The following is a 115,343-nucleotide window of genomic DNA, read 5'->3' as shown; positions in this document are numbered from 1 at the left end:
TGATATTTTGGATGCGCCGACTGACATTACGGATCGGTTCATGACCTTTATAGACTGCGAACAGCACGATAAAAACAATCATCATGCTAATTAACGATGCTGTCATGATCAGCTTGTTTTTCAGATCGTTAATGTAGTGCAGATGAAAATCGATCGATAATGCCATAAACAACGTATAGGCCGGTTTCCCGTCTGGCAACTGCCCAATGGGTAAACGAATCATTCGCCAGTTGGAGGATGCGTTTTTCCCGTGCGCATGTTCTGACGTTTGCAACGTTGGGCCGGAAATTAAAAAGACATTCCGGGTATGGGCATTTTTATCCGGCATTGCCGTGGCGATAAACTGACGAAGATCCGGCGCATTAGGTGAATGGAAAATAGCCCTCTGATTGGCATCTTCCAGAGAAATAATGACGTTAGAATAACCCGAAACTACGTTTTTTAGTGTTTCCAGCCGGCGCGATTCCGGTTCGTTCGGGTGGTTAATAATACGCTCCAGCGTCGCGCTGATCTCTTTTAAATCATTGATATCCTGCTCTGCGAAATGGACTTTCACCGAGTGGATCATTATCCATGCGAAAGCGAAAAATGAGGCGATAGTCGCCAGACTGATAAAAAAGGTTAACCGTGTTGCCAGCGAAAAAGGACGCTGTAATCGTTTAGCGGCCATCCGGCACCTCAAGCATGTACCCCACGCCACGCACGGTCTGAATCAGTTTTGGCTCAAAGTCATTATCGATTTTGGCCCGCAGACGCTTCACGGCGACGTCAATCGCGTTAGTGTCGCTGTCAAAATTCATATCCCAGACCTGAGAGGCTATCAGTGAACGCGGCAACACCTCTCCCTGATGACGCAGGAAAAATTCAAGCAGCGTAAACTCTTTACTGGTCAGGGTGATGCGTGTGCCGTTGCGGGTGACTTTTCTGCTGACCAGATCGACCATTAAATCCGCGACCTGAAACTGACTTTCGACAATGACTGCGGCCCCCCGTCGCAGCAGCGTTCTGACCCGCGCCAGCAATTCCGCAAAGGCAAACGGTTTAACCAAATAATCATCAGCTCCCAGCTCCAGACCTTTGACCCGATGCTCAATGGTACCCAGTGCGGTGAGCAGCAGAATGGGCATGCCTTTGTTGGCGGTGCGCAGCATTCGCACGATATCCCAGCCGTTTACATCGGGCAGCATGATGTCGAGAATGAGCAGGTCATAATCACCGGTCATCGCCAGGTGATATCCGTTCAGACCGTTGTCCGCCAAATCCACAACAAAACCCGCTTCCGTCAGGCCTTTCGTCAGGTATTCACCGGTTTTTTTTTCATCTTCGACAATCAAAATCTTCATGACATTCTCCATCACGCACTGGCTGTGCGGATTTTCAATTCTAGAGAAGGCGGATCGGATAGCAATCGGTTATTGGGAAAATGACAGTTTTGTCATTTTCCTGTCACCGGTTAAACAGAGTCATTCAGGTATAAATTCACACATCTTTTATGGTTATCAGTCCGGTCTGGACGAGAAGAACTATGTACAAATTTAAGCTTCTTACCCTCAGCGCTATTTTTGTTCTGGCTGGCTGCTCGTTGGCACCGGACTATCAGCGTCCGGCATTGCCGGTTCCGCAGCAATTCTCCTTAAGTCAGAACACGCTGGTTTCGGCCCCGATGGGATATCAGGATACGGGCTGGCGTACCTTTTTTGTTGACTCCCAGGTGAAGGCGTTGATTGGTGAGGCGCTGGTCAATAACCGTGATTTACGCATGGCGGTACTGAAGGTTCAGGAAGCGAAAGCGCAATATGGTGTGACGGATGCCGATCGTTACCCGCAGCTTAACGCCGGTTCCAGCGGTACCTATAGCGGGAAATTAAAAGGCGATAGCAGTACCAACCGGGAATTTGAAGCGGGACTGAATCTCAGTTTCGATCTGGATTTCTTTGGACGACTGAAAAATATGAGTGAAGCCGATCGGCAGAATTTTTTCGCCAGTGAAGAAGCGCGTCGAATGGTGCATATCTCATTAATTTCTAACGTGGCGCAAAGTTATTTCAACCAGCGTCTGGCTTATGCGCAACTGCAAATTGCCGAAGAAACGTTGCAAAACTACCAGCGCTCTTATGCGTTTGTCGAGAAACAGTTGATGACCGGCAGTACGAACGTGCTGGCACTGGAACAGGCTCGCGGCGTGATTGAAAGCACGCGCAGCGATATTGCCAAACGCCAGGGCGAACTGGCGCAGGCGAACAACGCACTGCAACTATTGTTGGGGACGTACGGGAAATTACCGGATGACCGCGTGCGCAGTCGCGGTGATATAAAACCTGTGACACTGCCTCCCGCACTCCCATCGCAAATATTATTGCAGCGTCCGGATATTATGGAAGCCGAACATGGATTGCTGGCGGCGAACGCCAATATTGGCGCTGCGCGTGCGGCATTTTTCCCATCGATTACGCTGACCAGCTCTGTATCCAGCAGCAGTGGCGATCTCTCCAGCCTCTTTAATGCGGCCAGCGGCATGTGGAATTTTGTCCCGAAAATAGACATTCCGATCTTTAACGCTGGACGTAATCAGTCAAATCTCGATTTAGCAGAAATCCGCCAGCAGCAATCGGTGGTGAATTACGAGCAGAAAATTCAGAACGCATTTAAAGAAGTTGCGGATGCGCTGGTGCTGCGTCAAAGCCTTGCCGATCAAATTACCGGTCAACAGCGTTATCTGGACTCATTACACATCACGCTGCAACGTGCTCGTGCACTCTATCAAAATGGTGCGGTTAGTTATATCGAAGTACTGGACGCCGAGCGTTCTTTATTCACTACACAGCAATCGTTACTCGACCTTAACTATGCCCAACAGGTTAATGAAATTAAGCTGTTTGCTGCCTTAGGCGGTGGCTGGGTTGAATGATCTTTAATCTTAAATTCTCAGGAGTATATTATGAAAACTACCGCTAAAGCCGCTTTGTTTACTGTGTTATCTGTCGTCATGTTTAACGCTCAGGCCAATGAACATCAGCATGGCGAGATGATGAATATGGCGCCTGCGGCCCAGCAGGAGCAAGTGATTAGCGCGACAGGCGTGATTGAATCTATTGATATGGATAGTAAAAAAGTCACGATTAAACATGAACCGATTCCCGCAGTGAACTGGCCGGCAATGACGATGCGTTTCACATTGGTACCTGATACCAAGGCCGACGATATTCAGCCTGGTGATAAAGTTGCCTTTACGTTTGTTCAGCAGGGAAATCTCTCTGTCTTACGCGATATTCACATCAGTAAATAACGGATCTCGCTGCTCTCTTTTATTCTTGCCCGGGTTTTCCTGAACACGGGCGAGACTATCGCGCAATGGAAATCACTATGGCGTCTTTAAATATTAAAAATACCGCGCTTATTCTCGGCAGCATGATTGTCGGCGGAATTATTTCTGTCGGTGTGTATACCTATTATTCATCCGCAAAAGTATCGGCCGATACCGGCGCTGCTCAAAAAAATGAAGAGCGTAAAGTTTTATTCTGGTACGACCCCATGTATCCCAACACGCGGTTTGATAAACCGGGTAAATCACCGTTTATGGATATGGATCTGATCCCGAAATATGCCGATGAAGAGACAGCGAGTACATCCGCACCGGGTGTGCGTATTGACCCGACACAGACCCAGAATCTGGGGCTAAAAACCGAACCCGTGCGCCGTGGGCCATTGCAATATGCACAAACTTTCCCGGCGAACGTCAGTTATAACGAATATCAATTTGTCATTGTTCAGGCGCGTTCGGCAGGTTTTATCGAGAAGGTCTATCCGCTGACCGTGGGCGACAAAATTAAGCAGGGCTCGCCGCTTATCGATCTGACAATCCCGGACTGGGTAGAAGCACAAAGTGAATATTTACTGCTGCGGGAAACGGGCGGCAGCGCGACGCAGGTTGAAGGCATTCTGGAGAGATTACGTCTGGCGGGAATGCCGGAGGCGGACATTCAACGCTTGAAAGCGACGCGGAAAATTCAGACCCGCTTTACCCTGAAGGCCCCTATTGATGGGGTGATTACCGCGTTTGATTTACGTACTGGTATGAACATTTCAAAAGATAATGTGGTCGCGAAAATTCAGGGAATGGACCCGGTATGGGTCAGTGCTTCAGTCCCGGAATCTATCGCCTGGCTGATTAAAGACGCCTCGCAATTCACCATTAGCGTACCTGCCTGGCCGGGTAAATCCTTCACCATTAGCAAATGGAGTATTTTGCCGAGTGTGGATGCCACGACGCGTACGCTCCAGCTTCGCCTGCAGGTTGATAACCCGGATGAGGCCCTGAAGCCGGGAATGAATGCCTATCTGCAACTAAAAACGCAAAGCGAACCGATGCTGCTGATCCCGTCTAAAGCGCTGATTGATACCGGTACCGAACAGCGGGTTATCACCGTCGATAATGAAGGACGATTTGTACCTAAGCAGGTTGCCGTATTCCATGAGTCGCAGGGGGTAACGGCCATCCGCTCTGGTCTGAGCGAAGGTGAAAATGTGGTGTCCAGCGGTCTGTTTCTGATTGATTCCGAAGCGAATATTTCTGGCGCTCTGGACCGTATGCGCGCTCAGGCAAACGGGGCACACGTGGTACCCGCGATGCCAGCCCAGGCGACCCATTCACACTGAGGACATGATAAATGATTGAATGGATTATTCGCCGCTCGGTGGCAAACCGTTTCCTGGTGATGATGGGGGCGCTGTTTCTTAGCATCTGGGGCACCTGGACCATCGTGAATACGCCGGTTGATGCGCTGCCCGATCTCTCTGATGTGCAGGTGATCATCAAAACCAGTTATCCGGGGCAAGCGCCGCAAATTGTTGAAAATCAGGTGACCTATCCGCTGACCACCACCATGCTGTCGGTGCCGGGAGCGAAAACGGTGCGGGGTTTCTCGCAGTTTGGCGACTCTTACGTGTATGTCATTTTTGAAGACGGTACCGATCCTTATTGGGCGCGCTCCCGTGTCCTGGAATATCTCAACCAGGTACAGGGGAAATTACCCGCAGGCGTCAGTGCTGAAATGGGACCGGATGCGACAGGGGTTGGCTGGATATTTGAATATGCGCTGGTGGATCGCAGCGGCAAACATGATCTCGCTGAATTACGTTCGCTGCAGGACTGGTTCTTAAAATATGAATTGAAAACTATCCCTAACGTGGCGGAAGTTGCCTCGGTGGGCGGTGTGGTTAAAGAGTACCAGGTTGTCATCGATCCGATGAAGCTGACGCAATATGGCATCAGCCTGGGTGAGGTGAAATCAGCGCTGGATGCCTCAAACCAGGAAGCCGGAGGTTCATCTGTCGAAATGGCCGAAGCGGAATACATGGTCCGCGCCAGTGGGTATCTGCAGTCCCTTGATGACTTCAATAATATCGTACTGAAAACCGGCGCGGATGGCGTTCCAGTCTATCTGCGTGATGTTGCCCGCGTACAAATTGGGCCGGAAATGCGCCGCGGGATCGCCGAACTGAATGGCGAAGGCGAAGTGGCAGGCGGCGTAGTCATCCTGCGCTCCGGTAAAAATGCGCGTGAGGTGATCTCCGCGGTTAAGGCTAAACTTGAAACGCTGAAGAGCAGTCTGCCGGAAGGCGTTGAAATAGTTACAACATACGATCGCAGTCAACTGATCGATCGCGCGATTGATAACCTGAGCTACAAGCTGCTGGAAGAGTTTATCGTTGTGGCGCTGGTGTGCGCGCTGTTCCTGTGGCATATCCGCTCGGCGCTGGTGGCCATTATTTCTCTGCCGCTGGGACTGTGTATCGCGTTTATCGTGATGCATTTCCAGGGACTGAACGCCAACATTATGTCGCTTGGGGGGATAGCCATCGCGGTCGGCGCGATGGTTGATGCCGCAATCGTTATGATTGAGAACGCGCATAAGCGGCTGGAAGAGTGGGGGCATCAGCATCCGGGTGAAAAGCTGGATAACGACACGCGTTGGAAAGTCATCACCAACGCCTCGGTGGAAGTCGGCCCGGCGCTGTTCATTAGCTTACTGATTATCACGCTGTCGTTTATCCCCATCTTCACGCTCGAAGGGCAGGAAGGACGGTTGTTTGGTCCGTTGGCGTTTACCAAAACCTACGCCATGGCAGGCGCTGCGTTTCTGGCCATTGTGGTGATCCCGATCCTGATGGGGTTTTGGATCCGTGGCAAGATCCCGGCAGAAAGCAGCAACCCGCTTAACCGTTTCCTGATTCGTATTTACCATCCGTTATTGTTGAAGGTGCTGCATTGGCCGAAAACGACCCTGCTGGTGGCGGTGCTGTCGATCCTGACCGTCATCTTCCCGCTGAATAAGGTTGGGGGCGAATTCCTACCGCAGATTAACGAAGGCGATCTGTTGTATATGCCTTCAACCTTGCCGGGAATTTCCGCAGCACAGGCGGCAGATATGCTGCAAAAAACCGATAAGCTCATCATGACGGTTCCTGAAGTGGCGCGCGTGTTTGGTAAAACCGGTAAAGCTGAAACGGCGACCGACTCCGCACCGTTAGAAATGGTGGAAACCACCATCCAACTGAAGCCGCAGGATCAGTGGCGTCCAGGGATGACGATGGACAAAATCATTGAGGAACTGGACAAAACCGTTCGTTTACCGGGGCTGGCGAATCTGTGGGTCCCGCCAATTCGTAACCGTATCGATATGCTCTCTACGGGGATTAAAAGTCCTATCGGCATTAAAGTTTCGGGTACCGTGTTGTCGGATATTGACGCCACGGCAGAGCAAATCGAAGAAGTCGCAAGAACGGTGCCTGGCGTGGCATCCGCATTGGCTGAACGTCTGGTCGGCGGGCGTTATCTTAGCGTAGATATTCATCGTGAAAAGGCCGCCCGTTATGGGATGACCGTCGGCGATGTGCAACTGTTTATCACCTCCGCGGTAGGCGGTGCCATGGTAAGTGAAACGGTTGAAGGTATCGCCCGCTATCCGATCAATCTGCGTTATCCACAAAGCTATCGCGATAGCCCGGAAACGCTACGAAATCTGCCGATACTGACGCCAATGAAACAGCAAATCACGCTAGCGGATGTGGCGGATGTGCAGGTGGTTTCGGGGCCGTCGATGTTGAAAACAGAGAACGCGCGACCAACCAGTTGGATCTATATTGATGCCCGCGATCGCGACATGGTGTCGGTGGTGAACGATCTGAAAAAAGCGATTGCTGAAAACGTCCAGCTAAAACCGGGGACCAGCGTAGCATTCTCCGGGCAGTTTGAGCTGCTTGAGCGCGCCAGCCACAAGCTTAAACTGATGGTGCCGATGACGCTGATGATTATCTTCGTGCTGCTGTATCTGGCATTCCGTCGTTTTGGCGAAGCACTGTTGATTATTACCAGTGTGCCCTTTGCGCTGGTAGGCGGAATTTGGTTTCTCTACTGGATGGGATTCCATATGTCGGTCGCGACAGGGACCGGATTCATCGCACTGGCAGGCGTGGCTGCCGAATTTGGTGTAGTGATGCTGATGTACCTGCGCCACGCCATTGAAGCAGAGCCTGCGCTGGAAAATCCGCAAACCTTTACCGTGGATAAACTGGATGAGGCGTTGTACCACGGAGCGGTACTGCGTGTGCGACCCAAAGCAATGACTGTGGCGGTGATCATTGCGGGTCTGCTGCCGATTTTATGGGGAACGGGAGCCGGTTCTGAAGTCATGAGCCGTATCGCTGCACCGATGATTGGCGGCATGATCACGGCACCTTTGCTGTCACTGTTCATCATTCCGGCAGCGTATAAGCTGATGTGGCTACACAGGCATCGCACCCAGAAATAGCCCCCGGTAGCGCTCGCCTTCACTCCTTTGAAGGTGGGCGCTATGATTCCAGCGCTTTCACCCGTTTACGGTACTCGCCAGGCGTACAGCCGAATTCACGCAGAAAAACTTTGTGAAAAGATGACTCGCTGGCATATCCCACCGATTCAGCAATCACGACCAACGGTTGGGCGCCGCGCGACAGCATCTGGGCGGCGAATTGCAGACGCAATGTGGTGAGTACGGCGAGCGGCGTGGAGTTTGAAACCTCGCGAAACAGTTGGGCAAAACTGGCCCGGGACATATGCGCGCGCTGCGCCAGTTCTTCAACACTCCAGGGATGTGCGGGTGATTCCAGCATCTGGAACACCACCGCTCCCAGTCGGGGATGTAATAGCAGATTCAGCACATTTTTGGCGGGTGGAGCCTGAGATAACCATTCGCGAACGGCGAACGTGAACAGCGTGGCGCATTGCTGGCTGCACACAACGTTGGAACCGGGCAGCATGCTCAATGATTCCTGCTGCATCAGCTCAATCATCGCCTTAAGCCAGCGGTAAACGGGGCTATTTTCGCCAGGTGCCAGCAGCAAAACTTCCGGCAGCGCGGTTAAGAAATAGCGGGAGGATGTCTGTAGTTGCAGACTTCCGCAGACAATATGCGTTTGCTCTTCGCCTGACTGGCACAACCGATGCGCGGAGTTTTGCGGCAAGATGACTACCGTACCAGGACGCAGTGTATAAGTGTTGCCGTCAGGCATCTCCAGTAAAGCGCGCCCCTGGGTTACCGTATGCCAGCGGATCACGGATAACTCACCTGCTGCATGAGGGAGTTGCCAGTCTCTGCTCAATAAGCAGTTTTGATCAATAGAACCCTGCGGATCGTTAAGCATTAGCAAGCGGCTAAGTGCATCCATAAAGACTCCTGAACAATTTTTGTTGTCGTTGATAGAACCGTGATTATCATCATATTTTCACATTAAAGTAATACCATCAAATGGTTACTTTGTATTTTGTTTTGGGGGTTTTTAGTTTTTATTATATGGCCGTAGACGATTGAACAGAAAGTGGCGCGTTATGGATATGCTGACCTGACAGGGCACTGCCTATAATCCAGAGTAACAAATGAACAATGACTTTGCGGAGAGGCAGTATGAAACAGTATCAGGCGATCATTATTGGATTTGGCAAAGCAGGTAAGACGCTGGCGGCTACGCTGGCAAAAACGGGCTGGCGGGTAGCGATTATTGAACAGTCCAACACCATGTATGGCGGAACATGCATTAATATCGGCTGTATTCCAACCAAAACTCTGGTGCACGATGCTGAGCTTCAGCATGACTTTGCGACGGCGATGCAACGTAAAACTTCCGTGGTCAGTTTTCTGCGCGATAAAAACTTCCATAATCTGGCCAATCTGGAAAATGTGGATGTGATTGCAGGGCGTGCTGAATTTGTCGACAACCATACCGTGCGGGTAATGCAGTCGACAGGAACGCTTGAGCTGAGCGGTGAGAAGATTTTTATTAATACCGGTGCACAGTCGACGATTCCGGATATTGAGGGATTATCCAGTACGCCAGGCGTCTTTGACAGCACCGGGTTGCTGAATTTGACCCAACGCCCACAGCGCCTGGGTATCCTGGGCGGTGGCTATATCGGCGTTGAGTTTGCATCGATGTTTGCCAACTTCGGCAGTCAGGTCACTATTTTTGAGGCTGCGCCGCTGTTTTTACCCCGTGAGGACCGGGATATCGCTGATGCGATCGCTGATATTTTACGCGATAAAGGCGTTGAGCTGATCCTCAATGCTAAGGTGCAGTCGGTTTCGTCTCACGATGGCGCGGTGCAGGTACAGATGCCGGAAGGGGAACAGGTTGTTGACGCACTGCTGGTCGCATCAGGCCGCAAGCCGGCGACCGAACAGCTGCAACTGAAAAAAGCCGGTGTTGATGTGAACGATCGTGGCGGCATTATTGTGAATAAGTATTTGCGTACATCGGCGGATAACATCTGGGCGATGGGAGATGTAACGGGGGGGCTGCAATTTACCTATATCTCACTGGACGACTTCCGTATTGTGCGTGATGGCCTGTTAGGTGAAGGGTTGCGAAACACCGGCGATCGGCAAAATGTGCCGTATTCCGTGTTTATGACACCGCCGCTTTCCCGCGTGGGGATGACTGAAGAGCAGGCTCGTGCCAGCGGTGCGGCGGTACAGGTGGTGACGCTTCCCGTTGCTGCGATTCCACGGGCGCGTGTTATGGATGATACGCGTGGTGTACTTAAAGCGGTGGTGGACACGGATACGCAGCGGATATTAGGTGTCTCACTGCTGTGTGTGGATTCGCATGAGATGATTAACATCATTAAAACGGTGATGGATGCCGGGTCACCTTATACCGTATTGCGCGACCAAATATTTACCCATCCAAGTATGAGTGAGTCATTAAACGATCTTTTTTCTCTCGTTCAATAATAAATATAGCGTCTGCATCTTTGCCCCACTTGTGTGGGGCTTTTTTTTATCATGTTTTTATAAAACGATACTATCGAACAGCTATTCTGGCGTTCTGGAATAAATGAAATTAGTGGCTGTGTTTTATTATATCGCTACTGAAATTACGAATGAATGGAAATAGAAATGAACATGGTTAAAACGACGCTTCTGCTGACAACGTTATTGACGGCGCCAGTGACTTTTTCCGTACTGGCACAGACACCAACCGAACTGGCCCACGTCAGTGTATCCGCTGTTTCAGCGGCACCTTCTGTTGTCGAAGCGGCCATTGCTAAACTGGCGCAAGAAAAGCAGGCATCATCCTGGAAAATTACCTCGATGAGAATTGATAGCAGTACTTATGCCACTGCCATTTTGTACAAGTAGGATGGCCGTCATGGAAAAATATCTTCGTTTACTGGGGCAGGGGGATCGAATTGGATTAACCTTGATTCGCCTGAGTATTGCGATTGTCTTTATCTGGATCGGTTTATTGAAATTTGTACCTTATGAAGCTGACAGTATTACGCCATTTGTGGCGAACAGCCCGCTGATGTCATTCTTTTATGAGCATCCGAATGAATACCAACAGCATTTGACGCACGAAGGTGAGTTAAAACCGCAAGAGCGGGAATGGCAAACTGCGAATAATACGTATCGCTTCTCTAATGGGCTCGGCGTAGTTGAAATTATTATCGCGCTGCTGGTACTTGCTAATCCGATCAGCCGTTGGTTAGGATTGATGGGGGGAGTGCTGGCATTTGCAACGCCGATGGTTACCTTGTCGTTTTTAATTACCACACCGGAAGCATGGGTTATGCCAATGGGTGATTTACACCACGGCTTTCCGTATTTATCGGGGGCGGGACGTCTGGTGCTAAAAGATACGTTAATGTTGGCTGGGGCAGTAATGATAATTGCTGATTCTGCCCGAGCAATCGTTAAACAACGGTATTGAATTTTTAACGCTGTACCCTCTGTAAGATAGCTTGCCACTCTACTTTAATTCGGTATTTACCGGGGCCAGCATGATGCTGGCCTTTTTTATCACTTAAGTTAAATTACGATTAATATACCTGAATGATACATTCATCCCTGTGAAATGAGACGTCATGGTATGGGTATCAGTTGGCTAATGACCACCCGTTGGATATCGTGCCTATAGGTTCAGCCCCCCCGTCCACGCTCTGTCTTGTCAACCCCTTAGTTTTACAGCATTTTTTCTGTTTTATTTCTATGCGATTATTGCTATTTATTATCTCAAAATCGCATTTTTAAAAGTCTTGTTATTCGCTTTTGTTATAGCTATTGCGTAGGTTTGCATGGTTTTAGGCATGGCTTAAGCTAAAATTAATTCTGATTAAATGTTTTTACGTATCAATAAATGACGAAAGATAGTTAAAAACTTAAGTTTTAATCAACTGTTCGACATGGAATCCACTATGGTAATTAGGCGCCAGGGGTGGATGCTGATCTCGCGTTTTTGTCTGTCATCAGACCGGGGCCGAGACTTATCTTAAATATGGAAATAAGGGTTTTAGAATGAACTTTGGATTAGCAAAGGACAACAAGTTTGAGATCATCGCTATCCTTCGTGAAGAGCTGCATAAGAAGACCAAGCTGGAAGTTTTATGTGAAAACACCAGCGTCATCACGCAGTTAGAAAGGATCGATTTCGAACGCTTTGTGGTCACCGGTCATGAAGACATCATTCCTGAAAAGATCCAGTACTTTATCCTGCACAGTGACAGCGGGATTATAAAATTTAGCGCCAGATTTGAAGCAACCCCATCAACAGGTGCTGAGGCAGGATTATCCTACCTCATCCCGGATATGATTTTCTTTGCCCAACAGCGACAGAATCAGCGGTTTTCTTTTCTGAAGGGGTTCGATTTTTTCTGTTTTGGTCGTTACAAAAACGGAGAGAACTACTCACTTAAGATTAAAAACATCTCTCAGGGTGGCTGTGCGTTAATCGCTAAAGATGTTAATGCCCGTTTTCTTTACAAGGATGCAGTGATTAAAAATGCTGCTCTGGATTTTGATACGTTCGGCAGTTTTCAGCTTGATTTAAAAGTCATTGATGTCGTCGCGATCAACGAATTTGATGAGGATAATCAATTGTATTCCTGTCATCAGGTTTCTTGCGAGTTCGATTTTAAGAACCGTCGTGAAGAGGCTGAAGTTGAGAAAACCATTATTAAATTTTTAATGAGTAATAAAATTAGAAGCTTATAAGGAGCGATGAACAGGATGTTGATGTGTGGCAGTGATAATTTTGTGGGCAACGGTATGTTTGCCTACCTGACAAGCAAACATGTGCCGATAAAAACATTCCAGTTTGAGGATATGTTGCAGCAGTCGTCATTATGCCAGCATCAGACAATGGTTTTTAATATCATTAACAATGAACAGCCGTGTTCCGCCATTGTGCAGTTTTTGAATAAAAACCGGTTCAAGTTTTATAATAGCGTCGTTGTCATCGTCGCTGATAGTTTGGTGGCGAAATTATGTGTTGAATTATTATACGTTGAAAAAACGATAGTATTGACTGAGAAATCCTCATTGCGTGATTTTGCTCAGTTGGCTACGTTGTCGGTCGGGAAATGGAATCCCCGACTATATCGTTCGCAGAAAAGACTGACGGAAAGAGAGCAGCAAATCCTCAATCTTTTGGTAAGCGGTTATTCTGCCAAGGAAATCTCTGAGTTGGTTAGCCTGAACTATAAGACTATTCAGGCGCATAAGATGAGAGTTGTCGCCAAGCTGGGACTGGCTAATACCTCTGATCTGAATAAACTGATTGTCAGATTTACCCACAGCATGTCTTTTTTACCCTAACCTGGCTATTCTTTTCTGATGTAACGCACTTAACAGCAGGTACAACTCGGGAGTGATTTTGACTGGTTTTTAATGTATATGATTTGTAGAGGGAGAGGGGGAATGTTTAATTCCGATGAGGTGCTCACCGCGCTTGAAAAGGCATTGAATACCAGTCAGCTTTATATGGTTTATCAGCCTATTTTTAATTTACATACCGAGTGTATTAGCGGGTTTGAAGCATTAATGCGGTGGAACAGCCCTCAGATGGGTATGATTTCTCCTGATGTATTTATTACGTTACTGGAAGACAGAGGCAATATATTTTCAATTGAAGATATGGTTGCCAGTCCGCCGTGGAATGTTGCGAGTACCTGGCCCGAACCTCTTGTATTATCAGTAAATATTTCTGCGCTTGAATTCTGCGATCCTCTTTTACCTCAACGAATCAGACAAAACCTGGCCGCTTCCGGCCTTCCGGTTCATCGATGCCAAATTGAAGTAACGGAAACATCGCCGCTGTGTGACAGCCAAATAGCGGCGAAAAATATGACGGAACTGAAGGCAATAGGGGTCAAGTTAGCGCTCGATGATTTTGGTACCGGGCACGCTAATCTTAATTATCTGTTGAAATACCCTTTTGATACCTTAAAAATTGATAAAGAATTTGTCACTGAAATAGAGCCCGACACTAAATCGACAAGGATTATTGAGGGCATCATTTCTTTAGCACACAATTTTGGCATTGAAGTCCTGGCCGAAGGGGTCGAAACCCAGTCTCAACTGGACCGCCTGACGCAGATTGGCTGTGACAAAATTCAAGGCTTCTTCATTTCTCCCCCGGTATTGGCAGAAGAGATTCCTTCACTCTTGGCGCAATATAATCGTTAATCCCTCCTTATTTACGTTTCCCAATCCCTTGATTGTTCCGCGTTGCTGGTCAGGCTGCCCTGAACGGTAAAAAAAAGCCCCCTGTGAACAGGGGGCTTGCAAGTTTATGCCTGCTTAAAACGATTTCTTAAAGCCAATAGACGCATTGATCGGGGCTTCAACCTGCGATTTATTGCTGCCGTTGCTGAACTGTGTCCCCAGTTCGCCGTAGACCTGCAGATTACGGTCGATAGACCACGACAGACCCGCTGCAACCTCGGTGCTGGAGTACTGTTGTGACGATTCCAGCGTGGTGGTGGCGACCGCATTGCTGAAGTGCGTTTTATCTTTGGAACCCAGCCCCTGCCAGACGTTTACCCGGCCGTACGGCTGGAACTTGCCATGGTTGGTGTCGTAGTCCGCAACCAGACGTACGCCCAGACGCGCGGTAAATGAATCGGCGGTGTCCATATTCACCCTCGTTTGGGTTACACCATCCAGCGTGCTGTTATCAAAGTCGCTGTACTGATAGATCAACTGGGCCTGCGGTTCCAGGCTCCAGGCGCTGGCACCTAAACGGAATGCTTTGCCCACTTCAGTTGAGGCCGTCAGCGTATTGCCTTTGACGGTGTAAGAGCCGTTGTTACCCGATGCCGACAGGCGGGATTTATGGTTCCCGTATTGCAGCACGTTATCGACATACATACCGTCACCAGAGAACCAGGTGGCATAACCGCCAACGTAAAATGCGTTGTCGTCGATGTTGCCGCCTTTGCCGTTGCTGCCCGTTTTACTGCCTTTCACATTGCTGTCGATATCCAGAATGCTGGTGTACATACCGGCTTTCCAGCTTTCATTGGCGTACATATCGACGCCGACCTGAATACCCATGGTATGGGAGCTGGTTTGCGTACCGGCTGCATCATCCAGTTTGGTTTTACCGGAATAACCAATCATTCTCGCCCAGGCGCGATTGTCTTCATCAATACCCGGTTTAACTTCATCACCCATACGTTGGTGCATGTTGCCCAACAGACTGATGTCACCCTGGCGAACCACGCTGGCGAGACCGGAATACAGCATGGTTTCCGGACGATATTCACTCCGCAGATACCAGTTTTCGCCCTGACCCTGAGCATTCCCGGCGTGGAGCTGATACTCAAAGGCACCCGCGGCCATACGCTCTGCGGCAAGATGGAAGGCATCCCGCGACGTTTGCGCCGTCGTCGTTGCGCCATTGAGCGCCGTGACCACTTCGATGCCGTCACCCACGGTCGGTGCGCCGAGCCCGGAACCGTCGACATCCAGCAGCGTGCTTCCGCTGGCGTTACCGCCATCAATGATCAGTCGGTCAGCAATACCTGTGCCGCCGGCATTCTGGCGGGCAGCCATGTTGATAGTGCCTTGTTCGCCGCTGTAATCCCCTTTAACCGTTAAGGTTGTGCCAGGTTGCTGGCCGATAAGTGATACATCACCACCGTTGCTCAGCCCGGCGACTGTCTGGTTATAACCCTGAGTATTCAGGGTAGTGCCCGCGACAACATAGTGGTGCGAGGCGGCGCTCAGGGTGTTGGTATCACCGGCTTGCAATACCCCGCTGGTGATGAGCGTTGCACCGCTGTAGCTGTTTTGGCCTTGCAGCTCCGTCGTACCGCTACCGGTCTGATGCAGTTGACCTGCACCACTGATGTTTCCACTTAACGCCAGCGTATCGGCGCGATTAACGTTAAGCACGCCGTTATCAACGATGTCCCCTTCAATGCTACCTATCGTACCGCCGGTGCCGAGCTGCAATACACCTTGTTCGATGGTGGTGCCGCCGGTATAGGTGTTATCCAGCGTCAGCGTCAGTGAACCTTTACCGGTTTTGGTCAGTTGACCGTTACCTTCGACTTCCGTCAGCAGGGATACATCATGTCCGTTGGTGTCGAATGTCCCACCACCAGATTCCAGCGTAACCTGACGCGCGGTATCAAACGCTTCACCATATTTCAGCGTACCGCCGTTAAAGGTGATTCCGGTCTCTGCTGCGCCGAGGTTGGTATCGCCTGCAACCTGAAGCGTCCCTGAAGTGATAGTCGTGCCGCCGCTGTAGGTGTTGTTGCCCGTCAGGATCAAGGTACCGAGGTCGCCTTTATTCAGACCACCGGTACCGCGGATCACGCTATCAATGGTGGCGGTGTAGTTGACGCCATCGACCGTGCCATCGCCGACGCGAATCAAGGTATTGGCGGTATCGGTAGTGATGGCTTCACCGCCGACACGATAACCGTCGGTGGCGAATTGTGCGCCACTGATGATCACGTCGCCTTTACTGTTATCGACGGTCACATTTCCGGCTTCCCCCTGGAAGACGGCAAATGCGGCATCGGTAAACGGTGCGTTCAGCGCGCCTTCTGGCGTTGACTCATCGGTCGTCCAGTTGTCGTTCCCCTGGCTTGATTGCCAGATACCATCACCGCCGTTGATGACGCCGTTATTCTTCAGCTCGCCATTTTCACCGCCGGTACCGTCCCAGAAGCGCAGCGTCAGCCCGGCATGGTTGACCAGGTTGACCTGATTTTTTACCGACGTCTGCACGTACAGGCTGTCAGCCGCTTCCGGCGCGTTAGCAATATCCATCACATTGTTAGTCAATGTGCCGGTGTAGTTGATGACGCGATAGACACCAACGTCAAAGCTACCGCCCGGTGAGGTTTCAATGTTGAGCTTACCGTCGAGCGTCAGATCGCCATTCACGTCAATCAAGTCGTTGAAAGCACCGCCCGGGGTATAAGCCTGTCCAAACTGATAATCCAGTTGGGCGTTATCGCTGAGCGTCAGAGAACCGGTAGTCAGTTTACCCACGCTATTGATGGCGGCGCCGGCGGTAATGTGGCCGTTATCCTGCACATCGACCGCCCCGCCGATAATACCGTTACCGCCGAGGGTGGCACCCGATTTCACTGTGACCTGACCGGTAGAAGCAGACTGATTGCCGTTGACCAGCAACACACCCTCATTGACATCCGTGATACCGGTGTAGGTGTTGTCGCCTGTCAGGATCAACGTACCGTTACCCACTTTCACCAGGCTACCGTCGTTGCCGCTGATAATGCCGCTGATGGTGTCAGGAAGGTGCAGATTTCCCAGCGACAGTTGCTTACTACCCAACTCGACGTTACCTGCGCCGGACAACGAACCGATGGACGTCCCGCTGTTTACTGCGCTGATATCTACCAGACCGCCTGCAAGGTTTTCCACGCGGGTATTTTCTGCCATCGCCTCATCGGCCATGGTCATCAGCCCACTGTTGGTCACAATGGCATTCCCACCGCTGGCATTGTCTTCCAGCGCCAGTGTGCTGTCTTTCGCCACGCTGACCGTCGCGTCACCGGCTGTTGCGTTGTTTGAGAGTACGGCTTTGGCTTTTCCTGTCAGATTCAGTTTGGCACTGGCGGCGGTGACGGTATCCGCCAGCGTTAACAGGCTGTCGGCAATGTTCATGGTCAGTGATTGCAGACGGGTGTCTGCGCCGCTGACGTTGAGCGTTGCCCCATTATTAACCGTGATGGTGCTGCTCTCGTTGCTGCCGAACACTCCGGTTTTGCTGGCATTGACCGTCACATTGTTGCTATTACCGGTACCGGCAATTTCTGTATCGCCTTTGTAGCTGTTGGCACGGTCGAGCGTCAGAGTACTGCCCGCATCGCTTGAGCTACTGGTGACTTTCAGTTTGCCATCACCGGTAATCTCGCCGGTCGGCGTGAAGTGGTGCGAATTGAGATCGAATACGGCCGCATTAGCATTGGCGCCCAGTTCGATGGTGCGATTGCTGGTTAAATCTGCACCTAATTGCAGCGTCGAGGCGTTGTTAATCGCCAAATCGGTTCCGCTCTGGCCGAGGTTGCTGTCAGAGGAGATCTGCAACGTACCGCCATCAATACGCGTGCCGCCGCGATACGCGTTATCCCCGCTTAGGATCAGACGACCGAGGTCGGTTTTCACCAGTGTCAGTTTGTCGTTGGTGCTGGCTTCACGAAGGATTGACTCAATGGTTGCCGTAAAGTTTTGTCCCGCACCACCGGCGCCTACGCGCAGCAACAGTTCACCGGTTCCCGGCGTCTGCCCCGCATGGGTGGCATTTTCAGTGGTGGCCCAGGCGTTAAGTGCATCGCCTTTTACGACGTAACCATCGGCATCAAACTGTGCGCCAGAGAAGTTGACGTCACCTGCAGCGTTATCCACGGTAACGGTACCGCCTTTGGTGGTGAAGACGGCAAAGGATTTCTGCGCCCACGGGGCGTTGCCCTCGCCGGTAGCTGTCGTCCAGTTGTTGTCACCCTGAGCACCGATCGCCATCCATTTACCATCGCCACCGTCAATCTTGCTGTTGCCTTCAATGCCCGTTAAACCGTGGTTCTGGCTGGTGGTTGCGCCATCCCAGAATTGCAGGGTAACGCCGTTGGCATTCACCAGGTTGACCTGTTTGTCGATAGCGGTCTGGACAAAGATGTTGCTCTTATCCTGACTGTCCGGTACAGCACCCAATTCCAGCGTCTGGTTATTCAGCGTACCGCCGTAGTTATAAATACGGTACACACCAGGGCCAAAATTCCCGCCCGATGATGTGGTGACATCCAGAGTCCCATCCAGTTGCAGATCGCCTTTGACGTCGATCAGGTCATTCAGCTTACCGCCCGGTGTATAGGCCTGGCCCAGTTCGAAGGCGGACGTCGTTTTGCTGCCAAGCTGCAGATTACCGTTAATGGATAACGTACCCGCACCGCCGTCACCAGCGCTAATCGTTGTAGCATCGTTCATCAACACGTTGCCGCCGATAATGCCATTACCACCCAGTGTGGATGTGCCGCTGACGGTGGTTGCGCCACGTGCCGCGCTTTGATCGCCATTCACCAACAGCGTGCCGTGGGTGACCGTTGTGTCGCCGGTATAGATGTTGTTGCCGGCCAGGCGGGTAATGCCGCCGCCTATTTGCTGCAGTGCACCGATACCGGAAATAACGCCGTTCAGCAGGACGTCATTGGCGCGATTAATTACCAGTATGCCGTTATCGATAATGTCAGAAACGGTGCTGACTTCACCCGTATTTCCGCCGGAACCTAACTGCAACGTACCTGTTTGCGCAATGGTGGTAGAGCCTTTGTAGCTGTTGTTGGCGGTAAATACCGTGGTACCGCCTGCCGCACGTTCAAACTTCCCGTCGCCGCTGATAGTACCGTTATAGATTTGCGCTGCGGTGTTATCACCCTGGGTATCAAAGATGACCCGGCTGTCTGGGCCTTGAGTCGTCACATCGTAATCAGCAATCGTTGCCGCGGTGCTGGTGGATTCACCGTGATCGCCTGTACGCAGCGTTGCACCGCCGGTAACGGCAATGGTTTGGCTGGCCAGTTCCAGACGGTCGACAATACGCATATCCGCCTTTTGACCGCTAATTGTCAGTGAATCCCACCCCGTGCCGATGTTGGTGCCGGTGGTCAGGTTATCGCCGCTCAGGCTGCCAATTTTTGCACTGAGGCCGTGTGTATCGGTGAAGGTGAGGGCGTTGCCGCTACCGGCTTTCGTAGTGATGTGGCGTGTCTCATTCAGTTCAACGTCGCCAATGTTGGCTTTATTGTTGCCGCGGGTCCCCGCGAAATTCACTTCGCCCGAAAAAGAGCCGCTACGCCAGTTAAAGGTATCAGTGCCTTCGCCCGTGTTGATCACGCCACTGGTCGTGCCTTTACTGATATCAATCGTGTCATTGCCCTTGCCCGATTCGATAGCCACCGCTGTGTCGGTCAGGGCCTGAAGTGTACCGGTGTTGGTAATGGTTTTATTACTGTCGCCGCTGGCGTCAATCACCGGCGCCGTGGTGCTGGCTGAGACAATTTTTCCGCTGTTGGTCAACGCGCTGACGTTTTTCGCGATGATGGCAGAGCCACCGGCGGCGTTCCGCACATTGATATCGGCACTGGTAGTGACTTTACCGTTTGTGTTGGCGCGGATACCGCTGCCTTCGCTATTCAGTACCTCAATGGTATAGCCTTTACCGATGGCCAGGTTACCCGTTGTCGCGCTCCCGTCGTGCTGCTCAAAAGCGAAGCCGGTACCTTTACCATTGACGTTAAGGATGTTGTTAAGCCCATCTTTCATGTTCAGGGCAACGCTGGTGCGGATCCCCGCGCCGTCGTTGGCATCGATGGTCACATTTTGCAGAGTGATATTGGTGTTGTTAGCATCGTTTTGAATGCCTGCGCCCGTGCCATCTGCACGGATCTTCACATGCTGCGCTGACAGGTCGCCGGCTTTATCTGCCAGGCGAATGCCATCAGCGGTACCGTTGGTGGTAATGCTGTCGCCACTAATGCCGTTAATCTGCAGGCTGGCCCCTTCCGTCAGTAATACGCCAGCGGTGCCATCATCAACCTTAACCTGGCCCAGTTGATTAATTTGCGCACTGGCACCCGACGCGCGAACGCCGATACCGTTGCTGACATGCAGAGCGGAGGAGGATTTATTGGTCAGACTCCCGCCTTGTTGAACGTCCACGCCGATACTGTCGACGCTGGCAAGATTGATACTCGATTCGCTATCGAGGATCAGGTTACCCAGATTTCTCGCTATATAGGCGATCACTTCATTGCCACTGGCTTCAGAGGTGATCTTCGCGTTTGAGGTAAGCGTCGTGCTGGTGGCATTGTCCTGATTACGACCATTGAGCTGATGCGCCTGGCCATCAACCACCCCGGCAACGGTACGTTCACCGGTTAAATTAATGGTGGTTTTGTCGCTGATATTACCGCTGGCGCCGCCTTCGATGACCAGCGCTGCGGAATCGCTACCCTGCACGGTAAATGTGGCTTCACCAGTATCGACTTTACTGCCTGCACCGGTAGCGAGAACGCCAACAGAGTTTTTGCCGCTTAAGGTGAGATCAAGGTTGGATTGGGTCGGGCTCAGCGGATTGTTGGGGTCGCCGGACAACAATGCACCATTGGCAATACGGAAAATGGTGGTACGTTCTTTACCGTTGTCATTCATCACCGCCTGACCAATATTGGCGGTAGCGCCTTCCCCATACAGATAATAGCCAATCTGATCGGTGTTGTTGAACACCGGGCTGCTCAGGTTGTCGACGTTAGCAATGGCGTTATCACGCACGTGCACGCCGATATTCCCGACCTTGTCCAATATGATGTTGGAATAGACGTTGACTGTCGCCTGTCCGTTGGTGCCACCTTCAGCCCAAACCGCATAGTTACGATCGTTGATGCCACCCGTACCATCTACGATAATGGAACCTGTATCGCTGGTGGTCACTGCGGCGTTCTTTTTGTTGGCGCTGACGTGGATCCCCACGTTATTCGTGCCGTTGACGTTAATCTTGCCGTCGTTTCTGATTTGCTGATTATTTTCCGCGCCGCTGTCACGCACGGAGATACCGTAGTTCTTGCTGTTCCCTGCATCCCCATTACCATTGATGACGATGTTGCCCGTATTCAGTACGTTACCGGTTGCGTTGCCGATCAAAATTCCTGCCGCGTTACGGACACCGGTGCCCAAGGTGATGAGACCGTTGTTAATAACCTCTTGGGTACTTTTGGTCATAATCCCGGCGCTCAGGCTGGCACCACCTGGCATGATGACATCCTGGGTCAGGTTACTTGCGTCACGCCCCAGGTAAATAGCGGCATCGGCACTGTTGGTAAAGGTCGCATTTCCCGCAACTTCCACGCCAAAGGCGGTGCCGTCACCGTAAGATGCACCGTTTTTACGTCCGTCGACGACGTTAATATTGCCGTTATTGACGCCTTTTGCCTCGCCGGACAACTGCATACCAATGGCCAGCGTCAGCGAAGCATCCGGGACATCTTTGCTCCAGGGATCGGCGGCAGATGCGGTGCCGAAGTTATCCGTGGTGATCGCCTGGTTGATGGTGCCTTCGTTGGTGACAACGCTGGTACCTTGTCCCTGCATACCGAATGCGCCGTAGCTGTTAACGTTTTGATTACCATCTTTATCAATGAACAGACCTGAGTTGATAGTCCCGTGGTTGGTTGCCTCGGCGTTTTGCGCCAACATGCCAATCGCCAGGCTTTGCCCACCAGAACTGCGTAGCGCGTTCAGCTCGCCAAGGTTGTTGATAACCCCGCCGTCTATGGCTTTCATGACGCCATTAATACTGCCGTCAACGGCGATTATCGCCCCTTTGTTCAGGGTGCCGGTAGTGCCAGCGCCGTTGGCATAAATGGCATGCAACTCACCGCGCGCGGCAGTGGCGTTGTTGGTATGTGAGTCGCCATCGGTCCAGACTTTGTAGTCCCAGGTGAGCTCGTCAGACGGCTGACTGGAATGAATTAAGCTATCGATATACCCGGCATACTTTGCTTGTGCTGCGGTGACGGTTGTGACCTCTTTAGCATCCAGCCATAATTGGATTTGGCTGACCTTATCGCCATTGGCATTTTCTGCGGCGTCGTCACTTCTGCCCAACAGGAAGTCGTTAAAATCGGCCAACTCCTGCGTGCTGGTAATGGTAAATGTGCGCTCCCCGGTTTCGATAACCTTGCCATCGGCGTCATAGCCATAAGTCATCAGCGTCACATCTTCGCCAAAGACAGAGGTTTGCTTTGATCCGGTGAACGTTTGTGTGGGGATCACGGGTGCTGCGTTAAATTTTATATAGTTGTCAGACTGCCAGTTTACCTTGCTGTTGGCGCCTTGCGCTTCCAGTAAGGAGGAGTCTTTGGCCAGTAACTCAATGGTATTGGCTTTGTCGCGTACATGGAGCGAGTCATCACCTATGTTCAGGTTGGCCGTAGCGCCATGGGTTGCCAGCGCGATACCAAACTGCTTATAGATTTCAGACTTGGTTGCATCATAAGTATTTAAGACGGAATCGCCGATTTGCGATTTAGTAAGAAAGCCACTTAACACATTGGTATCAAAGACCTTAATGGTTTCTGAACCGTCCGGGAATGCGGGGTCAACCACCGTGAAGTTTTCGCTTTGAGAAGGCTCAGCCGATTGGTTATACGTCAGGTACTCCGCCAGCTCTTCCGCTGTGGTGATTGTTTTTGCACCCTGGCCTGGGCTGGTGGCCTGCAGCGTAATTTTGCCTGTTCGCAGTAACTCACTGATGGTGGTTGATTCTACAACGCCGCTTTGACCGGGATTAATCGTCGGGATTGCGCCGCTGATATTGAGTTCCTGACTGGCGGTATTATTTTCATATAAGAAGCCGTAATCGTGGGGAGCCTGATAAACGCCCGCAGAAATACCGTTCTGGAAGTCGTCAGAAATATTTCGCTCGCCCGTAGCGGTAATCTGCGCCGCTGAAGCCATCATCGTAGCGCCACTTAATGCGCTGGCTGCCAGTACCGCAACAGTTTTACGTGAACTGCTTTTCTTCTTACCTCTGGTTAATTCAGAGACGACAACCCAGATACCGAGTGCCGCGTTCCAAATAATGCTGTAAACCTTATTCATATATAACCCTCGTCTACATTCCTGTTATGTATGTGTTAATACGTTGAGTTGTTGGCTATGGTTGGCACGCGGATGTGCTACCCGGTATGTCTATTTTCGAAAATAGCGATCCCTTCCGGGCCAGGCGGAATTAAAAAATGAGCCGAAAGAAAATCTGTTAATAATTAACCGTGATTACTATCCTTAAATAAGTCAGTTACGGCTGGCTATAGTGAGAAATGGTGTACTTGAGCCGGGTATTACTTTTACCCAGCTTTCTGGCAATGTTGCTTTTGTACGCCCCGATTGTTTTTTCACTTTTTTGCGATACGCCGGCGATTTGTGTCAGTGACCATCCCCGGGCTAGCATCATCATCACATTGAATTCATTGGCCGTTATTTTTGTTTGTAGCTCTTTGATATTGCGTTTGTTTTTGTTTTCTGTGATACGCGTGATTGTTTGCAATAGCTGATCAAGGCTGGTGTCCTGATCGAGGAACTGCAGGGCCATTCCGCACACTGTTTGAAAAATAGAAAAAGTGGCTTCATCGGCTAACACGATGATCGTTGTGGATGGTCGTATAGCCATGTTGCGGAGAATCCTGGCATATTTTAAAAAGTCTGATTTGTCAGGATTAATAATGATGCAATCCGTTTCATGAGATAGCGTTTGGACGGCAGAAAGCGTCTGGGAGGAATGGTACGCGATATCAATATATAATGATGAGCCACGTAGGATTTCTCGCATGCCTAGCCAGGGGTAAATTGAGTCACCCAGAAAAATAGCTTTAGACATAACGATCTCCTTGAAATTTTGGTGCAAGCAGTCGCCTCTTTTTTTAGTTAAAAAAGAGTTTCTCGCGATGCATGAAATGTTAATTAATTCTCGTATGCCCTAAATAATTCCAGTTGCAGGAAGTCCGGGGAATGAATTCCCAGGCACACAGATACGATGTGGCTGAGGTGAACTAACGCAGCCAACGTATAGGCAACTTGAAATATGACGGGTATATTTCGCTCTTTGCTTTGAACGCATCCTTATTTATTCGGATATCAACAGATATTTTCTGTCTTTATTTAAATCATTAACTATTCTTAAAGTAGATATTACACTTTGTTAAAATTTAAGATAAATCGTTTAAATCACCTCTGTGAAGATGATTGATAGATTTCGCTTATTGATCGGCGGGGTTTTGTGTCCGTCGATTCGATAATGACAGGGGATTCCTATAGGTTTTGAAGGGAAATATTGTTAATTATTATTAATTTCAAATAGATATGTGATTTTCTTAACGGGGAAGGAAACAACCAGGAGAATTCTTAATCAAAGACAGGACCAGGAAGGAGATAAATATGCAGAAGAAGAAAATAGTGCTTGATTTGAATTAATGGGCCGAAAATGAAAATAATTTAGATTTATATTCTTATTATTTTGTCATTTTTAGGTGATCAACCTGAAGTAAGCTTTTCGTGCTGAATCTAAAAATCAGTCTTGCAGCCGCTTTTTTGTCTGCTTTTTGTACGCGAATTTTCTTAGCCAGCCAATAGCTCTTGCTCCACTTGTTGTACCTGCATTTCCAGCGTAGTGCGGATTTCAGTCAGTGCTCGTTGCTGATCGGAGAAGTAGGCTTCTTTGTCTGTTACTGAAGTGGCAAGACGCCAGGCGTTTTCCGCTTCCAGATCGCTAATCTCTTTGAGCAGCGCATTAATTTGCTCCCTGAGCTGCTGAATCTTGCTACGTAAATGCTGCAGATCGTTTAATCGGTCACTTGCCATCATCGGTTCGAGCCCGGTTTGTAACTGGGTCAGTAATGCCCTAACCGCAGCCAGATCGGCATTTTGTCGTGCCTGATTAAGCTGCACCATCATCTGATGGGCTTTCTCTTTCAGGTCATCCGCTACCACGTCCGGGTGGCAAAGGCGACTGGCCTGACGCCACAGGCGTTTTAACTCATTACGTTCATCCGCTGAAAGCCGCTGGTCGCGGGTGTAACGGTGCTGCGCATCCTGCTGTTGTTCCTGATATTCATCATATTCGTGGCTGGCTTCCTCCTGTGCCTGACGGGTCGCGCTGTCGTCCTGGCGAGAAAAGTCGTTTTCCAGTTCACGAATTTCCGCCAGCAGGGCGGTGATAAGCTCAGTCTGTTGCTGAATGCGCTGGCGAGTTTCCACGGATTCGCGGGAGTCCGAACTCAGATTTACCCAGTGCTGCTTGAGTTTCGCCAGTTGATCAACGGCCTGTGAAATATAGTGCAGGCAGGACTGATAATCTTTTTCCCGACGTTTTCGTTCTGCTTCCTGCTTACGTTGCGCGCTGGCGGCCAGCTGCTTACGCAGTTCGAGAATTCGGCTCATCAACGGTCCAAGACGAAGATGGTACAGGTCATTGAAATCATCGAGGATTTGAATGCGCGTGTTGCGCTTATCAATCAGATCGCGCAGTTGGGTTTCAAGCGCTTTCAGTTCGAGCTTACTGGCGGCAATGCCGGGGTCCTGCCACGTTGATACTGCGCGCTGGGATTGTAGCCAGTGTGTAATTTCACGCAGGGCATCGCCGAAACGCCGTTCTTCAATCGCCGTCACGATGACGCCGGGAATGACTGGCAAAGGTTCATTTTTCAGATGCGCCAGCTGCTGGAAAATAATCTCTTCATCTTCCAGTTCGATGGCGCTTTTGACGATCTCAAGTCGTTTAATGATCTTATTCATGACAGTCGTTGCCTGGCGTGGTTCAAAAACGAGTGACTGAACCACGGCAGGTTCACCCGTTTGAAAATGTTGGAAAAACAGTAAAGTGCATTCTGTGGCCTGCGATGCCTTTTCGTCCAGAATAATTCACTGTAATTATGAAAAAGCGGTACTACCGCGCACTTCTTCGCGTCTTTAAACCCTCGTTTCATCTTTTTTATTCACCGGCTAATTATTCTTGATCTGATAAAGATAATGCGTATAGTTCTCATTCTCTTTTTGTTATTAACAATCTGCGTGAACTCTGGTAAGGATCCCGACAATGAAAAAAACAACATCCGCTCTGGCATTGTTGGCTGCCGTTGCATTAAGCGGCTGCACAGCTAACGCCACGCCAGCCAGTAACCCGGTGGCACAGGAAAAAACAATCGCACCGGCAGCGACGGATATTCAGCAGCGCGCACTGGCTGATGGCTTGTATGAAATGGCGCTGAGTCCAGCGGGTGATGCGCTGTACGTCGCCAGTGCGGAAGGGTTCAAAGATGTTCAGGGTGGGGTGGTTTACAAGCTGGATCCGCAAACGTTGAAGACCCTCGGTCTGAGCCACACCGATCTGAAAAATTTTGGTATGGCTATCTCGCCAGACGGTAAAACGGTGTATGTCACCAACTCTCTGGATGGTGGTCTAAGCGCGCTGAATACCGCTGACGGCAAAGTGAAAAATCGCGTGCTATTCCCGGAACGTAACCCAGAAGGATTCCCGTACGGCGCACGTCAGGTACTGTTGCATAACGGTCTGCTCTATATTGGCGCCGTTGCCGATCCGGCGGTGATTTGGGTGGTTGATGCCGAAACGCTGAAACTGAAAACCCGGATTAAAAATACCGGTAAATGGATGACCGGGCTGCATTACTCAGAAATGACGCAGCGTGTTTATGCGGCAAACGGCGGTGGCGAAATCCTCGTTATCAACCCGCGTACCCAGCGCGTTGAAAAACGCTGGCAGCCGCTGGGCGATAAACCCGCGTTGCTGTTGAATATGGCGGAAGACCCACAAACCGGTCGCCTGTTTGTCACCGACAATTCCAAAGCGAAAACGACATTGGTGTTGGATATTCATACGGGCAAGCTGCTTAAACAGCTGGATATCGGGGATTCGCTGGCGGTGAAATTCAATGCAAAACGCAACGAAATCTATATTACCCAGCGTGATTCCGGAAAATTGCTTAGCCTGAATGCAACGGATTACAGCGTGAAGAAAAGCTGGGATCTCCTCCCGAATCCAAACAGCCTGTTGCTCTCTGCTGATGGCCAAACCTTGTTTGTCACAGTGAAACAGAAATTCAATAAAGACCACTCCACCTCCGCGCCAGATAACGTGGCGCGTATCGATCTGAATAAATAATAACAACATGTTGCCGGGGCGCTCTCCGGCAACGTCGTCAGACTTTTAATGGCATAGCTATGGACAACACTAAAACATACGCACGCTTAATGAGAAAAACGGTGCTGGCCGCTATTATTGGCGCGCTTTCCGGCACGGTGAATGCTGCTGAGACTCCCACAGAAGCGGAAGAGACCATTGTGGTACAAGCTGCAGAGGGACGTGATTTTAAACCCGGTGGCGATACGCTACTGCCTGCTTTTCTCGACGGTCAGGTCGCCAATGGCGGCAGGCTGGGGATGCTTGGTCAGCAAAATGCCATGGATGTGCCATTTAACGTTATAAGCTACACCTCAAAACTGGTCGAAGATCAGCAAGCTAAGACCGTAGCCGATGTTGTCGCCAATGACGCGAGCGTGCAGGCGGTACAAGGCTACGGTAACTACGCGGAGACATACCGTATTCGCGGTCTGAAACTTGACGGCGATGATATGACTTTTGGTGGATTATCCGGTGTGCTGCCGCGTCAGGTGGTGGATACGCAGATGATCGATCGCGTTGAAATCTTTAAAGGTGCGAATGGATTGCTCAATGGCGCGGCTGGTAGCGGCGTTGGCGGGATGATTAATCTTGAACCCAAGCATGCAGACGATACGCCGATCACACGTCTTGGTCTGGATTACACCAGTGACTCACAGGTGGGAACGTCGCTCGATGCCGGACGCCGTTTTGGTGACAATAACCAGTTCGGTGCCCGTGTGAATCTGTTGCATCGTGAAGGGGAGGGGGCGGTAGACGACGATAAACGTCGTACTACGCTGGCATCGCTGGGACTGGATTACCGTGGCGACCGTTTCCGCAGTTCATTAGACGTTGGGTATCAGAAAAAAACGTTTCACGGTGGCAACATGGGGATCAATATTTACTATGTGCCATTTGTCCCCGATCTACCGAAAAATACGCACAACTATAGCCAGAGATGGGGTTATAGCGATATTGAGAATGAGTTCGGTATGGCGCGTACGGAATATGATCTGACCGATAACTGGACCGCTTATGCCGGTTTAGGTGCGCAGCACGCGCATGAGATTGGCTTGTACAGTGCCCCGGAAATATACAACCAGGCCGGTGACGCGAAAGCCGGACGCCTTGATACCAATCGTATTATTGATGCGTTCAGCGGGATGGCAGGGCTGCGCGGGAATTTTGATACGGGTTTTGTGTCGCATAAGGTTAACATAGGTTATTCCGCCGTCACTAAAGAAGACAAAATCGCCTGGCGCATGGGGTCACGTGCCGCACGTCCGGACGTCAATATCTACGATACGCAAGCTGTCGCAAAACCCGCGGTGACGGCGACGGGAGGCAACTATAGTGACCCGCTAACCAGTGGACGTACGCGTAGTCAGGGGTGGTTACTCAGCGATACGTTGGGCGTGCTTGATGATCAGCTTCTGTTTACCGTCGGCGCGCGCCACCAAAAGGTCGTGGTACGTGATTACAACAAAGAAACTGGCGCTGAAAACGTTAAGAACAGTTTTGATGACAGCCGCTGGATGCCGACGTACGGTGTTGTATACAAGCCGTGGCAGGAACTCTCTTTTTACGCGAACCATACCGAATCGCTACAGCCAGGCAGCACCGCGCCAAGCAATGCGGTGAACTACGGTCAAAGCACCGGAATCATCCATGCAAAACAGAATGAGGTCGGGGTCAAAACAGACTTTGGGCGTGTAGGCGGCTCACTGGCGTTGTTTGAAATTAAAATGCCGGTCGCGCAACTGGATAGCCAGACCCGGTATTACGCCATCAACGGTGAGCAGCGTAACCGTGGCGTGGAGCTGAATGTTTTTGGTGAGCCGGTGTTAGGACTGCGGCTGAACGCCAGTGCAACGTGGCTGGATGCGACGCTCAGTAAAAATCAAAACGGCGTCAACAACGGTAACACGGCAATCGGCGTACCGGACTTCTATGCGGTGCTGGGGGCTGAATATGATATTAAACCGGTTGAAGGGCTCACCGCGACGGCACGGCTGAACCATTCTGGCGCTCAGTATGCCAACGCGGCAAATACCAAGAAACTCGACAGTTTTACCACACTGGATTTAGGTGTGCGTTACCGTATGTCACTCAATCAAAACCAGAACCAGATGATTTTGCGTGCAGGGGTCGATAACGTCACCAACGAAAATTACTGGTCAGGTATTGATGATACCGGGACTTATCTGTTCCAGGGCGAGCCGCGCACGCTGAAGGTTTCCGTCAGTTACGACTTCTGATTTTTTTCCTGGGCCTCGGTGCGTTGGGCAAGGATGCCCGGCGTATCCAAACGATTGCGCCTTGCGACAACCAGGTTGAAATGTTAAAAGAAGCCCCTTCAATAAAAACCACACAGGGGTAGGGCGTGAAAAACGCGTCAACTGCATCTGACACCAGCGTGTCTGATGCCGCGTCGACGAATGAACCGACGCTTCAGCGGGGGTTGCAAAACCGCCATATTCAGTTAATTGCGCTGGGCGGCGCAATTGGTACTGGCTTGTTTCTGGGAATCGGCCCGGCTATTCAGATGGCGGGACCTGCTGTATTACTCGGTTACGGTGTTGCCGGGATCATCGCGTTTCTGATCATGCGCCAACTGGGCGAAATGGTGGTTGAAGAACCCGTTTCAGGATCGTTTGCCCACTTTGCCTATAAATACTGGGGTCCGTTCGCCGGTTTCTTGTCTGGCTGGAACTACTGGGTGATGTTTGTGCTGGTTGGCATGGCAGAACTCACCGCAGCCGGAATTTATATGCAGTACTGGCTGCCTGATGTCCCAACCTGGATTTGGGCCGCGGCTTTCTTCGTGATTATCAATGCGGTCAACCTGGTCAACGTACGTCTGTATGGCGAAACGGAATTTTGGTTTGCGCTGATTAAAGTCCTGGCGATTATCGGCATGATTGGCTTTGGTATCTGGATGCTGTTTTCCGGCAACGGTGGCGAACATGCAAGCATCGATAACCTGTGGCGTTATAACGGATTTTTCGCGACTGGCTGGAACGGACTGATCCTGTCGTTGGCGGTGATTATGTTCTCGTTTGGTGGTCTGGAACTGATCGGAATTACCGCTGCCGAAGCGCAGGACCCGCAAAAAAGTATCCCGAAAGCGGTAAACCAGGTGGTGTATCGTATTTTGCTGTTTTACATCGGTTCACTGGTGGTGCTGTTGGCACTGTATCCGTGGGTGGAAGTAAAATCGAATAGCAGCCCGTTCGTGATGATTTTCCATAATCTCGACAGTAACGTGGTGGCATCTGCGCTGAATTTTGTCATTCTGGTGGCTTCACTGTCGGTCTACAACAGCGGTGTTTATTCAAACAGCCGTATGCTGTTTGGCTTGTCGGTACAGGGAAATGCACCGAAGTTTTTAACCCGTGTCAGCCGTCGTGGCGTACCGGTGAACTCATTGATTCTGTCCGGCGCGATTACGTCGCTGGTGGTGCTGATCAACTATGTGTTGCCGCAAAAAGCCTTCAGCCTGTTGATGGCGCTGGTGGTTGCGACGCTGCTATTGAACTGGATTATGATCTGTCTGGCGCACCTGCGTTTCCGGGCGGCAATGCGTCGTAAGGGGCGTGATACTCAGTTTAAAGCGTTGCTGTATCCGGCAGGTAACTACGTGTGTATCGCCTTCCTCGGCATGATTCTGGTGCTGATGTGCACCATGGATGATATGCGCTTGTCCGCTATCCTACTGCCCGTGTGGATCCTGTTCCTGTTCGTGGCATTCAAACTGCTGCGTCGCAAGTCCCGCTAATACCTAACCGATCTCATCCTGGTGATGAGATCGGTCCTTTCTTCATGCTACCGATTAACGCTGAAAAACGCCTGCCAGTGCACGAATATCATTTCCGGTAGGGGATTGATGAATGCGTAAGCCAAACTCTTCGACGACGGCAAAAATATGGTCGAAGATATCAGCCTGAATACTTTCATATTCCAGCCACACCACCGTATTGGTAAACGCATAAATTTCAATCGGTAAACCGTGGTCATCGGGTGCAAGCTGGCGCACCATTAATGTCATATCTTTGCGAATACGCGGATGATGACGCAAATATTCGTTCAGATAAGCGCGGAAGGTGCCGATATTGGTCATCTGACGATGATTCAATACGGACTCAGGCGCATCAAATTGCTGGTTCCACTCGCTGATTTCCTGGTGACGCGTGGTTAAATAGGGCTTCAGCAGATGCGCTTTATGCAATCGCTGGCGTTCATCTTCATCGAGAAAATGAATGCTGGTGGCATCGATGCTGATGCTACGTTTAATGCGTCGACCACCGGAAGCCGACATCCCGCTCCAGTTTTTAAACGAGTCTGATACCAGCGACCAGGTGGGGATAGTGGTGATGGTGTTATCCCAGTTGCGTACTTTTACCGTGGTTAATCCAATATCAATAACCGCGCCATCGGCACCGTATTTCGGCATTTCCAGCCAGTCGCCCAGCTTGAGCATATCGTTGGCTGACAGCTGAATACCGGCGACCAGTCCGAGGATCGGATCTTTAAATACCAACATTAAGACGGCGGCCATCGCACCCAGACCGCTGATCAGTATTGCCGGGGACTGGCCAATCAGCAGAGAAATCATCAATATTCCGACGATAATTGCGCCAATTAACTTGATGCCCTGAAATATTCCTTTCAACGGCAGTTGCGATGCGGCAGGGAGTTTTTGCGACAGATTGAGAATCACGTCCAGCAGGGAGAATAAAGACAGCAGAGCGTACATCATGATCCACAATTGTGCGCAGGTGACTAATATTTCTGCGGCTTCACTGCCTTTCTGTAGCCAGAGTGCGGCCTGTATATTGACAATGATACCCTGCAGGGTGAATGCCAGCCGGTGAAATAATTTGTTCTGCGTGATGATTTGTAGCCACAGGCGGGAACTGGCGTTGGCGCGCTTTTCAAATGCGCGTAACACCACCCAGTGCAAAATAACGTGAACAATAATGGCAGTGATAAAAATAATGCCAAAAATCATCACCAGTGAGGTGGTGTGATTTATTTCAATGCCGAGTTCTTCTACCTGAGATATCAATTCCTGCATAATGTCTCCTTAATAAACAGCGGTCTATGATGACCGCTGTGTGGAGCTTATGCAAATGTGGGGATCAGACTTCTGTCAGCGTCGTTTCTTGCGGCAGACGTGATTTGGGCAGGGCAGCGTTGAAGTCTTCTACGCTGTGATGACCTACCGGAACCACTACAACGCTGGTGTAACCCTTTTCTTTCAGACCAAATTCTGCATCCATGATGGCTGCATCAAAGCCTTCAATCGGTACAGCATCCAGACCCATCGCTGCCACACCCAGCAGGAAGTTACCGACGTTCAGGTACACCTGTTTCGCCATCCAGTGGTTGTCGTCTTTCAGTTCCTTGCGGTGCAGGTCGGCAAAGAATGTACGACCTTTGTGGTTTGCCGCTTTGGCTTCCGGGGTAGCAAAGCGTCCATCGCGCTCTTCTTGATCCACCACGCGTTCCAGCCACGCATCGTCCATCGCCGTTTTGGCGCAGAATACCACGACGTGGGAAGCATCCAGCATTTTACGTTCGTTGAACACAAAGCCGCCGGCTGCGGATTTAGCCACCCGCGCTTTTCCTTCGTCAGTGCTGGCAACGATAAAGTGCCACGGCTGAGAGTTGGTACTGGACGGACTAAACTGCAGCAGTGTTTTTAATTTTTCTGCTTGCTCAGCGGTCAGTTTTTTATTCGGATCAAATGCCTTAGTGGAGTAACGTTTTAAGGCGACAGAAACAATATCCATAACTACTCCTGGTGGTTTTTCGTACCCTGCGGGTGCGTTTTGTTTCAGCAGGGTACAGGGTTAGCGGGAAAATGATAAGACCGAAAAATGCAAAAACACTTATCGACGCTAACGATAAATCAGCCAGGCCGCAGGCGTTTTTGATCCCGCTTAGGCAGGCCGTCCACCACCCGATGCCATGAGTCGTTCACCAGGTCAGTCAGTAATGACTCGCTAATATCATCGCCGGGGTAGACGGATATCCAGTGCTTTTTATTCATGTGATAGCCCGGTTCGATACTGCGGTAAATCTGCTGATTCAGCAGTGATTTCTGTGGGTCTGACTTCAAATTAACCAACGGACGACCGCGCTGCTCTGAGACAATCATAAAAATCTTACCGCCGACTTTGAAGACATCGTATTCCGGGCCGAACGGCCAGCATTGCTCAGTAAAAGGCAGTTCGAGCGCAATACGTTTAGCACACGCATGCAGCGTTTGGCCGTCCATTATTTTTCCTCGCGGGTCAGTGCGCGCCACATGGCCTCAAACCCCATCGAAATATATTCATTCGCGCGGGCAGGATCGCGGGCGGCAAATTCCATGGTTGTTTCTGCCAGTGAAAGAAAAAGCCCATCACCGAAGGCACGATATTCATCAGACATAAATTCAGGGCGAACGGAACGATGACATAAATCGCGCAGTTCCGGAAACATATCGTCAGCCTGCTGTTCGGTTTCTTTGCTAATTTTCTCGCTGACGGCCAGTTGGCGGATAGTGCGATGTCCACAAGTATGGTCCAGACCCCAACTGATGTAGCTGTTCCAGATGTAGTGAGTCATGGTTTTGGCATCGGTCACTGAGCGATCCAGATTTGCCATCATTGACTGGCAGAGGTCTTGCTTTAAATGGAGGTAAAGCTCGTTGATCAGATCATCTTTTGTTGCGAAATAGCGAAACAATGTTCCCTCTGCGACACCTGCATTTCGGGCAATAACGGCGGTAGAGGCCGCAATGCCAGATTGTGCAAATGCTGTGGTTGCAGCTTCCAGTAATGCCTGTTTTTTGTCTTCACTCTTCGGACGAGCCACTACACTTTACCCCTAAGTCTGTAAAAAAATAGGATTGAATCACGGCCTTTGCAGCACCGCAACGGCGAATGTCAAAGATTGAAAATCATCTTGACGACAAACTTTCGATTTCTATAATGAGTGCTTACTCACTCATAATCAAGAGTCAGTCGCGCAACCCAGCGGAAAGGGAGCGCGTTTAAGGTCAGGATATGAAGCGTCTCACAGTTTGTGTGGTTGTTATTATGCTCATTGCCGCAGCAGCAAGTTTACCGTTTGTACTCAATGCCGGATTTGGTCAGGCACCGCAAGGAGCACAACTGAGTCAGGTTGAACAGTCGCCACACTATCGTGATGGACAGTTTCATAATCAGGTGCCGACCCCGGGCTATACCGGCAACAAAGGTATGCTGGCGGCCTGGTGGGAGTTTTTGGTCGCAAAGCGTGAAAATGCACGACCCGCGCAGCCGTTACCCCTGGTTGCGACCGATCTCGCCAGTTTATCGCCACAGCAGGATACCCTTGTCTGGCTGGGGCATTCCTCGTGGTATTTGCAGTTGGCGGGCCAGCGTATTCTTATTGATCCGGTGTTGAGCAATTATGCCGCACCGTTTTCATTCCTGAATAAAGCCTTTGCCGGCGAGTATCCGTGGACCGCGCAGACGATGCCGGAGATCGATCTTCTTATTATCTCGCATGATCACTACGACCATCTGGATCTCGCCACCATCAAGGCCCTGATGCCGAAGATTAAGCGCGTAATTACGCCACTTGGCGTGGGATCGCACCTGCGTTACTGGGGAATGAACAGCGAGATCATTGAGGAACGCGACTGGAATCAATCCGTCAAAGTGACGGATTCACTGATCGTCCATGTCTTGCCTGCCCGCCATTTTTCTGGCCGGGGGATTAAACGTAACCAAACGCTGTGGGCCAGTTTCATGTTTGAAACGCCGGAACAGAACGTTTACTACAGCGGCGACTCCGGCTACGGGCCGCATTTTAAAGCGATTGGCGAGCAGTTTGGCAAGGTCGATTTGGCAATCATGGAAAATGGCCAGTATGACCAGGACTGGAAGTTCATTCATATGATGCCGGAAGAGACCGCCCAGGCCGCAGCCGATCTCCACGCGAAAGCGGTATTACCCGGACATGCGGGTCGTTTCGTTCTGGCAAAACACACCTGGGATGATCCCTACAAAAGACTGGCACTTGCCAGTCGCCGCCAACATTACCGATTGCTGACGCCGAGGCTGGGTGAGCCGGTAGCACTGTCCGAACCGGACCAACAGTTTACGGCCTGGTGGCAGCAGGCAACGCAATGAACAGAGGGGAGAGCATGATGACGATTTCTGCTCAGGTAATTGATACGATTGTTGAATGGATTGATGATAATTTGAATCAACCTTTGCGCATTGATGATATTGCGCGCCATGCGGGGTATTCAAAATGGCATCTGCAACGCCTTTTTCTGCAGTACAAAGGCGAGAGCCTCGGGCGGTATATCCGTGAACGTAAGCTATTATTAGCGGCCCGCGATCTGCGCGATACCGACCAAAAAGTTTACGATATCTGCCTGAAGTATGGCTTCGATTCGCAGCAGACTTTCACGCGTATTTTTACCCGTACGTTTAGCCAGCCGCCTGGGGCATATCGTAAAGAAAATCACAGCCGCACACATTAACGGTATACGGGTTCTCGCGGGTCTATTCTGCCAGCGAGAACCAACGCCGCCAGATGAAGCGCAGTACAAAATACTCGATCACCCCGAGAAGCAAGAACCACAGACAAAACAACAAAGTATAAAACTGGTTAAGATCCATTAAATGAAAGGTTGTGACTAACTTTTGCGCCAACACCAGGCCAAGCGAAGGGGCGGGCAGCAACAGGCAGGAAAGCAGAGCCAGCAGCAGTATCCCGGCGGCGGTCATTAGTGATTCAAGCGGGTGTTTCATGGCATTGTTAAACTTGAGTTAAAAAGCCATTGTCGGGGATATCGTTGGTTAACGCAAACGTCGCGCTTAATGCCCCGCCCAGATCTCACAATGTTTTTTCACCAGTCCACTCAGCGAGCCACCGTTTGCCACAAAATCACGCATGTGCCGGACCTCATTGTGACCCTTTTTCACCTGCTGATGTAAGGTGTTTATGGCACTGACAGCCCCCACTTTTTCCGCCGATGCAGCGACAGTGTCCAGCAAGCGTAGCGTGTCATCCGCCAGGCGATGGTGATCCCCGGTATTCACGTCGGTGAGTATTCCTTCCATACCAAAACGACAGGCCTGAAAACGGTTGAACTTGTACAACAGATAATCATTTTCCTGATGCCTGAATGGCCGTTCGGTGAGTAACCAGTGGGCGGTAGCCTGAATAAGCCCGGCCATGTTGAGTGCGTGCTCAAGGGTCAGCGGGGTGTCCATCACCCGCACCTCTACCGTGCCAAAATGCGGACTGGGGCGAATATCCCAGTGCAAATCTTTAATGCTGTCAATCATGCTGGTATACGCCAGTCGGCGAAAGAGCCCGGTAAATTCCTGCCAGTTGCTCACCCATGGCATCGGGCCATTATCGGGAAATCCGGAGAAAATGTTCAGCCGTGCACAGGCAAAACGTGTATCGGCAGCCTGCATATAGGGCGAGGCCGCAGAGAGCGCAATAAAGTGGGGGACAAATCGCGACAGGCCGTGCAGCAGGTAAATCGCATCGTCACCGTTGGCGCAGCCGATATGGACATGCTGACCGAAAACCGTCGCCTGCTGAATAAGGTAGCCGAAGTTCTCCAGATTCCGCCGATAGCGTTCGTCATCACACACTTCCTGACGCTGCCATGTTTGAAACGGGTGCGTACCACCGCCGCAGATTTCGAGGTGGAGCGTTTGGGCTGCGTGCAAAACAAGGTGCTGCATGGTGGAAAACTGCGCGGCCGCCTGGTCAACATCGCGACACACCCCGGTCGCCATTTCCAGCATACTTTCGGTGATATCGTGCTTCACCTCGCCGACAGTGAGTTCTGACTTCACGGCGTCAATCAACCTGGACGCGTCCTGGCTCAGATCGTAGCCCGGAGGATTGATTACCTGCATTTCCAGTTCAATGCCTAACGTAAAGGGGTCAGAGACATGAAAATCGGGTAGTGACATCGTGTTCTCCTGAGCGTTGATTTCTAATCAGTATAGAAGGAGCGGCGATTTTCTGTTCTGCGTGAAAAATCCCTGACCAGCGCTTTGAAGGTGAAATGGCGGGTGCTATAACGTGGTTTTTGCTTGCATAACAGGGGGTGAACAGTGCCAGAGATAAATCTGTATGGGCAGACGGTGGGTGATGCCCTGCCGGACTGGAATGGCGCAACCGCGCTGCCACGGGGTGTGCTTATTGGTCAATATTGCCGTCTGGAGCCCCTGGACGCTGACCGCCATGCCGCCGATCTGTTTGACGCCTACGCGCATGCACCTGACGAACGTGACTGGACCTGGCTTGCCAGCACGCGTCCTGCGAGCGTAGAGGAGGCCGTGCGCTGGGTCACGGGCAAATCAACGGATGCCTCTTTGGTTCCCTATGCGGTGATTGATTTACAATCCGGGCGCGCCGTGGGGTTAGTCTCATTTATGGCGATCGACCTTGTAAATGGCTCGGTCGAGATAGGCCATGTGACCTGGTCGCCACGAATGAAGAATACGGTACTGGGTACAGAAACCGTCTGGCTGTTGCTACGGCAGGCGTTTGCGCTGGGCTATCGCCGCGTGGAGTGGAAATGCGATTCTCTGAACGTCGCATCCCGCCGTGCAGCGGAGCGTTTAGGGTTTATCCATGAAGGGCGCTTTCGCCAGAAAATGGTGCGTAAGGGGCGCAACCGCGACAGCGATTGGCTATCAATGATTGACGATGAGTGGCCACAGCGTGACGCTGTTTTGCAGCGTTGGCTGGCTGTCGACAACTTTGATGAAAACGGGCGACAACGCCGATCGCTGGCGGCGTTTCAACCGGCATAGTGCGTTTTCCCTGACCACTCAGACAGAAAAGGCTGGTGAGTATGATGGCGGGGCCGGGCATAGGGTAATGATGTTTTCTTCACGCCGAAACCAGCTAACGTTAACGCTCAGCCCGGCGAGGCTTTGCGAAAATGACGGGGTGATTTGCAAGGTGATCTGCGTCGTGGTGAGAGCGATAACGTTGGCGCTGGAGAAGCCCGGAAGATGAGTCAAGTGCGCTGAAAATGCCTTATACAGACTCTCTTTGGCGCTGAATGCCAGAGTTAAGGCGAGTGGAAAGGGGAGTGACGCGAGAAGCAAAACCTGTCGCTCAGTGTTGTCTATTATGCTGTCAGCAAGCTCGGCTGCGACCTGCGGCGAAAAAATAGCCTCAATGTCCAGTCCGACGGGGTGGTGTGAGACGACAGCCAGTGCCGTTGTTGCGCTATGGCTGATACTGCCAAAGAGGCCATGTGGCCACAGCGGTTGTCGCTGCTCGCCGATGCCGGGCACCGTTTTGATACCGTATTCACGCAAAGCATGTATTGCGGCGATACGTCCTGCCAGATGTTCTGCTTTACGTTTACGTGCGCCAGCGGTTAGCTGGGCATGGTGAGGGAGCCAGAGCAGATCGTGTTCGTGAAAGCTGTTGGGATCAAACCCGACAATATGCAGCGTGTGGTCAGCGAAAGGGAATGATGTGTGTGTTGTACGCATGATTTTGTATCGTTTCCCTCTCCCCACCGGGAGGAGAGGGAACAACGCTATCAGAAGTGTGTATTCACGCTCATGAACCACGTACGCCCCGGTTCGTTATAGGTGTACGCGCCAGCGCCCGCCATATAATTACCGGTAACGATATCGCCAGTGGTCTGGGCATTGCCTTCACGCCACAGACGTTTGTCAAAGACGTTATCCACGCCGCCGGTCAGGCTGACGTTTTTGGTCACGTCCCAGGTCGCGCTCAGGCCGACGATGCTGTACGGACTCACTTCTTGTGCTGAGCTGCCGGTCACCGGTTTACCCTGATAATCGTATTTCTTCGGCTGTTGTTTGCCGTACCAGGTAAAGGTGGATTGCAGTGACAGATCTTCACGAGCCTGCCAGCTCAATGTTGAGTTCAGTGTGTACTCCGGAATAATCGACAGACGTTCGCCAGTCTCTTTATTCTTGCTTTGCAGCATGTAGGTAATGTTGTTGGTCCAGGTAACGGTTTCGCTAACCGGCACGTTCAACGTTCCTTCCAGGCCTTCTACCACCGCTTTAGGAATATTTTCCCACTGATAAATATCGGTATAGGTTGTTGTGGTCTTGCCCGTAGTTGCGTTTTTCTTGCTGATAGAGGTTCTGTCAAACGGTACCGTACCCGCTTCAATCTTGTTACGGTAATCGTTGCGGAACCAGGTGACGCCGGCCAGCCAGCCGTCACGTTTGAACTCCAGACCAATCTCTTTGTTGATGCTGGTTTCAGCTTTCAGGTCATCGTTACCCATCATGTAGCAGCCAATGCCGCTGGCAGAACCGGTGGCATAGCAGCCCTGGCCCTTACTGTACAGAATGTAATTTGGGTTGAGTTGGTACAGGCTTGGTGCTTTATAGGCGCGCGCGATGCCCATTTTCAGCGTAAAGTCGTCGCCCAAACCCTGAGACAGGTTCAGCGACGGGCTCCAGTTGTCGCCTACAATGCTGTGGTGATCGAAACGCAGACCCGGCGTCAGCATGGTGCTGTCGGTCAGCTCCATGTTGTTTTCGGCAAACAGAGAGAAGATCTCGGCTTTCGAATATGGGCTGCGATCGGTGCTGCTGTAGCCTGGAATATTACCGCCCATAAAGGTCTGCGAGTTAGACAGCATGTCTTTCATGCGCTGCTGGTTCCATTCAGTACCCAGCGTCAGGTTTTGATTGACCAGCAGATCCAACGGAATGCTGATCTCACTGTGCAGCATGACGTCATTCAGGTCGGCATCGACATATTTTTGTGCAGCAGTCGGGTCGAAGATCCCCTCGGTTCCCCCGGCCAGACCTTCCGGCGTGCGAGAGTTACGCGTGTGTTCGTACTGCACCCAGTTGCTGGTGGTGACACCATTATCCCAGCCGCCGTTCCAGGTCAGCGAGTAGTTCTGACGGTACAGACGGTTAGTTTCTTTACCGTAGTTATCTTTCACCAACTGGTTAGTGTTGGTATTTTGCGTGTCACCCGCGTACAGGTTGCCCTGGCGGCTATAACCCGCTTCCAGTTCCAGTGACTGAAGTGGGGCGAAATCCCAACGCACAATACCGTTGATGTCTTTGTTGATCACCCCTTCGCGACCGGCCGGTAAGGTATTGGAATACGTACCTGTACGTTCTGACTGATGGCCCTGGTTGATATCCCAGGCATCGGCCTGCGTTTTATCGAGGTTACCGTACAGACGGAAGCTGAAATCTCCGCCCATTGGGCCATTCAGGCTAAAGTTGGTGCGTTTGGTCGAACCTTCGTCTTTGTGCTCCGGCGCGTTGAAATAGGTATCCCATGAACCGTGCCATTCACTGCTGCCTTTTTTGGTGATGATATTCACCACACCACCTGCCGCGCCGTTGCCGTAGCGTGCCGCTGCTGGGCCGCGCAGGACTTCAATGCGTTCAATCATTTCTGGTGGTACCCAGGCGGTATCACCGCGGGTATCACGCTCACCACGCCACCCCTGGCGTACAGAGTTGCGGCTGGTTACCGGCTTGCCGTCGATCAGAATCAGGGTGTTTTCTGGGCCCATACCGCGAATATCAATCTGACGGTTGTTACCGCGCTGGCCGCTGGTTGAGTTACCGGTCAGGTTCACACCTGGCATGGTACGGATGATTTCCGAGACGTCGCGAGCCGGAGGGTTCTTACGGATCTCATCTGCGGTGATGGTTGAAACGCCTGGAGCCTGCAGGTTCTGCTGAGCGGCGGTGACGACGATGGTGTCTTCATGAGAGACGGCGGCGCTATCGGTTTTATCTTCTGCCATCGCGGGCAGTGCTACCCCGTAAATCCCTAAATTGACCAATAAGGCCAGTGAATGAATCTTGTTGTTCATTGTATGTCCTGCTTTCTTTTAGCCACGAGTACCCGTGTGCCGTTTTGGGCACCAGGCCTGATGTCGCCCGCATCTGCGTAAACCCTCCGTTCCAGAAAAAGTACGCAGCGCCAGGTCGGTTTATAAGTGGTGAAAAACTGTGCGCGCTTCCCACAGCGCGTCAATACGCTATTGCAAATGCAAATAGTTATCAATAATATTATCAATATATTTCACGCTCAGATATAAAATTTCACAATAAACATGGGGTTATGACGGTGACGGCGTTAATGATGGGAAGCGAGGCGTGGTGGCAGTCAAAAAATGGCCCGGAATGGGAGCGAGAAGACAACGGCGATTACCGCGTAACGTTCTGGTGGCGTGACCCACAGGGAAGCGAAAAAGAGTCAGCCATTCGCCGGGTGTGGGTCTACATCACGGGCGTTACCGATCATCATCAAAATGCCGTACCCCAGTCGATGAGACGCATTGATGGTACGAATGTTTGGTGCTGGAGCATTTCCCTGAGCGCTAACTGGCGCGGCAGTTACTGTTTTATCCCCTCCGATCGAAACGATATTTTTGCCTCACTGGCACCGGGTGATACGCCCGATCGCACTGTGCTACGCGAGGGCTGGCGACAACTGCTGCCACAGGCGATCGCGGATCCTCTCAATACTCAAAGCTGGAAAGGGGGCCGGGGGCATGCGGTGTCCGCACTGGAGATGCCAGATGCTCCCGTACAGCCGGGATGGGATCGCCCTGAAAATCCCGACTCGCCCGCCGTATGCCTGCAATGGCACAGTGACCGGTTGGGTAATACGCGCCGGGTATGGGTTTTCACCACCGGTGAAGCCAACCCGGAAGAACGTCCCCTGGCTATTCTGCTGGACGGACAGTTTTGGGCACACAGTATGCCGGTCTGGCCGGCACTGACCTCACTCACTCATCGTGGCCAGCTTCCTCCCGCGGTATATCTCCTGATTGATGCCATTGACACGCCGCATCGCAGCCATGAATTGCCGTGTAACGCTGATTTTTGGCTGGCAATTCAGCAAGAATTATTGCCGCAGGTGAAGACCACCACGCCATTCAGCGACGACCCGCAGCGTACGGTGGTTGCCGGGCAAAGTTTTGGCGGTTTGGCTTCGCTGTATGCCGGACTGAACTGGCCGGATCGGTTTGGCTGCGTACTCAGTCAGTCCGGATCTTATTGGTGGCCGCATCGCGGTGGCCATCAGGATGGTGTGATTATTGAACAACTGAAGGCCGGAACGCTAAGCGTTCAGGGTCTACGTATTGTGCTGGAAGCCGGGACCCGCGAGCCGATTATTTTTCGTGCTAATCAGGCGCTATTCGCCCAATTTCCCTCTGCACCACAGTCTATTTTCTGGCGTCAGGTTGAGGGTGGACATGATGCGCTTTGCTGGCGCGGCGGCTTAATGCAAGGGCTGATGACGCTCTGGCAACCGCTCACCGACACGCTTTAACCGGACGATGTTCCACGACAGGAGTTGAGTATGGAATTCAGTAACCCCTTCGATAACCCGCAGGGACAGTTTTACATTCTGCAAAACCCACAACGTCAATTCAGCCTCTGGCCTCAGCAGTGTTCACTTCCTGCTGGCTGGACGGTTGCGTGCGAACCGCAGTCGCAGGAAGTCTGCCAGCAATGGCTGGATGCGAACTGGACCACGCTGACGCCAGCGAACTATGTCGATGTACAGGAGGCGCAATGACTCAGCGCTTACCCTTAGTTGCGGCCCAGCCAGGGATCTGGATGGCGGAAAAACTCTCCACATTGCCCTCGGCATGGAGCGTTGCACACTATGTCGAATTAACCGGTGAACTGAATGCACCACTGCTGGCAAAGGCGGTCGTGGCCGGTCTGGAGCATGCGGATACCCTGCGGATGCAGTTCACTGAGGATAACGGTGAAATCTGGCAATGGGTTGATCCTACGCTCACCTTTGCTGAACCTGACATACTCGATTTACGCGATGAATCCAGTCCACACGAGGCGGCACGTGCGTTGATGCGGGCGGATCTGCAACAGGATCTGCGCGTTGACGGCGGCAAGCCGCTGGTCTTCCATCTGCTCATTCAGGTGGGAGATAAACGCTGGTACTGGTATCAGCGCTATCATCACTTATTGGTTGATGGCTTTAGTTTCCCGGCTATTACCCGCCAGATTGCTGCAATTTACACAGCGTGGCTGCGCGGTGAATCCACGCCTGCCTCGCCATTTACGCCGTTTGCCGAGGTCGTGGAAGAGTATCAACAGTATCGTCAAAGCGATGCCTGGCAACGTGATAGCGCATTCTGGGCTGAGCAACGCCAACAACTGCCGCCGCCGGCTTCATTGTCGAACAAACCGCTGCCGGGACGCTCAGCCAGCGCGGATATTATTCGCATGAAGTTAACGGCGCCTGAAGGTTCATTCCGCCAGCTTGCGTCGCGTATGCCAGAGGTTCAGCGTGCGGATCTGGCGCTGGCGCTGGTTGCATTGTGGCTCGGTCGTTTATGTAGCCGAATGGACTATGCCGCCGGGTTTATCTTTATGCGCCGCATGGGCTCAGCGGCGCTTACCGCTACCGGACCAGTGTTAAATGTCCTGCCCTTTGGCGTGAGACTTGATGCAGCAGAAAGTCTCCCTGCGCTTGCGCAACGGCTGGCCGGGCAGATGAAGAAAATGCGCCGACACCAGCGCTATGATGCCGAACAAATTGTCCGCGACAGCGGGCGTGCGGCCGGGGCTGAACCGCTGTTTGGCCCGGTGCTGAACGTGAAGATCTTTGACTATCAGTTGAATATTCCTGGCGTGCAGGCACAAACCCATACGCTGGCGACGGGGCCGGTTAACGATCTGGAACTGGCGTTGTTCCCGGATGAAAACGGTGGGCTCAGCATTGAAATTCTGGCGAATAAGCAGCGATATGACGCCGCTACGTTGGCACAGCATGCTTCGCGTTTAACGGCGCTTATCGCGCAATTTGCCGCAAATCCGGCGCTACGCTGCGGGGATGCGGAGATGCTGCTGGCGTCTGAGCACGAACAGCTGGCGACAATTAACAATACGGCAGTGACGATCCCTTCCACCACATTGAGTGCGCTGGTGGCTGGGCAAGCCAGTAAAACACCGGATGCGCCGGCGCTGGCCGATGCCCACTATCAGTTTAGCTATCACGAAATGCGTCAGCAGGTGGTGGCACTGGCAAAACTGCTGCGCGAACGCGGTGTGCGCCCGGGGGACAGCGTGGCGGTTGCCTTACCGCGCTCCGTGTTCCTGACGCTGGCGCTGCACGGTATCGTCGAAGCGGGGGCCGCCTGGTTACCGCTAGATACCGGATATCCGGACGATCGCCTGCGGATGATGCTGGAAGACGCTAAACCTACGTTGCTTATCACCACTGATGAACAACGGGTTCGTTTTAGCGGTATCCCGGGGCTGGAAAGCCTGTGCTACACCGCGCCATTGCCAGATCAAGATGACACACCATTAGCATTATCACGACCAAATCATACGGCCTATATCATCTTCACCTCAGGATCGACGGGCAGACCCAAAGGGGTGATGGTGGGGCAAACCGCCATCGTTAACCGCCTGCTATGGATGCAGAATCACTATCCGCTGACGGCCGACGATGTGGTGGCGCAAAAAACGCCATGCAGTTTTGATGTATCGGTCTGGGAATTTTTCTGGCCCTTCATTGCCGGTGCAAAACTGGTGATGGCTGAACCAGAGGCACATCGTGACCCGCTGGCGATGCAACAGTTCTTCGCGACGTTTGGGGTGACGACAACGCACTTTGTACCGTCGATGCTGGCGGCGTTTGTGACCTCACTGACGCCCGAAACGGCGCGGGAAAGCTGCTCCACGTTGAAACAGGTGTTTTGTAGCGGTGAAGCGCTGCCGGCAGCGTTGTGCCGCGAATGGGAGCAACTGACCCACGCGCCGCTGCACAATTTGTATGGGCCAACCGAGGCGGCGGTAGATGTCAGCTGGTATCCAGCCTGGGGGGAGGAACTCGCTGACGTGACCGGCAACAGCGTACCCATCGGCTATCCGGTCTGGAATACCGGTTTGCGGATCCTCGATGCCATGATGCGTCCAGTGCCCATTGGTGTCGCTGGTGATTTGTACCTGACGGGGATCCAACTGGCGCAGGGATATCTTGGCCGACCAGATCTGACGGCGAGCCGTTTTATTGCCGATCCCTTTAACCCTGGCGAACGTATGTACCGTACCGGAGACGTGGCGCGCTGGCTGGAAAATGGTGCGGTGGAATATCTTGGGCGCAGTGATGACCAGCTAAAAATCCGTGGACAGCGTATTGAACTGGGCGAGATTGATCGGGTGATGCAGCAGTTGCCAGATGTTGAGCATGCTGTTGCCCATGCCTGCGTATTCAATCAGGCGGTAGCGACAGGCGGCGATGCGCGCCAGTTAGTGGGCTATCTGGTGTCACAATCAGGTTTGCCGCTGGATATTCCGGCATTGCGCGAGAGTCTGCGCGCAACCCTGCCTGCACATATGGTACCGACAGTGCTGCTGCAACTGGCGGAGCTTCCGCTCAGCGCCAACGGCAAGCTGGATCGTAAAGCGTTACCAATGCCACAACTGGCGTCACGTCAGGAAGGGCGGGTGCCGCGAGCAGGGACTGAAACCACGATAGCTCAGGCGTTCACGGCTTTACTGGGCTGCGAGGTCAATGATGTTGAAGCGGATTTCTTTGCGCTTGGCGGGCATTCTCTGCTGGCGATGAAGCTGGCGGCACAATTGAGCCGCATTTTTGCGCGCCAGGTAACGCCTGGGCAGATTATGGTGGCCTCGACCGTCGAACAGCTCAGCGCATTGCTGGATAGCAACGATGACGAGCAGTCGCAACGGCTGGGATTTGAAACGCTGCTGCCGCTGCGTGAAAGCGATGGCCCTGTGCTGTTCTGCTTCCATCCGGCATCGGGTTTCGCCTGGCAGTTTAGCGTGTTGTCACGCTATCTTCCTCCACAGTGGTCAATTATGGGTATCCAGTCACCGCGACCGGATGGCCCGATGCAGACAGCAGAAAACCTGGATGCGGTGTGCGAACAGCACCTGGCAACGTTACTTCACCAGCAACCTCATGGGCCTTATTATCTGATTGGGTACTCGTTGGGCGGTACGCTGGCGCAGGGCATTGCTGCCCGATTACACGCGCGCGGAGAAACGGTCGCGTTTCTCGGCCTGCTGGATACCTGGCCGCCGGAAACGCAAAATTGGTCGGAAAAAGAGGCCAATGGACTCGACCCGGAAGTGTTGGCGGAAATTGATCGTGAGCGAGAGGCGTTTCTGATGGCTCAGCAGGGTAATGCGTCCGACGCCTTATTTAGCGCCATCGAAGGTAACTACGCCGATGCGGTTCGACTGCTGAGTACGGCACATAGCGTACCGTTTGCGGGACACGCGACGCTGTTTGTTGCTGAACGCACGTTACCGCCGGGAGTCAGCCCGGAACGCAGCTGGTCGCCGTGGATTTCCAGTCTGGATGTTTATCGCCAGGACTGCGCGCACGTCGATATCATTACGCCGATGGCTTTCGAGAAGATTGGGCCAGTCATGCGTGACGTGCTCAAAGATATCCAATAAATGGACTCGCCACCTCTGCGGAGGTGGCGCGATTTACCTGTTTGCTGTACGTCCTAGTGGGACCACTAACGGCGTTCCGGCAACCGGATCGTCGATAATCATACACCGCAGCCCATAGATTTTTTCAATGAGCTCTGCTGTGACAATCTCTTTCGGCGCACCCTCGGCAACGATCTTTCCATCACGAAGTGCAATCAGATGAGTGGCATAGCGACATGCCTGATTCAGATCGTGCAGAACGGCGGCCAGCGTGTAACCTTTCTCCCGGTTTAGCTCACTCAGCAGCTCCAGCAGATCAATCTGATGGCTGATATCCAGCCAGGTGGTCGGTTCGTCGAGCAGCATAATCGACGTTTCTTGTGCCAGCACCATCGCTATCCACGCGCGTTGGCGTTGACCGCCGGAGAGGGTATCCACACTTTGCGCCGCCAGATGCGTGATCCCCGTGGCCTGCATCGCGTGGGTTACCGCGGTTTCATCTTCTTTACGCCAGCGGGTAAATAAAGGTTGATGTGGGTAACGCCCACGAGCAACCAGCTCCTGCACGGTAATATCGCCCGGCGTGGTGGCATTTTGCGCCAGCAGGCCAATTCTGCGAGCGACCTCTTTGCTGGGGTAATGTTGAATATGTTCACCATCGAGCCAGACGTTGCCGTGCACGGGCGTCATCAGACGACTCAATGTACGCAGCAGCGTGGACTTTCCACAACCGTTGGGTCCAATAATGGCCGTGAAGTGACCATCGGGGATCGAGACATTAAGGTTTTCCGCCACGGTAAATTTGCCATAACCCAGCGTTAACTGGTCGCCACGCAAACGGGCTACTGATTCGGTCATTTTTTGCGGGACTCCTGAATTAACAAGACGATAAGGTAAATACCGCCGAGGCTTACGGTGACAACGCCAACCGGAAGCTGATAAGGCATAAAGAGCTGCTGAGCGCATAAATCGGCCATCAGCAGTAACAGGGCGCCGCATAGCGCCGACTGCGTTAATCCCCAACGTGCCGTGCCGCTAAGCCGACGCGCGATGTGTGGGGCAACCAGGGCAATAAACGAGATAGGGCCAGCCAGCGCGGTGGCCGCAGCGGTCAACACCACGGCGACCAGCATCATCATCAGACGTGAGCGTTCAACGCTGACACCGAGTGCACAGGCGCTGTCATCACCCATTTCCAGTAAACGCAGGCGGCGTACCAACAGCGCGGCGCACCCCAGCATCACGATAATCAGCGGCGCAGAAGGCCAAGTCTTCGCCCAGGTCAGACCGTTGAGCGATCCGGCGTTCCACAGCCCGGCGGTCAGCGCGGTTTCTAAGGACGCCTTCAGCAGCAGCCAGGTGTTGAAGGCCACCAGCATAGCGCGAATGCCGATCCCGATGATGATCAGTCGGAAGGTGTCGATGCCGTTGCGCCAGGCCAGCGCCCAGACCACCAGCGAAGTCAGGATCCCGCCGAGCATGGCCGCCAGCGCGATAGCGGTAAGATGCTGACCAAACAGCACCATTGCGACCAGTACGCCGCTCCAGGCACCGGTATTGAAACCCATCACGTCCGGGCTACCCAGCGGGTTGCGCATCAATGACTGGAAAATCGCGCCGCTAACGCCCAGCGCCGCGCCAATCAGCAGCGCCATCAACACGCGTGGTAATCGCCACTCGGTCACCACCAGCGTAATGCTACGCGGTGCATCACCGAGCAGGGCGGCAATAATTTGCTGGGTCTCGAGCATAACGGCACCGCTGCGCAGGCTCCACAATCCAACGGCCAGGCAACCGACGACCAACAGCAGACAACTGATAATCAGGCGACGGGAGAGATGCATCATGCGCCACCTCCGCGCTGTTTGCGGCGTACCAGGAAGATGAGAACTGGCGCGCCGATAAACGCGCTGACGACCGAGACGCGCAGTTCGCCGGGCACAATCAGACGACCGATGATATCGGCAATCAGCAGCAGAGAAGGGGTGGCCAGCAGAGTAACGGGCAGCGACCAGCGATGATCTGCGCCCACCAGCCAGCGTGCCATATGCGGCATCATCAGGCCGATAAAGGCGATAGGACCGACGATGGCGGTCGCACTTCCGCACAGTACGGTAATCACCAACAGGCCGATAAACTGGGTACGCGCAACTTTGCTGCCCAGCGCCGTTGCGGTATCGCTTCCCAGACTGAGGCTATTCAGACCACGGCTCAGAAACAGCGCGACAGCGCCGGCAATCAGGACCGGGATCAGCACGACTTTCAGCGTCTGCAGGCTGCGGATATCCAGTGAACCGGCTTGCCAGAAACGCAACTGGTCGTAGACATCCGGGTTGAGCAGGGCGATGCCGGTGGATAATCCTTCCAGAACAGCACCCAGCGCAACACCGGCCAATGTCAGGCGTACCGGGCTGAGCTGTCCGCCGCCCTGGCTCCCGGTAAAAGCCACAATCAGTGAGGCTGCGAGAGCCCCGGAAAAAGCCATGAGCAGTTGTTCTTGCGGGGAGGAAAAGCCAAACAGCGACGCGCCTAAAACAATCGCGAAGCTGGCTCCGGAATTGACGCCAAGAATACCCGGATCGGCCAGCGGGTTACGGGTGAGCGTTTGCATCAGCGCGCCCGCCAGGCCCAGTGCACCCCCTGCGAGGAGCCCAGCCAGCGTACGCGGGAGTCGCGCGTCCAGCACGATGGTGCAATCGGCGCTTTGACAACTGCCGGTGAGTGCATCAAATACCACGGAGGCGGGCAGCGACTTGGCGCCAATAACCAGACTTAAAGCCGTGGTGAGAACAAGGAGTAACAACAGTCCGGGCACGGCGAAGGCGCGTGTCGCGGAAACAGAGCATGACATATCAACTTCCCTGATAATGATAGTAATTATCGTTATCGATCTTATTTGGATATGTTAGCATGTGCAGCCATTGAATGGATATTGAAAAGTACCTGGTAAGGCTCTGTAATGAATCGACAATCCTGGCTGCTTAATCTCAGCCTGTTAAAGACCCATCCTGCATTTCGCGCTGTTTTCCTCGCCCGTTTTATTTCCATTGTCTCTCTGGGGCTATTGGGGGTTGCGGTCCCGGTACAGATCCAGATGATGACCCAGTCGACCTGGCAGGTGGGTTTGTCGGTTACGCTGACCGGGAGCGCCATGTTTATTGGTCTGATGGTGGGTGGCGTACTGGCCGATCGCTATGAGCGCAAAAAGGTGATCCTGCTGGCCCGCGGAACCTGTGGTATCGGTTTTATTGGCCTGTGCCTGAACGCGCTGCTGCCCGAACCGTCGTTGCTGGCTATCTATGTTCTGGGTTTATGGGATGGCTTTTTTGCCTCGCTGGGTGTCACTGCGCTGCTGGCGGCGACACCTGCGCTGGTCGGGCGTGAAAATCTGATGCAAGCCGGGGCGATTACCATGCTGACGGTGCGTCTGGGATCGGTGATTTCGCCAATGCTTGGTGGGGTGCTGCTGGCGACCGGGGGCGTGGTCTGGAACTACGGCCTGGCGGCGGCGGGTACATTCATTACCTTGCTGCCATTGCTGAGTCTTCCCGCGTTACCACCTCCGCCACAACCGCGTGAACATCCGTTGACATCGCTGGTGGCGGCGTTCCGTTTTCTGTTCGCCAGCCCGCTGATTGGCGGCATTGCGCTGCTCGGTGGTCTGCTGACTATGGCGAGCGCCGTGCGCGTGCTGTACCCGGCATTGGCGATTAACTGGCAGATGTCGAGCGCTCAGATTGGGTTACTGTATGCGGCAATTCCCCTGGGCGCGGCCATCGGGGCTTTAACCAGCGGGCAACTGGCCCACAGCGTGCGCCCAGGCCTGATTATGCTGGCATCAACCGTGGCCTCTTTCCTGGCTATCGGCCTGTTCGGCTTGATGCCAGTCTGGGAACTGGGCGTTGTTTGTCTGGCGCTGTTTGGCTGGCTGAGTGCGGTCAGTTCTTTGTTGCAGTACACCTTGTTACAGACGCAGACGCCGGAAGCGATGCTCGGGCGAATTAACGGTTTGTGGACCGCGCAGAACGTAACCGGTGATGCGATTGGCGCGGCGCTGTTAGGGGGGCTGGGGGCGATGATGACGCCTGCGGCCTCGGCAAGCGTCAGTGGGTTTGGGTTGGTGATTGTCGGTCTGTTGCTGCTGCTGTTGTTAAGCGAGCTTCGTCGTTTCCGACAGGTACCTGTGAATGCCTGATAGCGTTGTGCGCTATGGTTTGTAAGCCGGATAAGGCGTTAGCTGCATCCGGCGATAGCCATTAAAAGAGCGCTGACAGGCGTTGCAGCAGTAGCGTCGCGCTGTAGTAATCCAGACGGAAGGTTTCCGTGCCCAGCGCATAAACGCGTTTGTTTTGCACAGCAGGCAGATGTGCCAGCAGTGGATTAGCGTAAATCGCCTCGGCATCTTTGCTGTCGCCTGCAAACAGGAACAGCGCTTCACCGTTCAGGCCGGCCGCCAGATTCTCACCGCCAAGCTGGATAATGTCGTGACGTTTACCCTGGCTCTGGCTGGTATGTAGTCCGGCAGGTAGCGGCGCCAGCGTGAAACCGAGCTGTTCCATCAGCTTGCCTTGCGCGGACTCCGGCGTCCACAGGTTGGCGCTGTGCGCGGCTGCGGTATACACCAGCGCGCTGACCGGCTGTGGCGGCAGGGTGATACGTTGCTTTACCGCGAGCAGTTGCTTATCAAACTCAGCAATACGCGCTGCTGCCTGTTGCTCCTGCCCGGTGATTTCGCCTAATTGTGTGAGCAGTGACTGCCAGCTTTTGTCGTCGTAATTAATGATAAGCGTAGGGGCTATGGTGGACAGTTGATCGTACAGTGCAAGCGCGGAATCTCCCCCGGTGGCGCTGACCAGAATCAGGTCCGGCATTTGTGCTGCAACGGCTTCGGCGCTCGGCTCGCCAATATACAGGCGGCTCAGTTTGCGTGCTTTGGCGACGTCGCTCCACTGGCGTAAAAAGCCCTGAGCGTCACCGATACGGTTATTCGGTGTCGTGGCACCGCTGGCAATGATGGGCGCATCAATAGCGAGCAGAGAACCGGTGAGCGTGACGCTGGTGGACACAATGCGCAGTGGCTTATGTTCCAGCGTGTGCGTGCCGCGGCTGTCGGTAACCTGGCGCGGCCAGTCAGCGGCATGGCTTAAAGAAATTCCTGAAATAGCGAGTCCAACCAGTAACAGCGCAGTGCGGTAAAACGCGGAAAATCTCACAAATAAGCTTCCTGTTATCAATGTGGTTAATGCTTCTCATTTTCATTGTTACGCGTCAGGGATGCAAGTCTAAGTCGCACATTGTGTTACCACAAGAGTTGACATACCGGCGCTTTGCTTTTAGGTTAGCGACCGAAAATATAAATGATAATCATTATTAGAGCCTTTATCATTTTATGGAGGATGATATGGACACGTCACTGGCCGAGGAAAAAACGCAGACTATGGCAACTCTCGCTCCCGACAGTTTTTTCTTTATGTCGCCGTATCGTAGTTTTACGACGTCAGGATGCTTCGCCCGCTATGCGGAACCGGCAATTGATGGTGATTCACCAGACAGCCCTTTCCAACAGAAAATGCACGCACTGTTTGCGCAGGCCAAATCGCAGGGCATCGCAAACCCCATTATGGTCGGGGCCATTCCCTTTGACACCCGCCAGCCCTCGTCGCTGTTTATTCCCCAATCATGGCAAAGCTTCTCACGCACGGCAAAGCAGCAATCAGCGCGTTACTTTACTGCCCATCAGTCGCTGAATGTCGTTGAGCGTAAATCGATTCCTGAGCAGGATTTTTTCGAAGATATGGTCGCCAGAGCAGCGGCGCTGACGGCAACCCCGGAAGTCGACAAAGTGGTGCTGTCTCGCCTGATTGATGTGACCGCCGACGCCAATATCGACAGTGGTGCGCTGCTGGAGCGGCTGATCGCGCAAAACCCGGCAAGCTACAACTTCCATGTGCCCATCGACGATGGCGGTGTACTGATCGGCGCCAGCCCGGAATTGCTGTTACGCAAAGAAGGCGATCATTTCAGTTCGCTGCCGCTGGCGGGATCTGCGCGTCGCCAACCGGACGATGTTCTGGACCGGGAGGCGGGGATCCGTCTGTTAGCTTCCGAGAAGGATCGCCATGAACACGAGCTGGTCACCCAGGCGATGAAAGCGGTTCTGCGCGATCGCAGCAGTGAGCTGCAACTTCCTTCGTCTCCGCAACTGGTCACCACGCCCACACTCTGGCACCTCGGTACCCCGTTTGAAGGTAAAGCCAATGCCCAGGAAAACGCACTGACGCTGGCATGTCTGCTGCATCCAACACCGGCGCTAAGTGGCTTCCCGCATCAGGTTGCTCAGAAACTGATTGCCGAACTGGAGCCGTTCGATCGCGAACTTTTCGGCGGCATTGTTGGCTGGTGTGATTCGCAAGGCAACGGCGAGTGGGTGGTGACGATCCGCTGTGCGAAACTGCTGCGTAATCAGGTACGTTTCTTCGCCGGAGCCGGCATTGTGCCCGCCTCGTCACCGATTGCGGAGTGGCGTGAAACGGGTGCCAAGCTATCCACCATGTTGAATGTTTTTGGACTGCATTAAGCGCCTGGTCTACCAGGCTATTCAGGCCTTATCGACAGGCTCTAAGGAGCAATAATGAGTATTCCTTTCACCCGTTGGCCGGAAGAGTTTGCCCGCCGCTACCGTGAAAAAGGCTACTGGCAGGATTTGCCACTGACCGACATTCTGACCCGCCATGCCGATAGCGACCATACGGCGGTGATTGACGGGGAACGCCATCTTAGCTACCGCCAGTTAAACCAGGCGACGGATAATCTGGCCTGTAGCCTGCGTCGCCAGGGGATCAAACCCGGCGAGAGCGCACTGGTGCAGTTAGGCAACGTGGCTGAGCTGTATATCACTTTCTTTGCGCTGCTCAAACTGGGCGTAGCCCCCGTATTGGCACTGTTTAGCCATCAGCGTAACGAACTTAACGCCTACGCAGCGCAAATCAAACCGGTGTTACTGATTGCCGATCGCCAGCATGCGTTATTCAGTGGCGACGATTTTCTGAATACCTTTGTTGCCGAACACAATTCAGTGCGCGTGGTTCAGTTGCTCAATGATGACGGCGAACACAATCTGCAAGCGGCAATAAGCCAACCCGCAACGGCGTTTACCGCGACACCATCACCGGCTGATGAAGTGGCTTACTTCCAGCTTTCCGGCGGCACGACCGGGACGCCAAAGCTGATTCCACGCACCCACAATGATTACTACTACAGCGTGCGCCGTAGTAACGAGATTTGCCATTTTACCACTGAGACCCGCTATTTATGCGCGATCCCGGCCGCGCACAACTACGCCATGAGTTCGCCTGGTGCGCTGGGCGTTTTCCTCGCGGGTGGAACCGTGGTGCTGGCGGCAGACCCGAGCGCGACGTTGTGCTTTCCGTTGATTGAACAGCATCAGGTAAACGTGACGGCGTTGGTACCGCCAGCGGTGAGTCTGTGGCTGCAGGCAATTCAGGAGTGGGGCAGTAACGCACAACTGGCTTCGCTGAAACTGTTGCAGGTGGGAGGTGCACGGCTTTCGGCTTCGCTTGCCGCTCGCATTCCGGCAGAGATTGGCTGCCAGTTGCAGCAGGTCTTCGGTATGGCGGAAGGGTTGGTGAACTATACCCGTCTGGATGACAACCTGGAGCGCATTATTAATACCCAGGGCCGTCCGATGTGCCCTGACGATGAGGTCTGGGTGGCTGATGCTGACGGGAATCCTTTACCACAGGGTGCGACGGGACGCCTGATGACGCGCGGTCCGTACACCTTCCGGGGTTACTTCAATAGCCCTGAGCATAACGCCAGCGCGTTTGATGCTAACGGATTCTATTGCTCTGGCGATCTGATCGCCATCGATCGGGATGGTTACATCACGGTGCAGGGACGAGAGAAAGATCAGATCAACCGTGGCGGAGAGAAGATCGCCGCAGAAGAGATTGAAAACCTGTTGTTGCGGCACCCAATGGTGATCCATGCCGCATTGGTCAGTATGGACGATGAGCTGATGGGCGAGAAAAGCTGCGCCTGCCTGGTGGTTAAAGAGCCGCTGCGTGCAGTACAGGTCCGTCGTTTTCTGCGCGAACAGGGCGTGGCGGAATTCAAATTGCCGGACCGTGTCGAGTGCGTTGAGTCATTGCCGCTGACCCCGGTCGGCAAAGTGGATAAAAAACAATTACGTCAGTGGCTGGCATCACGTTCACCGGCCTGAAGGAGAAGAAGACATGGCAATTCCTAAACTGCAGGCTTACGCACTGCCAACGGCGCTTGATGTTCCGGCAAATAAAGTTGACTGGGCATTTGAACCAGAACGCGCCGCGCTGCTAATCCACGACATGCAGGACTATTTTATCGGCTTTTGGGGCGAGAACTGCCCGATGATGGAACAGGTCGTGGCCAACATCGCCGCGCTACGTCAGTACTGTAAAGCACATAATATTCCGGTCTATTACACTGCGCAGCCGAAAGAACAAAGCGATGAAGACCGTGCGTTGTTGAACGACATGTGGGGACCGGGCCTGACGCGCTCGCCTGAACAGCAAAAAATCGTCGATGCGCTGGCGCCGGATGAAGCGGATACCATTCTGGTTAAATGGCGTTACAGTGCGTTTCATCGTTCACCGCTGGAGCAGATGCTAAGAGGCACCGGGCGTAACCAGCTGATCATCACCGGCGTGTATGCGCATATTGGCTGCATGACCACCGCGACTGATGCCTTCATGCGTGATATTAAGCCGTTTATGGTCGCTGATGCGTTGGCAGATTTTAGCCGTGATGAACACCTGATGTCGCTGAAATACGTGGCGGGGCGTTCCGGTCGCGTGGTGATGACTCAGGAGTTACTGCCGACACCTGTTCCGGACAGCAAAGATGCGCTGCGCGGCGTGATTCTGCCACTGCTCGATGAGTCTGAAGAGCCAATGGATGACGAAAACTTGATCGATTACGGTCTGGACTCAGTACGTATGATGGCGCTGGCGGCCCGTTGGCGGAAAGTGCATGGCGATATCGACTTTGTGATGCTGGCGAAAAACCCAACGATTGACGCCTGGTGGAAACTGCTCTCCCGCGAGGTGACGTCATGACCGGTTTTGATTTCACCGGTAAAACGGTCTGGGTTACCGGGGCGGGAAAAGGGATTGGTTACACCACGGCGCTGGCGTTTGTTGACGCGGGTGCGTGGGTGACCGGCTTCGATCTGGCGTTTGACGGTGAAGAATATCCGTTTGCCACTGAGGTGATGAACGTGGCGGATGCACCGCAGGTGGCGCAGGTGTGCGAGCGCTTGCTGGCGAACACCGAGCGGCTGGACGTGCTGGTCAATGCTGCCGGGATTTTGCGTATGGGGCCAACCGATGCGCTGAGCGTTGAGGACTGGCAGCAGACCTTCGCCGTTAACGTGGGCGGTGCGTTCAACCTGTTTCAGCAGACGATGGCGCAGTTTCGTCGTCAGCAGGGGGGGGCGATTGTCACTGTCGCATCCGATGCTGCGCACACGCCGCGAATCGGTATGAGTGCATATGGGGCATCAAAAGCCGCACTGAAAAGTCTTGCACTGACGGTCGGGCTGGAGCTGGCGGGTAGCGGAGTACGCTGTAATGTGGTTTCGCCAGGCTCGACCGACACTGACATGCAGCGCACGCTGTGGGTGAGTGATGACGCGGAACAGCAGCGTATTCGCGGGTTTGGCGAGCAGTATAAGCTCGGTATACCGCTGGGGAAAATCGCCCGTCCCCAGGAAATCGCCAACACTGTCTTATTCCTCGCCTCCGATCTGGCCAGCCATATTACGTTGCAGGACATTGTGGTCGATGGCGGTTCGACACTGGGAGCATGACGGTGATCTGGAAACGACATTTAACGCTTGATGAACTGAATGCCACCAGCCAGAACACGCTGGTGGCGCATTTAGACATTGTCTATACCCGACTGGGAGACGATGTGCTGGAAGCCGAAATGCCGGTGGATAGCCGCACGCATCAGCCGTTTGGTCTGCTGCACGGTGGGGCGTCTGCGGCGCTGGCCGAAACGTTGGGGTCAATGGCGGGTTATCTGATGACCCGTGACGGGCAGTGCGTGGTGGGAACCGAGTTGAACGCCACGCATCACCGCGCGGTATCGCAGGGGAAAGTGCGCGGCGTGTGCCAGCCGTTGCATCTCGGGCGACAGAATCAAAGCTGGGAAATCGTCATCTTTGATGAGCAGGGGCGGCGCTGCTGCACCTGCCGTTTAGGCACGGCGGTGATGGGGTGAAGTCACCCGGCAAAGTAAAATGAAATTGCAGGGTTAACAGGTAAATGAAGTGATCTAGTTAACAATGCAATGTAAATACTCAGTGATACTTCGGGTTTGCATGGTTGTCAGGTTGTTAAATCCAGAAAAGGTGTTATAGAAACAAAATGTAACATCTCTCTGGATCAGACAACGGATAACAACTATGAACAAATCAGGGAAGTACCTCGTCTGGACATTGCTCTCCGTGATAGGAGCATTTGCCCTCGGCTATATTGCGTTAAACCGTGGTGAGCAGATCAACGCGTTGTGGATAGTCGTCGCGTCGGTCTGTGTCTACCTTATCGCTTACCGTTTCTATGGCCTGTACATCGCGAAAAATGTGCTGGCGCTGGACCCGACGCGTATGACGCCAGCCGTGCGCCATAACGACGGGCTCGATTACGTTCCTACCGATAAAAAAGTACTGTTTGGCCACCATTTTGCGGCAATTGCCGGAGCGGGTCCGTTAGTTGGGCCGGTGCTGGCGGCGCAAATGGGCTATCTGCCCGGGATGATCTGGCTGCTCGCCGGGGTAGTGCTGGCTGGTGCGGTGCAGGACTTTATGGTGCTGTTTGTTTCTACCCGTCGCGATGGTCGTTCCCTTGGCGAACTGGTGAAAGAAGAGATGGGCCCTACAGCCGGTGTGATTGCGCTGGTGGCCTGTTTTATGATCATGGTGATTATCCTTGCCGTATTGGCAATGATCGTCGTGAAAGCGCTGACGCACAGTCCGTGGGGAACCTATACCGTCGCATTCACCATCCCGCTGGCGATTTTTATGGGGATTTACCTGCGCTATCTGCGTCCGGGGCGTATTGGCGAAGTGTCAGTCATCGGTCTGGTGTTTCTGGTATTTGCCATTATTTCCGGCGGCTGGGTTGCGGCAAGCCCGACCTGGGCACCGTATTTTGACTTTACCGGTGTACAGCTGACGTGGATGCTGGTGGGCTACGGTTTCGTGGCTGCCGTGTTGCCGGTTTGGCTGCTGCTGGCACCGCGAGACTACCTCTCGACCTTCCTGAAGATTGGTACCATTGTCGGTCTGGCGGTGGGTATTCTGATCATGCGTCCCACGCTGACGATGCCTGCGTTGACCAAATTCGTTGACGGTACCGGTCCGGTTTGGACGGGTAACCTGTTCCCATTCCTGTTTATTACCATTGCCTGTGGTGCAGTCTCTGGTTTCCACGCGCTGATTGCCTCCGGTACCACGCCGAAGATGCTGGCGAATGAAGGCCAGGCCTGCTTTATCGGCTACGGCGGGATGCTGATGGAGTCCTTTGTCGCCATTATGGCGCTGGTCTCCGCATGTATCATCGATCCGGGCGTGTATTTTGCGATGAACAGCCCGATGGCGGTGCTGGCCCCTGCAGGTACGGTGGATGTGGTCGCTTCTGCGGCGCAGGTCGTTAGCAGTTGGGGCTTTGCGATTACCCCGGACACCTTGCATCAAATTGCCAATGAAGTGGGTGAGCAATCCATTATTTCCCGCGCAGGCGGTGCGCCGACGCTGGCCGTGGGGATGGCTTACATTCTGCACGGTGCGCTGGGCGGCATGATGGATGTGGCGTTCTGGTATCACTTCGCCATTCTGTTTGAAGCCCTGTTCATCCTGACGGCGGTTGATGCGGGTACCCGTGCCGCACGCTTTATGTTGCAGGATCTGCTGGGCGTTGTGTCTCCGAGCCTGAAACGGACCGACTCGCTTCCGGCGAACCTGCTGGCAACCGCGCTGTGCGTACTGGCCTGGGGTTACTTCCTGCACCAGGGCGTGGTCGATCCGTTAGGCGGTATTAACACCCTGTGGCCGCTGTTCGGTATCGCCAACCAGATGCTGGCCGGTATGGCGTTGATGCTGTGTGCGGTCGTCCTGTTCAAGATGAAACGTCAGCGCTATGCATGGGTAGCGCTGGTGCCAACCGCCTGGCTGCTGATTTGTACGCTGACCGCGGGCTGGCAGAAAGCGTTTAGCCCGGATGCGAAAATCGGCTTCCTGGCGATCGCTAACAAGTTTCAGGCGATGATCGACAGCGGTAATATTCCGGCGCAGTACACTCAGTCGCAGCTGACGCAACTGGTATTTAACAACCGTCTGGATGCTGGCTTGACCATTTTCTTCATGGTGGTCGTGGTGGTACTGGGTCTGTTCTCCATTAAAACTGCGCTGGCCGCGTTGAAAGAGGACAAACCAACGTCGAAAGAAACACCGTACGAACCGATGCCTGAGAATGTTGAAGAGATCGTGGCGCAGGCGAAAGGTGCGCACTAATATTCTCTTAACGAAAAGCCCTCTCCATAATGGGGAGGGCGTTTGTACGACAGGGACTCACTATGTTTGAAACACTCGCTAAAGCCGGGAAGTATTTAGGGCAAACTGCCCGATTGATGATTGGGGTGCCGGATTATGACAACTATGTCGAGCATATGCGTGTTACGCACCCGGACCAGGCGCCAATGACTTATGAAGAATTTTTCCGCGAGCGCCAGGATGCACGCTATGGGGGGAAAGGCGGCGCGAAGTGCTGTTGAATTTTTGCCGGATGGCGCTAACGCTTATCCGGCCTACAACATTGCATTGGCCGTAGGCCTGATAAGGCGAAGCCGCCATCAGGCAACCTGCACCATAGTCACACCGTAAACGTCTCTACCTTCTCAAATGCCGCACGCAGTGTTTCCGGTGTTAGCTTCACCGGCAGCGCGTGAATGGACTCCACCGGGCGCAGAGTGTGCGCGATCACCTTATCGATTTCGGCGCGGTTTTGGATGTCCACGTCCAGTTGAGCCAGCCGGGTTGGCAAATTGAAGCGCTGATAAGCAGTAATTAACTGCGTTAGCACATCATCTTGTCCCAACAGTGCACACTGTACCAGTATGCCGTACGCCACTTTGGTGCCATGGAGAAACGTCGCCGTTTGCGGCAGGACGGTCAGGCCATTATGCACCGAGTGTGCCGCTGCTACGCGGGTGTAGCGCTCACCCAGACCGCCGACCATACCGCCGCCAGCAATGATCGCATCCACCACGTCGCAAAATGCACGGGTCAGTTCGCCACGCTGTTTATCTGCCAGCGCCTGTTCGCTGCTCTGAAGGAGTACGTCGCGGATCGCCAGTGCGCCGTTGATGCCCAGACGTACGGTCAGCGGCAAGGTTTCAGGCTGTGGGGCGAGCACAACCGCTTCGTACCATTTCGCCAACGTGTCCCCGATACCGGCCAGCAAATACGCGTCTGGTGCATTAAGCACGATCTCCGGCTCTACCAACACCAAAAAATTGGCATCATCGAAAATTTCGAAATGCAGTGCCTGACCGGCATCGTTGTACCACACGGAGAGCGGCGTCCAGGCCGCACAGGTGGCGGCAATGGTTGGGATTGCCACAAAGGGCAAACCAAGGCGGCGCGCCAGTGCTTTGGCGGTGTCGAGCAATGTCCCGCCGCCCACGCCAATCACCACGCTACGGTCGTCTCCTGACTCTGTTGCCAGTTGAGCAACATCGGTTTCGCTGCAATGACCCGTAAACAGCAGACGTTTAGCCTCGGCAAGTTGAAAGGCCTCAGGCAGATAAGGCCGGGCTGCAGCGATAGCGCGCTCACCATATACCCAGACGGCGCGTGAAAGTTGGTCGGGTGTGAAAAAATCGTTGAGTCTCGACAGGCTGCCGGGATGGGAAAAATAGTTGGCCGGGCCGGTGACGACGCGAATCTCGGTATTACTCATGTTGTGTTGTCCTTTTGGCTATCCTGTCCAGGCAGGTTATTGTTATATAGACGTCTGAACGTCTTGATTGCTAAATACTAACATCGTGCTATAGTGGCTTCAACCACAACATCACACGCTGGGATAACAATAATGAGTAATAACCCGCTGATTCCGCAAAGCAAACTGCCTAATCTGGGCACCACTATTTTCACGCAAATGAGCGCGCTGGCGCAGCAGCACCAGGCGATTAACCTCTCGCAGGGATTTCCTGATTTTGATGGTCCACATTTCTTGCAGGAACGTCTGGCATATCATGTCGCGCATGGCGCAAACCAGTATGCGCCGATGACGGGCGTGCAGCCGCTGCGCGACGCCATTGCCGATAAAACCGCCGAGTTGTATGGCTACAAACCGGATGCAAACAGTGACGTGACGGTCACGGCAGGGGCGACAGAAGCGCTGTATGCCGCCATTACGGCACTGGTACGGCCTGGCGATGAGGTGATATGTTTTGACCCGAGCTACGACAGCTATGCGCCCGCGATCGCATTATCCGGCGGCGTGGTTAAACGCATCGCGCTGCAGCCGCCGTCTTTTCGCGTCGACTGGCAGGAATTTACCGCGCTAATCAGTGACCGCACCCGGCTGGTGATCCTAAATACACCGCATAACCCCTCGGCTACGGTATGGCAGAAGGCGGACTTTGAGGCGTTATGGCAGGCCATCAACGGGCATGAGATCTATGTTGTCAGTGACGAAGTCTACGAGCATATCTGTTTTGCCACGCATGGGCATGCCAGCGTGCTGGCGCATCCGCAACTAAGGGAGCGCGCAGTTGCCGTTTCATCATTTGGCAAAACCTATCATATGACGGGCTGGAAAGTAGGGTACTGTATTGCGCCACCGGCTATTAGCGCAGAGTTACGTAAGGTCCATCAGTATTTAACCTTCTCGGTCAACACGCCGGCACAACTGGCGCTGGCGGATATGCTGCGCGAAGATCCAACGCACTACCGTGAGCTGCCCGCGTTTTATCAGAGAAAACGTGATGTGCTGGTGAATGCGCTGCGTAACAGTCGGCTGGAAATACTGCCCTGCGAAGGGACGTACTTTTTGCTGATTGATTACCGTGCTGTTTCTGATCTCAACGATGTGGCATTTTGCCAATGGCTGACTAAAGAGGTCGGCGTGGCGGCGATCCCACTGTCCGTTTTCTGCGCCGATCCTTTCCCTCATAAGCTGATTCGCCTGTGTTTTGCGAAGCAAGAATCGACGCTGCTGGCAGCGGCAGAACGCCTGGTTGCGCTGTAGCTATTTCACCGTCCAGGCTTTGGAGAAGCGACGGTCGGCAAATAACTCTTGCAGACCGTTGATTTGTTTCAGACGTAAGACTTCGTCGCTATCCATTCCCAGCTCGTTACCGATTTTCTCTTCGCTCCAGCCTAATTGTGATAATTCACGAACGATTTCCGACATGGCATGGATTTGATGCCGCCCACGGGCACGATTGTGGCGGATTGTCGCCGCCATGCGCTCATGACGCCCGCGTTGTAGGCAGGTAACGGGCAGATAACCTTTCAGGCGTGATTTTAGCGATGATTTGTTTTTGCCAATTTCATGTCGATGGAATCCGTCGACGATTTCATATTCTTCCTGGGCTGATTGAACCACGACGATCGGCTGTGTGAAACCATCGGCTTCAATGGATTTCAGCAGCAGCTTTTTCTCCGGCGGCGCAACGTTATTTGGGTTGTAATCATTTGGCGAAATCGCGTTATTTTTGATCCACAGAACGCAGTCTACCGGTTCTTCACGGAAAGGACTGACGCTATGGATTGCCATCCTGAATTCATTGATTGCTTCAATTCGTTCTTCTTCTGAAAGGCCAGAAAGAAAACCGGTGAGTTCCTGAGTTAGTCGTCGTTGCATAAGATCCCCCATTCCTGGCGTTTGGTTTTCATATGTTCGTTATAACGTTGATAGTTTTTCGTTTTTGTGGGACTGAATGAGAGTGCCCGACACCAGTAGTCATTATTCAGCAGTACTTTGCAGATCCGTCTCCATGAGGGGATATCTTTAGAACCAATATCGCTTTCCTGGGTTTGAGGAATCTCATCGATCCCCTTTTTCTTGTACCACTGTAAATAGACGGCGATTTTGTTGCGGTAGTGCTCTGCGGTCTGTTGCGGCATGCTGTCTAATAGCAGCATGGCATACGCTTGCCAGCTTAAATGCTCCGGTTTTAATATTTTCCGGTGGCCGTAAAAATGGTTGTCATGACCGGCGTATATTCCGCCGCTTTTAACGCCGCTAACCCGGGCGCACATGGCTGCCCATCGCTGTGGCTCAATAACATGATACAGCCACAGTCCCTGGCGTTGTTCCGGGCCAAAGGGTTCGCAAATGCGCATATATCGTGTTGGCACGCCGGCCTGGTACATCAGGTTATACAGGGGGTTGCATGGCATTTTTGTTTTCGCAAACCATGTCCAGATATCGGCTGTTTTCCAGTCATATATCGGATAGATATACCAGGTGTGTCCCCCCGGTGCCGCGGTAGTCCACGGTTTGTCATCGGCAAAACGTTGCTTACGTGAATGGGCAATGGCGACAAAACGGTTATATGACTCGTCGGCACGGATGCCCACCATCATTGCTGCAGGACGTTTTTCTGAAAACCAGTCAGCGAACTCACGAACGAATTGCTCAAAGGTCATGCCGGGTTGGTAGAAAGGAAAGAAACGGGGATTGGTAATCGCATCTGCTGGTGGTTGCCGCACCCATGGTGTATTGGGGTCCCAGCACTGCCATTCAGGTTGAAATTGTGAGAGAGAATTTTGTGTGGTAAGCGGTATTGCTACCCAATAAAAATGTTCTATAACGTCAGAATAGCGTTCACGTAGCGCTTCAACATAGTCGATAGTGCAAGAGAACTGGGCTTCCCAGTCAATAAACAATACGCTGATTTTTTTATGTAACTGGCGCGCAAGGGGGGCGGTGAGATGCATCATGAGCCCGGAGTCTTTCCCTCCGGACAGTGAAACGCACACGCGAGGCAGTGTTTCCAAAGTCCAGGTAATGCGTTCCTGAGCGGCTTCCAGCACGCTCTGACTCAGAGGGATTTTGTAAACAGACATAGCAAGTCCATACTGAAAGAATAAAAGAGTAACATCTCTAATGTATACTCTGAATAAGATATGCCAATTTACACAGCGTGCAACCTTTAAATGTATTCACATGATTTATATGGAAATTTTTTATATTTATGGTGTGAATGGTTATTTAATATATCACTTTTCTTGGTTTTTTTTGTTTATTTTATTTATGGATTTCTCGAAATTTTTGTTGTTAAGTGATGCCCGATTATACATTAAAAATAGCTCCATTGATGGAAGCTTAACATCTGTTTTGATTTCTTTTAAATTGAATAGTGATGCATATAGTTCAAAGGATGATTTGGGAAGAAAACCAATGATGTCTGTAAGAGATATAACGTTGATAATTGACATGAGTGAATCGCTAGTGAACCCGGATTTACGATTGGCGAGAAAAGAATTTGTTTCCGACTGGTACTCTTTTACACCAGCATCGTCAGAGAGAAACCGCGAAAACTGTTCTTCCAGTATTTCATTTAACGTGGCGTTTTCATTTATTCTGGGGTGGTTTTTGCAACAGACCAATACGGTCTCAACAGTCTTGAATGGGGTGCATATAATCGAGCGGTTAACGCTTGGTGATGTCGTGATGACAACATCCGCTTTACGGTAGGCTAGTAAGTCTTCAGCGGTTTCCGATGTTATCAGAATATCATGATGTTCAATTTCAACATATTTGTCTTCCCTGATAAATTGAATTAACTCACTTACGTAGGCGTTGTTGATAATTTGCGGACTGTAAATGACAAATTTTTTCTTCAGACTGGAGCTGTGCATGATATTAATTGTTTCTTCCAGACTGTTGAGATTGTTCCCAAGGTGATGGTGTAGATTGACCGCCGTTACGGTAGGCGTAATGCCTTTCCCTGCCCGAATAAACAAAGGATCATTGAACTGAGTGCGAAGCCTTTGTAGCGACTGGCTAACGGCTGAGGGGGTAATAAACAGCGTTTCGGCGGCTTTGCTTATGCTCAGATTTTGATAGATACACTCGAAAATAACCAGTAGGTTAAGATCGAATTTTTTGAGGTCGTAAAGGTTAGCCATACGCTAATTCCTGTTTTAGTTTGGTTGTGAAGTATTTAATTTTGTTATATATGAGTTGCGACACATTACCACTACATATGCATGTAAAACTTAATGAATAGTTAACTGCTGCTAAAATAGCACAGGTAGGGTTATTTTTTCGGTAAAAAGTGCTAATGGGGTAATTGATATGGAAAAGAAGAATGATTGATATGGAAACAATATCAATCATTCGTTGCGTATATTTATTTGGCTCCCATGATAATATCCAGTTTCTCTTTATCGGGTAAACCGACTGCCTGTTGCAGGGTATTATCTTTGCTCATGTAATAAATGGCAGGCGTGACATTGGCGCCTAAGTCGTCCATTAGTTTTTGGTTGATATTCAGCGTCTTCATTTGCTCGGCAGGCGGGGTTGCTGGCAGTGTCAGCGTCATTTTACCGCCGGAGGCTTCATAGTCGTGCCAGGTTTTAGCGGGATCCTTGCTTGCCAGAATGGCCGCAGCGGTTGCGGGACTTTCGGGTTTAATCACGCCGACCAACAGCGTGCGCAATTGAACGTTGCCGGACTCAACCCACGGGCGTGCCTGTTGCCAGAACTGTTTACAGTACGGGCAGAATGGATCGGCAAACACATACACAATAACAGGCGCATCTTTTTTGCCGTCCAGAATCCACGACGCTTTTTCCATTCGTTGCCACATCTCGCGCCCTGCAGGTGCATAGATTTCTTTTTCTATCAGCGCATTACTCAGGTTTTCACCTTTCTCGTTATACATATAGCCGGAGATCGCCTGTTTTCCATCAGGCGTGACATAGATAGTGACCCCCATGTCCTGATATTTGCCCAGATAACCTTTCATGCCCCCCGGCGCGTCGAACGACTTCAGAATCGTAATGCCCTGTTTCTCAATCGCTTTAACGGGGGCAGGAAGCTCTTCAGCGTGGACGACAGCAGGGAGCAGAGCTAAGAGTAATGTACGTTTAAACATTGATTTTCCTTATAAAATTAGAAGGAAAGGGAGTTAAGTTGCAAAACCTATCGCAGCCATAGGTAAGATCGACAGTCTGTCGATTGCCCTTTCGGTAGTTGGGTGATGTAATCCCAATCGCTGTTACAACCTTGGTTAAGGTAATGTAGAGCGCAACACATAGCCAGTTCTGCTGGCACTGAAGTTACTTGCGGGTAACTCGGGTAATGAGGCTCCCTGCAAAGGGAGCCTTTTTTACTTTTAGAATAGGGTTTACAACATGCGGTTGAGTCGGTTGTTAGTTAACGCTTATTGATTTGATAAAGGAAACGCATTAGCCCTTATCAATAATTTTCGTTAACTTATCCCTCAACGAAAACACGGAGGAAGTACAGATGTCTTTGATTAATACCAAAATTAAACCTTTCAAAAACCAGGCGTTCAAAAACGGTGAGTTCATCGAAGTAACCGAGAAAGATACCGAAGGTCGTTGGAGTGTCTTCTTCTTCTACCCGGCTGATTTTACGTTCGTATGTCCGACCGAGCTGGGCGACGTTGCTGACCATTACGAAGAACTGCAGAAACTGGGCGTGGACGTTTACTCTGTTTCTACCGACACTCACTTTACTCACAAAGCATGGCACAGCAGCTCTGAAACCATCGCGAAAATCAAATATGCGATGATCGGCGACCCGACTGGCGCCCTGACCCGTAACTTCGACAACATGCGTGAAGATGAAGGTCTGGCTGACCGTGCAACATTTGTTGTTGACCCGCAGGGTATCATCCAGGCAATCGAAGTTACCGCTGAAGGTATCGGCCGTGATGCGTCTGACCTGCTGCGCAAAATTAAAGCTGCACAGTATGTCGCTTCCCACCCAGGTGAAGTTTGCCCGGCTAAGTGGAAAGAAGGCGAAGCAACTCTGGCTCCGTCCCTGGACCTGGTTGGTAAAATCTAAAATTCGCTACGCCTTTCGCGCTACAGGTGCGTTGGCTACGCTTAATCACCCCGGTCACTTACTTATGTAAGCTCCCGGGGATTCATAAGCTTACCGCCTGCCTGTAACACGAAATTCTTGCGAATTAATCCTTAAGCGGGTGCGTCGCGCCCGTTTTATTCCAACACCATGATGCAAACGTATTCAGACTGCCTGAACGAATTCGGCTTGCATGATGATGTTTTCAGAGAGGGAAGAATAATGCTCGACACAAATATGAAAACCCAGCTCAAGGCTTATCTTGAGAAACTGACCAAACCTGTTGAGCTGATTGCTACGCTGGATGACAGCGCTAAATCGGCAGAAATCAAGGAACTGCTGACTGAAATTGCTGAACTGTCAGAAAAAGTCACCTTTAAAGAAGACAATACGCTGGCCGTACGTAAGCCATCGTTCCTGATAACCAACCCGGGCTCTCACCAGGGGCCACGTTTTGCCGGCTCTCCATTGGGCCATGAGTTTACCTCTCTGGTTCTGGCGCTGTTGTGGACGGGCGGTCATCCGTCAAAAGAGGCCCAGTCACTGCTGGAGCAGATCCGCGACCTCGACGGGGACTTTGAGTTCGAAACCTATTATTCACTGTCCTGCCATAACTGCCCGGATGTGGTGCAAGCGCTGAACCTGATGTCCGTGCTGAATCCGCGTATCAAGCATACGGCGATTGATGGCGGCACATTCCAGAACGAAATTACTGACCGTAACGTCATGGGCGTTCCGGCGGTCTATATGAACGGTAAAGAGTTTGGCCAGGGCCGCATGACGCTGACCGAAATCGTCGCGAAAGTGGATACGGGCGCAGAAAAACGCGCAGCGGAAGAGTTGAATCAGCGTGATGCTTACGATGTGCTGATCGTCGGTTCGGGTCCTGCCGGGGCAGCGGCTGCGGTGTACTCTGCACGTAAAGGTATTCGCACCGGTCTGATGGGCGAACGCTTTGGCGGTCAGGTTCTTGATACCGTTGATATCGAAAACTACATCTCTGTACCGAAAACCGAAGGCCAGAAACTGGCTGGCGCACTGAAAGCCCACGTTGATGATTACGATGTTGATGTCATTGATAGCCAGAGTGCGAGCAAACTGGTTCCGGCAGCTCAGGAAGGTGGTTTGCATCAGATTGAAACGGCTTCCGGCGCGGTGTTGAAAGCACGTAGCATCATCATTGCTACCGGCGCAAAATGGCGCAACATGAATGTTCCGGGTGAAGATCAGTATCGTACCAAGGGCGTAACCTACTGCCCGCACTGTGATGGCCCGCTGTTTAAAGGCAAGCGCGTCGCGGTGATTGGTGGCGGTAACTCGGGTGTTGAAGCGGCTATCGACCTGGCGGGTATCGTCGAGCACGTGACGTTGCTGGAATTTGCCCCGGAAATGAAGGCCGATCAGGTTTTGCAGAATAAAGTCCGCAGTCTGAAAAACGTCGACATTATTCTGAATGCACAAACCACGGAAGTGAAAGGCGACGGCAGTAAAGTCACCGGTCTGGAGTATCGTGACCGCGTCAGCGGTGATATCCACAATGTAGAACTGGCGGGTATCTTTGTGCAGATTGGCCTGTTGCCGAATACGAACTGGCTGGAAGGTGCCGTTGAGCGTAACCGCATGGGTGAAATAATCATTGATGCCAAGTGCGAGACCAGCGTGAAGGGGGTCTTTGCTGCGGGGGATTGTACAACCGTACCGTACAAGCAGATCATCATCGCCACTGGCGAGGGCGCGAAAGCGTCTCTGAGCTCTTTTGATTATCTGATTCGCACCACAACCGTATAAGAAAGTAAGACTCACCTGCAAAAGAAGCGAAATGCCCGATAGCACAAGCATATCGGGCCTACAAATGGGATATCATTGGTTTGTAGGAGAAAGAGGCTACCGGAAGGTAGCCTCTTTTTTTATTAGCGAACGACCAGCACCGGTAAGGTAGCGTGGCGGACAACGCTGGAGGCGTTAGATCCGAGCAGATGAGTGCTGATTGATGGGTTGCGTGATCCGATGACCACCACATCTGCATTCAACTCTTCACCCAATTCGTTTACCACATCACGCACGCTACCAAAGCGAACGTGCTGCTTAATGCGGGAAGGATCGATACTGAAGTGACCGACCATCGTTTGCAGACGGGTTTCCGCTTCGTGTTGCAGATGCTCTTCAAAACGACGAACGTCAGCGGCAAAACGGTGCAGACTCAGACTGGCGGAACCCGGGAGCACATGCAGCAGATGGATCACCCCTTTATCTTGTGCCAGAAATTCTGCATGGCGAACAGCCTTGTCGCTCAGTTCCATTTCGAATACATCAACAGGCATTATGATTGTGTTGTACATAAACATTCTCCTTGTCATTACATGAACACATAACAGCATAGTATTAAAAATGATTCTGTCAGTCACGACACAGATTTATGTTTTGCGAACAGGAGAAAAGGACGTGTAGTAAATGAAAGACAGCAGGGGGTGAAGCGGAAAGAGGATGCGGATGCATCCCCTGTAAGATAAAGCGAGTCGCTTTGATAAGACAGAGTTAGCGCAGGTAGTCGCCTGCAGCTTCAGGCTGGTACTCAAGCTCGATGACTTCGAGGTGGGTCGATGTACCGCCCGGTAAGTCCCAATGGATCGTATCGCCAACGCGCAGACCCAGAAGCGCTGCACCGACTGGCGCCATTACCGAAAGCTGTGTACTGCTGTCAGTCATATTGGCCGGATATACCAGGGTACGTACACGCACTTCGCCATCGCTCAGATTGCGGAATTTCACGCGGCTGTTCATGGTTACCACGTCGTGCGGCATGGTTTCCGGGGAACACATTTGGGCGCGATCCAGTTCAGCGTTTAATGCGTCCGCTATCGGTAAACCAGCAAACGCAGGTTGCTCCAACAGGCGGTCAATGCGTTCCGCATCGAGGTCGTTAATGATAATAGTTGGTCTGGACATTTATTACTCCATGTCGTCGATACTGCGGATGCGCAGGTAAATAATCCCAAAAGAAAACCCTCACCGTCAGGCGGCAAGGGTTTAGCTTTTATGATGATACTGAGACTTACCCCTGGTTTGAAGTGATTTAGTTCACATTCAGGCAAATCATCAATATTGCTGCAGATGAAGGGGGTGGCAAAAAACGTGATCGTTCTCAAATTTGCATTATGCTTTTTAAGCGCTCGCTGCGGGCGCGCCACGACAACTCAGTGTTCCTCGACAGGAGATCTCATGAGCCAGTACGACAAACTTACCTTAAAAGATGGCAGTTATTTGCATTTCAAAGACTGGGGAAGCGGCCAGCCCATTGTGTTCAGCCATGGTTGGCCGCTGACCGCAGATGCGTTTGAAGATCAGATGCTGTTTCTCGGGTCGAAAGGATTTCGTGTGATAGCCCATGACAGACGGGGGCACGGGCGTTCGGCCCAGTCCTGGGATGGCCACAATATGGATCAGTATGCTGACGATTTGGCCGAACTTACCGCGTATCTCAATCTCAAAGATGCTGTGCATGTCGGGCACTCTACCGGCGGTGGCGAAGTTGCTCGTTATATTGGCCGCCATGGGACGCAGAGGGTAGCAAAAGCGGTACTCATTGGTGCGGTAACGCCCATCATGATCAAAACCGACTTTAACCCGAATGGTGTACCTAAGGAGGTGTTTGATGGCATTCGTGAAGGCGTTGTGAACGATCGTGCTGCCTTTTTCTATGAGCTGACGGCCGCATTCTATGGCTACAATCGACCGGGCGCAAAGGAGTCGAAGGCGGTCCGTGAAAGTTTTGTCGAACAGGGCTTACAAGGATCAATCAAAGCACTGTACGACTGTATCCATGCGTTCTCGGAAACAGACTTGCGTGAAGATCTCAAAAAAATGACCATCCCGACGTTGGTGATCCATGGTGACGACGATCAGATTGTCCCGTTTGAAACCTGCGGTAAGGTCGCGGCAGAAATCCTACCAGATGCGCAGTTGAAGGTGTATGCCGGTGGATCTCACGGTATTTGCACCACCCATAAGCAACAGATCAACGGTGACCTGCTCAACTTTATTCAGTCGTAATCGTTAGCAGATTGTTCTACGCTGATCTTCTTTTTCCAGGGGGATGAGCGAAGCATAATTTGTGCTGCGCTGACGTTAACTTCAACAGGGAACGCTATGTATTTCTATCAACCGTCACAGGGACACGGCCTGCCACATGACCCGCTCAATGCCATTATTGGGCCGCGCCCTATCGGGTGGATTGCGTCGAGTGACAGCAACGGTCGGCATAATCTGGCACCGTACAGTTTCTTTAACTGCTTTAACTATCATCCGCCGATTATCGGTTTTGCCAGCAGCGGCTGGAAAGACAGTGTGCAGAATATTATCGAAACAGGTGAGTTTGTCTGGAACCTGACCACCCTTGAGTTGGCCAGTGCGATGAACGAAACGTCGGCCAGTCTGCCGCACGGCCAGGATGAGTTCTTTGCCGCAGGGCTTTGCAAAGCAGAGAGTCGGATAGTTAATGTGCCGCGCGTGGCACAAAGCCCCGTCAATTTCGAGTGTCGCTTATCACAGAGCCTACAACTGGCGGCCGCAGATGGCACGCCTGTTGAAACCTGGCTGATATTGGGTGAGGTGGTCGGTATCCACATTGATGAAACGTTGCTGGAAGAGGGCATCTACCAGACGGCGAAAGCGCACCCGGTACTGCGTGCGGGCGGGCCAAGTGCGTATTATTCAATTGATGAATCACATCGCTTTGACCTGGTGCGTCCGGATGCGCGTCCAAAACGTTAAGCCGTCAGACCGACGCCGGGTGTGCGCGTCGGTCTCCCTGTTTAGTATCCCGTTTTGTCGATAATAAACTGTTTACCGCAGTTACCCGGATGCGGTTGCGGCAGGAATGAACGAGAGGATAAAGGTTGGTTGATGGCATCGGCTTTTAATGAAAACTGGATCTCCGTCAGATAAGCGGGGTTGCCGTGACAACTTAGCTTCACTGCTTTGATATTCTCTTTGCCCCAGTTTTTAGCGAATGCGGCGTCAAATGCGCTACGGCTAACCGTTTTGCCGTAGTTATCCGCCAGAAACTTGCCCGTCTCGCTACTCTTAATCTCGTTGTTCAACCGCACCATGGTGCCGAAGTACGCGTCGGGATCAAAACCAAAACAGGCACCATGTTTGGCATATTCATAACGTTCCAGACAGGATGTTCCGCCAGCACCGGGCATGACGGCGCTTAACTTCGCCGCACTCTCCAGTGACAGACCGGTTTCTGGGGCCGCGCATTTCCGGCTGGCACGGGCTTCTGGCAGGTTGGGAATAGGGCGAGTAGCACAGCCAAAACGCATCCAGCGACGATTATCGACACCGCGGGCGGCAATTGAGTTTGGCAGGCTGGGCCACAGGCCATGAACCGTCAGAAAATCTACTTTATTGTCGGTCTCTTTTTGCAGACGACATTCGTCAGGCTCCTGACGATTACGCTCATGCTGACTCTGACAAAAACCGGTTTGCCAGGAGAGGGCCAGCACGTAGCGGTCAAAATCGCCGTACTGTTTGGCCTGAAGTTCATCGGCCTGAGCCGCAGAAACCGGCAGCAGAAGCGCTGCCAGTAAAGAAAAAGAACGCCATGTTGATGTCATGATAAATTCGGACACTTATATAAATTCTGAATATCATCTATTTAATCATAAAAAATGCCAGTCAGGTTTAGCTGACTGGCATCATTTTAACTCTGTGTTTTGACTATGCGTAAAGCGTGCGGATTAGCTCCACATTGCCAGAATCGGCCAGCCGACCAGCAGAAGCATTGAGATGTAGATGACACCGAAGATAGCACCCAAACGCCAATAGTCTTTGGATTTCACATAACCACAGCCATAGATGATAACCCCAGGGCCAGTGGCATACGGAGTCAGACAGCCCATGATACCGATGGACAGTACCAGCAGGATACACAGATGTTCCATCGGAACGCCCGGGATGCCTTTACCTACCGCCAGAATAACCGGCAGCATTGTGGCGGTGTGCGCAGAAAGGCTGGCAAACAGGTAGTGCGCAAAGTAGAACACCAGCACCAGAACGATCACGGTCGCGTTAGGCGAGAAACCTTCCAGGTGCGTGCTCATGGTGTTGGCAAACCAGTCGATGAAACCGGAACGGGTTAAACCGTTGGCCATTACCACCAGCGTGGCCAGGTTGACCAGGGTGTTCCATGCGCTGTTATAGCGAGTAATGTCTTTCCACGGTACAACATGCAGAGCCAGCATCAGGGAGACCGCCAGCAGACCCACTGCGGTAGCGTCAATCAGCTTGCCGCCAAATACCCACAGGCCCAGGCTGAGCAGGACCAGACCGATCAGCGTCATCTCTTTACGGGTCAGTTTACCCATAGTTTTCAGTTCATCGCCGGCCCATGCGGCAACTTCAGCACTGTGGGTAACTTCCGGTTTGTACAGCACGTAAGACAGCCACGGAGCAACGATCAGCAAAATAATACCGACCGGCAGGAAGCTGAGGAACCACTGCAACCAGCTGATTTGAATGCCGGCGATTTTGTTAACGAATTCCAGACCCAGTACGTTTGGCGCAGCGCCGGTAACGAACATCGAGGAGCTCAGGCTGGTACTGATAACCATCATCCACATCAGATATCCGCCGATACGGCGTGCGGAAGGATCGTTAGGGAAGGATTTGAACAGCGGCGGCAGGTTTTTGATAACCGGGAACACGGTGCCACCGGTACGCGCGGTGTTGGACGGTGTAAACGGCGCCAGCAGAATGTCGATGATAACAATCGCATAGCCCAGCGTCAGGGTACGTTTACCCATGAATTTCACCAGGAACAGTGCGATACGACGACCCAGACCGGTGACTTCATAACCCAGTGCGAAGATAAACGCACCGAACACCAACCACACGGTGGTGCTGGAGAAGCCAGCCAGACCCCACTTCAGCGCTTGCTTACCCGCTTTAAACGCCGGATCGGCCAGTTCGGAAGCATCAAACAGCAGGTAGTTGCTGCCGATAACGCAGATCGTGACGGCGATAAAGCTGATCGCTGTTGCCGGAATTGGCTCAAGGATCATACCGACGATCATCGCCACAAACACGGCAAAGTAGTGCCAGGCCTGTGGAGGCATTCCATCAGGAACGGGGATAAGAAACATGACGCCCATTACGACCAATGGGGCCAATAACTTCCATATTTTATCTTTTGCTAAAGACATGTGTGTGATTCTCCGGAAAGGATCTTTAATTGTGATAATGATGAACTTGCGAAATCTGAGCTAAGAACCAGGTAACGATCAGCAGATCGGCACAGCCTCCTGGACTGAGGTTGCGTTCGATGCACTGTTGGTCGAACTGGTGTAGGTAATGGAGATCGGCGGGGGTACGAATTCCCCCTTGCTGCAATAATGTGGTGGCCTGCCGTTGTATCCACCGCAGACCCTCCGCGCCGCCACGTGAAGCCACGTTGGTGTCGCCATTGATAGACATCAGCAGCAATAATGTGTCGAGTAACGCCAGTTCAGGGTCGCGGCCCTGAGTCAGCAGTGCGCGGTAGTGCGGCAGAGCATGCTGGATGACGAGCGGATATCCCGCTTCGGCTTCGCCCCGTGCGCCGGTTAATCCCAGTTGCTGATAAAGACGTTGGCCAGCCGTGAGTTGTTGATTGTTCTGGCGCAGTTCGCGCTCGGTCAGGCCACGGCAAAATGTTGCTGCCGTAGAGCAAATGGTTTCAGCGGTAACAGTCAGTTGGAGCTGGTGCAGGCGGCCAATGGCGGCACACAGCAGTCCCAGAGAAAAGATGCTGCCTTTATGGGTGTTCACCCCAGCGGTGGCGCGAAACATATCGGCTTCGCAGGCCATACCCAGTGGACGCAGTCCTTTCAGTACCTCTTCAGGTGACAACTGCGCGCTGAATGCGCCGTATTCGATAAAACGTGGCAGCCAGGCCTGGATAGCCTCTGCGCTGCGATGAAAATCTTCCAGCGCCATATCTTTATGTGCGCCGTTATTAATGCGATCCACCAGACCCGGTTTGGGCGATAAGTTGACTTCAGTCAGCATGGCGCGCCAGGCAAGCGTGGCGTAGGCGTCGGGCAGATCCAGTGGAAGAACTGCGTTATTCGTCGATGTTGCGGGAATCGGCATCATGCAGCAGTGCCTCCATTTGAATGAGTAAGTCGGAAAGCGCGTGGGTTTTACCCCGCGCACAGTCGGCAGCGCTTTGCTCGCACAACAGACAGCGACGGGCAGGAAGCGCGAAATGACGGCGGGACAGGATTTCTCCTTCCGGGGTCAGGACATCGATGTCCCATAACCGTCCCAGCGGATGTGAATGCTCAAGCTCGATAGTGGCGAGCTTGAGGTCGTGGGCTGGCGCCTCGATGGACAACAGACCTTCCGGGCCGCTGGCGGAGACCAGCGCAGTTTGCTCCCTGACAATCCAGGATGATTGTTTCGCCAGCGCAAGCAGGGCGATGACGCCGTGATTAAAGATACGACGGGTTAATTCGCTGTCTTTAATCGGACCTGGCGCTACCACGGTAAAAGAGACCAATGGCGCGTGATGACGCGTGAGCCAGGCATGTTGCCTCGCTTGTCTCTCATCGCGGCTGGCGAGCAGCTCGGGAATGGAAACCGCGTGGCAGGTGGCGTGTTCAGGGAGCAGGTGCATGGCTTATTCCTTCACCTGATGCACAACGTCAATCACTGAGCCATCGCGATAACGCACAACGGCAATCACGCGGTCAGTAAATTCGATAGCGCGTGGCTGACCGGTAAGCTGCTGTGCACGTTCGCGCAACCATTCAATGGACACGACTTTCATGCCCGCTTCTTGCAGACGTTCTGCCAGCTCAGGGCGTGCAGGGTTGACGGCGATACCGTGGTCAGTGACCAGGATATCAACGCTGGAACCCGGGGTTACGCAGGTCAGGACGTTATCAACCAGCGTCGGGATGCGTCCGCGAACCAGCGGGGCGACGATGATGGAAAGCGCTGCGGCAACCGCAGTATCACAGTGGCCACCGGATGCGCCGCGCAGTACGCCGTCAGAACCGGTCAGTACGTTAACGTTGAAGTTGGTATCTACTTCCAGCGCGCTCAGTACCACGACATCCAGACGATCAACAGAGGCGCCTTTTGAGCCCCAGTTGGCATACTGGTTAGCACTGATTTCAATGTGATTTGGATTGCGTGCCAGAGATTCTGCCGCATTACGGTCGAAGCTCTGTACATCCAGCAGTTTGCGGATTAAGCCTTTCTCATGCAGGTCAACGATGGTGGCAGTGATGCCGCCCAGCGCAAAGTCAGCACGGATGTCGCGGCTGCGCATTTTGTCTTCCAGGAAACGGGTAACGGCCAGAGACGCGCCGCCGGTTCCTGTCTGCAATGAAAAACCTTCTTTGAAGTAGCCGGAGTTAGCAATAACGTCTGCTGCGCTGCGGGCGATCAGCAATTCGCGCGGGTTGGTGGTCATGCGAGTGGCATCAGCACCAATTTTGTCAGCATCACCGACCTGGTCGATTTGTACAATCAGATCCACCTGATCCTGGGTAATGCTGGCTGGATTATGCGGGTAGGTCAGCAGCTGTTCGGTCAGCAGGACAACCTGTTTGGCGTTTTCAGCATCGACACGAGCGTAGCCCAGGGAGCCACAGCAGGCTTTACCTGTGTAACCGTTGGCGTTACCAAACGGGTCACAGGACGGTACGCCGAGGAAGGCGACATCAATGTTGAGTTCGCCGCTTTGTACCAGATGTACACGACCACCGTGAGAGTGGACCTGAACAGGTTCAGCCAGCAGACCGCGAGAGATCTCTTCTGCCAGCGGGCCACGCAGACCAGAAGTATAAATACGGCTGACGACACCCTGACGAATGTGTTCAACCAGCGGCGCATGGCAGTCGCTCAGGGAGCTGGAAGCCAGCGTCAGGTTTTTAAAGCCCATTGCAGCGATGGTATCCATCACCAGGTTGATCGTCAGATCGCCACCGCGGAAAGCGTGGTGGAAAGAGATGGTCATGCCATCCTGTAAGCCTGAACGGCGAATGGCCTCTTCCAGGTTAGCGCACAGCTTTTTGTTGCGCGGTTTTTGCGCCTGTAATTCAACTTTTGCGGTGCTCTGATAAGCGGAAAGCTCGCTTTCTGCATGACGGCTCCAGGTCGCCACGCGATCCTGTCGTTGAGACTGTTCGATTTTCTGCGTCATTTTTTTGCCTTATTCTTCGCGAATGCCGGAAAGTTCTGCACGGGAGATAACCAGAAGGGCGCGCTCGATAACCGGGCTGTCGACCATCTTGCCGTTCAGGGAAACTACGCCACGGCCTTCACGGGCGGCGGCTTCAGCGGCTTCTACCACCAGACGTGCGTGAGCCAGCTCTTTGCGCGTCGGGGCATACAGGTTGTGCAGGAGTTCAATCTGACGCGGGTTGATGAGCGACTTACCATCAAAACCCAGTTGCTTGATGTGTGCGGCTTCGTGCAGGAAACCCGCTTCGTTATTGGCATCGGAATAGACGGTATCGAACGCCTGAATGCCGGCAGAACGCGCAGCCTGCAGAATTGAGCACCGTGCAAACAGCAGTTCGGTGCCTTCCGGGGAGCGTTCGGTACGCAGGTTACGTACGTAGTCTTCTGCGCCGAGCGCAATACCGATTAGACGCTCGGAAGCGTGGGCAATTTCTACTGCGCGGGTAATACCTAATGGTGATTCGATAGCGGCCAACAAACCGGTGCTGCCGGGTTCACGACCACAGGCGTTTTCAATACGCAGGATTTCGCTTTCGATATCGGTGACATCCTGGGCGGTATCCGTTTTGGGTAAACGCACGATGTCAGCGCCACCGCGTACGACGGCTTCGAGGTCATTGATGCCCCATTCGGAGTCGAGGGCGTTAACGCGCACGATAGTTTCAACGTCGTGATACAGCGGATGCTGCAGCGCGTGATACACCATGCGGCGCGCAGTGTCTTTCTCACGCAGTGCGACGGAGTCTTCCAAGTCGAACATCAGCGCATCTGCCGGGTAGATGAATGAGTTGCTGACCATCGCGGCGTTAGCGCCTGGTACGAACAACATGCTGCGGCGTGTGCGGGATTTACGTTGTTGTAAAGAATCGGAAATCATTGGCAATCCTCCCATGGCAGTGCCGGAATGCCGCTGGCGCGGGCCAGTAATGCTTCCAGTCGCGCACGTAAAATGCAGTCCAGTGCGCCTTTATCATCAACATTTAATTGCACGCCGCGGACGTTATAGCGGGACAGAACGTCCAGAATGGTGGCCCTGATGGCATCACCGAACTGCTTTTCGACGCTACTGTTAACCTGCAGGTCAATATCCTGCGTATCGAGCGGGGCGATGCGGATCATCACATCACCGGACTCGAGAGTGCCTGCGACGGCTGCCTGGTTTATTTTCATTTTTCACCTGTTGCTAATGCGGGGGTATTTTGGCGGACTGTCGCAGCCGATGAGGTTCGCTCAACCATGCTTTGCAAGTAGTGCAGCGTGGCTTCGGGTACCAGGGATGCGATAGCCGTGAGATCTTTTTTAACCAGCAGCTTGCGTACCCAGGAGGCGGAAATCGGCATCTCCTGGAAACACAGCCGCTCAATTTCCACCAGTTCAATCGGCGGGGCGGGAAGTGTTGGGGTCTCCAGCCAGTAGCGCATATCGTTGTTGTACTGGGAGGTGACGGTGCAATACGGCTCAGTACCGACGAAACGGTGCGTAACGCCGAGTGCCGGGGCCAGGTACTGACGGAAAATTTTCAGGTCTATTTCGGTGTAGCAGTGGTTAATAACGCTCTGCTCTTTAATGAAGTAGCACGGGAACGTGGCGCGAGAAATGATGTATTCCGAACCGCGGTGTACGGTTAAACGTGGAATATCTTTTGTCCCTTTGAGTACCAGGTCCAGTCGGTCTTCATACGGGAAACGCGAGGTATCTTCTTTCACCAAAAACAGATGCAGCCAGTCGCACTGTGCGGCGGCTTGTTGGATCAGAAAACGGTGCCCGTTGGTGAAGGGGTTGGCGTTCATCACGATACAGCCAATTTTTTTCCCTTCACGGCGCTGTTTCGCCAGTGATTCCGCGTAGCGTTTCAGGCGAGTGGTGCTGTTTTCCATCAACACCATAATGCCGGGCACGCTGGTCAGCGTCGAAAAACCGCACTGCTTAAACAGTGACTCATACTCGGTTTTGGTATAGATGAAGAGATGGGTGCAATGCCGCTCGTAGGCGAGGTTGATTAACTCAGTCGCCAGCGTCAGCGCTAAGCCTTCACCGCGCACGGATTCACAGATCGCGACGCATTTAATGATATTGCCGGCGATACCGCCACAGGCGATCAGGCGGTCGTTACGGGTGACGGTGATAAATACTTCGACGGTGGTATCAACGCTCAAATCGTTCTCTTTCAGAAATTGAGCGATAACCGCCATCTTTTTATTTTCTGAGCGTTTAACTTGCGTGAATATATTATTACCGAACATAGTAAATAGAGCCCCGATGGTATATTTGTTACTGGGTTTCTGTTTTTGTTGCTCTGTTTAGCAACCTGATAACGTTTTGTTTGCAATTGAAGGGAATGTTTTTTTATTACGGAGTATTTCTTTTTTTCCCTGCTGCATACATCGTAAGGAGTATTTTGGCGGTAAATTTTGATTTATTTCACAATAAGTTAGATGGTTTTAATGTGTTTTATGGTTTTAAGTTTTTTAATTAATTTAACCCGGAAATAGCGTGTGGTTTTTATTTGTTTAATTGATTTAAGGTGGGGAATCTGTAACGATCCTATTTTAGGCCGTGGCTTGTAAATAAAACATTTTTATTACAAATACAACGAAAAATAAGTTTCGGTTAACGTCGGTGAGGAAAAAACATGTCGGAAAAGAAAAATAAAACACGGTTTCCTTTTTTTCGCAGCCTGGCGTTTCCGTTGCGTATCTTTCTCCTCATTCTGGTCGTTTCTGTTTTTATCATCGCGGCGTTAGCACAATACTTTACCGCCAGCTTTGAAGATTATCTGGCAACGCATGTTCGCGATATGGCAATGAATCAGGCGAAAATTATCGCCTCGAACGACAGCATTATTGCTGCCGTAAAGCACCGTGATTACGAGCGTCTGGCAACGATAGCGGATAAGTTGCAGAGCGGGACTGACTTTGACTATGTGGTTATCGGTGATACCCACTCGATCCGTCTTTACCACCCTAATCCGGATAAAATTGGCTACCCCATGCAGTTCACCAAGCCCGGCGCACTGGAGAAAGGGGAAAGCTATTTCATTACCGGTAAAGGGTCTATCGGAATGGCGATGCGCGCCAAAACCCCTATCTTTGATGATGATGGTAAAATCATCGGTGTTGTCTCAATTGGCTACCTGATCAGTAAAATCGACAGCTGGCGCTCGGATTTCTTACTTCCGATGGCAGGGGTGTTCATTCTGTTGTTACTGGTGCTTATGTTACTTTCCTGGTTTTTTGCCGCCCATATCCGACGCCAGATGTTGGGTATGGAGCCCAAACAAATCGCACGGGTGGTACGTCAGCAGGAAGCGCTGTTTAGCTCAGTGTACGAAGGCTTAATTGCTGTTGATCCTGACGGGTGCATTACGGCGATAAACCGCAGTGCGAGAAAAATGCTGGGGCTCTCGTCGCCTGGACGTAAGTGGTTAGGTAAGCCGATTGCGGATGTCGTTCAGCCAGCAGATTTTTTTACCCAGCAGATTGCGGAAAAGCGCCAGGATGCGATGGTTAACTTCAATGGGTTGAGTGTGATTGCCAACCGCGAGGCTATCCGCTCAGGCGATGAACTGCTCGGGGCTATCATCAGCTTTCGTAGCAAAGATGAAATTGCGACTCTGAATGCCCAGCTAACACAAATCAAACAGTATGTAGAAAGCCTGAGAACACTACGTCATGAACACCTGAACTGGATGTCCACCATCAATGGTCTGCTACAAATGAAAGAGTATGACCGGGTGCTGGCCATGGTTCAGGGAGAGTCGCAGGCGCAGCAGCAACTCATTGATAGTCTGCGTGGCGCTTTCGCCGATCGTCAGGTTGCAGGCCTGCTGTTTGGCAAGGTACAGCGTGCGCGGGAACTGGGTCTCACAATGACCATTGTGCCTGGCAGTCAACTGCATAAACTTCCTGAGGGGTTGGATAGCACAGAGTTTGCAGCAATTGTTGGCAATCTGCTTGATAATGCGTTTGAAGCCAGTTTGCGTACCCAGCAGGGTAACAAGGTCGTTGAACTCTATCTGAGCGATGAGGGCGATGAGGTGATCATCGAAGTCGCCGATCAAGGTTGTGGCGTACCGGAAGCATTGCGCGAAAAAATATTTGAACAGGGTGTGAGCACTCGTACTGATGAACCAGGCGAACATGGCATCGGTTTGTATCTGATTGCAAGTTATGTGAGGCGCTGTAATGGGGTTATTACGCTCGAAGATAACTCCCCCTGCGGTACCTTATTTTCTTTATTTCTTCCGAAAGTGAAAAAAAACAATGACGGAACCATTAACGCTGTTGATCGTTGAGGATGAAACGCTACTGGCGGAAATGCATGCTGAATATATCCGCCATATACCCGGTTTCAGCCAGATATGGCTGGCGGGTAATCTTGCGCAGGCAAGAATGATGATTGAGCGTTTTAAGCCCGGTTTGATTCTTCTTGATAACTACTTGCCGGATGGCAAGGGCATAACGCTGTTACACGAGCTGACTCAGGCACGCTACCCTGGCGGCGTGGTGTTTACCACGGCAGCCAGTGATATGGATACGGTCTCAGAAGCCGTACGCAGCGGGGCTTTTGATTATCTGGTTAAACCCATAGCCTACGAGCGACTGGGGCAGACGCTTACCCGGTATCAGCAACGCAGAAGAATGTTGGCCGGTAATGACAGTGCCAGCCAAAAACAGATCGATGAAATGTTTAATGCCTATGCGCGCGGTGAGCCGAAAGGGGATTTGCCGACGGGGATCGACGCGCTAACGCTGAATGCGGTACTGAAGTTGTTTGCTGACCCGACGGTGCATCATACTGCGGAAACGATCGCCCAGGCGCTTACCATCAGCCGTACAACATCCAGACGCTACCTGGAGTACTGTGCCAGCCGCCATTTGATCATTGCGGAGATTATTCACGGGAAGGTAGGTAGACCGCAGCGTATTTACCACGGCGGCTAATACACGTCATCCTTTAAGCTGCCTCTTTGTTGGCTGCGTGCAGAAACCCCAGTCACATAGTTATCTATGCTCCTGGGGATGTCTTCACTTGCCGCCGCGATGCAGCATAAATGATTTTGTGTATTAAGGTCAGGTATTGACAGGTATCGTTAACCGCCAATCAGGGCAGACGTTGCCGGTACCATCACTTCCGTGGCGATAATCACAATCAGCAGTCCGACCATCACCGGAACAGACGTCCGTTTTACGACTTCAAACGGTGAAATCTTCGCCATCCCTGCGACAGCCACAACCACACCGGATACTGGGGAGATTGTGCGTCCGAGGTTTGACGCCTGCAGCATTGGGATCGAAAGGTAGGCAGGGTTGATCCCGGAAGAGTGCGCCAGTTTTGGGATCATCTCAACGAAGGCGTAGAAAGGTGCGTTACCGGAGCCCGTGGTCATTGCGGCCAGCATGGTCAGAATCACCAGGACCAGCATCAGAATAATACTTGCAGAACCAAATGAGGTGGCGATAGAGATCAGACTCTGAATAAAGCCAATGGTGCTCAGACCCTGAGCAAATACACCGGCTGCAACTAACAGCATGACGACGTTAGCAAAGGCATCTGCCATGCCGCGGTAGGCCACTTCCAGACCTGAGAAAACCTTCTGGGTATTGAACCCGCGGATGAACTCCAGCACTGCGGCAATAAGCATGCACAGCACCAGAATCGTGATGATGTGCAGTTGCGGGCCCCATTTACCATCAAAAATCAGTACGCCGACGATCGGGGTAAACGGCAGGATGGCATAAAACGAAGGGGCTGTGGTGGTGATTTCTGCCACATCTAACATTTCGTGAGAGATGTTCTCTTTTTTATCCAGATAGCGCTGCCAGAAGTAATGGGCAATCGCCATACCAATAATGGCAGCAATGGAAATCGGCAGCGTGGTTTTAAACGCGAAGTCGATCAGTGGCATTTCCGCTGCTTTTGCAGCCAGCACGACATCCCCGGAAGTTGGAGAAAGAATGATGGCGGCAGGGGAGGCGCAAATGGCCGCCGCAGCACCACGACTGATCCCAACGTTAACCATGACCGGAAAGAGTGTCGCCATCAACAGCACGCCCAGCCCGGTTGCCGAAGAGACGGCCAGTGACATCAGGCAGGCAACAAAATAGGCGGCAATCATGAGCATGTAAGGCGAGTTGATATATTGCAGGGGTTTGGAGGCCAGCTTAACGACCATATCGTTCGCGCCGATATGCGTCATGTAGGCGGCAAAACCACACAACATCATAATCATCATGCCAAGGTCGCCGCCGCGGCTCATCAGCAAAATTTTAATATATTCAACAATATCTGTCGCGGTGTAACCGGTACTTTCGGCACTGCCGGGCAGAACTTTATGTCCCATCAGGGCGCTGATAATCAATAAAACCAGCCCCCCGACAAACAATACGCCGGTCGCGGAATAACCTTTAATGATGTAGCGAGCTACACCCACAATAACAACGACTCCAATAAGGAGTTCTATAAATGTCAACATTGTTTCCCCTGTCATATTGACGCCCAGAAAGTAAAAAAACTAAAAAAAGCATAAAGCGGTGTGAGAATGTGCCTAATAAACACCGGCTCCTTGCTGATTAAAATCAATAAAAATACGGATTCAACCGATGGCGCAGGCGTTTTTTCAACATAGCGGATGAGAAGGGCGTACCGCAATCAAAAACTGTGAACCACTCTGGTTTTATGTGTTGTTTTGCCTCGAGATGATGCATTGATGTTAATTAATTGTGATTTATTTTGGTGTTTGTGCGTAAAGGAAGCTGGATAATAGAAATAAGAGCGCGTGTTATATATAAAAACCATAATAAATATAATGATAATAATCTGGAATTTATAAGTGGAGAATATTCTGATTTTTTATTAGCGCCTCTTTGTTAAGCTAACATTAAGGTTTTGTTTGCTACAATTAATACTAACTCCCAGGATGGTAATTAAGTCGTGATTGTCGCTAAACGTTATTTTCTCATTTTTTCATTTCTTTTTATTCAGTTAGCCTTTATTCCCCAGGGTTTTACTGAGGATAAAGGGTGGTTTGATACCTTTAAAGATAATGTCAGTGAAACCTGGCAGCAGCCCGAACATTATGATCTGTATGTGCCGGCCATTACCTGGCATGCGCGTTTTGCCTACGATAAAGACAAAACGGATCGCTACAATGAACGCCCCTGGGGGGCTGGATTTGGCCAATCCCGTTGGGATGATAAAGGTAACTGGCACGGGCTCTATATAATGGCCTTTAAGGATTCCTACAATAAATGGGAACCGATCGGCGGCTATGGCTGGGAAAAAACCTGGCGGCCGCTGGCCGATGAAAACTTCCATACAGGTCTCGGTTTTACCGCCGGTTTCACCGCGCGCGATAACTGGAACTATATTCCCGTGCCATTGATCCTGCCGTTGGCCTCGATAGGCTATGGCCCGGCGACATTCCAGATGACCTACATTCCGGGTACGTATAACAACGGAAATGTCTACTTTGCCTGGATGCGTTTCCAGTTTTGACAGACTACCTGTATTGTCAGGTGGATTATTATAAACTTGTTTAAAAACAGGTGGATATGTTGTTTGACTGAAAAATAACGCGACATTTATCACTTTTTGACAAAGTTCGACTGGACAAAGTGCACCACAATTGTTGTACTGATACCCGACACAGCATTTGTGTCTATTTTTCATGTAAAGGTAATTTTGATGTCTAAGATTAAAGGTAACGTTAAGTGGTTTAATGAGTCCAAAGGATTCGGTTTCATTACTCCGGAAGATGGCAGCAAAGACGTGTTCGTACACTTCTCTGCAATCCAGACCAATGGTTTTAAAACTCTGGCTGAAGGTCAGCGCGTAGAGTTCGAAATCACTAACGGTGCCAAAGGCCCTTCTGCTGCAAACGTAATCGCTCTGTAAGCATACGACAGCAAGAATTCAAAACCCGCTTAATTGCGGGTTTTTTTTCGCCTAGTGTGCAGGAGAGGCTGAAACCAGCCAGAATGCCAGAGCCGTCATCGCAAATGACCCTAACAGGTTAACCAGCACATTCACCATTGCCCAACCAAAGCGTCCTTCTTGTAGCAAAAACACCACTTCTGCCGAGAAGGTTGAAAACGTCGTCAGCCCCCCGCAGAAACCGGTGGTAATGAGCACTTTCCACATTGGATCAATGTTTGTCATGCGGTTAAACCACGCCAGCCCCATGCCAATAATAAACGCGCCAATCAGATTTGCTGCCAGCGTACCGAATGGGATGGCCTGATGCAGCGGATTGAACCGCATGCTTAACATCCATCTTGCTACGCTTCCTGTACCGCCACCGATAAAAACTGCTAAAAGGAGTTGTAACACTGTGTAATCCTGCTATTTGATTGTATATAGCGTGAGTGTAACGCTGAATAATTGTTGTTGGCGAGCTTAACCGATTTTTCTGGAGGGAATATGTTTGTTGCAGCAGGGCAATTTGCCGTGGGTCCCTCGTGGGAAAAAAATGCGGAAACGTGTGTCCAGTTGATGTCTCAGGCCGCAGGAGAGGGAGCATCGCTGTTGGTATTGCCGGAAGCGCTGTTGGCCCGTGACGATCTCGACCCCGATCTATCGGTGAAGTCAGCTCAGCTACTGGAGGGCGGTTTTCTGACCCGGCTACAGCGAGAGAGCGCGCAAAACGAGATGACGACGATCCTGACGATTCATGTTCCCTCTGTACCTGGCCGGGCGTTGAACATGCTGATTGCGCTACGGGGAGGCCGGGTTGTTGCCCACTACGCAAAATTACATCTCTATGATGCCTTTTCGATTCAGGAGTCGCGGAATGTCGATGCAGGGGACGCCATAGCGCCATTGCTGGACGTAGACGGATTAAAGGTAGGGTTAATGACCTGCTATGATCTGCGCTTTCCTGAGCTGGCATTGGCGCTCGCGTTACAGGGGGCTGAAATCCTGGTCTTACCGGCTGCCTGGGTTCGTGGTTCGCTAAAAGAGCATCATTGGACAACGCTGCTGGCGGCAAGAGCCCTGGATGCAACCTGTTATGTGATTGCTGCGGGGGAGTGTGGTAACAAGAATATCGGTCAGAGCCGGGTTATCGATCCGTTTGGCGTGACGATTGCCGCTGCGGCGGAAACGCCCGCGCTGATAATGACGGAGGTTTCTGCTGAGCGGGTGAGGCAGGTCAGGGCGCAACTTCCTGTGTTACGTAACCGCCGCTTTGCGCCACCGCAATTATTATGACGTTTTTTTAAACAAGGCTTGATTCACCTTGTTACAGATTGCTATTGTGTGCGCGCGTCGAAAGGCCGTTAATATTCTCAGGTTAATATGGCGCTTTATGCAGCCTGGTTTAAGTTAAGAAGGTATCTATGGGTGAGATTAGTATTACCAAACTGCTGGTGGTTGCCGCACTGGTCGTTCTGCTGTTTGGTACCAAGAAGTTACGTACGCTGGGTGGAGACCTGGGAACGGCAATTAAAGGCTTCAAGAAAGCGATGAACGATGATAATGCCGATGCTAAGAAAGATGCTGACGGTAGCGTTCAGACGGAGAAGCTTTCCCATAAAGAGTAATGTCAGGAGCACGATGCTCATACTGCATACTCTGCATGAAAAAAAACCGGCAATTGCCGGTTTTTTTATTGCTGAAATGTAAGTGAGTATTACACGATCACTTCACTTCCAGCCCTTTCGCCTGCATGTCCGCATGGTAAGAAGAACGAACAAATGGGCCGCAGGCTGCATGGGTAAAGCCCATTGCCATGGCTTCAGCCTTCATCTCATCAAACTCGTCCGGGCTTACATAGCGCTGAACCGGCAGGTGATGGCGGCTTGGCTGTAGATACTGACCCAGCGTCAGCATGGTCACGCCATGGCTGCGCAGATCGCGCATAACCTCAATGATTTCAGCATTGGTTTCACCCAGACCCACCATCAGACCGGATTTGGTTGGGATCTCAGGGTGCGCTTCCTTGAAACGTTCCAGAAGCTTCAGTGACCAGTTGTAATCAGCCCCAGGGCGTACGTTGCGATATATACGCGGAACGTTCTCGAGGTTATGGTTAAACACGTCTGGCGGGGTGGCCGTGAGGATATCCAGCGCACGATCCATACGACCACGGAAGTCAGGTACCAGCGTTTCGATTTTAATCGACGGGCTTTTCTCACGAATAGCGGTGATGCAGTCAGCAAAGTGCTGGGCGCCGCCATCGCGCAGATCGTCGCGGTCAACGGAGGTAATGACCACATAGCGCAGCGCCATGTCTGCAATCGTCTGAGCCAGTTTTAACGGCTCGTTAGCATCAGGAGCAACCGGACGGCCATGGGCAACGTCGCAGAATGGGCAACGGCGGGTACAGATTGCGCCGAGGATCATAAAGGTTGCAGTGCCGTGATTGAAACATTCAGCCAGGTTAGGGCAGGACGCTTCTTCGCAGACAGAGTGCAGGCCATTTTTGCGCATCGCTGCTTTGATACCCTGGATGCGAGTGGAGTCCGCTGGCAGTTTTATTTTCATCCATTCCGGTTTACGCAGCAGGGCTTCGCGCTCTGTTGCTACATTTTTTACCGGGATAAGAGCCATCTTATCGGCATCGCGGTATTTAACACCGCGTTCCATCACAATGGGTTTACTCATAGCTTGCGTGTTCCAGTTGCGAATTACGAAGGAAAGCGTTTCAATTCAAGGGAATGTTGCATTTATCAACTATTTTTGAATTAGTGATACGCAGTATATCATTGAAACGGGCCAGAAAGCAGCCTGACAGGCTGGCAAAATGTAAAATAGTTGTTGTTTTGTGCCATTTGCCACAACATATGCTGCGGCAAACGATAACCTGTTTTCTCAGTCTGCGATGTACTCGTGGGGGGGGTTGCCCAACAGCGCTAAAATGTTAGCCAGTAGACGAGGACGCACGCTCTCGGTTGTTGCCGTACTGTCCCACTGCGAGACTTTTGCCATTTCCATTCCGGCATAGCCACAGGGGTTGATGCGCAGGAAAGGTGACAGGTCCATATCTACGTTGAGCGCTAAGCCGTGAAACGAGCAGCCTCTCCGGATACGTAACCCTAACGAGCAGATTTTCTTTTCGCCGACATAGACCCCCGGCGCATCAGCACGCGGATGGGCGTCAATACCTATCTCCGCAAGCGTATTCACCACGGTTTGTTCCAGCAGTGTGACCAGTTCACGCACGCCCAGTTTGCGGCGTTTGAGGTTCAACAGAACATACATAACCTGCTGACCGGGTCCGTGGTATGTCACCTGACCGCCCCGATCGCTCTGGATAACGGGAATATCACCGGGCATCAGTACGTGCTCTGCTTTACCGGCCTGACCCTGGGTAAAGACAGGATAATGCTCTACCAGCCAGATTTCATCATGACTGTTTTCATCACGGGTATCGGTGAATTCGTGCATGGCCTGAGAGACTGGCTCGTAGGGCAGAAGACCGAGCTGGCGGACCAGAATTTTATCCTGATACAAAACGGCATCTCCGTAGATACTCACACAGAGTAGAGAATGTTAAAGAGGGGAAAAGTATATCACAGGAGGGTGGGGTTACCCGAGCGGGGATGCAGCGGGTAACCGACAGGTTTTTACAGCACCATACGTACGATGTCGATATTACCTAATTCTTCGTACAGCGTTTCAACCTGCTCAATGTGTGTCGCATTAATAGTGATTGAGACCGAGTGGTAGTTGCCTTTGCTGCTCGGTTTTACCGTTGGGGAGTAATCACCTGGCGCATGGCGCTGTACCACTTCAACCACCTGATCAACCAGCTCAGGCAACGCCTGCCCCATTACTTTGTAAGTAAATGGAGTAGGGAATTCAAGCAGTTCGTTAAGTTTGGTTTTCATGTCAGCTCCGGCGTTACATCAAAAAATAATAACTCCCACAGAGCGTGGGAGTTATCTGGATACTTAGTATATGGGGACGTAAATCACACTTTCAAGTGTTCGATTTTTAGCCAAACCAGTGATGGAACATTAATTTAATGTAATCAATGATTTTACCAAAGAAGTTGCCTTCCGGGATTTCCTGCAGAACCACCAGCGGACGCTGCTCAATGGTTTTGCCATCAAGCTGGAAGTTGATGGTGCCGACAACCTGGTTTTTCTGCAGCGGAGCATGCAGTTCCGTCGTGTTCAGAACATAGCTGGCTTTCAGATCTTTCATGCGGCCGCGTGGAATCGTCAGGTAGACATCTTTATCGACACCTAATGACGCACGATCGGTATTACCAAACCAGGCGGGCTCTGAGGCAAACTCTTTGCCGACTTTCAGCGGATTCACGGTTTCAAAGAAACGGAAGCCCCAGGTCAGCAGCTTTTTACTTTCGGTTTCACGACCTTTATAGGTGCGACCGCCCATCACGGCGGAGATCAGACGCATCTGACCTTCGGTCGCGGAGGCCACAAGGTTATAACCCGCTTTGTCAGTATGGCCGGTTTTGATACCGTCAACATTCAGGCTGTTATCCCACAGCAGACCGTTACGGTTGAGCTGGCGGATACCGTTAAAGGTGAACTCTTTTTCTTTATAGATAGAGTACTCGTTGGGTACATCGCGGATCAGCGCCTGACCAATCAGCGCCATATCGCGAGCTGAGCTGTACTGGCCTTCTGCATCCAGGCCATGTACGGTCTGGAAGTGGGTGTTTTTCAGCCCCAGCGCATTAACATAGCTGTTCATCAGGCCGACGAAAGCGTCCTGACTTCCGGCAGAAAAGTCTGCCATTGCCACGCAAGCATCGTTACCGGATTGCAGGTTGATACCACGGATTAGCTGCGATACTGGCACCTGCATGCCCGGCTTGAGGAACATCAGGGATGAACCTTTAAAGACAGGGTTGCCCGTAGCCCAGGCGTCGTTGCCGACGGTGACCAAATCGGTTTCTTTGAATTTCCCGGCTTTCATTGCCTGTCCGATGACGTAGCTGGTCATCATTTTGGTCAGGCTGGCGGGATCGCGGCGAGAGTCCGCATTCTGTTCTGCCAGAACTTTGCCTGAATTGTAGTCAATCAGGATATACGACTCCGCATCGATCTGCGGAACACCCGGGATCATGGTTTTAATATTCAGGTCATCTGCATGGGCAGCAGAAAGAGAGGCTGCGCAGAGAGCCGCGGTGAGCGCCATGCGCTGCACGAAACGAGCGGAAAAAGTGGTCTTCATGGTCTGAACTACGACGTCCGTGGTGAAATTAAAAAAAGTGCCCTACTATAGCAAATGCATAACTCACAGGCATCTGACTTTCCGCGTGACTTTGTTAATGTCGTTTACAGAAATTGACAACTCAGATGCCTGATTTACGTTATTACACGCCGGTGATGAAGGACTGTAATTGCGCCTCGGATTGAAGACGCTGTTGCAGTGTGGAGGCTTCAGCCTTGCTGGCGAATGGCCCCATCTGAATACGCCAAACGGCACCGTTTTGCACGACCCGGCCCGGAACGCCAAACTGCTGACTTAAACGCTTTTGATACTGCTGCGCGCGCGCCTGCTCGCTTACCGCACCAACCTGAACGACATAACGACCGTTGGCTGCGGTTGCCGGAGTAGCAACGGCGGCGGGTGCTGCTGCGACAGTCGGTGTGGTGGCTGGCACAGCCACAGGGGCGGCCGGTTGTGGCGCTGGCGTCGGTTCGCTACCTTCAAGCACGCCGGAAGCGAGCGTGGTCGGTGCGCCGAGGAAACCACCGCTGTTTACTGGTGCTCCGGTAGGGTCATCGCTTTTCAGCGTGGAATTGCTGATCGGGCGGATATCACCCTGCGGCTGACCCGCATCCGGTGTAGCAGGCATGCTGCCGCCGCCGCTTAAGTCAGGGCGTGAGGGCAGGGCATAGGTTTGTTTGGCCACTGTTGTACAGGCCATACCTGGGCCGGACAGAGAGCCATCCTGTGCGACAATGATAGGATCAATACGCACTTTCGTGTTGTTAGAGGTATTCAGACGATCGGCTGCTGCTCGCGACAGCGAAACGACACGATCGTTGCCATAGGGGCCACGATCGTTAATGCGTACGACGATCATTCGACCGTTTGCCAGGTTAGTAATTCTGGCATAGCTTGGGATGGGCAGCGTTGGGTGCGCAGCGGTCAGCTGCATCGGGTCGAACGCTTCACCAGAGGCGGTCAAATTACTTCCCGGCTCCGCATCGTAAATGGCGGCCAGTCCAGCCTGACTAAAGCGGGAGGGATCCTGGACTATCTTGTAGCTCTTACCGTCACGCTGATAGTCCTGATTCGCCGTCGGGTTCAGGGGTTCAAAGCGCGGATCGGCTCCGCTGATTTCAACAATCGGACCATTACACACCGCAGGCTGCGGCGCGACGGCAGCCTGTTGCTGACCATCATCACTTGAACACGCCGCGAGCATTCCTGCTGCGATGCAGATTCCAATCCACTGCTTACGCATTGCGTACCCCTTACACGCTTTTCGACAACATTTTTCTATGGGTGTGGATCGACATGACAATCCCGAACCCGGCCATCAGCACGATCAGTGCAGAGCCTCCGTAACTGACCAGTGGGAGTGGAACCCCAACTACAGGCAGAATACCGCTCACCATACCAATATTTACGAAGACATAAACGAATAATATCAACATTAAACCACCGGCCATGACGCGACCAAAGGTTGTTTGTGCGTGGGCGGCGATCCACAATCCGCGCATAATCAGCAAAATGTACAGGGCAAGCAGGATTAAAATCCCGACCAGACCCAGCTCTTCCGCCAGTACTGCAAAGATAAAGTCAGTATGACGTTCGGGCAAAAACTCCAACTGCGACTGCGTACCATGCAACCAGCCTTTGCCGCGTAGCCCACCTGAACCAATAGCAATTTTAGACTGAATAATGTGATAGCCCGCGCCCAGCGGATCGGTTTCCGGGTCGAGAAGCATCATCACGCGTTGCCGCTGGTAATCATGCATCAGGAAAAACCACAGTATTGGAATAAATGCGGCCACCAGAACCACAGCAACGCCGATTAAACGCCAGCTCAACCCGGAGAGGAACAGGACAAACAGGCCGGAAAGAGCGACCAGGATTGAGGTTCCAAGGTCAGGCTGCGCGGCAACCAGCAGCGTGGGCATAAAAATGAGCACCAGCGCGATAGCCGTATTCTTCAGCGACGGTGGGCAGACATCGCGGTTGATAAAGCGCGCCACCATCAGCGGGACGGCTATCTTGGCAATTTCCGAGGGCTGAAAACGCACGATACCCAAATCCAGCCAACGTTGTGCGCCTTTGGAAATAGCGCCGAAGGCATCGACAGCAACCAACAGGATGATACAGAAGATATAGAGGTACGGCGCCCAGCCTTCATAGACTCTGGGGGGAATTTGCGCCATCACGACCATGATGACCAGCCCCATAGCGATCTGGCCGACCTTGCGTTCCATCATGCCAATATCCTGGCCGCTGGCGCTCCAGATGACCAGCGAGCTGTATACCAGCAGAGCCAGCAAGATAAGCAACATTGTGGGATCGATATGAATTTTGTCCCAGAATGTCTTTTTGTTCGGATTATCCGTCACGATTATTGGTCCTCACCTGCTGCAACCGCCGGGTTTTCAGCAGGCAGATTGGTGTTGTTGTCGCCCAACATAATGTGGTCAAGGATCTGGCGCATGAGTGTACCTACCGCCGGACCGGCCCCACCGTTTTCGAGGATCATCGCGACAGCGACCTCGGGTTTGTCATAGGGCGCGAATGCAGTCATCAGTTTGTGGTCGCGTAAACGTTCGGCGATCTTATGTGCGTTATAGGTTTCATTGGCTTTCAGGCCAAATACCTGCGCGGTACCGGATTTCGCCGCAATTTTGTAGGGTGCGCCAGCAAAATACTTGTGCGCAGTCCCATTAGGGCGATTCGCTACACCGTACATACCGTCTTTGGCAATTTCCCAGTAGCCAGAATGAATGTCACCGACAGGAGGCTCATGTGGCTGTACCCACGGCACTTGCTTGCCGTTTTCCGCTGTGCTCATCAGCAGATGCGGGACTTTCACCATGCCGTCGTTGATGAGGATCATCAGCGCTTTACTCATCTGGATAGGTGTTGCTGTCCAGTAGCCCTGACCGATACCGACAGGGATTGTATCACCCTGGTACCAGGGCTTTTTAAACCGTTTTTGCTTCCACTCGCGGGTTGGCATGTTACCCGCGCGCTCTTCAGCGAGATCGATGCCGGTATAATGGCCGTAACCAAACTTGCTCATCCACTCAGAAAGACGGTCAATCCCCATATCATAGGCGATTTGATAGAAAAACGTATCCGCGGACTCTTCCAGAGAACGGGTGATGTTCAGATGACCGTGACCCCATTTTTTCCAGTCACGGTAACGTTTCTCTGAACCGGGTAATTGCCACCAGCCCGGATCGAATAGCCCGGTATTGCGGGTAATCACGCCTGCGCTTAACGCAGAGACCGCAACATAAGGTTTAACCGTGGACGCCGGAGGGTAAACGCCCTGCGTGGCGCGGTTAACCAGTGGGGTGTTGGGGTCATTGAGCAACCCGGAATAATCTTTGCTGGAGATGCCGTCCACGAACAGGTTCGGATCGTAGCTCGGCATAGAGACCAGTGCCAGGACACCGCCGGTACGTGGGTCTGTGACCACGACGGCGGCACGGCTACCCGCCAGCAGCGTTTCAATGTATTGCTGGAGTTTTAGATCAAGCGTCAGATAGATATCGTGCCCGGCCTGCGGGGCGACTTCTTTGAGCTGTCGAATGACGCGGCCACGGTTATTGACTTCAAGCTCTTCATAACCGGTTTGACCATGAAGTACGTCTTCGTAATAGCGTTCGATACCCAGCTTGCCGATGTCATGCGTGGCTGCGTAGTTGGCCAACTTGCCGTCTTTATCCAGACGTTCAACGTCTTTATCGTTGATTTTCGATACGTAGCCAATCACATGGGTCAGTGCAGAGCCGTACGGATAATAGCGGCGTTTATAGCCTTTGACCTCGACGCCGGGGAAACGATACTGATTCACGGCAAAGCGTGCGACCTGAACTTCAGTCAGATTGGTTTTTACCGGGATCGAGGTGAAGCGGTGCGAGCGGGCGCGCTCTTTTTTAAAGGCTGCGATGTCGTCATCGGTCAGATCCACGACGTTGCGTAGCGCGTCGAGGGTATCCTGAATATTGTCGACCTTCTCCGGCATCATCTCTATTTGATAAATAGTGCGGTTAAGGGCGAGAGGAATTCCGTTGCGGTCGTATATGATGCCGCGGCTGGGGGCGATAGGCACCAGTTTGATGCGGTTCTCGTTCGAACGGGTCTGATAGTCAGTAAAACGAACGATTTGCAGATTATAAAGATTGGCAATTAGCACGCCAGTGAGCAGCAAAATCCCCAAAAAAGCGACCAGCGCCCGGCGCACAAACAGCGCGGACTCAGCCGTATAGTCGCGAAAAGAATTCTGTAGTTTCATCCGCTGCTTAATCTACTCAAGAATCAATGATCACTCACGGTGATAAGGATGGTTGGTGGTAATGCTCCACGCCCTGTACAGACTCTCTGCGACCAGCACCCGAACAAGAGGGTGGGGAAGGGTTAATGCAGAGAGTGACCAGCTTTGTTCCGCTGCCGCTTTGCAGGCGGGGGACAGCCCTTCCGGTCCGCCAATCAACAGACTGACGTCACGACCATCCAGTTTCCAGCGTTCCAGCTCGGTCGCCAGCTGTGGCGTGTCCCAGGGTTTGCCTGGGATATCAAGGGTGACGATGCGGTTTTTGCCTGCGGCGGCCAGCATCTGTTCACCCTCTTTGTCGAGAATGCGTTTAATGTCCGCGTTCTTGCCGCGTTTTCCTGCCGGGATTTCAATCAGCTCAAAGGGCATGTCTTTTGGAAACCGGCGCAGGTATTCCGTAAAACCGGTTTGCACCCAGTCAGGCATCTTCGTACCCACGGCGACAAGTTGCAGCTTCACGCATTAACTCCAGAGTTTTTCCAGTTCATACAGGCGACGGCTCTCTTCCTGCATAACGTGGACAATCACATCGCCAAGATCGACGACGATCCAGTCAGCTACGTTCTCACCTTCTACGCCAAGCGGCAGCAGACCGGCGGTGCGAGATTCCTGAACAACGTGATCGGCGATAGACATGACATGGCGACTGGACGTGCCAGTGCAGATAATCATGCAATCGGTGATACTGGATTTGCCCTGAACATCTAAGGCGATGATGTCTTGACCTTTCAGGTCATCAATTTTGTCGATTACAAAATCCTGGAGTGCTTTACCCTGCAAGTGTTCCCCCTGGGTGAAAAGAGTTAAAAACGTCTGTTAGTATACCTGAACCAGAGGCGATATCGGGACAAATGTCTCCGAAAGCGCTTTTGAGGTGCGCTATCATCCCACCCCACGCAACAGAATGCATCGCCATTTTTGTAAAACAATTTCTGCAAAGCTCTGAAAGGCGGGAAAAGTCAGGTTGCGGAGAATAGCAGCCTGTCATAGGGTGTCAATGGGAGAGAGGCCCATCGGCAGAAAAAACAGTGCATTCACTCACCCTCGTGCCACACGGCGCGACTATTGAGAACTTTCAGAACTGCAAAGTCGTCACAAAAATCAATTGCACTCCAGCAACCCTGTTCGATGCGAAAGTGCCACATGGCGGCCGCGGGCATGGACAGCAGCCGGGCCACCAGCACGCTCAGCACACCCTGATGACTTACCACCAACAGATTTTGACTGTCTTTGTAATCAGCAAGCCGCGCAATGAAACGTTCAACACGCTGTGAAAATGCCTGGAATCCTTCGCCATTGGTTGGGGTTGCGTTCTGCCAGTCATTACACCACACGGCATAATTTTCAGCGTCTTCACGTGCAAGATCGCGATGATGGCGCATTTCCCAGTCGCCAAAGAACATCTCATTAAGTTCAGGCATGACACGCAAAGGAACCTCGCGTTCCGCCAGAATCAGTTGGGTTGTATGGCGGGCGCGTTCGAGTTCGCTGCACAGGACGTTGTCGAAAGGGACATTGCGTAGCCGCCCACTCAGTGATTGCGCCTGAGCAATCCCTCGTTCCGTTAGCGGTGTGGGGGCATGACCGCTGTATAATCCAGCGACATTGGCTTCGGTTTCTCCGTGACGTACTAACCAGAGTCTCATTTTTTCCTCTTGGGGCTATTCGCACAAAATATGATGCTTGCCCTGATTGCGCAGAGATTTTTTCAATAAAATACCCTTTTTTGACTGGAGCGGCACGATGTCTTTATTGAAGAGCGCGCACGGCGGTAATACCCGAGAAGCCGCCGCATTGTTGGGCATCCCGCCTGAGCAATTGCTGGATTTTAGCGCGAATATTAACCCGCTGGGTATGCCCGCAACCTTAAAATGCGCGCTTATCGACAATCTGGACAGGGCTGAACGCTACCCGGACGTTGACTACATCCAGTTGCATGCGGCGCTGGCACAGCATCATCAGGTACCTGTTTCGTGGATCCTCGCGGGGAATGGCGAAACAGAATCTATCTTCACCCTGGTTAATGGGCTCAAGCCGCGTCATGCGCTGATTGTCGCCCCCGGATTTGCTGAATACCGCCGGGCGCTGGAATGGGGAGAATGTGCGATCCATGAATTTGCGCTGCGCGAGGAGGATGGCTGGCAGCTCACCGCCACGATCCTGGATGCGTTGACGCCGCAGCTGGACTGCCTCTTTCTTTGTACGCCCAACAACCCGACAGGGCTATTGCCCGATGATCGTCTGCTTGCTGCGATAGCAACGCGCTGCGCTGAATTGGGGATCACCTTGATTCTGGATGAAGCCTTTATTGATTTTATTGCCGGGGAGGAGGGTTTTATTCCGCGGCTACAAGAGAATCCGCACATTTGGGTTCTTCGCTCGCTAACCAAGTTCTATGCGATACCGGGGTTGCGACTGGGTTATCTGGTCAATAGCGACGAACAGGCCGTGGCGCGGATGCGCAGCCGACAAATGCCGTGGTCAATTAACGCATTTGCCGCGCTGGCGGGAGAGATGATTCTTAGCGATAGCGCCTACCAGCAGGCGACGTGGCAATGGTTGGCACAGGAAGGACAGCGATTTGATCAACAATTGCAAACGCTGCCCGGCCTGACAGCCTATCCCGGTCGGGCTAACTATCGGCTGTTACGCTGCGATCGACCGGATATCGATTTGCAAAAATCACTGCTGGAACAACATGTTTTGATCCGCAGTTGTGCCAATTACCCTGGGTTGGATGCGCGTTATTACCGGGTTGCTGTTCGCAGTCAGGAAGAAAATGACCGCCTGCTGGCGGCATTAACCAACACGCTTAGCGGTACAAACCCTGCTGGTTGATATAGTCGAGCACGGCGCGTGGCAGTAAGTCGTCGCACGGCTCGCCTTTTTCCAGGCGTTCGCGGATAAGCGTGGCGGAGATATTGAACCAGGGCGTTTCGGCAAGGTAAATCTTGCCTGCCGGCAGGTTATGCAGATCATCTGCCGTATGGGTCAGATGACGCTCCAGCCACTGCTGGTGCTGTTCCTGTGCCATCTCAAGGGGATAACCCGGTCGTCGACACACGATAAGATGGGTATTATCCAGAATCGTGTCGTAATCATGCCAGGAAGGAAAGGTCAGCAGTGAATCCTGACCAATAATGAATGCCAGCGGTGCATCCGGGCCTTGTTCCACGCGCCACTCTTGCAGCGTTTGTGCGGTGTACGAGGCGGTATCGCGTTTTAGCTCGCGTTCATCCAGTGAAAACAAAGGCTTGTCGGCAATGGCCAGTTCAAGCATATGTTTACGCTGGGCGCTGGAGGCTTCCGGTTGCGCACGATGTGGTGGTACGTTATTGGGCATGACAATGACCCGAGACAGGCCAATCAGATTCGCCAGAATTTCAACGGGTTTCAGATGACCATAATGCACCGGATCAAAGGTGCCACCGAACAGAGCCTGCAATGATTTCATATCAACCATCAATAAAAACATCTGCCAGTGATTTATGGCAAAGCAACAGGGAAAGTCCCTCAAGCTCCGCCCACACTGACTGACCATAGTCTTGTTTAAGCGTAATTTCCGTACGTGTTAACAGCGTGACCGCCTGACGTAACTGCGTGGGGGTCAGTCGGTTTAACGCATCTCCCATCATGCCACGGCGATTTTGCCATACCCGATGTTTGTCAAACAATGCCCGTAATGGGGTATGGGCCGACTGCCGTTTCAGGTTCACCAGCAGTAATAATTCCCGCTGCAGAGTACGTAACAAAATAACGGGTTCACTGCCTTCAAGACGAAGCTGTTGCAGAATATGCAGCGCGCGCTTGCTTTTGCCCATCAGCAGCGCATCCACCCAGTGGAAGGGGGTAAAGTGCGCGGCATCGTTAACGGCTTGTTCTACACGAGGCAGCGTTAATTTACCGTCAGGCCAAAGTAGCGACAACCGCTCCAGTGCTTGCGCTAACGCTAACAGATTGCCTTCGTAGCAATAGCATAAGAGCTGGTTGGCGGCGTCATCCAGCTGCAGATTATGGTGCTTCGCCCTAGCGGCTACCCAACGCGGAAGCTGTGCCTGTTCAGGTGTCTGGCAGCTAACCAGCACCGCGTTATTCGCCAGCCTGGTATACCATGCGGCGTTTTCCTGGGCTTTGGTCAGCTTGTGACCACGAACAATAAGCAGCAGATCGTCATGTAGCAGCGTGACGAGCGAAGCAAGTTGTTCGTTAATGGCGGCATTGGGGCCATTTTCTGGCAGCTGCAGGAGTAACGTTTGACGGCTGGCAAACAGGCTCATTGCCTGGCAAAGGGAAAAGATTGCGCCCCAGTCGGTGCTGGTATCGAGGGTGAAAGTATGGTGTTCTTCGAACCCTTGCGCGGCGGCAGCCATACGGACGGTGTCCTGGCTCTCCTGCAACAACAGGGGATCATTGCCCAGTAATAAATACGCCGCGCGCAGCCCTTCATTGAGCTGTGCGCGGAGTTGTTCAGGGTACAACTTGAGCATCAGTTACCCAGCGTGGTGGAAACACGCGCCGGAGAGGAGGACGCTGGCGCTGCAGTTTTCACTGCAGGCTCGACGTCATCACTGGATGACTGAACATCAGCAATATGTACGCTTGGCAGTTTACGAATCAACTGCTCGGCCGCCTTGTCGTACATCTCTTTAACGATCATCTCCTGCTCGTTATCCTTCGCCAGTGCCGCTTGCGGGTTGTCGAAGAATGAACGATAGACTTTAGCGCTGATCGGGTAAATATCATGGCCCGGGATCAGGACTGAAGCACTAACGGACATCACCATCTGGTATTCAGCGGTTTGACCGTTCTGGAACACGGACGCGGTATCCTGCGAAATGCTGACTGCACCAAGGCGTAAGGACGGAACGTCTTTGCGCGTTGAGCTGTCTTCCAGCAGTGTAACGCCATTCAAACGCAGCTGATTACGCACCGCACGGCTTAACGGGCCGTTCGGATCACCCGTGACCAGAATCATGGTTTTCATCGTGGGGGGAACCTGCGTAGTACTACGCAGATGCCAGCCACACCCGGCGGTGGCAAGCACCACCAGGGATAACAACAATGTTGTCAGATGTCGCACGCTTCCTCCCGCGCTTAGCCAACGACCAGATTGAGGAGTTTACCCGGTACATAAATCACTTTACGTACGGTAACGCCATCAAGATATTTTGCGACCAGATGCTCCTGGCCAGCACGTTCACGAACCTGCTCTTCAGTGGCGTTTACCGGAACGGTAATTTTACCACGGACTTTGCCGTTGACCTGAACCACGATCAGCGTGGAGTCTTCGACCATGGCGCTTTCGTCAGCAACAGGCCACGGCGCATTGTCGATATCGCCTTCGCCTTTCAGCGCTTGCCACAAGGTGAAGCAAACGTGTGGTGTGAACGGGTTAAGCATACGCACAACGGCCAACAGCGCTTCCTGCATCAGGGCTCTGTCCTGTTCGTCTTCCTGCGGTGCTTTTGCCAGCTTGTTCATCAGTTCCATAATCGCCGCAATCGCGGTGTTAAAGGTCTGACGACGACCGATATCATCAGTCACTTTCGCGATGGTTTTGTGTACGTCACGACGCAGCGCTTTTTGATCTTCGCTCAACGCATCAACGTTCAGTGCCGCCACATCACCCTGGGTGGTGTGTTCGTAAACCAGTTTCCAGACACGTTTCAGGAAGCGGTTTGCCCCTTCTACGCCGGATTCTTGCCATTCCAGGGTCATGTCAGCCGGAGAGGCGAACATCATGAACAGACGCACGGTATCCGCACCGTAACGTTCAACCATGACCTGCGGGTCGATACCGTTATTTTTCGACTTGGACATTTTGCTCATGCCGGTATACACCAGCTCATGACCTTGGGCGTCCCGGGCCTTAACGATACGACCTTTTTCGTCACGCTCAACGATCGCATCAACCGGAGAAACCCAGTTACGCTCGCCGTTTGCGCCAACGTAGTAGAACGCATCTGCCAGCACCATACCCTGGCACAGCAGCTGTTTAGCCGGTTCGTCGGAGTTCACCATGCCTGCGTCGCGCATCAGTTTGTGGAAGAAGCGGAAGTAGAGCAGGTGCATGATGGCGTGTTCAATACCACCAATGTAGATATCAACCGGCAGCCAGTAGTTTGCCGCTTCCGGATCCAGCATGCCTTCGTTGTACTGCGGGCAGGTATAGCGCGCGTAGTACCAGGAGGACTCCATAAAGGTATCGAAGGTGTCGGTTTCGCGCAGCGCAGGCATACCGTTAACGGTGGTTTTCGCCCACTCCGGATCGGCTTTGATCGGGCTGGTGATACCGTCCATGACGACATCTTCCGGCAGAATAACCGGCAGTTGGTCTTCTGGTGTCGGCAGTACGGTACCGTCTTCCAGCGTGACCATCGGGATTGGCGCACCCCAGTAACGCTGACGGGAAACACCCCAGTCGCGCAGACGGTAGTTAACTTTACGCTCACCGACACCAAGAGCTACCAGCTTGTCGGCAATGGCGTTGAACGCGTCTTCGAAAGCCAGGCCGTCAAACTCACCGGAGTTAAACAGCACGCCTTTTTCGGTCAGCGCTTGTTCGGACAGATCCGGCTCTGCGCCTTCAGCGGTCAGAATTACCGGCTTGATAGTCAGGCCATATTTAGTCGCAAACTCGTAATCGCGCTGATCGTGGCCCGGAACAGCCATGACTGCGCCTGTACCGTATTCCATCAGGACGAAGTTTGCAGCCCAAACCGGGATCTCCTCGCCCGTCAGCGGGTGAACGGCTTTAAAGCCGGTATCGACGCCTTTCTTCTCCATGGTTGCCATTTCGGCTTCAGCAACCTTGGTGTTGCGGCATTCGTCAATGAAGGCGGCCAGTTCTGGGTTATTTGCAGCGGCTTTCTGCGCCAGCGGGTGACCTGCGGCAACGGCCAGATAGGTCGCACCCATAAAGGTGTCCGGACGGGTGGTGTAAACGGTCAGCGTGTTGTCGTAACCGTTCACATCGAAGGTGATTTCCACGCCTTCAGAACGGCCAATCCAGTTGCGCTGCATCGTTTTCACGGTGTCAGGCCAGTGATCCAGGTTATCCAGGTCACGCAGCAGTTCGTCAGCGTAAGCGGTGATTTTGATGAACCACTGTGGGATCTCTTTACGCTCAACTTTGGTATCGCAGCGCCAGCAGCAGCCGTCAATAACCTGTTCGTTCGCCAGGACGGTCTGGTCGTTCGGGCACCAGTTCACCGCAGAGGTTTTCTTGTATACCAGACCTTTTTTGTACAGTTCGGTGAAGAACTTCTGTTCCCAACGGTAGTATTCCGGGGTGCAGGTCGCCAGCTCACGGCTCCAGTCGTAACCAAAGCCCAGCATTTTGAGCTGGTTTTTCATGTAAGCGATGTTGTCGTACGTCCACGGTGCTGGCGCGGTGTTGTTCTTAACCGCAGCGCCTTCCGCAGGCAGACCGAATGCATCCCAGCCAATGGGCTGCAGTACGTTTTTGCCCAGCATGCGCTGGTAGCGGGCGATCACGTCACCGATGGTGTAGTTACGTACGTGGCCCATGTGTAGTCGACCAGAAGGATAGGGAAGCATAGACAGGCAGTAATACTTCTCTTTGCTCTCGTCTTCGGTAACTTCAAATGTGCGCTTCTCATCCCAGTGAAGCTGTACTTTGGATTCTATCTCTTCCGGGCGGTATTGCTCTTGCATGGCAGCCAGTGGTCCTGTTTTCAATACAGCTACAAACGTAGCTCTAGATGTGGTGTTTCAGATCCGCATAGCATAGCCCAAACGCCCGCGTCAAAACAGCCTTTCACGCATTCAGCGTTGAATTCCCGCAAGGATAATTCTTGCACGAATTTACACACTCTGTGGACAGTCTTGCAAAGCGTAGCGTAAATAACGTCTATTATTATAGACAGTTAACGACCCAGGAGGCGAAGCGATGAACAAGGTTGCTCAATATTACCGTGAACTGGTGACGTCACTCAGCGAACGTCTGCGTAATGGCGAACGCGATATTGATGCGCTGGTGGAGCAGGCGCGCCAGCGTGTGATGCAAACCGGGGAGTTAACCCGAACCGAGGTGGAAGAGCTCACCCGGGCCGTGAGACGTGACCTGGAGGAGTTCGCTCTTAGCTATGAAGAGAGCCTTGATGAAGAGAGCGACAGCGTCTTTATGCGGGTTATCAAGGAGAGTATCTGGCAAGAACTGGCCGATATCACCGACAAAACGCAGCTTGAATGGCGCGAGGTCTTTCAGGATCTTAGCCATCATGGGGTTTATCACAGTGGCGAGGTGGTGGGACTGGGAAATTTGGTCTGCGAGAAGTGCCATTTCCATTTAGCGGTTTACACCCCGGATGTGCTGCCGTTGTGTCCGAAATGCGGACACGATCAGTTCCAGCGCCGGCCGTTTGAACCGTAATCGCTTATTGCCTGATGGCGACGCAAAGCGTCTTATCCGGCCTACAAATTGCACGATTTGGTAGGCCGGATAAGCGTTAGCGCCATCCGGTGTGTTTTAGGCGTAAAACTTCAGACGCTCTGCCAGCAGATCGACAAACCCCTGGCGATCTACGTCCACCATCACGGTGGCGTTTGGCTTATTGCCGCTCAGGAAGTAGTAGTCTACCACGGTCATTCCCTGGGTATATTTACCCTGCGTTTCCACGCCGACCCAACGTTCAACGGTAGTAAACAGCTCAGGTTTCAGCAGCCAGGCAATGGTGCATGGATCGTGCAGCGGTGCGCCGACAAACCCCCATTTCTCGTCTTTGTGGTACTCGAAGAAAAAGTCCAGCAACTCAGCGACAATGGTAGAAATGGGGTTCCCGATCGCACGGAACCGTTCCGTATCTTCACGATGAATTTGCGCTTTATGTGTGACGTCAAGTCCCGCCATCACTACCGGAATTCCCGACTGGAACACAATCTCGGCCGCTTCAGGATCAACATAAATATTGAATTCTGCCGCAGGCGTCCAGTTTCCGAGACCCATTGCGCCACCCATGATAACGATACGGGCGATCTTAGCGTGCAGTTCAGGATGACTGTTCAGCAACAACGCCACGTTCGTTTGCGGTCCGGTGGAGACAATCGTTACCGGCTCATGACTCTCGCGTAGGGTTTTTGCCATCAACTCAACGGCAGTACAGGCCTGTGGAGCAAAAGCGGGCTCCGGTAGCGCAGGACCATCCAGACCGCTTTCACCGTGCACGTTGTCGGCGATAATCAGATCGCGCATCAATGGTTTTAGCGCTCCGCCGGCCACTGGAATATCGGTACGGTTAAGCAGCGTCAACATGCGCAACACGTTACGTAGCGTTTTATCGGGTGTCTGATTACCGGCAGAAGAGGTTATCGCTTTCACGTCCAGTTCAGGTGAGGCGAGAGCGAGAACAATTGCGATAGCGTCGTCATGACCTGGATCGCAATCAAACAGAATGGGAAGTGCCATTGTTGCTCCTTGTAAGTGGGACTTTGTGACAAGGTTAACGCTGGGCTGTACATGATTCGAGAAGTGAAGGTATAAAGCGTGAGGTGGCGCGCACCTGAAGGTACGCGCCAGTATGATCAGTGCAATATTTTCGCGAGGAAGTCTTTGGCGCGGTCTGATTTTGGATTGGCGAAGAACTCCTCTTTCGGTGAGTCTTCAACAATTTTCCCTTCATCCATAAAGATAACCCGGTTCGCTACTTTCCGTGCAAAGCCCATTTCGTGGGTAACCACCATCATGGTCATCCCTTCATTGGCCAGCTCAACCATCACGTCCAGTACTTCATTGATCATTTCGGGGTCCAGTGCAGATGTCGGCTCGTCAAACAGCATGGCGATAGGATCCATACACAGCGCCCGGGCGATAGCGACACGTTGTTGCTGACCCCCAGAGAGTTGTGCCGGAAACTTTTCGGCATGCGCCGCCAGACCAACGCGTTCAAGCAGCTTTTGTGCTTTTGCTCGCGCCGGCGCTTTATCGCGTTTAAGCACTTTGACCTGGGCTAACGTCAGGTTCTCGATGATCGACAAATGGGGGAACAGTTCAAAGTGCTGGAACACCATGCCGACGCGGGAGCGCAGTTTGGCCAGATCGGTTTTCTTGTCATTTACGACGGTGCCATCAACGGTGATGATGCCCTGCTGGACCGGTTCCAGACCGTTTACCGTCTTGATAAGTGTGGATTTACCGGAGCCCGACGGGCCACAGACCACCACCACTTCTCCTTTTTTCACTTCCGTGGAGCAGTCGGTCAGCACCTGAAAGTGACCATACCATTTAGAAACATTTTTCAGGGTAATCATTAAACTGTCCTTTTCTTCAAATAGCTGACCAACAACGATGCGCTCAGACTGAATACAAAATAAACGGCGCCAGCGAACAGGATCATTTCAACCTGTGTACCATCACGCTCGCCAATAGTGGAGGCGGTACGGAAGAAATCTGCCAGACTCAATACGTAGACCAGCGAGGTATCCTGGAACAGTACGATGCCCTGAGTCAGTAGCAGCGGAACCATGGCGCGGAATGCCTGCGGCAATATGATGAGCTTCATTGATTGCCAGTGCGTCATCCCTAGCGCCAGCGCAGCGCTGGACTGTCCGCGAGAGATACTCTGGATCCCGGCACGGATAATTTCCGAGTAGTAGGCCGCTTCGAACATCGAAAACGCGACCATTGCTGAGATCAGGCGAATATCGGTTTTCGGTGACAGCCCCAGCACGTTTTGCAGAAAACCGGGCACAATCAGGTAGAACCACAGCAGCACCATGACCAGAGGGATGGAGCGGAATACGTTGACGTAGATCTTTGCAAACCAGGAAATCGGCGCAAAGCTCGACAGTCGCATGACTGCCAGGAGGGTTCCCCACACGATACCAATGATAACCGCGGTAACGGTGATTTTCAGCGTGATGAGCAGCCCATCCAACAAATATGGCAGGGAAGGGACGATAGAACTCCAGTCAAATTCGTACATTATTTGCCTCCTAAATTGCCAGGCAGGCGGATTTTACGTTCGACGAAATTCATCACCAGCATAATAAAGGCGTTAATCAAGACGTAGGCAAGGGTAATGGCCGTAAACGATTCCCATGCGTGGGCAGAGTAGTCCAGCAGTTTCCCCGCCTGTGCCGCCATATCGACCAGACCGATGGTTGAGGCGATGGCTGAGTTTTTCACCAGGTTCATCATTTCTGATGTCATCGGCGGTACGATCACGCGGTAGGCGTTAGGCAGCAAAACATAGCGGTAGGCCTGTGGCAGCGTTAGCCCCATCGCCAGTGCGGCGTTTTTCTGCCCGCGAGGCAGTGATTGAATCGCGGCACGAACCTGCTCACAAACGCGTGCGGCGGTAAACAGCCCCAGACAGATCATGGAGGAAAGGAAGAACTGGATGTTAGGGTCCAGTTCTGACTTAAACCACATGCCAATGTTTTCCGGCAGCAGTTCAGGCACGACCAGGTACCAGGTAAAGAATTGAACGATCAGCGGTACGTTACGAAAGAGCTCGACATACAGCGTGCCAATTCCGGAAAGGAAACGGTTCGGAACGGTACGTAAGATGCCGAATAACGAACCCACCAGGAAAGCGATAATCCAGGCGGTGATGGATAATGCGACAGTGACCTGGAAACCGCTCCAGAGCCAGCCAAGATAGGTGGTGTTGCCGAACGGGGCCTGTTGTAAAAAAATACCCCAGTTCCAGTCTATAGACATAAATCTACTCCAGAAAAAAAAGGGTAGCAGCGCTACCCTCGAAGATTGTTATTCAGCGTTTAGCGGTTTTCAGGCCTGATGGGGAACGACCATCAGGCTTATAGTCTGTCCGTGCCAAGTAACAATCGAGAGGGCAAGGTGAACTCGCCCCATTTATTTTAGTTAGTTAAGCGCTTTATCATTCGGTGACTTGAACAGAGCCTTCATTTCGTCTGACAGTTCGAAATTCATGTTCAGGTTCTTCGGCGGAATTGGGTTTTTAAACCACTTATCAAACCATTTTTCCGCCTCGCCTGAAGTCTGAGCCTGGGCAATGGTGTCATCCATCAGCTTTTTGAATTCAGCATCGTCTTTACGCAGCATACAGCCGTAAGCTTCCTGAGACTGCGGCTTGCCGACGATCTCCCAGTTGTCCGGTTTCTTCGCTTTCGCGCGCTCGCCGGCCAGCAGTGCGTCATCCATCATAAAGGCAACGGCGCGACCACTTTCCAGAGTACGGAAAGAGTCACCGTGGTCTTTCGCGCTGATGATGCGCATATCCATTTTTTGTTCTTCGTTCAGTTTGTGCAGCAGCACTTCTGAGGTGGTACCGGAAGTGACGACGACCGCTTTCCCTTTCAGGTCAGGGAAATCTTTGATATCGCCACCTTTTTTCGCCAGCAGACGGGTGCCGACAACGAAAATAGTGTCAGAGAAAGCCGCTTGCTTCTGGCGCTCAATGTTGTTGGTGGTGGAACCACACTCAAAGTCGAAGGTGCCATTTTGCAACAGCGGAATACGGTTCTGAGAGGTAATTGGGATCAGTTTCACCTGCAGGTCAGGCTTGTTCAGCTTTTTCTTCACAGCGTCAACAATTGCGTTGGAGTAATCCTGTGAATAGCCGACCACTTTTTGCTGATTATCGTAGTAAGAAAACGGTACCGAGGATTCACGGTGTCCGACGACGATTACGCCATTTTTAGCGATCTTATCCAGCGTACTGCCTGCCGCTGGTGCTGCGTCTTCTGCGTGCGCCAGACCAGCGGACATTCCCATAACCAGCATGGCTGTGGCGAGCTTACGTAATTGCATATCCAACTCCTTTATCGTCTGCGCCGGTGACGCATTGATACCCATTGTGATGTTGTTATTGTTTGCTACTTAAACGTGCAGTCTTGTATATGTTTGTTAACATTTAGTTTGGATGAATGTAAAGAATTTGCTGTGTTATTGTTTATTTTTGCGAAGTGCGCCGCACCATTTGGGGGCAAAAATATCCTGTTGCACTTTTCAGGTGCTACCTTCGCTCAACTTTGGTGCGACCAGGTTGCACATTCAGCCAAAACAGCGTTTGCCTTGTATAACAAAGCAATAGACGTGCCAGAATGGGAGAGGAGAGAGGAGTCGGCCGGATAAGCATGGCGCCATCCGGCGGAGGAGGCATGATGGCCGGGCGGCGGCGTACCGCCTTATCCGGCCTGCGTTTATCGGCGGCGCTGGCGCAGGCTCATTACCACCGCACCGAAACCAAACAAAGCGGTAAGCAGCCACAGCGGCCAGTTACCGGTACGGGCATAAGGGGTTAAGCCCGTGGTCGGCGTAACGCTGGTGGTCAGTACCTGACGGGTAAACTGCGGGATCATCGCCTGAATCTCCCCCTGCGGGCCAATCACCGCGGTAATACCGTTATTGGTGCTACGCAGCAGCGGGCGTGCCAGCTCCAGAGAACGCATACGTGCCATCTGGAAATGCTGCCACGGACCGATCGACTTACCGAACCAGGCATCGTTAGAGATGGTCAGTAGATAGTCCGTATCCGGGCGGAAGTTATCGCGTACCTGTTCGCCAAGAATAATTTCGTAGCAGATTGCCGCTGTCAGTTTGAAACCATGCGCATTGAGCTGCGGCTGGACATATGGTCCACGGCTGAATGATGACATCGGCAGATCAAAGAACGGTGCTAACGGGCGCAGAATCGATTCCAGCGGAACAAACTCGCCAAATGGGACGAGGTGATTTTTGTTATAGCGATTGGTCGAGTCATAACTGTACGGACTGTCTTTACCCAGCGTAATGATGGTGTTGTAGGTATCGTAACGGTTCTGCTTGTTGAGGCGAGCGTCGACAATACCGGTGATCAGCGTGCTGTTTTTGGATTTCAGTAGGTCATCCATCATGCCAAGGAAACGCTGCTGATTAATTTCCAGATCCGGGATTGCAGACTCCGGCCAGATAATCAGCTGCGATTTACCCATCTCTTGCTCGGTAGCATCAAGGTAAATCTTCAGCGTGTTAAGTAGCTGGCCCTCATCCCACTTCAGTGACTGTGGAATGTCGCCTTGCACCATCGATACCTGCGTGGTTTTTTCAGGTTCCAGCGTATACCACTGGATATAACGTAGCGGGAAGGGCAGTGCGAAAAGTATCACGGCCACGACCAGCGGACGCCAGTTACGGCTGACTATCGCCAGTACCAGCAGGCCGCTGACTATCATCAACAGGAAGTTGATTGCTTCTACGCCCATTACCGGTGCAAGCCCTTTTAGCGGGCCATCAATTTGGCTGTAGCCAAACTGCAACCATGGGAAGCCGGTCAGAACCCAGCCGCGCAGGAATTCAGTTATCTGCCAGATAACCGGCGCGGCAATCGCTACCCGAATCCAGCTGGTTTTCGGCCACAGACGCGACAGAATGCCAGCAAACAGACCGGTATAGAGCGACAGGTAGGCGGCAAGCAGAACCACGAGAAAAACGTTTACCGGCCCCGGCATGCCGCCAAACTGCGCGATGCTGACGTAGACCCAGTTGATGCCTGAACCAAACAGCCCCATTCCCCAGAAATAGCCAATGGCAGCAGACTGGAGAGGGCGGCGGTTGAGGGTGAGGGCCTGCAGACCCATCAGCGAAATAATCGCGGCGGGCCAGATGTCATACGGAGAAAACGCCAGCGTCCCGCAGGCACCGAATAATAACGCCAGCAGCAGGCGCATGCGCTGGCGTTCAATTAATGGGGCAAATGCCATGTAGTCTATGATCCAGTTTCGGGTTTATTCGTCCAGTTTGGGCTGGGGTGAGTCGTCCGGAATTCTGACATGAACCTGAATAATACGACGGCTGTCAGCCATCGCCACTTTGAACTGGTAACCATCAATGTCGATAGTCTCACCGCGAGCGGGTAAATGACCAAAGGCCTGCATAACCAGCCCGCCAATGGTATCAACTTCTTCGTCGCTAAAGTGGGTACCGAAGGCGTCGTTGAAGTCTTCAATCGGCGCCAGCGCGCGAATGGTCCAGGTGTGACGGCTGAGCTGACGGAAATCGATATCGTCTTCTTCGTCGTACTCATCTTCAATTTCACCGACGATCAGCTCAAGGATGTCTTCGATGGTCACCAGACCAGACACGCCGCCGAATTCGTCGATGACGATTGCCATATGGTAACGCTGGGAGCGGAACTCTTTCAGCATGCGATCAACACGCTTGCTCTCAGGGACAACAACCGCCTGGCGTAACACTTTCTCCATGCTGAACGCTTCGGCATCGCTGCGCATAAAGGGCAGCAGATCCTTAGCCATCAGAATCCCTTCAATGTGATCTTTGTCTTCGCTGATCACCGGAAAACGCGAGTGGGCAGACTCGATAATGACATCAAGGCATTCGTCCAGAGTCTGGTTGCGTTTCAGGGTAATCATCTGAGAGCGGGGGATCATGATGTCGCGAACGCGCTGGTCCGCAATGTCCATCACCCCTTCGAGCATATCGCGCGTATCTTCATCGATAAGGTCGTTCTGCCCGGAATCACGGATCAGCTCCAACAGTTCGTCACGGTTTTTCGGTTCACCGTGGAAAAGTTGGCTCAGTAACAGGGAAAAAAATCCCTTTTTGCTGGTTAACGTGTCACTACTGTGTGAATTGTCGTCGCTCATGGCGTCGTATGGGTTCTCATGTTAGTTAATAGGTCGCTCAATGCGCGTAAACTCAGCGCATGGCTTCATGGGAAGCCCGGGCAGATGCCCGACGGCTTATTCCTTCTCGGCAATGTACGGATCCTCATAGCCCAGAGCAAGCATAATCTCTGTTTCGAGGGATTCCATCTCTTCTGCTTCGTCATCTTCAATATGGTCGTAGCCCAATAAATGCAGGCTACCGTGTACCACCATATGCGCCCAGTGGGCTTCAAGCGGTTTGCCTTGCTCCTGAGCTTCTTTCTCAACCACCTGACGGCAGATGACCAGATCGCCCAGCAGCGGCATTTCAATGCCCGGAGGCGCTTCAAACGGGAAAGAGAGCACGTTGGTTGATTTATCTTTCCCGCGATAGGTCAGGTTCAGCTCGTGGCTTTCAGCGTCATCGACCAAACGAATCGTGACCTCTGACTCTTCCTGAAACTGCGGGATCACGGCATCCAGCCATGTCTGAAACTGACTTTCTGGTGGTAAGCCGGATTCGTTTTCGCATGCCAGCTGTAAATCGAGAATAACCTGACTCATTTTTGTTCCTGCTCCTGAGCTTCGCGCTTGCGTTCTGCCGCCAGCTCGGCTTTGCGTTTTTGTTCTGCTTCTTCCCAGGCTTCATATGCCGTCACGATACGGGCAACAACCGGGTGGCGTACCACGTCTTCGCTATGGAAGAAATTAAAGCTAATCTCATCGACTTCGGCCAGCACTTCAATGGCATGACGCAGGCCAGACTTGGTGCTGCGCGGCAGGTCAATCTGCGTGATGTCCCCGGTAATGACGGCTTTGGAGTTAAAGCCGATACGGGTCAGGAACATTTTCATCTGTTCGATGGTGGTGTTCTGGCTTTCATCAAGAATGATGAACGCATCGTTCAAAGTACGACCGCGCATATAGGCTAACGGCGCCACCTCAATGACGTTACGCTCGATCAGCTTTTCAACCTTCTCAAAACCGAGCATTTCGAACAGCGCGTCATACAGTGGACGCAAATATGGATCGACTTTCTGACTCAGATCGCCTGGCAGGAAGCCCAGTTTTTCGCCCGCTTCCACTGCCGGACGGGTCAGCAGAATTCGACGGATCTCCTGACGCTCAAGCGCATCGACCGCGGCGGCAACCGCGAGATACGTTTTACCCGTACCCGCAGGGCCAACGCCGAAGGTGATGTCGTGATCGAGGATGTTGGCAATGTACTGTGCCTGGTTTGGCGTACGCGGCTTGATTACCCCGCGCTTGGTTTTGATATTCACCGCTTTGCCAAATTCCGGCACGCTGTCAGCGCTTTGCTCAAGCACACGCGCTTCTTTAATCGCCAGATGAATTTGCTCAGGCTCGATGTCCTGCGTCTGACCGCGCATTGGGGCGGTATCGACATACAGGCTGCGTAAAATATCAGCCGCAGCGGTGACGCAAATTGGGCGACCGGTCAGCTTAAAGTGGTTATCTCGACGGTTAATTTCGATGCCGAGGCGACGTTCCAGCTGTTTGATGTTGTCATCAAATGGACCGCAAAGGCTCAACAGACGGGCGTTGTCTGCGGGTTCAAGGGTGATTTCGCGAGTGTCGATGTTCAAACTGTTCCTCTTTAGCATGTCTCGCCGGACGCTGAACATTTACCGGCATCTAAGGAAATTATTCACGCCACAGGGAAAAGGCGCAAGCATTGCAACAAATATGGGGATTGCGGGAGGAAATACAAGGCCCGCCAGAGCTGACGGGCCAGAAGATTAAGGCTGGTAAATACCTACGCCCAGATCGTTTTCTTTGCGGGTACGCGCAATGACCGACTCAGGAGATTCTGCGATGCGCAGGCCCATTTCGTCTTCGGTGCGAACCACTTTACCGCGCAGGGAGTTCGTCCAGACATCGGTAATTTCAACATCCACAAACTTACCGACCATTTCCGGAGCGCCTTCAAAGTTCACCACGCGGTTATTTTCGGTACGACCTGACAGCTCCATGATGCTCTTACGCGATGTACCTTCTACCAGAATACGCTGAGTCGTGCCAAGCATACGACGGCTCCAGGCCATGGCTTGCTGGTTAATACGCTCCTGCAGGATGTACAGACGCTGTTTTTTCTCTTCTTCCGGCACATCGTCAACCATATCGGCTGCTGGAGTGCCAGGGCGCGCAGAGAAGATAAAGCTGTAACTCATGTCGAAATTGACATCAGCGATCAGCTTCATGGTCTGCTCGAAGTCCTGGGTGGTTTCACCCGGGAAGCCGACGATGAAGTCGGAGCTAATCTGGATATCCGGACGCGCTGCGCGCAGTTTACGGATGATCGCTTTGTATTCCAGCGCGGTATGGGTACGGCCCATCAGGTTCAGTACACGATCTGAGCCGCTCTGTACCGGCAGGTGCAGGAAGCTCACCAGCTCTGGCGTATCACGGTAGACTTCAACGATGTCATCGGTGAACTCGATCGGATGGCTGGTGGTAAAGCGGATACGGTCAATGCCGTCGATTGCCGCGACCAGACGGAGTAGATCGGCGAACGAACCGATAGTGCCATCGTAGTTTTCACCGCGCCAGGCGTTGACGTTTTGCCCCAGCAGGTTCACTTCGCGTACGCCCTGCGCCGCAAGCTGGGCGATTTCAAACAGGATATCATCCGCCGGGCGGCTGACCTCTTCACCACGGGTGTAGGGCACCACGCAGTAAGTACAATATTTATTGCAGCCTTCCATGATGGAGACAAACGCGCTTGGACCTTCGGCACGCGGTTCCGGCAGACGATCGAATTTTTCGATCTCCGGGAAGCTGATATCTACCACCGGGCTACGGGTATTGCTACCGCGCACTTTGTTGATCATTTCCGGCAGACGATGCAGAGTTTGCGGCCCGAAAATAATATCGACGTAGTGTGCGCGTTGGCGAATATGGTCGCCTTCCTGAGATGCCACGCAGCCACCAACACCAATGATGAGATCGGGATTTTTCTCTTTTAAGAGCTTCCAGCGACCTAATTGATGGAAGACTTTTTCCTGAGCTTTCTCGCGGATTGAACAGGTATTCAGCAGCAGCACATCCGCTTCTTCCGCCACGTCGGTCAGTTGATACCCGTGAGTGGCATCCAGCAGATCGGCCATCTTCGATGAATCGTATTCGTTCATCTGACAGCCCCAGGTTTTAATATGGAGTTTTTTGGTCATCGACTTGCTCTTGCGAAATTGTGGCTGAAATGCAGGGCGCATAGTGTACTGCTTTGGCGCGGTTGTGACCAGTATGACGGATGTCAGCCTCAAGGGGTAAAAAATCCTGTAAACTTACACAATACAGATAACAGGATGATTGACCATGACAAATCAACCAACGGAAATTGCCATTGTCGGCGGGGGGATGGTCGGCGGCGCGCTGGCGCTGGGACTGGCGCAGCACGGATTTACGGTAACGGTTATCGAGCATGCCGTGCCCGCGCCGTTTGTGGCTGACGGACAGCCGGATGTGCGAATTTCGGCCATCAGTTCCGCCTCGGTATCGCTGCTTAAAGGGCTGGGCGTCTGGGATACGGTGCAGGGGATGCGCAGCCATCCTTATCGTCGGCTGGAGACATGGGAATGGGAAAATGCCCATGTGGTGTTTGATGCTGCGGAGCTTAAGCTGCCTTTGTTGGGTTACATGGTGGAGAATACCGTCCTGCAACAAGCGCTCTGGCAGGCGCTGGACGCTCATCCTAAAGTGACGTTGCGCGTGCCCACATCGCTGGTTTCTTTACATCGACATAATGACCGGCATGAGCTTGAGCTGGCAGATGGTGAAAAAATCAACGCGAAGCTGGTCATCGGTGCGGATGGGGCAAATTCTCAGGTGCGGAAAATGGCAGGGATTGGTATCCATGCCTGGCAATACGCGCAGTCCTGTATGTTGATTACCGTGCAATGCGAGAATTCGCCGGGAGACAGCACCTGGCAGCAATTTACCCCAGACGGTCCGCGCGCGTTTTTACCGCTGTTCGACGACTGGGCCTCGCTGGTGTGGTATGACTCACCTGCGCGAATCCGCCAGTTGCAGGGGTTGAGCATGTCGCAACTCCAGACAGAGATCGGCAAACATTTCCCATCGCGACTGGGTAACGTGTTGCCTGTGGCTGCAGGTGCATTTCCGCTGACACGTCGTCATGCGTTGCAGTATGTCCAGCCGGGACTGGCGCTGGTCGGTGATGCCGCGCATACCATTCATCCATTGGCGGGGCAGGGCGTTAATCTGGGGTTCCGTGATGTGGATGCGCTGATTGATGTGCTGGTGAATGCGCGCAGCTATGGCGAGTCCTGGGCCAGCCAGCCGGTACTGAAACGCTATCAGAATCGTCGCATGACTGACAATTTCATCATGCAAAGCGGCATGGATCTGTTTTACGCCGGATTTAGCAACAACCTACAGCCGCTGCGTATCATGCGTAATCTTGGGTTAATGGCCGCAGAGCGCGCAGGTGTACTGAAACGTCAGGCACTGAAGTATGCGTTAGGGTTGTAGCTCGAGCGCTACGGGGGAAATACGTAGGCCTGATAAGCGGAGCGCCATCAGGCGATAAACGCAGAAAAGCAAAAAGCTCGCCGAAGCGAGCTTTTTTAATATGGCTGGGGTACGAGGATTCGAACCTCGGAATGCTGGTATCAGAAACCAGAGCCTTACCGCTTGGCGATACCCCAACGGGTGCACCCACAGAGTGGACGACTTTTTGAAATTGGCTGGGGTACGAGGATTCGAACCTCGGAATGCTGGTATCAGAAACCAGAGCCTTACCGCTTGGCGATACCCCAACAATTTTTTGGATTTACCGAACGAGTCGATACGTCCTTAATACTGATGGCGCTACGCTTATCAGGCCTACATGACCTGTAGGCCGGGTAAGGTTTGGCGTCACCCGGCGTTAGAAAAGCAAAAAGCTCGCTGAAGCGAGCTTTTTTAATA

100 protein-coding genes and 2 tRNA genes (1 of these 102 only partly in view) are annotated in these 115,343 nt (G+C 52.4%); 41 read left to right on the top strand and 61 right to left on the bottom strand.

Annotated elements, in window-relative coordinates; translation table 11 throughout:
* Positions 1-670, bottom strand: partial view of a Cu(+)/Ag(+) sensor histidine kinase gene (locus FDX19_RS23230; protein WP_137384570.1) — the start only. The gene continues 782 nt to the left of window position 1, outside the view; the window shows 670 of its 1,452 coding nt (coding positions 1-670); it begins with the start codon at positions 668-670; the stop codon falls past the left edge of the window.
* On the bottom strand, positions 660-1,343 hold the full coding sequence (gene cusR, locus FDX19_RS23225) for a copper response regulator transcription factor CusR (RefSeq protein ID WP_137384569.1): 684 nt from the start codon (positions 1,341-1,343) through the stop codon (positions 660-662). The genes FDX19_RS23230 and cusR overlap by 11 nt, the downstream gene beginning before the upstream one ends.
* Before the next feature lie 182 nt (positions 1,344-1,525).
* Between cusR and FDX19_RS23220 the strand changes: the two genes are divergently transcribed.
* The 4 genes from FDX19_RS23220 (at position 1,526) to FDX19_RS23205 (ending at position 7,811) form a co-directional block, all read left to right on the top strand.
* On the top strand, positions 1,526-2,908 hold the full coding sequence (locus tag FDX19_RS23220) for an efflux transporter outer membrane subunit (protein ID WP_137384568.1): 1,383 nt from the start codon (positions 1,526-1,528) through the stop codon (positions 2,906-2,908).
* 30 nt (positions 2,909-2,938) lie between these two features.
* A complete protein-coding gene (gene cusF / locus FDX19_RS23215; protein WP_137384567.1) occupies positions 2,939-3,286 on the top strand; it encodes a cation efflux system protein CusF in 348 nt (115 codons plus the stop codon).
* 77 nt (positions 3,287-3,363) lie between these two features.
* A complete protein-coding gene (locus FDX19_RS23210; protein ID WP_137384566.1) occupies positions 3,364-4,656 on the top strand; it encodes an efflux RND transporter periplasmic adaptor subunit in 1,293 nt (430 codons plus the stop codon).
* A gap of 11 nt (positions 4,657-4,667) precedes the next feature.
* Positions 4,668-7,811 carry a CusA/CzcA family heavy metal efflux RND transporter gene (locus FDX19_RS23205; protein ID WP_137384565.1) on the top strand — a complete coding sequence of 1,048 codons (3,144 nt, stop codon included), beginning with the start codon at positions 4,668-4,670 and terminating at the stop codon, positions 7,809-7,811.
* A 40-nt stretch (positions 7,812-7,851) separates the two neighbouring features.
* On the opposite strand, the gene rclR is transcribed toward FDX19_RS23205, so the two are convergent.
* Positions 7,852-8,706 carry a reactive chlorine-specific transcriptional regulator RclR gene (rclR, locus tag FDX19_RS23200; protein ID WP_137384564.1) on the bottom strand — a complete coding sequence of 285 codons (855 nt, stop codon included), beginning with the start codon at positions 8,704-8,706 and terminating at the stop codon, positions 7,852-7,854.
* 236 nt (positions 8,707-8,942) lie between these two features.
* On the opposite strand from rclR, the gene rclA reads away from it, so the two are divergent.
* From rclA to FDX19_RS23170, 6 genes are all read left to right on the top strand, one after another.
* Positions 8,943-10,268: a reactive chlorine resistance oxidoreductase RclA gene (gene rclA / locus FDX19_RS23195; RefSeq protein WP_137384563.1), complete on the top strand. Its 1,326-nt coding sequence runs from the start codon at positions 8,943-8,945 to the stop codon at positions 10,266-10,268.
* Positions 10,269-10,439: 171 nt separating this feature from the next.
* Positions 10,440-10,676, top strand: a complete 237-nt coding sequence (rclB, locus tag FDX19_RS23190) for a reactive chlorine resistance periplasmic protein RclB (protein ID WP_170974434.1) — start codon at positions 10,440-10,442, stop codon at positions 10,674-10,676.
* A 10-nt stretch (positions 10,677-10,686) separates the two neighbouring features.
* Positions 10,687-11,247, top strand: coding sequence for a reactive chlorine resistance membrane protein RclC (gene rclC / locus FDX19_RS23185; protein ID WP_137384561.1), 561 nt, complete (start codon positions 10,687-10,689; stop codon positions 11,245-11,247).
* A gap of 584 nt (positions 11,248-11,831) precedes the next feature.
* Positions 11,832-12,527 carry a flagellar brake protein gene (locus tag FDX19_RS23180; RefSeq protein WP_061067471.1) on the top strand — a complete coding sequence of 232 codons (696 nt, stop codon included), beginning with the start codon at positions 11,832-11,834 and terminating at the stop codon, positions 12,525-12,527.
* Positions 12,528-12,542: 15 nt separating this feature from the next.
* On the top strand, positions 12,543-13,130 hold the full coding sequence (locus FDX19_RS23175) for a LuxR family transcriptional regulator (protein WP_137384698.1): 588 nt from the start codon (positions 12,543-12,545) through the stop codon (positions 13,128-13,130).
* 102 nt (positions 13,131-13,232) lie between these two features.
* A complete protein-coding gene (locus FDX19_RS23170) occupies positions 13,233-14,000 on the top strand; it encodes an EAL domain-containing protein (protein WP_137384560.1) in 768 nt (255 codons plus the stop codon).
* A 114-nt stretch (positions 14,001-14,114) separates the two neighbouring features.
* Here FDX19_RS23170 and FDX19_RS23165 read toward each other — a convergent pair whose 3' ends face one another.
* From FDX19_RS23165 to FDX19_RS23155, 3 genes are all read right to left on the bottom strand, one after another.
* On the bottom strand, positions 14,115-23,453 hold the full coding sequence (locus FDX19_RS23165) for an autotransporter outer membrane beta-barrel domain-containing protein (RefSeq protein ID WP_137384559.1): 9,339 nt from the start codon (positions 23,451-23,453) through the stop codon (positions 14,115-14,117).
* Positions 23,454-23,649: 196 nt separating this feature from the next.
* Positions 23,650-24,228 carry a LuxR C-terminal-related transcriptional regulator gene (locus tag FDX19_RS23160; protein ID WP_137384558.1) on the bottom strand — a complete coding sequence of 193 codons (579 nt, stop codon included), beginning with the start codon at positions 24,226-24,228 and terminating at the stop codon, positions 23,650-23,652.
* 737 nt (positions 24,229-24,965) lie between these two features.
* Positions 24,966-26,141 carry a DnaJ family molecular chaperone gene (locus FDX19_RS23155; protein ID WP_137384557.1) on the bottom strand — a complete coding sequence of 392 codons (1,176 nt, stop codon included), beginning with the start codon at positions 26,139-26,141 and terminating at the stop codon, positions 24,966-24,968.
* 301 nt (positions 26,142-26,442) lie between these two features.
* Between FDX19_RS23155 and FDX19_RS23150 the strand changes: the two genes are divergently transcribed.
* The 3 genes from FDX19_RS23150 to pheP all read left to right on the top strand — a co-directional run bounded on the left by FDX19_RS23150 (position 26,443) and on the right by pheP (position 31,303).
* Complete coding sequence (locus tag FDX19_RS23150) at positions 26,443-27,525, top strand: YncE family protein (protein WP_137384556.1); 1,083 nt, start codon at positions 26,443-26,445, stop codon at positions 27,523-27,525.
* Positions 27,526-27,584: 59 nt separating this feature from the next.
* Entirely contained in the window at positions 27,585-29,783 is a 2,199-nt protein-coding gene (locus FDX19_RS23145; RefSeq protein ID WP_137384555.1) for a TonB-dependent siderophore receptor, read from the top strand.
* 125 nt (positions 29,784-29,908) lie between these two features.
* A complete protein-coding gene (gene pheP / locus FDX19_RS23140) occupies positions 29,909-31,303 on the top strand; it encodes a phenylalanine transporter (RefSeq protein ID WP_137384554.1) in 1,395 nt (464 codons plus the stop codon).
* Positions 31,304-31,357: 54 nt separating this feature from the next.
* Here pheP and FDX19_RS23135 read toward each other — a convergent pair whose 3' ends face one another.
* From FDX19_RS23135 to FDX19_RS23120, 4 genes are all read right to left on the bottom strand, one after another.
* Positions 31,358-32,602 (bottom strand): mechanosensitive ion channel family protein, encoded by a 1,245-nt coding sequence (locus FDX19_RS23135; protein WP_137384553.1) that lies wholly within the window; start codon positions 32,600-32,602, stop codon positions 31,358-31,360.
* 64 nt (positions 32,603-32,666) lie between these two features.
* A complete protein-coding gene (nfsB, locus tag FDX19_RS23130) occupies positions 32,667-33,320 on the bottom strand; it encodes an oxygen-insensitive NAD(P)H nitroreductase (RefSeq protein WP_137384552.1) in 654 nt (217 codons plus the stop codon).
* A gap of 119 nt (positions 33,321-33,439) precedes the next feature.
* A complete protein-coding gene (locus tag FDX19_RS23125; protein WP_048212349.1) occupies positions 33,440-33,808 on the bottom strand; it encodes an MmcQ/YjbR family DNA-binding protein in 369 nt (122 codons plus the stop codon).
* The gene (locus tag FDX19_RS23120) at positions 33,808-34,389 is read right to left on the bottom strand and encodes a TetR/AcrR family transcriptional regulator (RefSeq protein WP_137384551.1); all 582 of its coding nucleotides are present in this window, start codon (positions 34,387-34,389) and stop codon (positions 33,808-33,810) included. The genes FDX19_RS23125 and FDX19_RS23120 overlap by 1 nt, the downstream gene beginning before the upstream one ends.
* Positions 34,390-34,580: 191 nt before the next feature.
* Here FDX19_RS23120 and FDX19_RS23115 point away from each other — a divergent pair, with 191 nt between their 5' ends.
* Both FDX19_RS23115 and FDX19_RS23110 read left to right on the top strand, forming a co-directional pair.
* Positions 34,581-35,693, top strand: a complete 1,113-nt coding sequence (locus FDX19_RS23115) for an MBL fold metallo-hydrolase (protein WP_137384550.1) — start codon at positions 34,581-34,583, stop codon at positions 35,691-35,693.
* Between the two features lie 17 nt (positions 35,694-35,710).
* Positions 35,711-36,052, top strand: a complete 342-nt coding sequence (locus FDX19_RS23110) for a RamA family antibiotic efflux transcriptional regulator (protein WP_005122005.1) — start codon at positions 35,711-35,713, stop codon at positions 36,050-36,052.
* Positions 36,053-36,074: 22 nt separating this feature from the next.
* On the opposite strand, the gene FDX19_RS23105 is transcribed toward FDX19_RS23110, so the two are convergent.
* Positions 36,075-36,323, bottom strand: coding sequence for a DUF1158 family protein (locus FDX19_RS23105; RefSeq protein ID WP_005122002.1), 249 nt, complete (start codon positions 36,321-36,323; stop codon positions 36,075-36,077).
* Between the two features lie 66 nt (positions 36,324-36,389).
* The gene (locus FDX19_RS23100) at positions 36,390-37,508 is read right to left on the bottom strand and encodes a YbdK family carboxylate-amine ligase (protein WP_137384549.1); all 1,119 of its coding nucleotides are present in this window, start codon (positions 37,506-37,508) and stop codon (positions 36,390-36,392) included.
* 144 nt (positions 37,509-37,652) lie between these two features.
* Between FDX19_RS23100 and FDX19_RS23095 the strand changes: the two genes are divergently transcribed.
* The gene (locus FDX19_RS23095) at positions 37,653-38,357 is read left to right on the top strand and encodes a GNAT family N-acetyltransferase (protein WP_137384548.1); all 705 of its coding nucleotides are present in this window, start codon (positions 37,653-37,655) and stop codon (positions 38,355-38,357) included.
* 18 nt (positions 38,358-38,375) lie between these two features.
* Here the strand turns inward: FDX19_RS23095 and entD are convergent, their stop codons facing one another.
* Positions 38,376-39,053, bottom strand: a complete 678-nt coding sequence (gene entD, locus FDX19_RS23090) for an enterobactin synthase subunit EntD (RefSeq protein ID WP_137384547.1) — start codon at positions 39,051-39,053, stop codon at positions 38,376-38,378.
* Positions 39,054-39,103: 50 nt separating this feature from the next.
* Positions 39,104-41,395 (bottom strand): TonB-dependent siderophore receptor, encoded by a 2,292-nt coding sequence (locus FDX19_RS23085; RefSeq protein ID WP_137384546.1) that lies wholly within the window; start codon positions 41,393-41,395, stop codon positions 39,104-39,106.
* Positions 41,396-41,646: 251 nt separating this feature from the next.
* Here FDX19_RS23085 and fes point away from each other — a divergent pair, with 251 nt between their 5' ends.
* Genes fes through entF form a run of 3 tightly spaced genes read left to right on the top strand, consistent with a single transcriptional unit; the run spans position 41,647 to position 47,000 of the window.
* A complete protein-coding gene (gene fes, locus FDX19_RS23080) occupies positions 41,647-42,864 on the top strand; it encodes an enterochelin esterase (RefSeq protein ID WP_137384545.1) in 1,218 nt (405 codons plus the stop codon).
* 30 nt (positions 42,865-42,894) lie between these two features.
* Complete coding sequence (locus FDX19_RS23075) at positions 42,895-43,113, top strand: MbtH family protein (RefSeq protein ID WP_137379192.1); 219 nt, start codon at positions 42,895-42,897, stop codon at positions 43,111-43,113.
* Positions 43,110-47,000, top strand: a complete 3,891-nt coding sequence (entF, locus tag FDX19_RS23070) for an enterobactin non-ribosomal peptide synthetase EntF (protein ID WP_137384544.1) — start codon at positions 43,110-43,112, stop codon at positions 46,998-47,000. The genes FDX19_RS23075 and entF overlap by 4 nt, the downstream gene beginning before the upstream one ends.
* A gap of 33 nt (positions 47,001-47,033) precedes the next feature.
* Here entF and fepC read toward each other — a convergent pair whose 3' ends face one another.
* From fepC to fepD, 3 genes are read right to left on the bottom strand one after another with little or no spacing between them, the layout of a single operon-like run.
* The gene (gene fepC, locus FDX19_RS23065; RefSeq protein ID WP_137384543.1) at positions 47,034-47,837 is read right to left on the bottom strand and encodes an iron-enterobactin ABC transporter ATP-binding protein; all 804 of its coding nucleotides are present in this window, start codon (positions 47,835-47,837) and stop codon (positions 47,034-47,036) included.
* Entirely contained in the window at positions 47,834-48,826 is a 993-nt protein-coding gene (fepG, locus tag FDX19_RS23060) for an iron-enterobactin ABC transporter permease (RefSeq protein WP_170974428.1), read from the bottom strand. The genes fepC and fepG overlap by 4 nt, the downstream gene beginning before the upstream one ends.
* On the bottom strand, positions 48,823-49,830 hold the full coding sequence (gene fepD / locus FDX19_RS23055; protein ID WP_137384542.1) for a Fe(3+)-siderophore ABC transporter permease: 1,008 nt from the start codon (positions 49,828-49,830) through the stop codon (positions 48,823-48,825). The genes fepG and fepD overlap by 4 nt, the downstream gene beginning before the upstream one ends.
* Positions 49,831-49,938: 108 nt before the next feature.
* On the opposite strand from fepD, the gene entS reads away from it, so the two are divergent.
* Positions 49,939-51,174 carry an enterobactin transporter EntS gene (entS, locus tag FDX19_RS23050; protein WP_137384541.1) on the top strand — a complete coding sequence of 412 codons (1,236 nt, stop codon included), beginning with the start codon at positions 49,939-49,941 and terminating at the stop codon, positions 51,172-51,174.
* 61 nt (positions 51,175-51,235) lie between these two features.
* Here entS and fepB read toward each other — a convergent pair whose 3' ends face one another.
* On the bottom strand, positions 51,236-52,192 hold the full coding sequence (gene fepB, locus FDX19_RS23045; protein WP_137384540.1) for a Fe2+-enterobactin ABC transporter substrate-binding protein: 957 nt from the start codon (positions 52,190-52,192) through the stop codon (positions 51,236-51,238).
* A gap of 188 nt (positions 52,193-52,380) precedes the next feature.
* On the opposite strand from fepB, the gene entC reads away from it, so the two are divergent.
* From entC to FDX19_RS23010, 7 genes are all read left to right on the top strand, one after another.
* Positions 52,381-53,556: an isochorismate synthase EntC gene (entC, locus tag FDX19_RS23040; protein WP_137384539.1), complete on the top strand. Its 1,176-nt coding sequence runs from the start codon at positions 52,381-52,383 to the stop codon at positions 53,554-53,556.
* A 54-nt stretch (positions 53,557-53,610) separates the two neighbouring features.
* A complete protein-coding gene (gene entE, locus FDX19_RS23035; RefSeq protein ID WP_137384538.1) occupies positions 53,611-55,221 on the top strand; it encodes a (2,3-dihydroxybenzoyl)adenylate synthase EntE in 1,611 nt (536 codons plus the stop codon).
* A gap of 13 nt (positions 55,222-55,234) precedes the next feature.
* Positions 55,235-56,095: an isochorismatase gene (locus tag FDX19_RS23030; RefSeq protein ID WP_137384537.1), complete on the top strand. Its 861-nt coding sequence runs from the start codon at positions 55,235-55,237 to the stop codon at positions 56,093-56,095.
* Positions 56,092-56,847 carry a 2,3-dihydro-2,3-dihydroxybenzoate dehydrogenase EntA gene (gene entA, locus FDX19_RS23025; protein WP_137384536.1) on the top strand — a complete coding sequence of 252 codons (756 nt, stop codon included), beginning with the start codon at positions 56,092-56,094 and terminating at the stop codon, positions 56,845-56,847. Before FDX19_RS23030 ends, entA begins: the two co-directional genes overlap by 4 nt.
* Positions 56,848-56,849: 2 nt before the next feature.
* Entirely contained in the window at positions 56,850-57,263 is a 414-nt protein-coding gene (gene entH, locus FDX19_RS23020) for a proofreading thioesterase EntH (RefSeq protein ID WP_137384535.1), read from the top strand.
* 184 nt (positions 57,264-57,447) lie between these two features.
* Complete coding sequence (gene cstA, locus FDX19_RS23015) at positions 57,448-59,553, top strand: pyruvate/proton symporter CstA (RefSeq protein WP_137384534.1); 2,106 nt, start codon at positions 57,448-57,450, stop codon at positions 59,551-59,553.
* Between the two features lie 62 nt (positions 59,554-59,615).
* Entirely contained in the window at positions 59,616-59,813 is a 198-nt protein-coding gene (locus tag FDX19_RS23010) for a YbdD/YjiX family protein (protein WP_137384533.1), read from the top strand.
* A 98-nt stretch (positions 59,814-59,911) separates the two neighbouring features.
* Here the strand turns inward: FDX19_RS23010 and FDX19_RS23005 are convergent, their stop codons facing one another.
* Positions 59,912-61,000 (bottom strand): oxidoreductase, encoded by a 1,089-nt coding sequence (locus tag FDX19_RS23005; RefSeq protein ID WP_137384532.1) that lies wholly within the window; start codon positions 60,998-61,000, stop codon positions 59,912-59,914.
* A gap of 132 nt (positions 61,001-61,132) precedes the next feature.
* On the opposite strand from FDX19_RS23005, the gene FDX19_RS23000 reads away from it, so the two are divergent.
* The gene (locus FDX19_RS23000; RefSeq protein WP_137384531.1) at positions 61,133-62,293 is read left to right on the top strand and encodes a pyridoxal phosphate-dependent aminotransferase; all 1,161 of its coding nucleotides are present in this window, start codon (positions 61,133-61,135) and stop codon (positions 62,291-62,293) included.
* Here the strand turns inward: FDX19_RS23000 and FDX19_RS22995 are convergent, their stop codons facing one another.
* The 4 genes from FDX19_RS22995 to dsbG all read right to left on the bottom strand — a co-directional run bounded on the left by FDX19_RS22995 (position 62,294) and on the right by dsbG (position 66,155).
* Positions 62,294-62,911: a ParB/RepB/Spo0J family partition protein gene (locus FDX19_RS22995; protein WP_137384530.1), complete on the bottom strand. Its 618-nt coding sequence runs from the start codon at positions 62,909-62,911 to the stop codon at positions 62,294-62,296.
* Positions 62,896-64,119, bottom strand: a complete 1,224-nt coding sequence (locus FDX19_RS22990; RefSeq protein WP_137384529.1) for a phosphoadenosine phosphosulfate reductase — start codon at positions 64,117-64,119, stop codon at positions 62,896-62,898. Before FDX19_RS22990 ends, FDX19_RS22995 begins: the two co-directional genes overlap by 16 nt.
* 153 nt (positions 64,120-64,272) lie before the next feature.
* The gene (locus FDX19_RS22985; RefSeq protein ID WP_137384528.1) at positions 64,273-65,184 is read right to left on the bottom strand and encodes a LysR family transcriptional regulator; all 912 of its coding nucleotides are present in this window, start codon (positions 65,182-65,184) and stop codon (positions 64,273-64,275) included.
* A gap of 224 nt (positions 65,185-65,408) precedes the next feature.
* Complete coding sequence (gene dsbG / locus FDX19_RS22980) at positions 65,409-66,155, bottom strand: thiol:disulfide interchange protein DsbG (protein WP_137384527.1); 747 nt, start codon at positions 66,153-66,155, stop codon at positions 65,409-65,411.
* Between the two features lie 374 nt (positions 66,156-66,529).
* Between dsbG and ahpC the strand changes: the two genes are divergently transcribed.
* Both ahpC and ahpF read left to right on the top strand, forming a co-directional pair.
* Positions 66,530-67,093: an alkyl hydroperoxide reductase subunit C gene (gene ahpC / locus FDX19_RS22975; protein ID WP_002894394.1), complete on the top strand. Its 564-nt coding sequence runs from the start codon at positions 66,530-66,532 to the stop codon at positions 67,091-67,093.
* Positions 67,094-67,333: 240 nt separating this feature from the next.
* Positions 67,334-68,899, top strand: coding sequence for an alkyl hydroperoxide reductase subunit F (gene ahpF / locus FDX19_RS22970; RefSeq protein WP_137384526.1), 1,566 nt, complete (start codon positions 67,334-67,336; stop codon positions 68,897-68,899).
* Between the two features lie 122 nt (positions 68,900-69,021).
* Here the strand turns inward: ahpF and uspG are convergent, their stop codons facing one another.
* Positions 69,022-69,450: a universal stress protein UspG gene (uspG, locus tag FDX19_RS22965; protein WP_005120854.1), complete on the bottom strand. Its 429-nt coding sequence runs from the start codon at positions 69,448-69,450 to the stop codon at positions 69,022-69,024.
* Positions 69,451-69,646: 196 nt separating this feature from the next.
* Complete coding sequence (gene rnk, locus FDX19_RS22960; protein WP_137384525.1) at positions 69,647-70,057, bottom strand: nucleoside diphosphate kinase regulator; 411 nt, start codon at positions 70,055-70,057, stop codon at positions 69,647-69,649.
* A 273-nt stretch (positions 70,058-70,330) separates the two neighbouring features.
* Here rnk and FDX19_RS22955 point away from each other — a divergent pair, with 273 nt between their 5' ends.
* Together FDX19_RS22955 and FDX19_RS22950 are read left to right on the top strand one after the other, a co-directional pair.
* Positions 70,331-71,161, top strand: coding sequence for an alpha/beta fold hydrolase (locus FDX19_RS22955; protein ID WP_137384524.1), 831 nt, complete (start codon positions 70,331-70,333; stop codon positions 71,159-71,161).
* A gap of 96 nt (positions 71,162-71,257) precedes the next feature.
* Complete coding sequence (locus tag FDX19_RS22950; RefSeq protein WP_137384523.1) at positions 71,258-71,881, top strand: flavin reductase family protein; 624 nt, start codon at positions 71,258-71,260, stop codon at positions 71,879-71,881.
* 41 nt (positions 71,882-71,922) lie between these two features.
* Here FDX19_RS22950 and rna read toward each other — a convergent pair whose 3' ends face one another.
* From rna to citC, 8 genes are all read right to left on the bottom strand, one after another.
* Complete coding sequence (gene rna, locus FDX19_RS22945) at positions 71,923-72,729, bottom strand: ribonuclease I (RefSeq protein ID WP_137384522.1); 807 nt, start codon at positions 72,727-72,729, stop codon at positions 71,923-71,925.
* Positions 72,730-72,852: 123 nt separating this feature from the next.
* Positions 72,853-74,316 carry a citrate/succinate antiporter CitT gene (citT, locus tag FDX19_RS22940; RefSeq protein ID WP_115600779.1) on the bottom strand — a complete coding sequence of 488 codons (1,464 nt, stop codon included), beginning with the start codon at positions 74,314-74,316 and terminating at the stop codon, positions 72,853-72,855.
* A gap of 25 nt (positions 74,317-74,341) precedes the next feature.
* Positions 74,342-75,247 carry a triphosphoribosyl-dephospho-CoA synthase CitG gene (gene citG, locus FDX19_RS22935; protein WP_137384521.1) on the bottom strand — a complete coding sequence of 302 codons (906 nt, stop codon included), beginning with the start codon at positions 75,245-75,247 and terminating at the stop codon, positions 74,342-74,344.
* Positions 75,216-75,770: a citrate lyase holo-[acyl-carrier protein] synthase gene (gene citX, locus FDX19_RS22930; protein WP_101742391.1), complete on the bottom strand. Its 555-nt coding sequence runs from the start codon at positions 75,768-75,770 to the stop codon at positions 75,216-75,218. The genes citG and citX overlap by 32 nt, the downstream gene beginning before the upstream one ends.
* 3 nt (positions 75,771-75,773) lie before the next feature.
* Positions 75,774-77,306, bottom strand: coding sequence for a citrate lyase subunit alpha (gene citF, locus FDX19_RS22925; protein WP_040232565.1), 1,533 nt, complete (start codon positions 77,304-77,306; stop codon positions 75,774-75,776).
* Positions 77,307-77,315: 9 nt separating this feature from the next.
* Entirely contained in the window at positions 77,316-78,224 is a 909-nt protein-coding gene (locus tag FDX19_RS22920; RefSeq protein ID WP_137384520.1) for an aldolase/citrate lyase family protein, read from the bottom strand.
* Positions 78,221-78,517: a citrate lyase acyl carrier protein gene (citD, locus tag FDX19_RS22915; RefSeq protein ID WP_005120843.1), complete on the bottom strand. Its 297-nt coding sequence runs from the start codon at positions 78,515-78,517 to the stop codon at positions 78,221-78,223. Before citD ends, FDX19_RS22920 begins: the two co-directional genes overlap by 4 nt.
* The gene (gene citC, locus FDX19_RS22910; RefSeq protein WP_137384519.1) at positions 78,514-79,590 is read right to left on the bottom strand and encodes a [citrate (pro-3S)-lyase] ligase; all 1,077 of its coding nucleotides are present in this window, start codon (positions 79,588-79,590) and stop codon (positions 78,514-78,516) included. The genes citD and citC overlap by 4 nt, the downstream gene beginning before the upstream one ends.
* A 389-nt stretch (positions 79,591-79,979) precedes the next feature.
* On the opposite strand from citC, the gene dpiB reads away from it, so the two are divergent.
* Together dpiB and dpiA are read left to right on the top strand one after the other, a co-directional pair.
* A complete protein-coding gene (dpiB, locus tag FDX19_RS22905; protein ID WP_137384518.1) occupies positions 79,980-81,641 on the top strand; it encodes a sensor histidine kinase DpiB in 1,662 nt (553 codons plus the stop codon).
* The gene (gene dpiA / locus FDX19_RS22900) at positions 81,610-82,290 is read left to right on the top strand and encodes a two-component response regulator DpiA (protein ID WP_005120841.1); all 681 of its coding nucleotides are present in this window, start codon (positions 81,610-81,612) and stop codon (positions 82,288-82,290) included. Before dpiB ends, dpiA begins: the two co-directional genes overlap by 32 nt.
* A gap of 149 nt (positions 82,291-82,439) precedes the next feature.
* Here dpiA and dcuC read toward each other — a convergent pair whose 3' ends face one another.
* Complete coding sequence (dcuC, locus tag FDX19_RS22895; protein WP_137384517.1) at positions 82,440-83,822, bottom strand: anaerobic C4-dicarboxylate transporter DcuC; 1,383 nt, start codon at positions 83,820-83,822, stop codon at positions 82,440-82,442.
* Between the two features lie 458 nt (positions 83,823-84,280).
* On the opposite strand from dcuC, the gene pagP reads away from it, so the two are divergent.
* Positions 84,281-84,844, top strand: coding sequence for a lipid IV(A) palmitoyltransferase PagP (pagP, locus tag FDX19_RS22890; RefSeq protein WP_137384516.1), 564 nt, complete (start codon positions 84,281-84,283; stop codon positions 84,842-84,844).
* A gap of 189 nt (positions 84,845-85,033) precedes the next feature.
* Complete coding sequence (cspE, locus tag FDX19_RS22885) at positions 85,034-85,243, top strand: transcription antiterminator/RNA stability regulator CspE (protein ID WP_000034825.1); 210 nt, start codon at positions 85,034-85,036, stop codon at positions 85,241-85,243.
* A gap of 51 nt (positions 85,244-85,294) precedes the next feature.
* On the opposite strand, the gene crcB is transcribed toward cspE, so the two are convergent.
* The gene (gene crcB, locus FDX19_RS22880) at positions 85,295-85,678 is read right to left on the bottom strand and encodes a fluoride efflux transporter CrcB (RefSeq protein WP_043015566.1); all 384 of its coding nucleotides are present in this window, start codon (positions 85,676-85,678) and stop codon (positions 85,295-85,297) included.
* 90 nt (positions 85,679-85,768) lie between these two features.
* On the opposite strand from crcB, the gene FDX19_RS22875 reads away from it, so the two are divergent.
* Positions 85,769-86,557: a deaminated glutathione amidase gene (locus FDX19_RS22875; protein WP_137384515.1), complete on the top strand. Its 789-nt coding sequence runs from the start codon at positions 85,769-85,771 to the stop codon at positions 86,555-86,557.
* Positions 86,558-86,685: 128 nt separating this feature from the next.
* Positions 86,686-86,889 (top strand): twin-arginine translocase subunit TatE, encoded by a 204-nt coding sequence (gene tatE, locus FDX19_RS22870; protein ID WP_048212302.1) that lies wholly within the window; start codon positions 86,686-86,688, stop codon positions 86,887-86,889.
* Positions 86,890-86,986: 97 nt separating this feature from the next.
* On the opposite strand, the gene lipA is transcribed toward tatE, so the two are convergent.
* From lipA to FDX19_RS22820, 10 genes are all read right to left on the bottom strand, one after another.
* On the bottom strand, positions 86,987-87,952 hold the full coding sequence (lipA, locus tag FDX19_RS22865; RefSeq protein WP_003022702.1) for a lipoyl synthase: 966 nt from the start codon (positions 87,950-87,952) through the stop codon (positions 86,987-86,989).
* 207 nt (positions 87,953-88,159) lie between these two features.
* A complete protein-coding gene (gene lipB / locus FDX19_RS22860) occupies positions 88,160-88,801 on the bottom strand; it encodes a lipoyl(octanoyl) transferase LipB (protein ID WP_137384514.1) in 642 nt (213 codons plus the stop codon).
* 113 nt (positions 88,802-88,914) lie between these two features.
* On the bottom strand, positions 88,915-89,178 hold the full coding sequence (ybeD, locus tag FDX19_RS22855; RefSeq protein ID WP_000850547.1) for a DUF493 family protein YbeD: 264 nt from the start codon (positions 89,176-89,178) through the stop codon (positions 88,915-88,917).
* A gap of 106 nt (positions 89,179-89,284) precedes the next feature.
* Positions 89,285-90,496, bottom strand: a complete 1,212-nt coding sequence (gene dacA / locus FDX19_RS22850; RefSeq protein ID WP_137384513.1) for a D-alanyl-D-alanine carboxypeptidase DacA — start codon at positions 90,494-90,496, stop codon at positions 89,285-89,287.
* Between the two features lie 142 nt (positions 90,497-90,638).
* Complete coding sequence (rlpA, locus tag FDX19_RS22845) at positions 90,639-91,739, bottom strand: endolytic peptidoglycan transglycosylase RlpA (protein ID WP_137384512.1); 1,101 nt, start codon at positions 91,737-91,739, stop codon at positions 90,639-90,641.
* A gap of 10 nt (positions 91,740-91,749) precedes the next feature.
* Positions 91,750-92,862 (bottom strand): peptidoglycan glycosyltransferase MrdB, encoded by a 1,113-nt coding sequence (gene mrdB / locus FDX19_RS22840; RefSeq protein WP_003022718.1) that lies wholly within the window; start codon positions 92,860-92,862, stop codon positions 91,750-91,752.
* 2 nt (positions 92,863-92,864) lie between these two features.
* Positions 92,865-94,766 carry a peptidoglycan DD-transpeptidase MrdA gene (mrdA, locus tag FDX19_RS22835; RefSeq protein WP_137384511.1) on the bottom strand — a complete coding sequence of 634 codons (1,902 nt, stop codon included), beginning with the start codon at positions 94,764-94,766 and terminating at the stop codon, positions 92,865-92,867.
* Between the two features lie 30 nt (positions 94,767-94,796).
* Positions 94,797-95,264 carry a 23S rRNA (pseudouridine(1915)-N(3))-methyltransferase RlmH gene (gene rlmH, locus FDX19_RS22830; protein ID WP_003022725.1) on the bottom strand — a complete coding sequence of 156 codons (468 nt, stop codon included), beginning with the start codon at positions 95,262-95,264 and terminating at the stop codon, positions 94,797-94,799.
* Positions 95,265-95,267: 3 nt separating this feature from the next.
* Entirely contained in the window at positions 95,268-95,585 is a 318-nt protein-coding gene (gene rsfS, locus FDX19_RS22825; RefSeq protein ID WP_003022728.1) for a ribosome silencing factor, read from the bottom strand.
* Between the two features lie 254 nt (positions 95,586-95,839).
* Positions 95,840-96,451: an adenosylcobalamin/alpha-ribazole phosphatase gene (locus tag FDX19_RS22820; protein WP_137384510.1), complete on the bottom strand. Its 612-nt coding sequence runs from the start codon at positions 96,449-96,451 to the stop codon at positions 95,840-95,842.
* Between the two features lie 97 nt (positions 96,452-96,548).
* Here FDX19_RS22820 and cobD point away from each other — a divergent pair, with 97 nt between their 5' ends.
* Positions 96,549-97,643, top strand: coding sequence for a threonine-phosphate decarboxylase CobD (gene cobD, locus FDX19_RS22815; protein ID WP_137384509.1), 1,095 nt, complete (start codon positions 96,549-96,551; stop codon positions 97,641-97,643).
* Here the strand turns inward: cobD and nadD are convergent.
* Genes nadD through leuS form a run of 4 tightly spaced genes read right to left on the bottom strand, consistent with a single transcriptional unit; the run spans position 97,618 to position 102,482 of the window.
* Positions 97,618-98,259 (bottom strand): nicotinate-nucleotide adenylyltransferase, encoded by a 642-nt coding sequence (nadD, locus tag FDX19_RS22810; protein WP_137384696.1) that lies wholly within the window; start codon positions 98,257-98,259, stop codon positions 97,618-97,620. The two genes, cobD and nadD, sit on opposite strands and share 26 nt — an antisense overlap.
* Before the next feature lies 1 nt (position 98,260).
* Positions 98,261-99,292: a DNA polymerase III subunit delta gene (gene holA / locus FDX19_RS22805; protein WP_137384508.1), complete on the bottom strand. Its 1,032-nt coding sequence runs from the start codon at positions 99,290-99,292 to the stop codon at positions 98,261-98,263.
* Complete coding sequence (lptE, locus tag FDX19_RS22800) at positions 99,292-99,885, bottom strand: LPS assembly lipoprotein LptE (RefSeq protein ID WP_137384507.1); 594 nt, start codon at positions 99,883-99,885, stop codon at positions 99,292-99,294. The genes holA and lptE overlap by 1 nt, the downstream gene beginning before the upstream one ends.
* Before the next feature lie 14 nt (positions 99,886-99,899).
* Positions 99,900-102,482 carry a leucine--tRNA ligase gene (leuS, locus tag FDX19_RS22795; protein ID WP_137384506.1) on the bottom strand — a complete coding sequence of 861 codons (2,583 nt, stop codon included), beginning with the start codon at positions 102,480-102,482 and terminating at the stop codon, positions 99,900-99,902.
* A gap of 235 nt (positions 102,483-102,717) precedes the next feature.
* Between leuS and FDX19_RS22790 the strand changes: the two genes are divergently transcribed.
* Positions 102,718-103,200 carry a zinc ribbon-containing protein gene (locus tag FDX19_RS22790; protein ID WP_137384505.1) on the top strand — a complete coding sequence of 161 codons (483 nt, stop codon included), beginning with the start codon at positions 102,718-102,720 and terminating at the stop codon, positions 103,198-103,200.
* A 96-nt stretch (positions 103,201-103,296) separates the two neighbouring features.
* Here the strand turns inward: FDX19_RS22790 and rihA are convergent, their stop codons facing one another.
* The 10 genes from rihA to miaB all read right to left on the bottom strand — a co-directional run bounded on the left by rihA (position 103,297) and on the right by miaB (position 113,584).
* Positions 103,297-104,232: a pyrimidine-specific ribonucleoside hydrolase RihA gene (gene rihA, locus FDX19_RS22785; RefSeq protein WP_137384504.1), complete on the bottom strand. Its 936-nt coding sequence runs from the start codon at positions 104,230-104,232 to the stop codon at positions 103,297-103,299.
* Positions 104,233-104,348: 116 nt separating this feature from the next.
* Positions 104,349-105,074 (bottom strand): glutamate/aspartate ABC transporter ATP-binding protein GltL, encoded by a 726-nt coding sequence (gene gltL, locus FDX19_RS22780; RefSeq protein WP_042309800.1) that lies wholly within the window; start codon positions 105,072-105,074, stop codon positions 104,349-104,351.
* Entirely contained in the window at positions 105,074-105,748 is a 675-nt protein-coding gene (gene gltK / locus FDX19_RS22775; RefSeq protein ID WP_137384503.1) for a glutamate/aspartate ABC transporter permease GltK, read from the bottom strand. The genes gltL and gltK overlap by 1 nt, the downstream gene beginning before the upstream one ends.
* Complete coding sequence (gene gltJ / locus FDX19_RS22770; RefSeq protein WP_137384502.1) at positions 105,748-106,488, bottom strand: glutamate/aspartate ABC transporter permease GltJ; 741 nt, start codon at positions 106,486-106,488, stop codon at positions 105,748-105,750. Before gltJ ends, gltK begins: the two co-directional genes overlap by 1 nt.
* Positions 106,489-106,650: 162 nt before the next feature.
* A complete protein-coding gene (locus tag FDX19_RS22765; protein WP_170974427.1) occupies positions 106,651-107,559 on the bottom strand; it encodes an amino acid ABC transporter substrate-binding protein in 909 nt (302 codons plus the stop codon).
* A gap of 392 nt (positions 107,560-107,951) precedes the next feature.
* Positions 107,952-109,490: an apolipoprotein N-acyltransferase gene (gene lnt / locus FDX19_RS22760; RefSeq protein WP_137384500.1), complete on the bottom strand. Its 1,539-nt coding sequence runs from the start codon at positions 109,488-109,490 to the stop codon at positions 107,952-107,954.
* A 24-nt stretch (positions 109,491-109,514) separates the two neighbouring features.
* On the bottom strand, positions 109,515-110,393 hold the full coding sequence (gene corC, locus FDX19_RS22755; RefSeq protein WP_006685515.1) for a CNNM family magnesium/cobalt transport protein CorC: 879 nt from the start codon (positions 110,391-110,393) through the stop codon (positions 109,515-109,517).
* Between the two features lie 96 nt (positions 110,394-110,489).
* Complete coding sequence (gene ybeY, locus FDX19_RS22750) at positions 110,490-110,957, bottom strand: rRNA maturation RNase YbeY (protein WP_137384499.1); 468 nt, start codon at positions 110,955-110,957, stop codon at positions 110,490-110,492.
* A complete protein-coding gene (locus FDX19_RS22745; RefSeq protein WP_019076268.1) occupies positions 110,954-112,000 on the bottom strand; it encodes a PhoH family protein in 1,047 nt (348 codons plus the stop codon). The genes ybeY and FDX19_RS22745 overlap by 4 nt, the downstream gene beginning before the upstream one ends.
* A 153-nt stretch (positions 112,001-112,153) precedes the next feature.
* Positions 112,154-113,584, bottom strand: coding sequence for a tRNA (N6-isopentenyl adenosine(37)-C2)-methylthiotransferase MiaB (miaB, locus tag FDX19_RS22740; protein ID WP_137384498.1), 1,431 nt, complete (start codon positions 113,582-113,584; stop codon positions 112,154-112,156).
* 145 nt (positions 113,585-113,729) lie between these two features.
* Between miaB and ubiF the strand changes: the two genes are divergently transcribed.
* Positions 113,730-114,905 carry a 3-demethoxyubiquinol 3-hydroxylase gene (gene ubiF / locus FDX19_RS22735; RefSeq protein WP_137384497.1) on the top strand — a complete coding sequence of 392 codons (1,176 nt, stop codon included), beginning with the start codon at positions 113,730-113,732 and terminating at the stop codon, positions 114,903-114,905.
* A 101-nt stretch (positions 114,906-115,006) separates the two neighbouring features.
* Here ubiF and FDX19_RS22730 read toward each other — a convergent pair.
* Both FDX19_RS22730 and FDX19_RS22725 read right to left on the bottom strand, forming a co-directional pair.
* A tRNA-Gln gene (locus FDX19_RS22730) sits at positions 115,007-115,081 on the bottom strand.
* 36 nt (positions 115,082-115,117) lie between these two features.
* A tRNA-Gln gene (locus FDX19_RS22725) sits at positions 115,118-115,192 on the bottom strand.
* Positions 115,193-115,343 lie beyond the last annotated feature (151 nt).

Origin of the sequence: Citrobacter sp. wls619, from assembly GCF_005281345.1 — a bacterium.
GTDB lineage: Bacteria > Pseudomonadota > Gammaproteobacteria > Enterobacterales > Enterobacteriaceae > Citrobacter.
Note: the sequence above shows the minus strand (reverse complement) of the source record. Positions and strands in the feature narration are given on the sequence as shown.

Excerpts from the sequence above, each read along its gene's own strand:
- uspG (WP_005120854.1), bottom strand. The coding sequence starts at position 69,450 with ATGTACAACACAATCATAATGCCTGTTGATGTATTCGAAATGGAACTG.
- citD (WP_005120843.1), bottom strand. The coding sequence starts at position 78,517 with ATGAAAATAAACCAGGCAGCCGTCGCAGGCACTCTCGAGTCCGGTGAT.
- rihA (WP_137384504.1), bottom strand. The coding sequence starts at position 104,232 with ATGGCACTTCCCATTCTGTTTGATTGCGATCCAGGTCATGACGACGCT.
- cobD (WP_137384509.1), top strand. The coding sequence starts at position 96,549 with ATGTCTTTATTGAAGAGCGCGCACGGCGGTAATACCCGAGAAGCCGCC.
- dsbG (WP_137384527.1), bottom strand. The coding sequence starts at position 66,155 with ATGTTTAAACGTACATTACTCTTAGCTCTGCTCCCTGCTGTCGTCCAC.
- FDX19_RS22765 (WP_170974427.1), bottom strand. The coding sequence starts at position 107,559 with ATGCAATTACGTAAGCTCGCCACAGCCATGCTGGTTATGGGAATGTCC.
- miaB (WP_137384498.1), bottom strand. The coding sequence starts at position 113,584 with ATGACCAAAAAACTCCATATTAAAACCTGGGGCTGTCAGATGAACGAA.
- fes (WP_137384545.1), top strand. The coding sequence starts at position 41,647 with ATGACGGTGACGGCGTTAATGATGGGAAGCGAGGCGTGGTGGCAGTCA.
- corC (WP_006685515.1), bottom strand. The coding sequence starts at position 110,393 with ATGAGCGACGACAATTCACACAGTAGTGACACGTTAACCAGCAAAAAG.
- fepC (WP_137384543.1), bottom strand. The coding sequence starts at position 47,837 with ATGACCGAATCAGTAGCCCGTTTGCGTGGCGACCAGTTAACGCTGGGT.
- lipA (WP_003022702.1), bottom strand. The coding sequence starts at position 87,952 with ATGAGTAAACCCATTGTGATGGAACGCGGTGTTAAATACCGCGATGCC.
- FDX19_RS23145 (WP_137384555.1), top strand. The coding sequence starts at position 27,585 with ATGGACAACACTAAAACATACGCACGCTTAATGAGAAAAACGGTGCTG.
- rclB (WP_170974434.1), top strand. The coding sequence starts at position 10,440 with ATGGTTAAAACGACGCTTCTGCTGACAACGTTATTGACGGCGCCAGTG.
- FDX19_RS23150 (WP_137384556.1), top strand. The coding sequence starts at position 26,443 with ATGAAAAAAACAACATCCGCTCTGGCATTGTTGGCTGCCGTTGCATTA.
- tatE (WP_048212302.1), top strand. The coding sequence starts at position 86,686 with ATGGGTGAGATTAGTATTACCAAACTGCTGGTGGTTGCCGCACTGGTC.
- entD (WP_137384547.1), bottom strand. The coding sequence starts at position 39,053 with ATGCGTACAACACACACATCATTCCCTTTCGCTGACCACACGCTGCAT.
- FDX19_RS22820 (WP_137384510.1), bottom strand. The coding sequence starts at position 96,451 with ATGAGACTCTGGTTAGTACGTCACGGAGAAACCGAAGCCAATGTCGCT.
- fepG (WP_170974428.1), bottom strand. The coding sequence starts at position 48,826 with ATGATGCATCTCTCCCGTCGCCTGATTATCAGTTGTCTGCTGTTGGTC.
- holA (WP_137384508.1), bottom strand. The coding sequence starts at position 99,292 with ATGCTCAAGTTGTACCCTGAACAACTCCGCGCACAGCTCAATGAAGGG.
- gltL (WP_042309800.1), bottom strand. The coding sequence starts at position 105,074 with ATGATTACCCTGAAAAATGTTTCTAAATGGTATGGTCACTTTCAGGTG.
- citF (WP_040232565.1), bottom strand. The coding sequence starts at position 77,306 with ATGACGCAGAAAATCGAACAGTCTCAACGACAGGATCGCGTGGCGACC.
- ahpF (WP_137384526.1), top strand. The coding sequence starts at position 67,334 with ATGCTCGACACAAATATGAAAACCCAGCTCAAGGCTTATCTTGAGAAA.
- FDX19_RS23075 (WP_137379192.1), top strand. The coding sequence starts at position 42,895 with ATGGAATTCAGTAACCCCTTCGATAACCCGCAGGGACAGTTTTACATT.
- FDX19_RS23160 (WP_137384558.1), bottom strand. The coding sequence starts at position 24,228 with ATGTCTAAAGCTATTTTTCTGGGTGACTCAATTTACCCCTGGCTAGGC.
- gltK (WP_137384503.1), bottom strand. The coding sequence starts at position 105,748 with ATGTACGAATTTGACTGGAGTTCTATCGTCCCTTCCCTGCCATATTTG.
- FDX19_RS22995 (WP_137384530.1), bottom strand. The coding sequence starts at position 62,911 with ATGCAACGACGACTAACTCAGGAACTCACCGGTTTTCTTTCTGGCCTT.
- gltJ (WP_137384502.1), bottom strand. The coding sequence starts at position 106,488 with ATGTCTATAGACTGGAACTGGGGTATTTTTTTACAACAGGCCCCGTTC.
- FDX19_RS23220 (WP_137384568.1), top strand. The coding sequence starts at position 1,526 with ATGTACAAATTTAAGCTTCTTACCCTCAGCGCTATTTTTGTTCTGGCT.
- FDX19_RS23210 (WP_137384566.1), top strand. The coding sequence starts at position 3,364 with ATGGCGTCTTTAAATATTAAAAATACCGCGCTTATTCTCGGCAGCATG.
- FDX19_RS23085 (WP_137384546.1), bottom strand. The coding sequence starts at position 41,395 with ATGAACAACAAGATTCATTCACTGGCCTTATTGGTCAATTTAGGGATT.
- FDX19_RS22875 (WP_137384515.1), top strand. The coding sequence starts at position 85,769 with ATGTTTGTTGCAGCAGGGCAATTTGCCGTGGGTCCCTCGTGGGAAAAA.
- FDX19_RS22990 (WP_137384529.1), bottom strand. The coding sequence starts at position 64,119 with ATGTCTGTTTACAAAATCCCTCTGAGTCAGAGCGTGCTGGAAGCCGCT.
- FDX19_RS23165 (WP_137384559.1), bottom strand. The coding sequence starts at position 23,453 with ATGAATAAGGTTTACAGCATTATTTGGAACGCGGCACTCGGTATCTGG.
- dcuC (WP_137384517.1), bottom strand. The coding sequence starts at position 83,822 with ATGTTGACATTTATAGAACTCCTTATTGGAGTCGTTGTTATTGTGGGT.
- cspE (WP_000034825.1), top strand. The coding sequence starts at position 85,034 with ATGTCTAAGATTAAAGGTAACGTTAAGTGGTTTAATGAGTCCAAAGGA.
- rna (WP_137384522.1), bottom strand. The coding sequence starts at position 72,729 with ATGACATCAACATGGCGTTCTTTTTCTTTACTGGCAGCGCTTCTGCTG.
- lnt (WP_137384500.1), bottom strand. The coding sequence starts at position 109,490 with ATGGCATTTGCCCCATTAATTGAACGCCAGCGCATGCGCCTGCTGCTG.
- nfsB (WP_137384552.1), bottom strand. The coding sequence starts at position 33,320 with ATGGATATTGTTTCTGTCGCCTTAAAACGTTACTCCACTAAGGCATTT.
- FDX19_RS23030 (WP_137384537.1), top strand. The coding sequence starts at position 55,235 with ATGGCAATTCCTAAACTGCAGGCTTACGCACTGCCAACGGCGCTTGAT.
- ybeD (WP_000850547.1), bottom strand. The coding sequence starts at position 89,178 with ATGAAAACCAAACTTAACGAACTGCTTGAATTCCCTACTCCATTTACT.
- mrdA (WP_137384511.1), bottom strand. The coding sequence starts at position 94,766 with ATGAAACTACAGAATTCTTTTCGCGACTATACGGCTGAGTCCGCGCTG.
- FDX19_RS23170 (WP_137384560.1), top strand. The coding sequence starts at position 13,233 with ATGTTTAATTCCGATGAGGTGCTCACCGCGCTTGAAAAGGCATTGAAT.
- fepD (WP_137384542.1), bottom strand. The coding sequence starts at position 49,830 with ATGTCATGCTCTGTTTCCGCGACACGCGCCTTCGCCGTGCCCGGACTG.
- FDX19_RS23155 (WP_137384557.1), bottom strand. The coding sequence starts at position 26,141 with ATGAATAAGATCATTAAACGACTTGAGATCGTCAAAAGCGCCATCGAA.
- FDX19_RS22985 (WP_137384528.1), bottom strand. The coding sequence starts at position 65,184 with ATGGCTAACCTTTACGACCTCAAAAAATTCGATCTTAACCTACTGGTT.
- nadD (WP_137384696.1), bottom strand. The coding sequence starts at position 98,259 with ATGAAATCATTGCAGGCTCTGTTCGGTGGCACCTTTGATCCGGTGCAT.
- FDX19_RS23180 (WP_061067471.1), top strand. The coding sequence starts at position 11,832 with ATGAACTTTGGATTAGCAAAGGACAACAAGTTTGAGATCATCGCTATC.
- ubiF (WP_137384497.1), top strand. The coding sequence starts at position 113,730 with ATGACAAATCAACCAACGGAAATTGCCATTGTCGGCGGGGGGATGGTC.
- ybeY (WP_137384499.1), bottom strand. The coding sequence starts at position 110,957 with ATGAGTCAGGTTATTCTCGATTTACAGCTGGCATGCGAAAACGAATCC.
- FDX19_RS23100 (WP_137384549.1), bottom strand. The coding sequence starts at position 37,508 with ATGTCACTACCCGATTTTCATGTCTCTGACCCCTTTACGTTAGGCATT.
- ahpC (WP_002894394.1), top strand. The coding sequence starts at position 66,530 with ATGTCTTTGATTAATACCAAAATTAAACCTTTCAAAAACCAGGCGTTC.
- cstA (WP_137384534.1), top strand. The coding sequence starts at position 57,448 with ATGAACAAATCAGGGAAGTACCTCGTCTGGACATTGCTCTCCGTGATA.
- leuS (WP_137384506.1), bottom strand. The coding sequence starts at position 102,482 with ATGCAAGAGCAATACCGCCCGGAAGAGATAGAATCCAAAGTACAGCTT.
- citG (WP_137384521.1), bottom strand. The coding sequence starts at position 75,247 with ATGATGCCGATTCCCGCAACATCGACGAATAACGCAGTTCTTCCACTG.
- rlpA (WP_137384512.1), bottom strand. The coding sequence starts at position 91,739 with ATGCGTAAGCAGTGGATTGGAATCTGCATCGCAGCAGGAATGCTCGCG.
- FDX19_RS23110 (WP_005122005.1), top strand. The coding sequence starts at position 35,711 with ATGACGATTTCTGCTCAGGTAATTGATACGATTGTTGAATGGATTGAT.
- entA (WP_137384536.1), top strand. The coding sequence starts at position 56,092 with ATGACCGGTTTTGATTTCACCGGTAAAACGGTCTGGGTTACCGGGGCG.
- FDX19_RS22950 (WP_137384523.1), top strand. The coding sequence starts at position 71,258 with ATGTATTTCTATCAACCGTCACAGGGACACGGCCTGCCACATGACCCG.
- entS (WP_137384541.1), top strand. The coding sequence starts at position 49,939 with ATGAATCGACAATCCTGGCTGCTTAATCTCAGCCTGTTAAAGACCCAT.
- rclC (WP_137384561.1), top strand. The coding sequence starts at position 10,687 with ATGGAAAAATATCTTCGTTTACTGGGGCAGGGGGATCGAATTGGATTA.
- citX (WP_101742391.1), bottom strand. The coding sequence starts at position 75,770 with ATGCACCTGCTCCCTGAACACGCCACCTGCCACGCGGTTTCCATTCCC.
- FDX19_RS23175 (WP_137384698.1), top strand. The coding sequence starts at position 12,543 with ATGTTGATGTGTGGCAGTGATAATTTTGTGGGCAACGGTATGTTTGCC.
- FDX19_RS23000 (WP_137384531.1), top strand. The coding sequence starts at position 61,133 with ATGAGTAATAACCCGCTGATTCCGCAAAGCAAACTGCCTAATCTGGGC.
- citC (WP_137384519.1), bottom strand. The coding sequence starts at position 79,590 with ATGTTCGGTAATAATATATTCACGCAAGTTAAACGCTCAGAAAATAAA.
- cusR (WP_137384569.1), bottom strand. The coding sequence starts at position 1,343 with ATGAAGATTTTGATTGTCGAAGATGAAAAAAAAACCGGTGAATACCTG.
- rnk (WP_137384525.1), bottom strand. The coding sequence starts at position 70,057 with ATGTCCAGACCAACTATTATCATTAACGACCTCGATGCGGAACGCATT.
- rclA (WP_137384563.1), top strand. The coding sequence starts at position 8,943 with ATGAAACAGTATCAGGCGATCATTATTGGATTTGGCAAAGCAGGTAAG.
- FDX19_RS23010 (WP_137384533.1), top strand. The coding sequence starts at position 59,616 with ATGTTTGAAACACTCGCTAAAGCCGGGAAGTATTTAGGGCAAACTGCC.
- FDX19_RS23105 (WP_005122002.1), bottom strand. The coding sequence starts at position 36,323 with ATGAAACACCCGCTTGAATCACTAATGACCGCCGCCGGGATACTGCTG.
- entC (WP_137384539.1), top strand. The coding sequence starts at position 52,381 with ATGGACACGTCACTGGCCGAGGAAAAAACGCAGACTATGGCAACTCTC.
- rclR (WP_137384564.1), bottom strand. The coding sequence starts at position 8,706 with ATGGATGCACTTAGCCGCTTGCTAATGCTTAACGATCCGCAGGGTTCT.
- FDX19_RS22920 (WP_137384520.1), bottom strand. The coding sequence starts at position 78,224 with ATGATTTCCGATTCTTTACAACAACGTAAATCCCGCACACGCCGCAGC.
- entE (WP_137384538.1), top strand. The coding sequence starts at position 53,611 with ATGAGTATTCCTTTCACCCGTTGGCCGGAAGAGTTTGCCCGCCGCTAC.
- FDX19_RS23005 (WP_137384532.1), bottom strand. The coding sequence starts at position 61,000 with ATGAGTAATACCGAGATTCGCGTCGTCACCGGCCCGGCCAACTATTTT.
- FDX19_RS23205 (WP_137384565.1), top strand. The coding sequence starts at position 4,668 with ATGATTGAATGGATTATTCGCCGCTCGGTGGCAAACCGTTTCCTGGTG.
- cusF (WP_137384567.1), top strand. The coding sequence starts at position 2,939 with ATGAAAACTACCGCTAAAGCCGCTTTGTTTACTGTGTTATCTGTCGTC.
- citT (WP_115600779.1), bottom strand. The coding sequence starts at position 74,316 with ATGTCTTTAGCAAAAGATAAAATATGGAAGTTATTGGCCCCATTGGTC.
- FDX19_RS22790 (WP_137384505.1), top strand. The coding sequence starts at position 102,718 with ATGAACAAGGTTGCTCAATATTACCGTGAACTGGTGACGTCACTCAGC.
- FDX19_RS23115 (WP_137384550.1), top strand. The coding sequence starts at position 34,581 with ATGAAGCGTCTCACAGTTTGTGTGGTTGTTATTATGCTCATTGCCGCA.
- FDX19_RS23125 (WP_048212349.1), bottom strand. The coding sequence starts at position 33,808 with ATGGACGGCCAAACGCTGCATGCGTGTGCTAAACGTATTGCGCTCGAA.
- dpiB (WP_137384518.1), top strand. The coding sequence starts at position 79,980 with ATGTCGGAAAAGAAAAATAAAACACGGTTTCCTTTTTTTCGCAGCCTG.
- dacA (WP_137384513.1), bottom strand. The coding sequence starts at position 90,496 with ATGAAGACCACTTTTTCCGCTCGTTTCGTGCAGCGCATGGCGCTCACC.
- dpiA (WP_005120841.1), top strand. The coding sequence starts at position 81,610 with ATGACGGAACCATTAACGCTGTTGATCGTTGAGGATGAAACGCTACTG.
- FDX19_RS23135 (WP_137384553.1), bottom strand. The coding sequence starts at position 32,602 with ATGCAGGAATTGATATCTCAGGTAGAAGAACTCGGCATTGAAATAAAT.
- FDX19_RS22955 (WP_137384524.1), top strand. The coding sequence starts at position 70,331 with ATGAGCCAGTACGACAAACTTACCTTAAAAGATGGCAGTTATTTGCAT.
- entF (WP_137384544.1), top strand. The coding sequence starts at position 43,110 with ATGACTCAGCGCTTACCCTTAGTTGCGGCCCAGCCAGGGATCTGGATG.